The organism is Evansella halocellulosilytica (genome assembly GCF_002335745.1).
GTDB lineage: Bacteria > Bacillota > Bacilli > Bacillales > Salisediminibacteriaceae > Bacillus_CA > Bacillus_CA halocellulosilytica.
Genome location: NZ_NIST01000001.1, coordinates 3,155,295 through 3,270,637 on the forward strand (window position 1 = coordinate 3,155,295; position 115,343 = coordinate 3,270,637).

At 37.9% G+C, this 115,343-nt stretch carries 112 protein-coding genes, 6 pseudogenes and 3 riboswitches (1 of these 121 only partly in view); of the genes and pseudogenes, 88 read left to right on the plus strand and 30 right to left on the minus strand.

Annotation, left to right across the window (positions count from 1 at the left end):
- A pseudogene (locus tag CD001_RS15130) lies at positions 1 to 428 on the plus strand (transposase); the annotation flags it as partial.
- A 274-nt stretch (positions 429 to 702) separates the two neighbouring features.
- On the opposite strand, the gene prli42 reads toward CD001_RS15130, so the two are convergent.
- A complete protein-coding gene (gene prli42, locus CD001_RS26465; protein ID WP_179298767.1) occupies positions 703 to 795 on the minus strand; it encodes a stressosome-associated protein Prli42 in 93 nt (30 codons plus the stop codon).
- 198 nt (positions 796 to 993) lie between these two features.
- On the opposite strand from prli42, the gene CD001_RS15135 reads away from it, so the two are divergent.
- From CD001_RS15135 to CD001_RS15155, 5 genes are all read left to right on the plus strand, one after another.
- Positions 994 to 2,634 (plus strand): acyl-CoA mutase large subunit family protein, encoded by a 1,641-nt coding sequence (locus tag CD001_RS15135; protein ID WP_096188502.1) that lies wholly within the window; start codon positions 994 to 996, stop codon positions 2,632 to 2,634.
- Positions 2,635 to 2,659: 25 nt separating this feature from the next.
- On the plus strand, positions 2,660 to 3,502 hold the full coding sequence (mce, locus tag CD001_RS15140; RefSeq protein ID WP_096188503.1) for a methylmalonyl-CoA epimerase: 843 nt from the start codon (positions 2,660 to 2,662) through the stop codon (positions 3,500 to 3,502).
- A gap of 2 nt (positions 3,503 to 3,504) precedes the next feature.
- The gene (locus tag CD001_RS15145) at positions 3,505 to 5,055 is read left to right on the plus strand and encodes an acyl-CoA carboxylase subunit beta (protein ID WP_096188504.1); all 1,551 of its coding nucleotides are present in this window, start codon (positions 3,505 to 3,507) and stop codon (positions 5,053 to 5,055) included.
- A 72-nt stretch (positions 5,056 to 5,127) separates the two neighbouring features.
- Positions 5,128 to 6,243 (plus strand): M20/M25/M40 family metallo-hydrolase, encoded by a 1,116-nt coding sequence (locus CD001_RS15150; protein ID WP_096188505.1) that lies wholly within the window; start codon positions 5,128 to 5,130, stop codon positions 6,241 to 6,243.
- 386 nt (positions 6,244 to 6,629) lie between these two features.
- Positions 6,630 to 7,121: a MarR family winged helix-turn-helix transcriptional regulator gene (locus CD001_RS15155; protein ID WP_096188506.1), complete on the plus strand. Its 492-nt coding sequence runs from the start codon at positions 6,630 to 6,632 to the stop codon at positions 7,119 to 7,121.
- 15 nt (positions 7,122 to 7,136) lie between these two features.
- Here CD001_RS15155 and CD001_RS15160 read toward each other — a convergent pair whose 3' ends face one another.
- Positions 7,137 to 7,337 (minus strand): hypothetical protein, encoded by a 201-nt coding sequence (locus tag CD001_RS15160; RefSeq protein WP_096188507.1) that lies wholly within the window; start codon positions 7,335 to 7,337, stop codon positions 7,137 to 7,139.
- Positions 7,338 to 7,581: 244 nt separating this feature from the next.
- On the opposite strand from CD001_RS15160, the gene CD001_RS15165 reads away from it, so the two are divergent.
- The 7 genes from CD001_RS15165 (at position 7,582) to CD001_RS15195 (ending at position 13,920) form a co-directional block, all read left to right on the plus strand.
- Positions 7,582 to 8,859 (plus strand): DNA polymerase IV, encoded by a 1,278-nt coding sequence (locus tag CD001_RS15165; RefSeq protein ID WP_096188508.1) that lies wholly within the window; start codon positions 7,582 to 7,584, stop codon positions 8,857 to 8,859.
- A 116-nt stretch (positions 8,860 to 8,975) separates the two neighbouring features.
- Positions 8,976 to 11,099 carry a hypothetical protein gene (locus CD001_RS15170; protein WP_096188509.1) on the plus strand — a complete coding sequence of 708 codons (2,124 nt, stop codon included), beginning with the start codon at positions 8,976 to 8,978 and terminating at the stop codon, positions 11,097 to 11,099.
- Positions 11,096 to 11,395, plus strand: coding sequence for an EscU/YscU/HrcU family type III secretion system export apparatus switch protein (locus CD001_RS15175; RefSeq protein ID WP_179298768.1), 300 nt, complete (start codon positions 11,096 to 11,098; stop codon positions 11,393 to 11,395). The genes CD001_RS15170 and CD001_RS15175 overlap by 4 nt, the downstream gene beginning before the upstream one ends.
- 96 nt (positions 11,396 to 11,491) lie before the next feature.
- Positions 11,492 to 11,917 (plus strand): flagellar export chaperone FliS, encoded by a 426-nt coding sequence (gene fliS, locus CD001_RS15180; protein ID WP_096190629.1) that lies wholly within the window; start codon positions 11,492 to 11,494, stop codon positions 11,915 to 11,917.
- Between the two features lie 20 nt (positions 11,918 to 11,937).
- Positions 11,938 to 12,804, plus strand: coding sequence for a flagellin N-terminal helical domain-containing protein (locus CD001_RS15185; RefSeq protein WP_096188510.1), 867 nt, complete (start codon positions 11,938 to 11,940; stop codon positions 12,802 to 12,804).
- Positions 12,805 to 12,959: 155 nt separating this feature from the next.
- Positions 12,960 to 13,400: a YaaR family protein gene (locus tag CD001_RS15190; RefSeq protein WP_096188511.1), complete on the plus strand. Its 441-nt coding sequence runs from the start codon at positions 12,960 to 12,962 to the stop codon at positions 13,398 to 13,400.
- An 82-nt stretch (positions 13,401 to 13,482) separates the two neighbouring features.
- Entirely contained in the window at positions 13,483 to 13,920 is a 438-nt protein-coding gene (locus tag CD001_RS15195; protein ID WP_096188512.1) for a hypothetical protein, read from the plus strand.
- Positions 13,921 to 13,937: 17 nt separating this feature from the next.
- On the opposite strand, the gene namA is transcribed toward CD001_RS15195, so the two are convergent.
- Positions 13,938 to 14,951 (minus strand): NADPH dehydrogenase NamA, encoded by a 1,014-nt coding sequence (gene namA, locus CD001_RS15200; RefSeq protein ID WP_096188513.1) that lies wholly within the window; start codon positions 14,949 to 14,951, stop codon positions 13,938 to 13,940.
- A gap of 251 nt (positions 14,952 to 15,202) precedes the next feature.
- On the minus strand, positions 15,203 to 15,655 hold the full coding sequence (cbpB, locus tag CD001_RS15205; protein WP_096188514.1) for a cyclic-di-AMP-binding protein CbpB: 453 nt from the start codon (positions 15,653 to 15,655) through the stop codon (positions 15,203 to 15,205).
- A 275-nt stretch (positions 15,656 to 15,930) separates the two neighbouring features.
- Here cbpB and CD001_RS15210 point away from each other — a divergent pair, with 275 nt between their 5' ends.
- The 3 genes and pseudogenes from CD001_RS15210 to CD001_RS15220 form a co-directional block, all read left to right on the plus strand.
- Positions 15,931 to 16,179, plus strand: coding sequence for a hypothetical protein (locus CD001_RS15210; RefSeq protein WP_096188515.1), 249 nt, complete (start codon positions 15,931 to 15,933; stop codon positions 16,177 to 16,179).
- Between the two features lie 164 nt (positions 16,180 to 16,343).
- Entirely contained in the window at positions 16,344 to 17,966 is a 1,623-nt protein-coding gene (locus CD001_RS15215) for a M20/M25/M40 family metallo-hydrolase (RefSeq protein WP_096188516.1), read from the plus strand.
- A gap of 345 nt (positions 17,967 to 18,311) precedes the next feature.
- Positions 18,312 to 18,740, plus strand: a pseudogene (locus CD001_RS15220) (transposase); the annotation flags it as partial.
- Positions 18,741 to 18,871: 131 nt separating this feature from the next.
- Here CD001_RS15220 and CD001_RS15225 read toward each other — a convergent pair.
- From CD001_RS15225 to CD001_RS15235, 3 genes are all read right to left on the minus strand, one after another.
- Complete coding sequence (locus CD001_RS15225; RefSeq protein ID WP_096188517.1) at positions 18,872 to 19,423, minus strand: GNAT family N-acetyltransferase; 552 nt, start codon at positions 19,421 to 19,423, stop codon at positions 18,872 to 18,874.
- Entirely contained in the window at positions 19,407 to 20,318 is a 912-nt protein-coding gene (locus tag CD001_RS15230; protein ID WP_257009823.1) for a divergent polysaccharide deacetylase family protein, read from the minus strand. Before CD001_RS15230 ends, CD001_RS15225 begins: the two co-directional genes overlap by 17 nt.
- Positions 20,319 to 20,601: 283 nt before the next feature.
- Positions 20,602 to 20,895 (minus strand): MerR family transcriptional regulator, encoded by a 294-nt coding sequence (locus CD001_RS15235; protein ID WP_096188518.1) that lies wholly within the window; start codon positions 20,893 to 20,895, stop codon positions 20,602 to 20,604.
- A gap of 1,229 nt (positions 20,896 to 22,124) precedes the next feature.
- Here CD001_RS15235 and CD001_RS15240 point away from each other — a divergent pair.
- A complete protein-coding gene (locus CD001_RS15240) occupies positions 22,125 to 23,771 on the plus strand; it encodes an IS1182 family transposase (RefSeq protein ID WP_257009824.1) in 1,647 nt (548 codons plus the stop codon).
- An 86-nt stretch (positions 23,772 to 23,857) separates the two neighbouring features.
- Here the strand turns inward: CD001_RS15240 and CD001_RS15245 are convergent.
- The 3 genes and pseudogenes from CD001_RS15245 to proC form a co-directional block, all read right to left on the minus strand.
- Positions 23,858 to 25,196, minus strand: a pseudogene (locus CD001_RS15245) (IS1182 family transposase).
- Between the two features lie 347 nt (positions 25,197 to 25,543).
- Positions 25,544 to 26,374, minus strand: a complete 831-nt coding sequence (locus CD001_RS15250) for an ion transporter (protein ID WP_257009825.1) — start codon at positions 26,372 to 26,374, stop codon at positions 25,544 to 25,546.
- Between the two features lie 304 nt (positions 26,375 to 26,678).
- Positions 26,679 to 27,545: a pyrroline-5-carboxylate reductase gene (gene proC, locus CD001_RS15255; protein WP_096188519.1), complete on the minus strand. Its 867-nt coding sequence runs from the start codon at positions 27,543 to 27,545 to the stop codon at positions 26,679 to 26,681.
- Positions 27,546 to 27,773: 228 nt separating this feature from the next.
- Between proC and CD001_RS15260 the strand changes: the two genes are divergently transcribed.
- Together CD001_RS15260 and CD001_RS15265 are read left to right on the plus strand one after the other, a co-directional pair.
- On the plus strand, positions 27,774 to 28,565 hold the full coding sequence (locus CD001_RS15260; protein WP_096188520.1) for an SDR family NAD(P)-dependent oxidoreductase: 792 nt from the start codon (positions 27,774 to 27,776) through the stop codon (positions 28,563 to 28,565).
- A 282-nt stretch (positions 28,566 to 28,847) separates the two neighbouring features.
- Positions 28,848 to 30,059, plus strand: a complete 1,212-nt coding sequence (locus CD001_RS15265; RefSeq protein WP_096190632.1) for a Y-family DNA polymerase — start codon at positions 28,848 to 28,850, stop codon at positions 30,057 to 30,059.
- A gap of 34 nt (positions 30,060 to 30,093) precedes the next feature.
- Here CD001_RS15265 and CD001_RS15270 read toward each other — a convergent pair whose 3' ends face one another.
- Positions 30,094 to 30,423: a YolD-like family protein gene (locus CD001_RS15270; protein WP_096188521.1), complete on the minus strand. Its 330-nt coding sequence runs from the start codon at positions 30,421 to 30,423 to the stop codon at positions 30,094 to 30,096.
- A 551-nt stretch (positions 30,424 to 30,974) separates the two neighbouring features.
- On the opposite strand from CD001_RS15270, the gene CD001_RS15275 reads away from it, so the two are divergent.
- From CD001_RS15275 to CD001_RS15290, 4 genes are all read left to right on the plus strand, one after another.
- On the plus strand, positions 30,975 to 31,286 hold the full coding sequence (locus CD001_RS15275) for a hypothetical protein (protein WP_096188522.1): 312 nt from the start codon (positions 30,975 to 30,977) through the stop codon (positions 31,284 to 31,286).
- Positions 31,287 to 31,359: 73 nt separating this feature from the next.
- Positions 31,360 to 31,830 carry a low molecular weight protein-tyrosine-phosphatase gene (locus CD001_RS15280; RefSeq protein ID WP_096188523.1) on the plus strand — a complete coding sequence of 157 codons (471 nt, stop codon included), beginning with the start codon at positions 31,360 to 31,362 and terminating at the stop codon, positions 31,828 to 31,830.
- Between the two features lie 172 nt (positions 31,831 to 32,002).
- Positions 32,003 to 33,853 carry an asparagine synthase (glutamine-hydrolyzing) gene (gene asnB / locus CD001_RS15285; protein ID WP_096188524.1) on the plus strand — a complete coding sequence of 617 codons (1,851 nt, stop codon included), beginning with the start codon at positions 32,003 to 32,005 and terminating at the stop codon, positions 33,851 to 33,853.
- A 304-nt stretch (positions 33,854 to 34,157) separates the two neighbouring features.
- Positions 34,158 to 35,981 carry an aldehyde ferredoxin oxidoreductase family protein gene (locus tag CD001_RS15290; RefSeq protein WP_096188525.1) on the plus strand — a complete coding sequence of 608 codons (1,824 nt, stop codon included), beginning with the start codon at positions 34,158 to 34,160 and terminating at the stop codon, positions 35,979 to 35,981.
- Positions 35,982 to 36,115: 134 nt separating this feature from the next.
- Here CD001_RS15290 and CD001_RS15295 read toward each other — a convergent pair whose 3' ends face one another.
- The 3 genes from CD001_RS15295 to CD001_RS15305 form a co-directional block, all read right to left on the minus strand.
- Entirely contained in the window at positions 36,116 to 36,388 is a 273-nt protein-coding gene (locus tag CD001_RS15295) for a hypothetical protein (protein ID WP_096188526.1), read from the minus strand.
- Positions 36,389 to 36,664, minus strand: a complete 276-nt coding sequence (locus CD001_RS15300) for a ubiquitin-like small modifier protein 1 (RefSeq protein ID WP_096188527.1) — start codon at positions 36,662 to 36,664, stop codon at positions 36,389 to 36,391. It abuts the gene before it with no gap.
- Between the two features lie 110 nt (positions 36,665 to 36,774).
- Positions 36,775 to 38,247 (minus strand): phytoene desaturase family protein, encoded by a 1,473-nt coding sequence (locus CD001_RS15305; protein WP_096188528.1) that lies wholly within the window; start codon positions 38,245 to 38,247, stop codon positions 36,775 to 36,777.
- A 221-nt stretch (positions 38,248 to 38,468) separates the two neighbouring features.
- Here CD001_RS15305 and CD001_RS15310 point away from each other — a divergent pair, with 221 nt between their 5' ends.
- Positions 38,469 to 39,350, plus strand: coding sequence for a Cof-type HAD-IIB family hydrolase (locus CD001_RS15310; RefSeq protein WP_257009826.1), 882 nt, complete (start codon positions 38,469 to 38,471; stop codon positions 39,348 to 39,350).
- 368 nt (positions 39,351 to 39,718) lie between these two features.
- Here CD001_RS15310 and CD001_RS15315 read toward each other — a convergent pair whose 3' ends face one another.
- Together CD001_RS15315 and CD001_RS15320 are read right to left on the minus strand one after the other, a co-directional pair.
- Positions 39,719 to 41,233: an NCS2 family permease gene (locus CD001_RS15315; protein ID WP_218839255.1), complete on the minus strand. Its 1,515-nt coding sequence runs from the start codon at positions 41,231 to 41,233 to the stop codon at positions 39,719 to 39,721.
- A gap of 81 nt (positions 41,234 to 41,314) precedes the next feature.
- Positions 41,315 to 41,932 carry a xanthine phosphoribosyltransferase gene (locus tag CD001_RS15320; RefSeq protein ID WP_096188529.1) on the minus strand — a complete coding sequence of 206 codons (618 nt, stop codon included), beginning with the start codon at positions 41,930 to 41,932 and terminating at the stop codon, positions 41,315 to 41,317.
- A gap of 178 nt (positions 41,933 to 42,110) precedes the next feature.
- Positions 42,111 to 42,212: riboswitch (purine riboswitch) on the minus strand.
- Positions 42,213 to 42,436: 224 nt separating this feature from the next.
- On the opposite strand from CD001_RS15320, the gene CD001_RS15325 reads away from it, so the two are divergent.
- Positions 42,437 to 42,964 (plus strand): PTS sugar transporter subunit IIA, encoded by a 528-nt coding sequence (locus CD001_RS15325; RefSeq protein WP_096188530.1) that lies wholly within the window; start codon positions 42,437 to 42,439, stop codon positions 42,962 to 42,964.
- Positions 42,965 to 43,384: 420 nt separating this feature from the next.
- Here CD001_RS15325 and CD001_RS15330 read toward each other — a convergent pair.
- The 4 genes and pseudogenes from CD001_RS15330 to CD001_RS15345 all read right to left on the minus strand — a co-directional run.
- Positions 43,385 to 43,705 (minus strand): annotated as a pseudogene (locus CD001_RS15330) (transposase); the annotation flags it as partial.
- Positions 43,706 to 44,001: 296 nt separating this feature from the next.
- A complete protein-coding gene (locus CD001_RS15335) occupies positions 44,002 to 45,009 on the minus strand; it encodes a TIGR03943 family putative permease subunit (RefSeq protein ID WP_257009827.1) in 1,008 nt (335 codons plus the stop codon).
- 6 nt (positions 45,010 to 45,015) lie between these two features.
- Entirely contained in the window at positions 45,016 to 46,047 is a 1,032-nt protein-coding gene (locus CD001_RS15340) for a permease (RefSeq protein WP_096188532.1), read from the minus strand.
- Between the two features lie 112 nt (positions 46,048 to 46,159).
- Positions 46,160 to 46,993: an undecaprenyl-diphosphate phosphatase gene (locus tag CD001_RS15345; RefSeq protein ID WP_096188533.1), complete on the minus strand. Its 834-nt coding sequence runs from the start codon at positions 46,991 to 46,993 to the stop codon at positions 46,160 to 46,162.
- Between the two features lie 251 nt (positions 46,994 to 47,244).
- Between CD001_RS15345 and CD001_RS15350 the strand changes: the two genes are divergently transcribed.
- On the plus strand, positions 47,245 to 47,877 hold the full coding sequence (locus tag CD001_RS15350; protein ID WP_179298769.1) for a TlpA disulfide reductase family protein: 633 nt from the start codon (positions 47,245 to 47,247) through the stop codon (positions 47,875 to 47,877).
- A 91-nt stretch (positions 47,878 to 47,968) separates the two neighbouring features.
- Here CD001_RS15350 and CD001_RS15355 read toward each other — a convergent pair whose 3' ends face one another.
- Positions 47,969 to 48,883 carry an aldo/keto reductase gene (locus CD001_RS15355; RefSeq protein ID WP_096188535.1) on the minus strand — a complete coding sequence of 305 codons (915 nt, stop codon included), beginning with the start codon at positions 48,881 to 48,883 and terminating at the stop codon, positions 47,969 to 47,971.
- A gap of 177 nt (positions 48,884 to 49,060) precedes the next feature.
- Here CD001_RS15355 and CD001_RS15360 point away from each other — a divergent pair, with 177 nt between their 5' ends.
- Entirely contained in the window at positions 49,061 to 50,152 is a 1,092-nt protein-coding gene (locus CD001_RS15360) for a DUF3866 family protein (protein WP_096188536.1), read from the plus strand.
- Here CD001_RS15360 and mciZ read toward each other — a convergent pair.
- Positions 50,077 to 50,244: a Z-ring formation inhibitor MciZ gene (gene mciZ / locus CD001_RS27345; RefSeq protein ID WP_096188537.1), complete on the minus strand. Its 168-nt coding sequence runs from the start codon at positions 50,242 to 50,244 to the stop codon at positions 50,077 to 50,079. The two genes, CD001_RS15360 and mciZ, sit on opposite strands and share 76 nt — an antisense overlap.
- A 271-nt stretch (positions 50,245 to 50,515) precedes the next feature.
- Here mciZ and CD001_RS15370 point away from each other — a divergent pair, with 271 nt between their 5' ends.
- From CD001_RS15370 to CD001_RS15415, 10 genes and pseudogenes are all read left to right on the plus strand, one after another.
- On the plus strand, positions 50,516 to 51,058 hold the full coding sequence (locus CD001_RS15370; RefSeq protein ID WP_096188538.1) for an NUDIX hydrolase: 543 nt from the start codon (positions 50,516 to 50,518) through the stop codon (positions 51,056 to 51,058).
- 11 nt (positions 51,059 to 51,069) lie between these two features.
- Positions 51,070 to 52,254 carry an endonuclease Q family protein gene (locus CD001_RS15375; protein ID WP_096188539.1) on the plus strand — a complete coding sequence of 395 codons (1,185 nt, stop codon included), beginning with the start codon at positions 51,070 to 51,072 and terminating at the stop codon, positions 52,252 to 52,254.
- An 82-nt stretch (positions 52,255 to 52,336) separates the two neighbouring features.
- Positions 52,337 to 52,975, plus strand: coding sequence for a stage II sporulation protein M (gene spoIIM / locus CD001_RS15380; protein WP_096188540.1), 639 nt, complete (start codon positions 52,337 to 52,339; stop codon positions 52,973 to 52,975).
- A gap of 117 nt (positions 52,976 to 53,092) precedes the next feature.
- Positions 53,093 to 53,542 carry a ferric iron uptake transcriptional regulator gene (gene fur / locus CD001_RS15385; protein WP_096188541.1) on the plus strand — a complete coding sequence of 150 codons (450 nt, stop codon included), beginning with the start codon at positions 53,093 to 53,095 and terminating at the stop codon, positions 53,540 to 53,542.
- A gap of 282 nt (positions 53,543 to 53,824) precedes the next feature.
- Positions 53,825 to 54,055 (plus strand): YqzK family protein, encoded by a 231-nt coding sequence (locus tag CD001_RS15390; protein WP_096188542.1) that lies wholly within the window; start codon positions 53,825 to 53,827, stop codon positions 54,053 to 54,055.
- A 20-nt stretch (positions 54,056 to 54,075) separates the two neighbouring features.
- A complete protein-coding gene (gene xerD / locus CD001_RS15395; RefSeq protein ID WP_096188543.1) occupies positions 54,076 to 54,966 on the plus strand; it encodes a site-specific tyrosine recombinase XerD in 891 nt (296 codons plus the stop codon).
- 140 nt (positions 54,967 to 55,106) lie between these two features.
- Positions 55,107 to 56,294: a phosphopentomutase gene (gene deoB, locus CD001_RS15400; RefSeq protein WP_096188544.1), complete on the plus strand. Its 1,188-nt coding sequence runs from the start codon at positions 55,107 to 55,109 to the stop codon at positions 56,292 to 56,294.
- Positions 56,295 to 56,306: 12 nt separating this feature from the next.
- Complete coding sequence (locus CD001_RS15405; RefSeq protein WP_096188545.1) at positions 56,307 to 57,125, plus strand: purine-nucleoside phosphorylase; 819 nt, start codon at positions 56,307 to 56,309, stop codon at positions 57,123 to 57,125.
- 10 nt (positions 57,126 to 57,135) lie between these two features.
- Positions 57,136 to 57,986 (plus strand): annotated as a pseudogene (locus CD001_RS15410) (purine-nucleoside phosphorylase).
- Positions 57,987 to 57,990: 4 nt separating this feature from the next.
- Positions 57,991 to 59,292 carry a pyrimidine-nucleoside phosphorylase gene (locus CD001_RS15415; RefSeq protein WP_142303595.1) on the plus strand — a complete coding sequence of 434 codons (1,302 nt, stop codon included), beginning with the start codon at positions 57,991 to 57,993 and terminating at the stop codon, positions 59,290 to 59,292.
- A gap of 10 nt (positions 59,293 to 59,302) precedes the next feature.
- On the opposite strand, the gene CD001_RS26030 is transcribed toward CD001_RS15415, so the two are convergent.
- The gene (locus CD001_RS26030) at positions 59,303 to 59,482 is read right to left on the minus strand and encodes a hypothetical protein (RefSeq protein ID WP_142303596.1); all 180 of its coding nucleotides are present in this window, start codon (positions 59,480 to 59,482) and stop codon (positions 59,303 to 59,305) included.
- A gap of 403 nt (positions 59,483 to 59,885) precedes the next feature.
- On the opposite strand from CD001_RS26030, the gene CD001_RS15420 reads away from it, so the two are divergent.
- The 19 genes from CD001_RS15420 to CD001_RS15510 all read left to right on the plus strand — a co-directional run bounded on the left by CD001_RS15420 (position 59,886) and on the right by CD001_RS15510 (position 76,600).
- Entirely contained in the window at positions 59,886 to 61,004 is a 1,119-nt protein-coding gene (locus CD001_RS15420) for a D-alanyl-D-alanine carboxypeptidase family protein (protein WP_257009986.1), read from the plus strand.
- 166 nt (positions 61,005 to 61,170) lie between these two features.
- A complete protein-coding gene (gene spoIIAA / locus CD001_RS15425; RefSeq protein WP_096188547.1) occupies positions 61,171 to 61,524 on the plus strand; it encodes an anti-sigma F factor antagonist in 354 nt (117 codons plus the stop codon).
- Positions 61,521 to 61,961 carry an anti-sigma F factor gene (gene spoIIAB, locus CD001_RS15430; RefSeq protein WP_096188548.1) on the plus strand — a complete coding sequence of 147 codons (441 nt, stop codon included), beginning with the start codon at positions 61,521 to 61,523 and terminating at the stop codon, positions 61,959 to 61,961. Before spoIIAA ends, spoIIAB begins: the two co-directional genes overlap by 4 nt.
- A gap of 14 nt (positions 61,962 to 61,975) precedes the next feature.
- Positions 61,976 to 62,728: an RNA polymerase sporulation sigma factor SigF gene (gene sigF / locus CD001_RS15435; protein ID WP_096188549.1), complete on the plus strand. Its 753-nt coding sequence runs from the start codon at positions 61,976 to 61,978 to the stop codon at positions 62,726 to 62,728.
- 171 nt (positions 62,729 to 62,899) lie between these two features.
- On the plus strand, positions 62,900 to 63,517 hold the full coding sequence (locus CD001_RS15440) for a stage V sporulation protein AA (protein WP_096188550.1): 618 nt from the start codon (positions 62,900 to 62,902) through the stop codon (positions 63,515 to 63,517).
- Entirely contained in the window at positions 63,510 to 63,926 is a 417-nt protein-coding gene (locus tag CD001_RS15445) for a stage V sporulation protein AB (protein WP_096188551.1), read from the plus strand. The genes CD001_RS15440 and CD001_RS15445 overlap by 8 nt, the downstream gene beginning before the upstream one ends.
- Before the next feature lie 24 nt (positions 63,927 to 63,950).
- Complete coding sequence (locus CD001_RS15450; RefSeq protein WP_096188552.1) at positions 63,951 to 64,373, plus strand: SpoVA/SpoVAEb family sporulation membrane protein; 423 nt, start codon at positions 63,951 to 63,953, stop codon at positions 64,371 to 64,373.
- A gap of 16 nt (positions 64,374 to 64,389) precedes the next feature.
- Complete coding sequence (locus CD001_RS15455) at positions 64,390 to 65,400, plus strand: beta-ketoacyl-[acyl-carrier-protein] synthase family protein (protein ID WP_096188553.1); 1,011 nt, start codon at positions 64,390 to 64,392, stop codon at positions 65,398 to 65,400.
- Positions 65,397 to 65,744 (plus strand): SpoVA/SpoVAEb family sporulation membrane protein, encoded by a 348-nt coding sequence (locus CD001_RS15460; protein WP_096188554.1) that lies wholly within the window; start codon positions 65,397 to 65,399, stop codon positions 65,742 to 65,744. The genes CD001_RS15455 and CD001_RS15460 overlap by 4 nt, the downstream gene beginning before the upstream one ends.
- Before the next feature lie 4 nt (positions 65,745 to 65,748).
- Entirely contained in the window at positions 65,749 to 66,318 is a 570-nt protein-coding gene (locus tag CD001_RS15465; RefSeq protein WP_096188555.1) for a stage V sporulation protein AE, read from the plus strand.
- Entirely contained in the window at positions 66,308 to 67,798 is a 1,491-nt protein-coding gene (locus CD001_RS15470; protein WP_306454074.1) for a spore germination protein, read from the plus strand. The genes CD001_RS15465 and CD001_RS15470 overlap by 11 nt, the downstream gene beginning before the upstream one ends.
- Positions 67,799 to 67,911: 113 nt before the next feature.
- Positions 67,912 to 68,089, plus strand: a riboswitch (Lysine riboswitch).
- A 616-nt stretch (positions 68,090 to 68,705) separates the two neighbouring features.
- Positions 68,706 to 69,965, plus strand: a complete 1,260-nt coding sequence (gene ltrA / locus CD001_RS15475; RefSeq protein ID WP_096188557.1) for a group II intron reverse transcriptase/maturase — start codon at positions 68,706 to 68,708, stop codon at positions 69,963 to 69,965.
- Positions 69,966 to 70,084: 119 nt separating this feature from the next.
- The gene (gene lysA, locus CD001_RS15480; protein ID WP_096188558.1) at positions 70,085 to 71,428 is read left to right on the plus strand and encodes a diaminopimelate decarboxylase; all 1,344 of its coding nucleotides are present in this window, start codon (positions 70,085 to 70,087) and stop codon (positions 71,426 to 71,428) included.
- Positions 71,429 to 71,836: 408 nt separating this feature from the next.
- A complete protein-coding gene (locus tag CD001_RS15485) occupies positions 71,837 to 72,274 on the plus strand; it encodes a peptidylprolyl isomerase (RefSeq protein WP_096188559.1) in 438 nt (145 codons plus the stop codon).
- A 148-nt stretch (positions 72,275 to 72,422) separates the two neighbouring features.
- Positions 72,423 to 72,578, plus strand: a riboswitch (FMN riboswitch).
- Between the two features lie 225 nt (positions 72,579 to 72,803).
- Positions 72,804 to 73,889 (plus strand): bifunctional diaminohydroxyphosphoribosylaminopyrimidine deaminase/5-amino-6-(5-phosphoribosylamino)uracil reductase RibD, encoded by a 1,086-nt coding sequence (ribD, locus tag CD001_RS15490; RefSeq protein WP_096188560.1) that lies wholly within the window; start codon positions 72,804 to 72,806, stop codon positions 73,887 to 73,889.
- Positions 73,890 to 74,543 carry a riboflavin synthase gene (gene ribE, locus CD001_RS15495; protein ID WP_096188561.1) on the plus strand — a complete coding sequence of 218 codons (654 nt, stop codon included), beginning with the start codon at positions 73,890 to 73,892 and terminating at the stop codon, positions 74,541 to 74,543.
- An 18-nt stretch (positions 74,544 to 74,561) separates the two neighbouring features.
- Positions 74,562 to 75,755 (plus strand): bifunctional 3,4-dihydroxy-2-butanone-4-phosphate synthase/GTP cyclohydrolase II, encoded by a 1,194-nt coding sequence (locus CD001_RS15500; protein ID WP_096188562.1) that lies wholly within the window; start codon positions 74,562 to 74,564, stop codon positions 75,753 to 75,755.
- Between the two features lie 20 nt (positions 75,756 to 75,775).
- Entirely contained in the window at positions 75,776 to 76,246 is a 471-nt protein-coding gene (gene ribH / locus CD001_RS15505; RefSeq protein ID WP_096188563.1) for a 6,7-dimethyl-8-ribityllumazine synthase, read from the plus strand.
- Between the two features lie 15 nt (positions 76,247 to 76,261).
- Complete coding sequence (locus CD001_RS15510; RefSeq protein ID WP_096188564.1) at positions 76,262 to 76,600, plus strand: GNAT family N-acetyltransferase; 339 nt, start codon at positions 76,262 to 76,264, stop codon at positions 76,598 to 76,600.
- A gap of 199 nt (positions 76,601 to 76,799) precedes the next feature.
- Here the strand turns inward: CD001_RS15510 and CD001_RS15515 are convergent, their stop codons facing one another.
- Positions 76,800 to 77,324 carry a DUF309 domain-containing protein gene (locus CD001_RS15515; RefSeq protein ID WP_096188565.1) on the minus strand — a complete coding sequence of 175 codons (525 nt, stop codon included), beginning with the start codon at positions 77,322 to 77,324 and terminating at the stop codon, positions 76,800 to 76,802.
- Between the two features lie 220 nt (positions 77,325 to 77,544).
- Here CD001_RS15515 and CD001_RS15520 point away from each other — a divergent pair, with 220 nt between their 5' ends.
- The 4 genes from CD001_RS15520 to CD001_RS15535 all read left to right on the plus strand — a co-directional run bounded on the left by CD001_RS15520 (position 77,545) and on the right by CD001_RS15535 (position 81,453).
- Positions 77,545 to 78,324 (plus strand): segregation/condensation protein A, encoded by a 780-nt coding sequence (locus tag CD001_RS15520; protein WP_096188566.1) that lies wholly within the window; start codon positions 77,545 to 77,547, stop codon positions 78,322 to 78,324.
- On the plus strand, positions 78,311 to 78,952 hold the full coding sequence (scpB, locus tag CD001_RS15525) for an SMC-Scp complex subunit ScpB (protein WP_096188567.1): 642 nt from the start codon (positions 78,311 to 78,313) through the stop codon (positions 78,950 to 78,952). The genes CD001_RS15520 and scpB overlap by 14 nt, the downstream gene beginning before the upstream one ends.
- A complete protein-coding gene (locus CD001_RS15530) occupies positions 78,945 to 79,454 on the plus strand; it encodes a DUF3907 family protein (protein WP_096188568.1) in 510 nt (169 codons plus the stop codon). Before scpB ends, CD001_RS15530 begins: the two co-directional genes overlap by 8 nt.
- Before the next feature lie 1,114 nt (positions 79,455 to 80,568).
- The gene (locus CD001_RS15535; RefSeq protein ID WP_257009828.1) at positions 80,569 to 81,453 is read left to right on the plus strand and encodes a superoxide dismutase; all 885 of its coding nucleotides are present in this window, start codon (positions 80,569 to 80,571) and stop codon (positions 81,451 to 81,453) included.
- A 218-nt stretch (positions 81,454 to 81,671) separates the two neighbouring features.
- On the opposite strand, the gene CD001_RS15540 is transcribed toward CD001_RS15535, so the two are convergent.
- Entirely contained in the window at positions 81,672 to 82,379 is a 708-nt protein-coding gene (locus CD001_RS15540) for a DUF421 domain-containing protein (RefSeq protein ID WP_096188569.1), read from the minus strand.
- A 53-nt stretch (positions 82,380 to 82,432) separates the two neighbouring features.
- On the minus strand, positions 82,433 to 83,005 hold the full coding sequence (locus tag CD001_RS15545) for a hypothetical protein (protein ID WP_218839256.1): 573 nt from the start codon (positions 83,003 to 83,005) through the stop codon (positions 82,433 to 82,435).
- Positions 83,006 to 83,133: 128 nt separating this feature from the next.
- On the opposite strand from CD001_RS15545, the gene CD001_RS15550 reads away from it, so the two are divergent.
- The 13 genes from CD001_RS15550 (at position 83,134) to CD001_RS15610 (ending at position 95,500) form a co-directional block, all read left to right on the plus strand.
- Positions 83,134 to 83,586, plus strand: coding sequence for a YhcN/YlaJ family sporulation lipoprotein (locus CD001_RS15550; protein ID WP_179298770.1), 453 nt, complete (start codon positions 83,134 to 83,136; stop codon positions 83,584 to 83,586).
- Positions 83,587 to 83,602: 16 nt separating this feature from the next.
- Positions 83,603 to 84,064 carry a stage V sporulation protein AC gene (gene spoVAC / locus CD001_RS15555; protein WP_096188572.1) on the plus strand — a complete coding sequence of 154 codons (462 nt, stop codon included), beginning with the start codon at positions 83,603 to 83,605 and terminating at the stop codon, positions 84,062 to 84,064.
- An 11-nt stretch (positions 84,065 to 84,075) separates the two neighbouring features.
- Positions 84,076 to 85,092 (plus strand): stage V sporulation protein AD, encoded by a 1,017-nt coding sequence (spoVAD, locus tag CD001_RS15560; protein ID WP_096188573.1) that lies wholly within the window; start codon positions 84,076 to 84,078, stop codon positions 85,090 to 85,092.
- Positions 85,092 to 85,442: a stage V sporulation protein AE gene (gene spoVAE / locus CD001_RS15565; protein WP_096188574.1), complete on the plus strand. Its 351-nt coding sequence runs from the start codon at positions 85,092 to 85,094 to the stop codon at positions 85,440 to 85,442. The genes spoVAD and spoVAE overlap by 1 nt, the downstream gene beginning before the upstream one ends.
- Before the next feature lie 322 nt (positions 85,443 to 85,764).
- The gene (locus CD001_RS15570; protein ID WP_096188575.1) at positions 85,765 to 86,916 is read left to right on the plus strand and encodes a D-alanyl-D-alanine carboxypeptidase family protein; all 1,152 of its coding nucleotides are present in this window, start codon (positions 85,765 to 85,767) and stop codon (positions 86,914 to 86,916) included.
- Positions 86,909 to 87,499, plus strand: coding sequence for a nucleoside recognition domain-containing protein (locus CD001_RS15575; RefSeq protein WP_096188576.1), 591 nt, complete (start codon positions 86,909 to 86,911; stop codon positions 87,497 to 87,499). Before CD001_RS15570 ends, CD001_RS15575 begins: the two co-directional genes overlap by 8 nt.
- 5 nt (positions 87,500 to 87,504) lie before the next feature.
- Positions 87,505 to 88,035, plus strand: a complete 531-nt coding sequence (locus CD001_RS15580) for a spore maturation protein (protein ID WP_096188577.1) — start codon at positions 87,505 to 87,507, stop codon at positions 88,033 to 88,035.
- Between the two features lie 379 nt (positions 88,036 to 88,414).
- Positions 88,415 to 89,131 (plus strand): pseudouridine synthase, encoded by a 717-nt coding sequence (locus tag CD001_RS15585; protein WP_096188578.1) that lies wholly within the window; start codon positions 88,415 to 88,417, stop codon positions 89,129 to 89,131.
- Between the two features lie 338 nt (positions 89,132 to 89,469).
- Positions 89,470 to 89,997, plus strand: a complete 528-nt coding sequence (gene resA, locus CD001_RS15590; RefSeq protein WP_096188579.1) for a thiol-disulfide oxidoreductase ResA — start codon at positions 89,470 to 89,472, stop codon at positions 89,995 to 89,997.
- 12 nt (positions 89,998 to 90,009) lie between these two features.
- Complete coding sequence (gene resB, locus CD001_RS15595; RefSeq protein ID WP_096188580.1) at positions 90,010 to 91,695, plus strand: cytochrome c biogenesis protein ResB; 1,686 nt, start codon at positions 90,010 to 90,012, stop codon at positions 91,693 to 91,695.
- Positions 91,679 to 92,863: a c-type cytochrome biogenesis protein CcsB gene (gene ccsB, locus CD001_RS15600; protein WP_096188581.1), complete on the plus strand. Its 1,185-nt coding sequence runs from the start codon at positions 91,679 to 91,681 to the stop codon at positions 92,861 to 92,863. Before resB ends, ccsB begins: the two co-directional genes overlap by 17 nt.
- Before the next feature lie 136 nt (positions 92,864 to 92,999).
- Positions 93,000 to 93,719: a response regulator transcription factor gene (locus CD001_RS15605; protein WP_096188582.1), complete on the plus strand. Its 720-nt coding sequence runs from the start codon at positions 93,000 to 93,002 to the stop codon at positions 93,717 to 93,719.
- Positions 93,716 to 95,500: an ATP-binding protein gene (locus CD001_RS15610; protein ID WP_096188583.1), complete on the plus strand. Its 1,785-nt coding sequence runs from the start codon at positions 93,716 to 93,718 to the stop codon at positions 95,498 to 95,500. The genes CD001_RS15605 and CD001_RS15610 overlap by 4 nt, the downstream gene beginning before the upstream one ends.
- Positions 95,501 to 95,670: 170 nt before the next feature.
- Here CD001_RS15610 and CD001_RS15615 read toward each other — a convergent pair whose 3' ends face one another.
- Positions 95,671 to 96,180, minus strand: a complete 510-nt coding sequence (locus CD001_RS15615; RefSeq protein ID WP_096188584.1) for a MogA/MoaB family molybdenum cofactor biosynthesis protein — start codon at positions 96,178 to 96,180, stop codon at positions 95,671 to 95,673.
- 324 nt (positions 96,181 to 96,504) lie between these two features.
- Here CD001_RS15615 and CD001_RS15620 point away from each other — a divergent pair, with 324 nt between their 5' ends.
- The gene (locus tag CD001_RS15620; RefSeq protein ID WP_096188585.1) at positions 96,505 to 97,065 is read left to right on the plus strand and encodes a cob(I)yrinic acid a,c-diamide adenosyltransferase; all 561 of its coding nucleotides are present in this window, start codon (positions 96,505 to 96,507) and stop codon (positions 97,063 to 97,065) included.
- A 222-nt stretch (positions 97,066 to 97,287) separates the two neighbouring features.
- Positions 97,288 to 98,898 (plus strand): annotated as a pseudogene (locus tag CD001_RS15625) (IS1182 family transposase); the annotation flags it as partial.
- 132 nt (positions 98,899 to 99,030) lie between these two features.
- On the opposite strand, the gene CD001_RS15630 reads toward CD001_RS15625, so the two are convergent.
- Positions 99,031 to 99,696 carry a SurA N-terminal domain-containing protein gene (locus tag CD001_RS15630; protein WP_096188586.1) on the minus strand — a complete coding sequence of 222 codons (666 nt, stop codon included), beginning with the start codon at positions 99,694 to 99,696 and terminating at the stop codon, positions 99,031 to 99,033.
- Positions 99,697 to 99,851: 155 nt separating this feature from the next.
- Entirely contained in the window at positions 99,852 to 101,441 is a 1,590-nt protein-coding gene (serA, locus tag CD001_RS15635) for a phosphoglycerate dehydrogenase (protein ID WP_096188587.1), read from the minus strand.
- Between the two features lie 141 nt (positions 101,442 to 101,582).
- Between serA and CD001_RS15640 the strand changes: the two genes are divergently transcribed.
- Entirely contained in the window at positions 101,583 to 102,644 is a 1,062-nt protein-coding gene (locus CD001_RS15640) for a M14 family metallopeptidase (RefSeq protein ID WP_096188588.1), read from the plus strand.
- 166 nt (positions 102,645 to 102,810) lie between these two features.
- On the opposite strand, the gene CD001_RS15645 is transcribed toward CD001_RS15640, so the two are convergent.
- Positions 102,811 to 103,059: a ferredoxin gene (locus CD001_RS15645; RefSeq protein WP_096188589.1), complete on the minus strand. Its 249-nt coding sequence runs from the start codon at positions 103,057 to 103,059 to the stop codon at positions 102,811 to 102,813.
- Between the two features lie 317 nt (positions 103,060 to 103,376).
- Between CD001_RS15645 and CD001_RS15650 the strand changes: the two genes are divergently transcribed.
- The 12 genes from CD001_RS15650 to CD001_RS15705 form a co-directional block, all read left to right on the plus strand.
- Positions 103,377 to 104,441: a helix-turn-helix domain-containing protein gene (locus CD001_RS15650; protein ID WP_096188590.1), complete on the plus strand. Its 1,065-nt coding sequence runs from the start codon at positions 103,377 to 103,379 to the stop codon at positions 104,439 to 104,441.
- Positions 104,431 to 105,978, plus strand: coding sequence for a RecQ family ATP-dependent DNA helicase (locus CD001_RS15655; RefSeq protein WP_179298772.1), 1,548 nt, complete (start codon positions 104,431 to 104,433; stop codon positions 105,976 to 105,978). The genes CD001_RS15650 and CD001_RS15655 overlap by 11 nt, the downstream gene beginning before the upstream one ends.
- 11 nt (positions 105,979 to 105,989) lie before the next feature.
- Complete coding sequence (locus CD001_RS15660) at positions 105,990 to 106,559, plus strand: CPBP family intramembrane glutamic endopeptidase (RefSeq protein WP_257009829.1); 570 nt, start codon at positions 105,990 to 105,992, stop codon at positions 106,557 to 106,559.
- A gap of 69 nt (positions 106,560 to 106,628) precedes the next feature.
- Complete coding sequence (locus tag CD001_RS15665; RefSeq protein WP_096188592.1) at positions 106,629 to 106,895, plus strand: hypothetical protein; 267 nt, start codon at positions 106,629 to 106,631, stop codon at positions 106,893 to 106,895.
- A 69-nt stretch (positions 106,896 to 106,964) separates the two neighbouring features.
- Entirely contained in the window at positions 106,965 to 107,402 is a 438-nt protein-coding gene (locus CD001_RS15670) for a DUF2663 family protein (RefSeq protein WP_179298773.1), read from the plus strand.
- A gap of 511 nt (positions 107,403 to 107,913) precedes the next feature.
- The gene (locus tag CD001_RS26930; RefSeq protein WP_257009830.1) at positions 107,914 to 108,048 is read left to right on the plus strand and encodes a hypothetical protein; all 135 of its coding nucleotides are present in this window, start codon (positions 107,914 to 107,916) and stop codon (positions 108,046 to 108,048) included.
- A gap of 27 nt (positions 108,049 to 108,075) precedes the next feature.
- Positions 108,076 to 108,354 carry a hypothetical protein gene (locus tag CD001_RS15680; RefSeq protein WP_096188595.1) on the plus strand — a complete coding sequence of 93 codons (279 nt, stop codon included), beginning with the start codon at positions 108,076 to 108,078 and terminating at the stop codon, positions 108,352 to 108,354.
- A gap of 431 nt (positions 108,355 to 108,785) precedes the next feature.
- Positions 108,786 to 110,420 (plus strand): formate--tetrahydrofolate ligase, encoded by a 1,635-nt coding sequence (locus tag CD001_RS15685; protein ID WP_096190638.1) that lies wholly within the window; start codon positions 108,786 to 108,788, stop codon positions 110,418 to 110,420.
- Between the two features lie 1,081 nt (positions 110,421 to 111,501).
- The gene (locus tag CD001_RS15690) at positions 111,502 to 112,407 is read left to right on the plus strand and encodes a MerR family transcriptional regulator (RefSeq protein WP_096188596.1); all 906 of its coding nucleotides are present in this window, start codon (positions 111,502 to 111,504) and stop codon (positions 112,405 to 112,407) included.
- A 122-nt stretch (positions 112,408 to 112,529) separates the two neighbouring features.
- On the plus strand, positions 112,530 to 113,111 hold the full coding sequence (locus tag CD001_RS15695) for a genetic competence negative regulator (protein ID WP_096188597.1): 582 nt from the start codon (positions 112,530 to 112,532) through the stop codon (positions 113,109 to 113,111).
- A gap of 174 nt (positions 113,112 to 113,285) precedes the next feature.
- Positions 113,286 to 114,581: a Glu/Leu/Phe/Val family dehydrogenase gene (locus tag CD001_RS15700; protein WP_096188598.1), complete on the plus strand. Its 1,296-nt coding sequence runs from the start codon at positions 113,286 to 113,288 to the stop codon at positions 114,579 to 114,581.
- A 160-nt stretch (positions 114,582 to 114,741) separates the two neighbouring features.
- Positions 114,742 to 115,343 carry the 5' portion of a YpdA family putative bacillithiol disulfide reductase gene (locus CD001_RS15705; protein WP_096188599.1) on the plus strand. It continues 388 nt past the right edge of the window, so 602 of the gene's 990 nt are visible here — the first part of the coding sequence; its start codon is at positions 114,742 to 114,744; the stop codon falls past the right edge of the window.

Consider the following 115,343-nt stretch of genomic DNA (forward strand, 5'->3'; position numbering starts at 1 on the left):
ATTTGCCAAAGTGGAAATTTACCTATAACAAAGAGACGGATACTTATACATGCCCTAATGGTAGCACCTTATCTTACGCTACAACGAACCGCGAAGGCTATCGTCAATACCATTCAAACCCTGCAGAATGTGTAAACTGTCCCCTGCTTAACCAATGTACGAAAGCCAAAAATCATAAAAAAGTTCTCTCAAGGCATGTATGGGAAGACAGTAAGGAAAAAGTGAGAGAGCATAGACTTTCCGCAACAGGGAAATTCCTCTATAAAAAAAGAAAAGAAACCATGAGCGAAGCTTCGCGGATGCCAAACAGCTCCACGGGCTTCGCTACTGCCGGTTACGCAGCTTAAAGGGCGCATCAGAACAAGCGTTGATGACAGCGGCAGCACAGAACATAAAAAAAGATCGCAAACCACCTCTCAGCGAGCTAAGAGGTGGTTTCGGCCATTCTTCACCGTAGGGTGAGCAAATACTTCTGACGAAAATAATAAAGAGAAACCCGCACTTCTCAAAAAGTGTGGGTTTCTCGACAATCTGAGACAGCTCTTATTAAGCTGTCTTTTTTTGTACCATAATTTATCATTTGGCGATAGACCAGGTTTTGCTTAGCTAGCCATTTACGTACTTCAAATAGTAAATGATCAAACATATCAGTAATATATGAAAACTACTCTTTACCAGACTTTTCTTTAAGGTGAATAACGATTAAAGTAAGCCTCCTACACCTGCAAATACCGTTCCTAAAAACATTACTGCAATCATAATATAAATGATGATTTTTCTATACTTACGGGGCATATTTCTACCTCCTCAATGACGATTCTAACATTTATTTTACTAATATATATTGACTATGACAAGGGGGGGCGATAAAGATGTCCAATTTTCAAACGAATCTCTGAATTTAGAAGGATTTGTCGAATTGGTTATCGAAGATATGTTATGTTATTTTCATTTAATTCTGCATTTTTATGATATTTAAAGGGGGATTCCTTCATGAGCAAGCATCAGATGAATGATTATGAAAAATGGAGAGAGGCAAGACAAAAGGAAGTAGAAAAACGACCGGAGCGGAGAGAGAATTTTCAAACTTCTTCACATATCTCAATTGATCCATTGTATGTACCTGATGACATGGGTGAAGAGTATATTAATAAAATCGGTTTTCCAGGAGAGTACCCTTATACAAGAGGTGTAAGGAGGACAATGTATCGTGGGCGCTACTGGACGATGCGCCAATATGCGGGATTCGGTTCTGCGAAAGAGACGAATAAAAGATTCCGTTATTTATTGGAACAAGGTCAGACTGGACTTTCTGTCGCGTTTGACCTTCCTACACAAATTGGCTATGATTCTGATGACCCGATGTCACTAGGTGAAGTAGGGAAAGTTGGTGTTGCGATTGATTCTTTAGAGGATATGGAAATCCTATTAGAAAACATTTCGCTTGATCAAGTGAGTACATCAATGACGATAAACGCCTCTGCTTCCGTTCTTTTAGCTATGTATATAGTAGTTGCTGAAAAACAAGGGGTCCCAAAGGAAAGAATTCAAGGAACGATCCAAAATGATATTTTAAAAGAGTATATTGCAAGAGGGACTTACATATATCCGCCAAAACCATCGATGCGTCTTATTACAGATATTTTTGAATATTGTACTGAGCACACCCCAAAATTTAATACGATTAGTATAAGCGGCTATCATATACGCGAAGCAGGAGCAACGGCAGTACAAGAGCTCGCTTTCACTTTAAGTAATGCAAAAGCATACGTAAAAGCTGCTATCGATGCTGGGCTGGATGTAGACAAGTTTGCCCCGAGACTCGCTTTCTTCTTTAATGGTCATAATCAATTTTTTGAAGAGGTAGCAAAATTTCGTGCAGCTAGACGGATGTGGGCTAAAATGATGAAAGAAGAGTTTGGAGCAGTAAATCCTAAAAGCTGGCAATTGCGTTTCCATACACAAGTTGCAGGGTCTACATTAACTGCACAGCAGCCGGATAACAATATTGTCCGTGTTGCGATTCAGGCACTAGCAGCTGTTATGGGCGGGACGCAAAGTTTACACACGAATTCTAAAGATGAAGCTCTATCTTTACCAACAGAAGATTCAGCGAGGATCGCTTTAAGAACTCAGCAAATCATCGCACATGAAACAGGAGTAGCTGATACGGTCGATCCGTTAGGAGGATCTTATTACGTTGAATCTTTAACGGATCAACTCGAAAAAGAAGCATATGATTATATCGATCAGATCGAACAACGAGGTGGTGCAGTTGCAGCAGTTGAACAACAATACATGCAGCGAGAAATTCGAAGGTCTGCTTATGATACACAGAAACGTCTTGAAAAGGAAGAAGAAATTGTCGTTGGTGTCAATCAATTTCAACTAGATGACGAACCAGATCCGGAATTAATGAAACTAGATGACCAATTAGTAGAAAACCAACTAGAGAGCTTAAAAGATGTGAGGAAAAATCGTAATCAGAGTGAAGTTGACCGAGCGCTAAGTCAGTTGTCGGATGCAGCGCAAGGAACTGAAAACTTAATGCCTTATATTATAGAGGCCGTTCGTGTATATGCAACTGTAGGTGAAATATGTCATACGATGCGTGACGTATTTGGTGAATATTAACAATTGCTGTTGAGGAGGAAAATTGATGGATAAAATTAGAGTACTTATTGCCAAACCAGGCTTAGATGGACATGATCGAGGGGCACTTGTCATTTCACAAGCACTACGTGATGCTGGAATGGAAGTCATTTATACTGGATTACGCCAATCCCCAAAACAAATCGTCAGCGCAGCAATTCAAGAAGATGTTGATGTGATTGGTCTTTCAAGTTTGTCAGGAGCGCATAATGTTCTATTTCCTGCTGTTATAGACCTTTTGAAAAAAGAAGACGCAGAAGATATTCTTGTGTTCGGAGGCGGCGTTATTCCATATGAAGATGTAAGAGAACTAGAAAAACAAGGGATCCAAAAAATCTTCACACCGGGAACTCCTACACATGCTGTTGCAGCATACATTGAACAGGCTGTGAAGGAACAACAAGGTAGCAAAACAAAATTATTAAATCCACCTAACAGTTTAGATCATATTGGCATTGCCGTATCTTCAATTGATGCAGCTTTACCATTTTATTTAGATCACTTGCATTTAGAAGTTGAAAAAATAGTTGAAGTACCGTCACAAAAAGTACGAGTTGCCTTCTTACCTTTAGGCAATAGTAAATTGGAATTATTGGAACCGCTTACAGATGATAGTCCTGTTACATCTTTTATTAAGAAAAAAGGGGAAGGAATTCATCACATTGCAGTAGGAGTAAGTAGTATTCAGGCCCGGCTTGATCAACTGAAAAAAGAAGGAATCTCACTTATTGATGAGACACCTAAAGAAGGAGCAGGAGGCTATCCTATAGCTTTTTTACATCCGAAAAATGCAAACGGAGTATTAGTAGAGCTTTGTGAGCCTCAAGTGACGACAGAAGGAGGCGAATAAAAATGGATATGTACGATAAAATTAATGAACTATATGATAAACGGAGAAAAGTAGAATTAGGAGGTGGCGATGAACGGATTGAGAGACAGCACGAAAAAGGGAAGTTAACTGCTAGGGAACGAATTGACTTCTTTTTAGACGATGGGTCATTTGTTGAATTAAATTCTTTTATAGAACATCGATGCTTAGACTTCGGAATGGAAAAAGGTTCAGCACCGGGCGAAGGGGTTGTAACAGGCTATGGGAAGGTCAATGGCAGAATCGTCTTCTTATTTGCTCAAGACTTTACTGTTTATGGTGGAGCATTAGGTGAAATGCACGCAAAAAAGATCGCCCATGTGATGGATTTAGCTGTAAAAAATAAGGCACCCTTCATCGGTTTGAACGACTCAGGTGGAGCGAGGATACAAGAAGGTGTTTTGTCATTAGATGGTTACGGACATATATTTTATCGGAATTCGATTTATTCGGGAGTGATTCCCCAAATTTCCGTCATTATGGGGCCATGTGCAGGTGGAGCTGTTTATTCACCAGCAATTACAGATTTTGTATTTATGGTTGAGAAAACAAGTCAAATGTTTATTACCGGCCCAAAAGTGATTGAAACGGTAACTGGGGAAACAATTACCTCTGAAGAATTAGGAGGAGCGAAAGTACATAGTAGTACGAGTGGAAATGCCCATTTTTCTTATTCGTCAGAAGAAGAAGCATTAACTGCAGTAAGAAATCTTTTAAGTTATTTACCACAGCATAATGAGGACCATCCTCCAAAACTTGAAGTGGAAAGTAGTGATGATGACTTTTTATATGACTTGTTAGATCATGTACCAGTAGATCCATCAAGACCTTATGATGTCCGAAACGTAATTAATGAAGTCGTCGACCATGACAGTTTTATGGAAGTACAGTCTAACTTTGCGAAAAATGCAGTCATTGGCTTTGCGAGGTTAAATGGCAAATCAGTTGGCATGATTGCTAACCAGCCGAAAGTAATGGCTGGTGGTTTAGATATAGACTCCTCTGATAAAATTTCACGGTTTATTCGATTTTGTGATTGTTTTCATATCCCATTAGTTACGTTTGAGGATGTCACTGGTTTTTTCCCTGGAATTAAACAAGAGCATGGTGGAATCATTCGTCATGGAGCAAAAATCCTTTATGCTTATTCAGAAGCAACGGTTCCTAAGATTACAGTTATTACGAGAAAAGCCTATGGTGGAGCTTATGTTGCTCTAAACAGTAAAGCGATTGGAGCAGATATCGTTTATGCTTGGCCAAATGCAGAAATTGCTGTTATGGGACCTCACGGGGCAGCGAACATTATTTTTGCAAAAGAAATTCAAGAAAGTGAAAATCCGGAAAATACGAGAAATGAAAAGATTGAAGAGTATCGTGAAAAATTTGCAAATCCTTATATTGCAGCTGCAAATGGAATGGTTGATGATGTTATTGATCCTAGGGAAACTCGGGTTAAACTCATTCAAAGTCTCGAAATGTTAGAAAGAAAAGACGAAGAAAGACCAAAGAAAAAGCATGGCAACATTCCTTTATAATGAATAAAAGACGACTTCGCATTTGATATTTGTTACAATATTCATGACATCTTAAGATTTGGAGGAACAGACATGGTTAATGAGGAAAGAATTATTGATGAATTTATCGGTCTCGTTAAGGTAGATTCTGAAACAAAGTACGAACGAGAAATTGCAAACGTATTAAAAGCTAAATTTGAAGAGCTTGGAGTAAAAGTGAAAGAAGATGATACGACTTCTGTAACAGGACATGGTGCTGGTAATTTAATTTGTACTCTAGAAGGTACGTTAGATGTGGATCCGATCTACTTTACATCACACATGGATACAGTTGTTCCTGGTAAAGGGATTGAGCCGGTCATTGAGGATGGATACATAAAGTCTGATGGGACAACAATACTCGGTGCCGATGATAAAGCGGGAATTGCTGCGATTTTAGAAGCAATTCGAGTTTTAAAAGAGCAAAATATTGAACATGGTACGATTCAGTTTATCATTACAGTAGGTGAAGAATCTGGTTTAGTCGGAGCAAAAGCGATAGATAGCAAAGATTTAATTGCGAAGTATGGCTATGCTCTTGATAGTGACGGCGAAGTTGGAACCGTTATAGTTGCTGCTCCTACACAATCAAAAGTGAATGCAACGGTATATGGGAAAACTGCTCATGCTGGTGTTGCACCTGAAAAAGGGGTTTCTGCCATTACGATTGGATCTAAGGCAATTGCGAGAATGCCGTTAGGGCGAATTGACGAAGAGACGACAGCAAACATTGGAAAATTCGAAGGTGGGAGTCAGACGAACATCGTATGCGACCGTGTACAAATATTTGCTGAAGCACGTTCACTTTTACCTGAAAAAATGGAAAAGCAAGTAGCTTCTATGAAAGAAGCTTTTGAAACAGCAGCAAAAGAAATGGGCGGAAATGTAGACGTCGACATTAACGTCATGTACCCAGGGTTTAAACATCAAGAAGGAGATCATGTTGTAGAAGTAGCAAAACAAGCAATTGAATCGATTGGACGAAAATCTAAGCTTGTGAAAAGTGGAGGCGGCAGTGATGCGAATGTTATTGCGGGACATGGGATTCCAACAGTAAATTTAGGTATCGGATATGAAGAAATTCATACGACAAACGAAAAAATGCCAATTAAAGAGCTTGTTAAAGCATCAGAGTTAGTCGTTGCATTAATGAAGACTGCAGCGAAATAGAATTATATATTGCTCCTTAGGGCAGGCTGTTGAGAAAATTCAACAGCCTGTTTTTTAAAAGGTTAAGAAAGTATAACATTTCAATCTCTCGATTGCTGTCTAGGGTAGCAGGCACGAGCTTCCACTCTTGCGAGTTGTCTCGACGGACAGGACGTCCTAATGTCGGGCATGCCACAGAGCGTGGCGTATTGCCCGGTTGACGGATATAGGATATAACCACAGAGCGATGCTAGAAGAAGAAGAGGCAGTGCTTTTCGCCGATAGGCGGGCGCCTTGAACTTTTCTTAGAAAAGTATGTAAAAATATGGTCTAATTCATTCTTACTTGGTGATATGTGGTACGATATGAAACGTATGGAATATCAATTAAGCTAGGAAGTGATTAATATGCCTTTTAATCAAAACACCCACTTACTGTTAAATTATATGAGAGGAATATTAAAAGTTCTTGAGGATGAATGGCAGAAAAACGCGCAAACGTTAGGATTGACTCTTGCTGAGCAACACGTTATGTGGATCGTTCATTCTGAAGGGAAAATGTCTATTTCGACAATTGCAAGAATAGGGTTATGGGACCGGTCTACAGTGATGCAAATTATAAAACGACTTCAGGCAAAAAAATTAGTAAGGATGACTAAAGACGAACAAGACTTGAGAATCACATACATTGAATTAACAGCTGAAGGAGAACACAAACGTGAATTGACGAAAGAAAAGGATTATAAGTTATTCGACTTTATCTACAAGTATCAAGAAGAAAATGAGGAATTTATGACAGAGCTAATTAAGTTCCATCGTGAAGCAAATAAATATTTCCATGGTGAAGACTTTGTTGAATGGGTTGAAAGAACGACAGAACAATACGCTGAAAATAGTTAAGAAAAACCTGTCAACTTATTGAAGGAAGCTGACAGGCTCAATGGAACCAAACTCTAATGATTCTAATATTGTTTCTTCGGAGTACCCGGTTTTATTTGCAAGTTGCTTAATAGTTGGTGAAGGCCATTTATTTTGTCTATGTCTCGCAACGACTTCTACGACAAGAAATAATACGATATTATAGATGGAGTGACTTTTTACGATGTTATGAGTCATATAATCAACTACCTTTCATCGTGTTACTTATCATTTTATCATATCTATTTAATCTATAAAGATTCCATCTTGTGAAAGATTGTAAAAAAATGTTGGACACTAGGGAAACCTAGTGTTTTGTTGTATCTTAGGAAATCGACAAAGACGACATAGGCAGGAAGCTCCTGATGTTAATGATTGTTACTTCGTATAGATTGATTTTTTTCAGCAATAAAGGCATTATAAAAGCTAGGAGGCTGTATTCATGGATACTTCAAATAAAAGAAGAATAATTTTTCACGTAGATATGAATAGTTTTTATGCTTCTGTTGAGGCTTCTTATGACCGCTCATTGCTAGGAAAACCATTAGCAATTGCCGGGAATGCTGAACAACGAAGAGGAATTGTTGTTACAGCTAGCTATGAAGCAAGAGCTCGAGGAGTAAGGCCTCCGATGCCTTTATGGGAAGCTTTAAAAGTATGTCCTGAATTGATCGTAAGAGAACCTAATTTTGATCGATATCGAGCGGCGTCGAAGAGTATGTTTCAATTATTATATGAATATACACCTCTAGTTGAGCCAGTATCAATTGACGAAGGATATATGGATGTTACCACGCCAAACTCACATTTATCGGCAACTAAGTTAGCCGTTCATATTCAACGAAGAATTAAGAATGAGTTAAATTTACCTTCGAGTATCGGCATTGCCCCTAATAAATTTTTAGCTAAAATGGCCAGTGATATGAAGAAACCAATGGGAATAACTGTGCTTAGAAAGAGAGAAATAAAAGAAAAGCTATGGCCTCTTCCAGTCATTGAAATGCATGGGATAGGAGAAAAAACAGCAGATAAGCTAAAATCAATTGGAATTACAACCATTCGACAACTAGCTGAGTCTGACGAGTATTATTTAAAAACTCGATTTGGTGTTGCCGGAGTAAGAATGTATGAGAAGGCTCATGGAATTGATAACCGCCCAGTAGATCCAGATGCTGTTGAGGAGTTCAAAAGTATAGGTAACTCGACTACATTGCCTAAAGATACAACGAACTCAGCTCAAATAAGAAAAATTTTGATGGATTTATCTGATTCTGTAGGGAGAAGAATGAGGCGAAAATCTGTATATGCTGGAAATATCCAGTTGACGATAAGGTATCATGACCGGAAAACGATCACACGTAGCCGCAAGCTTGAACACCCTGTAAGTTCTCACGACGATATTTTTCACGCTTCCTGGAGCTTACTAGATAAATATTGGAACCGGGATCCAATTCGGTTGTTAGGTGTAACGGCAATGGATCTAGTAGAAAAAGGCCACGCTTCTAAACAGCTTGATCTATTTTCTTATAAGCATGATGAAAAAGAAGAGAAACTTAACATGACAGTTGATCAAATAAGAAATAAATTTGGAGAAAACGTGTTGTTAAAAGGAGTTCAGCTTGGGGATGACCGGAGCAGCCAGCTGCGAGACAAGAAAAAAAGAGGAACGAGTCTTGAAAAGGACTTTTTAAGAGATCATTTATTTTCAAATGATGATTAAAGGCGTACGATCTATAAATTGATCGGCGTTTTTTATTTGTGTTAGGAAATACTTAATCTACAGTTTCAACTAGCCGATAAAAGAATAGAGAGATTGTGATAGGGAAGTGTTTATTAATGGAAATTCAAGGACAGCAAGTGAATATGCAATCAAATGGCCATGGACGCTCGCTTCAATTAAGGGAAGGCGAAGTTTATAATGCAAAAATAGAATCTAGAGTTTCTGATCGAGAAGCAGTGATTTCAATCAGAGGTCAAGAGGTAAAAGCTAAATTTGAGGGGAGTGTCCCAAAAGGGGATCGCGTAACCGTACAAGTAGAAGGAAGAACAGACGAAGGTGTCAGAGTGAGAGAAATTACTGCTGACGCAAACGGACGTGACCAATCTCGACCCTCTGGTAGACAAGGGGATTCGGTCGACAGAGTTCTAAGAAATTTTGGTGAAAGAGATGCTAGCCCTGAATTACGGCAGGCAGCTCAAAGGTTATTAAATCAAGGAATACCATTAACGCGAGAAACTGTACAAGATCTTAGCAGATACATAGAGCGTGGGGGAGGAACGATATCAGAACGGCTTGAAACAATATCGATGATGGCTAATAAAAGGCTAGCCCCAACTGAATCACAAATTCGTGCCGTACATGAAGCCCTACATGGCCGTGAGTTTACCAATGCAATGAGGGAGCTTATTCAATCACATACTCCTACCGTAAATAATAGCGTAGACTTATTTGACAACTCCCGACAACTCGTTCAGTTTCCTGTAGCAACAGGGAATGATAACCAAAATTCGATTCAGATTTTGCTGACACAATGGGCTCAGCAAGTACAAAGTGAACCGAACTTAATGAAGGCAATAGACGAGTTAAAAAATCATCTTACCCAGCAAACTGTTACCGATGATGTTCGCAATGTGATTAATCAAGGCATTAATGAGGCAACAAATCGGCTTGAAGCAGGAAGGGAATTGAAGGCAAGGCAACAAATCGTTGATACGCTGCAAATGGCACAAAATATCGTTGCAAATGGAGTAAATACGAGCAATAATGCAGATTTACGGCCACAAATAGAAAGCTACGTGAAAAACGAAATCTTCCAGTCATATCAAGGCTCATCAAAACAAATGCTTATCACTCAAGTAACTGAAAGACTAGCACTTGCTACTGACGAATTTAAAGGTTTCCAACGGGATGTCAGTAAGCAGCTTGGTCGTGTAGAAATGATCATTCAACAATTTCAAACGAGGTCAACAGAGCAAGCTCGACCGATGTTGGAAAATATCATCCGCCAATTAGATCAAGCAATCTTAAAAAATGATTGGCTCCTATTTGCGGATATGAAAACAGAAAAACGTGTGCTGGAAATAAGCTCCAAGTTAGCGAATGCAAAAAGTTTACTAGCACGCGGTGAGCATATGGAAGCAAGGCAGGTTGTAAGAGAAGTTCAGCAACAAATCGATCGGCTTCAGTTCCAACCTTCGAATCAACGTGTACAACACGTCGTTTCTCAAGAACAATTATCGAGAGAACCGAGGACACCAGCTCACCAATTATCAAGTCTGCTGGACCAAACGTCAAGATCGTTATTACAGCAAGATGGCTCTCCTCGTCAACTATTTGAAAATATCCGTACAATCGGGCTGAACAGAGAATCTGAGTTATCCCAAATGCTAGCCTCTGGAAAAGATTCGCCAGCGGAATCACAACAAAAAAATATGAAATCCATTCTTTATCAAATGCTTAGAAGTGAAGAAGAGGGAAGCAGAGCGCACCAACAGGCACAGCAAGCACTACAAAATCTTTCAGGTCAACAGTTAATGAGTCGAACCGACCATCAGCAAAATATGCAAATGCTCATGATCCAATTGCCTTTATTATTAAAAGGACAAGCGGAAAACTTACAAGTTTTTATTAATTCAAAGAATGATGGAGAAAAAATTGATTGGGAAAACTGTCAGTTATATTTTTTAATCGATACGAAAAAAATGGGAGAAGTCGGGATTTCACTTACTGTTTCAAATAGAGCATTGAGTGTGACATTAAAAAACGATGCTTCTCAATTTAAACAAAAAGTTGAACCAATAGCAGCGAAATATGTTGATCGACTAAAAGAAATTGGATTTAATATTAATGGATTGAAATTTACGAAAATGACGGTGGAAGAAGAGAAAAAAGCAAATAAAGAGGAAGAAACACCTCAAAGAGCAACGATGACAAAAGAAGGGTTTGATTATAAAATATGATCGTAACAAAGCATTTTAACCAGCTTAAAAGGAGAGAAATCAATGGTCATTCTGCAGCTGTTATACGTTATGATGAAGCTTCAGGAGAAGAACCGAAAGTCGTTGCTCAAGGGCGAGGACATGTAGCAAAAAAGATTTTGGAATTAGCAAGTAAACATGATATACCGATGGAAGAAGACCCAGGATTGTTAGAAAATTTGTTAGACATGGATTTGGGCGAGAATATCCCTCCTCAGTTATATGCTGTTATGGCTGAAATTTTATTATTAATAGAAGAAATGGAAGAGAACTATTAATGATTCAATCGACAATGCCGATAAATAAAATAGAGCAAGGTAGTTAATAGAGGATACATATACAAGGATGTATTAAGAACGATCAACGTCTTGGAGGTGAAAGGATTGATAACGAAAGAAGCATTACATAAAAAAACGCCTCAAGAAATTACTGCTCTTCTATATGAAGCTTGTTTGGACCGGTTAGAAGACGCGAAGGACGAGATTAATAACAAAGATTATGTTCAAGCAAACATTAATCTACAAAAGGTAAATGATCTGTTAGAACGATTAGGAGCAGGTCTTAACTATGAAGCAGGCATTATCGCCGACCAATTTGATGCCATATATAATTACTTAGCTGATAAAGTCATTGAAGCGAATGTCATGAAAGATACGAAAAAAATAGACGAAGTGGTAGCGCTTCTGGAAAGTTTAGCATCTTCATGGCAGGAAGCGATGAAAGCTGACGTTTCCATACAAAAGCACTTAGCTCATAAACAAAAAACGAGTGCGTATGAAAAAAATATTATGTCAGAATAAAGAAATTTGAGGTGGATTATATGAAAATTAATAATAACATTCAAGCATTAAATGCGTACCGCAATCTTTATCAAAATCAGTTTCAAACGTCTAAAAACTTAGAAAAACTATCATCTGGCTTACGGATTAACCGTGCTGCTGATGATGCAGCAGGATTAGCAATCTCTGAAAAAATGCGTTCACAAATTCGTGGCTTGAAACAAGCAGAACGAAACGCACTAGATGGTGTATCACTCATTCAAACAGCTGAAGGTGCAATGCAAGAAATCCACTCGATGCTGCAGCGAATGAGAGAATTAGCCGTTCAGGCTGCAAATGATACGAATACAGAAGATGACCGTGAGCAGCTGCAAAAAGAAATCGATGAACTAATGGAAGAAATTAATAGTATTTCGGAAAAAACAGAGTTTAATACGCGCTCATTATTAAACGGAGATGAAGAGGGAAATTCTGAAGATTCAAGCGTTTTATCGTTGTTTTTCCAAATCGGTGCTAATGCAAATCAATCGGTCGCGATTGATATTCCGAAGATGAACACAGTTGAACTAGGACTTAGCGAGGAAGGAGATGGAGAGGGCGAGCACATTCTTAGCGTTAATTCGACTGATGATGCAAATGAAGCGATTGACCTGTTAGACACTGCAATTAGTACCGTTTCCGATGCCCGTTCTCAGCTCGGCGCACTGCAAAACCGAATGGAGCACACAATTAACAACTTGCAAGTGACTCATGAAAACTTGACGAGTGCCGAATCTCGTATACGTGATGCTGATATGGCTTTAGAAATGACAGAGTTTACTCGAAACAATATTCTAAACCAGTCAGCTACTGCGATGCTTGCTCAAGCAAACCAGCTTCCGCAAGGTGTACTACAATTACTTCAATAGGATAATGTTGAAGGCTCATATAATAGTGGGCCTTCTTTTTTAAAGGAAAGAATAGAAACAACTCGTTTAAATGGTCTTTTTTAAAAAGAAGTCACTTGGATGGAAACAAGCATTACTTTATAATATAGTCAGAAATCAATAAAGGAGTTCAATAAATGGATGTTCAAAAAGTCGGCAGAACGAGTATACAAAAAGCTGAAAAACAAAAATCTACTGGAACACAAGCGAAAACGACGTTTCAAGAAATTATGAAGCAAGGAAGGAATAATCAGCAATACGATAAGCTTAACCAATTATTAACGAAAATTGATGATCAAGGAAAAGTGCTGGCACAGTCTCGTACGGTCGATGAACTTCGGAAATACAAACAGCTGGTGAAAGATTTTATGGATGATGCTGTAAAAATGGGGTTGAGCCTTGAAGAGCAAAAAGGTTTTAATCGAAGAGGACGAACAAAAGTATATAAGATTGTTCGTGAAGTGGACCGGAAGCTACTTGATTTAACGGACGCAGTTTTAAAGGAACAAAAAAAAGGGATCGATATTCTCGACATGGTCGGAGAAATTCGTGGACTACTCGTAAATATTTATGCATAGAGAGCTTCAGTCATTTGTCTGAAGCTCTTACTCTATGAAGATAATAAATAGAACTTTCTTAAAGAATATAGGAGCGAATGGGATGTTTAAAGGTGTTTACATATTTGAAACTTTTATTCAAAAAAATGACGAAGAAGTTTGGAATTTTTTCCTTCTCAATGAAAACATAATAAAGATTACGACTTTTCCAAAACTAAATTTTTCTGGAGATAAGTATTTAAGCGAAGGAGCTACGTTTAATCTGAAACTGAAATTCCCGTTGGTCTCATTATCTTGGAAGGGGAAGATCATTAAAGTAAAAAATAAAATGTTTTTTACCGATGTTGCAGTCAATCTTCCTTTTCCGCTCAAAGGGTGGCACCATACTCACACATTTGAGCGAATAAATGAACATGAAACAAAAATAATTGATAAAGTCGTTTTTCACTCATACGTCCCATCCTTTATCGTAAAAATAACACTTTACCAAATGTTCTCGAGTCGAAAAAAACAATTAAAAAAGTACCTCAATAACAATTGAGATACTTCTCATTCGCTTTACCAAGCTCGATTGTACTGTTTTGGAGCTTTAAGTTCAAAACTAAGCTCAGCTGCGGCTTTGCGCGGCCAATATGGGTCGCGTAATAACTCGCGACCGATGAATACTAAATCTGCACGATCATTTTGCAAAATTTCCTCTGCTTGTGCACCTGTTGTGATGAGCCCGACGGCTCCAGTGGCGATTTCAGCTTCCCGTTTTATCGTTTCTGCATGGCGAAGCTGATAACCAGGAAAGACGTCGATTGGTACTTTGACAACCCCTCCTGTACTGCAATCGATTAAATCGACACCTAGTGATTTTAACTGTTCAGCAAAATAAACGAAATCATTTAGCTGATTACCATCTTTATGGTATTCATCTGCTGATATCCGGACGAATAGCGGGCCTCTCCAAACTGTTTGCACACGTTCAATCACATCTTTCAAAAAGCGGAAGCGATTTTGTCTTGATCCACCATATTCATCTGTTCGTTTGTTTGTAAGTGGCGATAAAAATTGACTAATTAAGTATCCATGGGCTCCATGAATTTCAATAATATCAAATCCAGCTTTCATTGCACGTACAGAAGCCTTTTTAAATGATTCAATTGTTGAAGAAATATCAGTTTTGGTCATTTCCTTTGGAAGCTTCCCGTTTTCATCAAAAGGGATGGGAGAAGGCGCGAGAATATCCCCATCATACTCGGCTTTTCTCCCGGCATGACCTAATTGTATAGCTGTCTTCGAACCTTGGACTTTAATCTTTTCTACAAGCAAACGTAACCCTTCTATTTGATCATCATTCCATATCCCTAAATCTTGATGAGAGATGCGGCCTTGCTGTGTGACAGGCGTAGCCTCAGTCATGATTAATCCTACTTGACCTACTGCTCGACTTATGTAGTGGGTGAAGTGCCAGTCAGTTATTTTTCCATCTTCGAGTGAAGAGTACATGCACATAGGAGACATAACAATGCGATTATTTAATGTCACATCTTTAAATGTAATCGGTGTAAAGAGTTTCGGATTCATATCTTTGGACACTCCTTTTTATTTCGTTAATCTAAATGATTTTTCTAATGTATCATATTCTTTCGTTTCTGTCAGAAAATAAGCTTTCATATATTTAACTTATTAAAAAGGAATGCTCTTATTAAGTTTATGATTAATGATGTAAATAGCAGGCTTTCATATAAGGTTTTCTAGATCAAAACAATGTGCCAGGCTCTCCCAACAGAAGTTGTTGGAGCGAGCCCGGCACATATGAGTTAACTACTATTAAATTAAGATTTCTTTTTCCTTTGATCATGTAAATAACCATTTAAATAAGCTAATAGTTTACTTCGGGTGATAATACCGATAAATGAGCCGTCTTCGTCTTCAACACAAATAAACGGGTGATTAATTGAATATGACAGGGCTCGTTCGAAAGGCGCAGAACTCTTAATGCAAGCGATTGAAGTAGACATCACATCATTCACTTTCGTTTCATGAAGCCTTTCTGGTTCAAGTCGCTCAATTCCTAAAATGGTATCTAATATTTCTGCTTTACTGATCGCCCCTTTTAACTTAAATGATGTGTCTAAAACAGGGATCGCCGTATAGCCTGATTTAATAAGAACAAGTAAAGCATGTTCTAACGTATTTTCCGGTTGAACATGGGCAACTTTTTCAGCTGAGATTAAAAATGGTGCTACATCTTTTTCTAATATATTCATTTCTTCAAGTTTTTGCATTTTACATGCACACTTTCTTTAGTCAGATTTTAACCCCATTAACTTTACCACAATGGGGAGACAATTAAACATTCATAATCATTAAATATCAGTGTCCATAAAAATATTGATTTTTACGGGGAGATATCTATTTATATGTTAGAGCGAAATGTGGGAATTGTCAATGGATCATTGAAAGCGCTTTCATTATTATTTATGATAAATATTTGAATTGTGTGCTTGTCCATCGTTTAATCTTTTTCTCTTAAAACCATACTGTGTATGAGGTGAGTATCATGCACAGTAAACAAACAGTAAAATATATTTGTGAAAAATATCCTTCAGGAAATTGTTATTTTTATAAGCAAGAGTTGATCACAATGGATACTTGGGATCATCCTTCAACCATTATGTGGGGACAGAGGCGACCTGTGTCGAGAAAAACATTTATAAAAAGAAAAAATGAAGGGTATAAAACCATTGAAACATTTATAAATAAACAGCCTGCAGCAGTGCTCCAGTTCAATAGAGAAGTCATTGACTGATTGAATGTTTACATCAATAATCGATGGAAAAACGACAAAAAGAGGGTTTTCGACAATGGGCAGCGAATCATTTTGTTAGTCATATTCCAAAAATATTTATAGGTAAAGGTAAGGTCACGTATAAAGTCCTTTCTAGTTGATCATTAATTGTGGAGGAATTAGACATGGCAAAATGGCAAACAGCTGAAGGAATAAAAAATTTAACGATATCATTAGTAGAGTATGGGAGTGTTACGGGATCTCAAGAAGAGATTGGGATCATGGAGTTTGTCGATTACGAACTACGTTCATTGCCTTACTTTCAAAAACATGAAGATCAACTTCAAATGCATTATACAGAAGATGGTAGAAAATTTGTTACTGCTATCGTAAAAAGTAATTGTACAACTGATAAAACGGTCATCGTCATGGGACATTTAGATGTAGTTGACGTTGAAGACTATGGAGAATGGAAACATCTAGCGTTTCGTCCAAGAGAACTGACGAAGCAAATGCTTGAAAAAAAAGAACTACTTCCAGACGTTGTACAAGAAGACCTCAAACAGGACGAGTGGCTGTTTGGAAGAGGAACGATGGATATGAAGGCGGGGATCGCTCTTTGCATGTCTATGGTCGAAGCAGCTGCAAGTGGTGAGTTCGAGGGGAATATTGTTTTTTTAGCTGTCCCTGATGAAGAAGTCAATTCTACAGGAATGCGCGCAGCAGTCCCTGTCCTACTCGACTTAGCAAATAAATATCAATTGAATTATGATGTTCTTTGGAATACTGAGCCAGTTTTTGCAACATATCCTGGAGATGAACGGTTATATATTTACCAAGGATCCTTGGGGAAAATATTGCCCGGTTTTTATTGCTATGGAGAAGAATCTCATGTAGCTGAACCATTTTCGGGATTAAATGGAAATTTTATGACCTCGCACTTAACAGATGCCATTGAGTTAAACCCAAAACTGTCTGAGAAAGTGGGGGAAGAAAAATCACCACCTCCAACGTCATTACTTCAAAAAGATCTTAAAGCAGATTATTCTGTTCAGATTCCACATACTGCAGTCATGATCTTTAATTTAATGACGATGAAGAAAACAATGAAAGAAGTAACCGATCATTTATTGCAAATTGCGAATGTAACTGCAGAAAAAATCGTGACAGCATACAAAGAGAGGGAAGTAGCTTTTGCAGATATTCATGATTATACCCCGAAGGAACGAAACATTCATGTACTCACTTTTCAAGAATTATTAGATCATGCGATAACAATTGTAGGTGAGGATGAAGTTAATAGAAGGTTGTCATTCATTCAAGCAAATGAATCGGAGGGAGATGACCGCGACCTTACAATATTAACTGTTCACGAAATTGCCTCTCTATGTAAAGATTTAGCTCCAATGATCGTGTTGTTTTACTCCCCTCCTTATTATCCAGCTGTTAGTTCTAAAGGGGAAGCGGTTATTTCTGAATTGAGTGAAACACTTATTAAGAAAGCAGATGAGCATTATCAGATTACATTAGAGACTGTTAATTATTTCCCTGGATTATCAGATTTAAGTTATGCGTCATTAGCCGAGCCAGCAGAGAAGCTTGAAGCTTTAACGAATAATATGCCGTTATGGAATGTCACTTATAAGCTTCCATTAGAAGAAATGGAACAGCTCAATTTAAAAGTAGTGAACTTTGGTCCGTTAGGAAAAGATCCACATAGCTGGACAGAAAGATTAAATGTTACGTATTCCTTTGAGAAGCTGCCCAAATTAATGAGAGAAGGAATTCGCTCTATTTTTTCTAAATAGGTTCCGATACGTCTGCTTTATGTGCAAAATTGTAACGAAAAAGACCCCAAAGTGGGTCTTTTTTCATTATTATATTCTTTGTAAACCACAGGCTCTGTCTGTGTGAGAAATTAAACCTTAAATATGGTCCCTTAAGGGACTCTGGTCGTAAAGTGCCCTTTAAGGAGAAATTTTTAAAAGAAAAGTATGATATCTCACGATCTCATCCCTCCCGGCGGACGCTTTCCATGGGGCTTGTCTTCAACTAATTCTGACTCAGCGAAGCATCGTCAGAATGGATTTTCAGACTTCGCTGATCCCATTGGAGTCGCCGCCTTTCGTTCTTCAATCAACCTAGAACATCCAAAGGGGTATTTTCCAAAGTGGAAATTTACCTATAACAAAGAGACGGATACTTATACATGCCCTAATGGTAGTACCTTATCATACGCTACAACGAACCGCGAAGGCTGTCGTCAATACCATTCAAACCCTGCAGAATGTGTAAACTGTCCCCTGCTTAACCAATGTACGAAAGCCAAAAATCATAAAAAAGATCTCACAAGGCATGTATGGGAAGACAGTAAGGAAAAAAGTGAGAGAGCATAGACTTTCCGCAACAGGGAAATTCCTCTATAAAAAAGAAACCATTGAGCGAAGCTTCGCGGATGCCGAACAGCTCCACGGGCTTCGCTACTGCCGGTTACGCAGCTTAAAGGCGCATCAGAACAAGCGTTGATGACAGCGGCAGCACAGAACATAAAGAAGGTCGCAAACCACCTCTCAGCGATCTAAGAGGTGGTTTCGGCGATTCTTCACCGTAGGGTGAGCAAATTTCTTCTGACGAAAATAATAAGGAGAAACCCGCACTTCTCAAAAAGTGTGGGTTTCTCGACAATCTGACCGCCCGTAAAACGGGTGGATACTTATTCGTCGCTATAAAAATAGGCCATAAACACTTCATCATCATATTCGCCATCGACATAGATTTGCTCTTTCTGGACTCCTTCGACAACGAAACCATATTTTTCATAAAGCTGTTTAGCAACTTCGTTTTTTGCAAAAACTGTGAGGCAAATTTTATGTAGTTGATGTATTCTTCCCCATTCCAACGTATATTCCATGATCTTGCGTCCTAACCCTTTTCCTTGAGCATCTTTACTAAGCCACGTTCTAAATAATGCAGTGTGTCGTTTCATTTTTAAATCTCCGCGGACGAGACGGGCAATTCCGACAACATAACCATTAATATCGACCGCTGTGTACATATTTTCTTTATCAATCATCTCTTGGATAAATGATTGTTCTTCTTCAATGCTTCTTACTCGTTCTTTTTGAATGTAGCGACCTTGCTGAATAATATCTTCAACATTTGTAATGATGTCAAATGCATCGTCTTTAACAGCAGGACGCAATGTGACTTCTGTACCATCTTTTGCAGTAAAGTTCATAATTAGTGGTTCATTCGTTTTTTTCATAACTTTCTCCCTCTCCTTGCCAAAACTTATCTGGTTGTTTTTCGATTGGGGTTTCAATGAGATGAGAGACAGGAACAATTTTGACATTATTTTCAACAAAGTAAGGTAAAGCATCAGTAATTCCATTAAAAGTATCCATACCTTTAATTCCTACATGTCCAATCGCAATGACTTCTCCATAATCCTTTGCTAATTCACAAACTTTAAGCATTTGACGGTATACGTGACTTCGCGAAGATATGCTATCATCCAAGAAACGGTCACGTATTTCGTAAGGAATATTTAGTTCAGTTGCGAGCTCGGGAATCACGGAATCTTTATTTGTTCCACTGTCAATCACATACAATTCGTGTTCCTTTGCCACTTCTAAAACGGCTCTCATAATTCGTTCATCACTAACAACTTTTGACCCCATATGGTTATTTAATCCTTTTGCGTACGGAATGTCTTCTATCGCATTTCGGACTATCTTTTTGACCTCCTCTGTAGAGAGGTCTGACGTAATTGGGGAAGGACCAAGCCATGAGCGTTTTCCTTTTTTCGGCTCTAATGGCAAATGGATCATTACTTCCAACCCAAGCTCATTTGCTTTTTTTGCCTGTTCTGTTGAAGATTCCAAAAATGGCATAATCGCAACAGTGACCGGAATATCAGCCTCGAAATAGTGACTGACCCCGCCTGTTTTGCCTCCGAAGTCGTCAATAATGATGGCAGCTTTCGGAGCGTTCTCTGTATCGGCCTCACTGCTTGCCATCATGGTCGAAGGAAAGGCAAATATCAATGCGAGCGAAAAAATTATAACGAACAATGTGATTAATTGTAAAGAGTTTTGTTTAAGTAACACGTCGTTTGTTATAACTAAATTTTTCAATCTTCCTCTTTCTTGTTTATGCACAAAATTCACCTCTTCGTCGTTGTTTGTATAAAGGGAAAAAATTTATGAAATTTCATCTCCTCATAGGTGTCTAAACCAAAGAGCATTTACTTTACGAGCTTCTGCATGGATGGAGTGACTTCGGCGTTCCAGCTGGACGCAGGGGATTTTAGCCGACAAACGGGCGTCTTTCGCTTTTCTTATTATGCCAACTGTAAGCGTGTTCATGAAAAAATCTAAAAGAAAAAACACTGAGTTTTTATTCAGTGTTTTAAAAAGGGTAAAATATGATAGTGGGAAATTTTTATTTTCGCATTTTAAATGCGGCGTTTAGTTGTCCACGTAACATTTTTTCACGAAGACCAGATTTTTTCTTCATCTCACGACGAATTTCGAACGTCTGCATACCATCTTCCATTTTATTAGCGATGTCTACAAGTTTCTCAACGTCGTCAAAAGAATATTTTCTTGTCCCACCTTTGCTGCGTTCGGGGAAAATGAGCTTTCTTTCTTCATAATAACGAATTTGTCTTTCTGAAAGCCCAGTAAGTTCACTAACGACACCTATTGTTATCACTTTTCTGTCTTTGTAGGACAAGGATGATCACGACCTCCATCATATATCGTAATAATGATTTATGTATACTATAACATGAATGGAGAAAGCTGGATGACCTCTATGTAAGAAAATCTTACATGGATTTGTTTGATGAAAAAACAGTCCCTATTTTAATGAAAAACAAAGGGACTGCTTAATGATATTCTTTGTAAACCACAGGCTCTGTCTGTGTGAAAATAAACCTTTAAGGGTCGTATTCGTGAGATTTCTTTAAAAGTAACGAATAGTTGGAAGGTATACTGCTTGCTTTCCCCTCGTCCGTTTTTCCGTAGAAAAGAGCATTGCTTCTTCGAAATACAGCGATTTGTCTCGACGGATAAACGACAGAGCTATACTAGTAGAGGAAGAGACAGTCGCGCAGTACCTTCCACCTTTTGATGACAACTTTATTTGCGTCATGTCATTTATTATCTTAAATGATGGATACGAAATGAACATAAATATCTTTGATAACAAAAGCCCATTCCCATTTAAATTGAGATAAAAATGAGCTGAGATACAACTTCCCACAACGTTTTTTCTGCTATTAGTATGTCATTTAACTATTATCATGTACTCGAAAGAGCGCTAGGCGGTGACTCAGGCGGGAAAAGCAATCGGCGAAAATCCCCTAGGTGCATACAGTGTGGCACCTAGGAAGTTGAGGCATTGCCCGCTGCAAAGAAGACACTACGAATGCAAACGAAGTGCAGCACGAGTAGATGTCGCACTTGTGCTTTGGAGTGAAAGCGTCCGCCTTATAGCGATTTCGAATTCTATATGATTATGAAAAGGGATGTCCTCAAAATTCTTTTGGCACGGACCAAATGAATAAGGTCCCTTAAGGGACTCTGGTGGTAAAGTGCCCTTATAGGGCGAAATGAAAACCGCCCGTTTTACGGGCGGCAGATTGTCGAGAAGGGGCTGGGACAAAACCCAGTTAATAAGAGTGGCACTCACCGTCGATGAGTGCCATTTCTTCTTTTTCAGTTATTCATATTATATTTTGGGTTGATTGTTTCAAAAAACACTCGCTTGCCGCGGGCAAGGCTTCAGCTAATCGGGGTAAAATCGCCCCGATGGATCTTCAGCTCTTGCTTTTCCCGCAGGCGTCTCGTGATTTTGACAATCAACTTGGATAAGTCCGTCTAGTTTATACGTATACACAAAAAGGATACCTTCTGATAAAGTTAAAGTATCCACACAAAAACAGAATCGGAGGTATCCTTATGTATAAAGATTATAACATGAATCAAATCATTTTGCCGATGGATTTAGCCTATAAACTTCAGGAAAATGATATCGCTTTTGCCGTGAATGATATGGTAGAAGCCATCCCCGATGAGGCATTCAGTGGATTTTTACGTACAACGGGCTGTCCGGCCTATCATCCCAGAATGATGATGAAGATCATCCTTTGCGCCTATACACAATCTGTCTTCTCTGGGAGAAAAATTGAGGAGCTTTTGAAAGACAGTGTTCGGATGATGTGGCTGGCGCAAGGGTATGAACCAAGCTACCGTACGATCAACCGTTTTAGGGTACACCATGAAGTCCAAGAATTACTACGTCAGTGTTTCGTTCAATTCCGTTGTCAGCTGGTTAAAGAAAAGGTGATTGAAGATGAATCGATCTTCATCGATGGCACAAAGATTGAGGCAAATGCAAATAAGTTTACGTTTGTCTGGCGTAAATCCGTTGAAAGGTACAGCACCCGTTTAGTTGAGAAATCCAATCAACTCTATGAGGAACTTCTAGAACATGAGATCATTCCTGCAATAGAACGGGATAGCCAAAAAGAACTGTCTAACAAGGAGCTCGAAGAGGTCGTTCAGAAGTTGGATGAAACCATTGAAGGTTACGATAACCGGATTGAAACGACTCAAGACACACAGAAACGAAAACAACTTCGCTCAGAACGGAAAGCACCTAAACAGTACCGTAAAAAGTTCAAGGATTTTGCCGCGCGTAAACAAAAATACAAGCAGGATCTTGCGACCCTGGGAGATCGAAACAGCTATTCCAAGACAGACCATGATGCCACGTTTATGCGGATGAAAGATGACTACATGAAGAATGGTCAACTGAAAGCCGGATATAATCTTCAAATTGCAACCGAAGGACAATATACGCTCGCTTATGACATATTTCCAAATCCAACTGATACTCTGACGTTGATCCCTTTTTTGAATACAATTGAAAAAGGTTTCTTTTCGTTGCCATCATTTATCGTTGCGGATGCCGGTTATGGCAGCGAACAGAATTATGATGATGTGTTAAACAACCGCCAACGGATGCCACTCATCACCTACAGCATGTATCGAAAAGAGAAGAAAAAAGCGTATAGAAACAATGCTTTTAACGTAGCCAATTGGCATTTTGATCAGGAGGGTGAAACATTTATCTGTCCAAATGGTAAGAGAGTAAATTTCCGGTATACTTCGAATAAGACAGATAAAGCAGGGTTTCAACGCACGTTTAAGGTTTATGAATGTGAAGACTGTTCCGAGTGTCCCTTGCGGGCACAATGTACAAAGGCCAAAGAGGGAAATAACCGAAAGGTTTATTACAATGAAAAATGGGAGAACCAAAAAGCTTATATTCGTGAAGTGCTTTCGGAACAGAAAACAGGCGAGATTTACGGGAAACGTAAAATCGATGTCGAGCCAGTCTTCGGGTTTCTGAAGGCTAATTTGCATTTCACCCGAACGTCGGTGAGAGGCAAAAAGAAGGTAAAAAATGAATTAGGATTTGCACTTATGGCGGTGAACTTGAGAAAGTACACCGCCCGACAGTCTCATCAACCTATTTTAGGTCAACAAAACGGTGCCAACTATCGAAAAGCGATAATTGACACCGTTTTTTACTTAATTTGAGACTGTTTTGTCCCAGCCTCTTCTCTTTATTATTTTCGTCAGAAGAATTTGCTCACCCTACGGTGAAGAATGGCCGAAACCACCTCTTAGCTCGCTGAGAGGTGGTTTGCGATCTTTTTTATGTTCTGTGCTGCCGCTGTCATCAACGCTTGTTCTGATGCGCCCTTTAAGCTGCGTAACCGGCAGTGGCGAAGCCCGTGGAGCTGTTTGGCATCCGCGAAGCTTCGCTCAATGGTTTCTTTTCTTTTTTTATAGAGGAATTTCCCTGTTGCGGAAAGTCTATGCTCTCTCACTTTTCCTTACTGTCTTCCCATACATGCCTTGTGAGAACTTTTTTATGATTTTTGGCTTTCGTACATTGGTTAAGCAGGGGACAGTTTACACATTCTGCAGGGTTTGAATGGTATTGACGATAGCCTTCGCGGTTCGTTGTAGCGTAAGATAAGGTGCTACCATTAGGGCATGTATAAGTATCCGTCTCTTTGTTATAGGTAAATTTCCACTTTGGCAAATACCCCTTTTTAGGTTTGAAGCGGCGGTGTGCGATAACCCCCATAATATGGCGATCTTCTAACCCTTTACATAAGGGAATGGTTAAGTAGCCCGCGTCTAATCCGACAGCTTCCACATTGAAACCAAATGTCTTTATCTGACGGTCCAGTCGATTTAAATACGGCAGGGAATCATGGATATTTCCTGGTGTTAAATGAACATCAGTAATAATATTAAATTTCATGTCTGTTGTCCGATGGTCTAAATAAAAGAACCCTTCGGGCTTTCCATCCCTGAACATATAGCCGCTTTCTTTATCTGTCGTACTGACTTTAATCTCTTTTTCTTTTATCTCTTTCCGGTAAGGGCTTTTTTCCATGTGCTTTTCGATCCTCCTCAACCGCTTTATTTAGATCTTCTATGTACTCGCGTGTTTCAACTTGAACCGTCTTCTTAGTGAATTTCCGCTTATTTGCATTGGCTTTAAGGTGGGTAGAATCAGTAAATAAAGCTCTCCCGCCAACCATACGATGCTTCATAGCCAGAAGAACGGTCTCATCAAATATCTCTTGAAAAATGTCTGTTTCTTTAAACCGTTTATGCCGATTGAAGCTTATGGTGGAATGGTGAGGAACCGAATCAGTTAGACTTAATCCTAAAAACCATCGATAAGCAATATTTGTCTCAATTTCTTTTTCTAACTGTCTTTCAGATCGGATACCGTAAAGGTATCCAATAAACAGCATTTTAAAAAGCAAAACCGAATCAATTGGTGGGCGACCGTTCTTCACTGTAGTAAGGTTTTACTTTGTCATATATGAAGGAAAAATCAATTGTGGCATCAATTTTTCTTAGTAAGTGGTCGTCTGGGACTAACTGATCGATAGAGACCATTTCGTGTTCAACTTGTTTTGCACGAATGGGGCGTAACACACGATCACCTCACGAGTGGTTTTATCTATATTATACTATATTTACCTGAATAATCAGATAAAATTGTCGAAAAAATAACCATCATTTCTAAATAGGAAACGATGGATGTTCTAGGTTGATTGAAGAACGAAAGGCGGCGACTCCAATGGGATCAGCGCAGTCTGAAAATCCATTCTGACGATGCTTCGCTGAGTCGGAATTAGTTGAAGACAAGCCCCATGGAAAGCGTCCGCCGGGAGGGATGAGATCGTGAGATATCATACTTTTCTTTAAAAAAAAAGGCTGTTGAGATGACTTTCTCAACAGCCTGCCGCCCGTTTTACGGGCGGATACTTATTAATCGAAATTTATCCTGAATGATTTTTATCATTGTCGATTTGCTGTTTCATCAGCTTCTTTAATTCTCTTACTTCTTCACGTAAAGCCTTTACTTCCTCATGAGTTTCATTTACATCCTCTTCATCAGATGTATCAGATTTTTCAACATTATTGACGATTACGCCAATAAATAAGTTGAAAATGACAAAAGTACCAACGAGAACGAAAGCGACAAAGTAGACCCACGACCAAGGAAGTTCATGGAAAATAGGTCTCATTACTTCACTTGCCCATGATTCTAACGTGACAACTTGGAATAAAGTTAATAAAGATAATTCCAATGTTCCGAAATATTCAGGTGCGACAGTTTGGAAAAGCATCGTTCCTGTTACTGCAAAAATATAAAAGATGATACTCATAAGTAATAAAATGTTACCGAGTGAAGGGATCGTCATGACGAGAGCATCGACAAGCTTTCGTAAAGAAGGGATCACAGAGATCGCTCTGAAAACCCGGAGTACCCGCAAGATTCGAAGGACGGTAACGAAGTGAGCCCCGGCAAAGACATGCCCTGCAGTTACAATTAAAAAGTCAAACCAGTTCCAACCGCTTTTAAAAAAATCTTTATAGCTCGGACCTGCCAGTAACCGCATCACAATTTCAACCGTAAAAATCCATAAAAGAATCAAATCGAGAGTAAAAAAGAGCGATTTATGATCTGCGTAAATGGTTGGGTAAGTTTCAATTCCAACGATAATTGCATTGATTAAAATAAGGAATATAATCGTAGATTGGAAATATTTATGTTCAACAATAGTATGGAGCTTTTGTTTCCACATAGGCATATTGTTATTTGTCATGTTTTTGCCTCCATCATACAATACTCAACTTCTACCATTCTACTAAAAAGACGATGAAGAATAAATAGAAATTACTTGGCAACACTTATTAAAACGAAGGTAGGTGCATAATCAAGCAGTCTGTTAAAACAGCAAATGAGCAGTCCAAAATGCCTTTTAAATAAGAAAAAACGAGCTGACGGCTCGTTTTTACTCTGCGTAATATATACCCCCGCTTCATATATGGAGTGACTGATCTTGCAGAGGAAGATGCACGCTCAACTACGAGTATCGCAGGAGTATTTTCATAAAGGAAAGCTCTTCACTAGAGCCCGCTGCTGTCGCCCTTTCGAGCATATGAGGATTGAAGAGGCTGCTTTGTGTTACTTTGGCCAAGTTGTTGAGATCGTTGCCAGGCAGCTAAAATACATGAAATGATCGAATTTTGGACATCTTGAGAATGGAGGACATTAAAACCCGCTTCCGTTGTCCCACCTGGACTCATTATTTGTTTATATAGTTCATTCGGGGTGCTATGTCCTTCTTGGACACGCTTACTCGCCCCATATAATGTTTGAGCCACTAATTTTTTTGCTAGCGGGTAATCGATATTCATTTCTCCCGCAGCTTTCTCAATGGATTCCATTAAATAGTAAATATAAGCTGGACCTGTGCCTATCAATGCGGTCATCGCATCCATTTGATCTTCGATGACAATTGCTGTCTCTCCAACGATAGAGAAAAGGCTTTGGATCGTATGTTTTATATCGTTGGAAACACTATTTCCAAAACATAATGTCGTCATGGAAGCACAAACAGTGGCCGATGTGTTTGGCATCGTTCTTACGACTGGCACGCCAGCAGGAATAAATGATTCAATATTGTGTATCGTCACTCCAGCCATAACAGAGATGACCGGAGTAGAAGCGTTTAAGTTATTGATATAAGGGAGTAAGGCTTCTTCCCAATCTTTAGGTTTACAGGCGAGGATAATGATTCGATCGTCTTGAACTAAAAAGTCAGCATTTCGTGTCGATTGAATTCCATACTTGTTTTTCAGTTCGCTAAGTCTTTCGTCGTTTCCCCGGTTTGTAACGAGAATTTGTTCCCCAAGAATCTTATTGCTGTACATCCAACCAGCTATTAATGATTCTGCCATTGATCCAGCTCCGATAATAGAAAGATTGTGCATTTGTTCCACCCTTCCTTTGCAAAAAGCATTTCTTTTCAGAAAAATATAAATTTCTCCTATTATTAACGGTGAGCGATAAACTGTCAACGTTTTTTATTCGACGTTTTTCACAAAGCTACCGGGTAAGGATTGTATAGGAGTATGGACATAATTTGTCCAATATGTAAGACAAGGACTGATTGACAATTTATAATGGAAATGATGAATTTTAGAGAGGGATCGATGTGTATGATAGATTGGAACAAACAACGAGTTGCCATAACTGGTGCTTCAAGCGGGATTGGTGAGGAAATTGCCAAGGAGGTAGCAAGAAGGGGCGGGATGCCGATCATGATGGCTCGTTCTTATGGAAAACTTCTACAAATTGCTACTGAAATCAAAGATGAAACTGGGATATCCGCATTTGTTTATGAAGTTGATATATCTAGTAAAGATAATATTAAAAATACGTTTAAGAATATTCAAAACTCGGTTGGTGATGTGACTGTTTTGATCAATAATGCAGGGTTTGGACTTTTTAATCAAGTACAAGATGCATCGATAGAAGATGTTGAAGCAATGTTTCAAGTGAATGTATTTGGTGCTATTTCATGTACGAAAGCAGTTCTTCCATCGATGGCGAATAAGTATCAAGGTCACATTATTTTTATTGCCTCCCAAGCGGGAAAGCTAGCAACTCCCAAATCAAGTGGTTATTCTGCATCAAAGCATGCGATTTTAGGATTTGCGAACAGCTTACGTATGGAAGTCAGTGAACAAAACGTTCAGGTCAGTGTTGTGAACCCCGGTCCGGTACGAACAAAGTTTTTCGATGTTGCCGATAAAAGTGGGGAATATCAAAAAAATGTTGAACGGTACATGTTATCACCGAAGAAAATAGCTGTAAAAACGGTAAATTTAATTGAAAAACCTAAAAGGGAGTTGAATCTTCCTTTATGGATGAATGCTGCAGCTAAAATGTATCAGTTATTTCCACAACTTGTAGAAGGTGTTGCGGGGAAGCAATTTCGAAAAAAATAATGTTGAAAAGAGTATCTCATTGATTTCGGCTGAATATGAGATACTCTTTTTTTACTTCTTTTCGCCGATAGGCAGGCACCTTGCGCTTTTTTTATAAATAGTCTTCAGAGTTAATAATGGCTTAGCTCATCTTACTACATGGTCCATTTTTCCAGTTGATAAATCGAATCGCTATTACATATAATAAATTAACCGGAGGGAACATTTGTTCTTATTTTAGGAGGTAGAAAGTTGGATGTACCTTACGATTCTTTGCCAAAACGGACCATTTTTTGTATTGATATGAAGAGCTTTTATGCGAGCTGTGCTGCTGTAGGCCTCGGCCTTGACCCTTTAACGTCTCATCTAGCTGTTGTAGGGGATACAGAGCGTGACGGGAGTGTTATTTTAGCGGCAACACCATCTTTAAAAAGGGATTTCGATATTAAAACCGGGAACCGTCTTTTTGAAGTGCCGAAAGATCCACGTATTAAACTTGTGAATGCAAAAATGGCGACATATTTAAATATTTCTGTTCAAGTTACAGAGCTGTTTCATCAATATGTCCCGATGGAAGCGATTCATACGTATAGTGTTGATGAAAGTTTTCTTAACATTTACGGGACCGAACGGCTCTGGGGAGATACTTGGGAGTTGGCTGAAAGAATACGCAATGACATATATAGGCGCTTTGGCCTTTCTTGTGCGATTGGAATTGGTCCAAATATGCTTATGGCGAAAGTATGTCTGGATATTGAAGCGAAAAAGCGTGGGATCGTGAGATGGACATATGACGATGTGGAGACTAAGCTTTGGTCTATTTCCCCTCTACAGAAAATGTGGGGGATCGGCTCAAGAGTAGAAAAGAGGCTGCACCGAATGGGGATTTTTTCAGTTGGCCAACTAGCCTCCTATTCGTTATCTAAATTAGAAAAGGAATTTGGAGTGATAGGAAATCAGCTTTATTACCATGCAAGGGGAATTGACCTTTCAGAGCTAGGGACACCCATTTTAAATGGCCAAATTAGTTATGGGAAAAGTCAAATCTTGATGAGAGATTATGACAATCCAGTTGAGATAAAGCGAGTCATATTAGAAATGTGTGAAGAAGTAGCTGCCCGGGCGCGTCATGAAAAACGCGCTGGTCAAACAATTTGTCTCGGTATTGGATACAGTAAGGAGGCAACAAACGGAGGTTTTCATCGGCAATTGACTGTAGCTGAACCGACAAACATTACGGTCGAATTATATCATGCATGTTTGCAGCTGTTTGAGCAACATTACGATGGAAATGTCGTACGTCGTATTTCTGTTGCGTTAGCAAATGTTTGTGATGACGATTCCATTCAGTTAAATCTTTTTGATGAAACACGCCCGAAACAGCGCGCTCTAGGGTATGCAATGGATGAAATACGGAGAAAGCATGGAGCCAACGCATTATTGCGAGGTGTTTCTTATGCAGAAGGAGGTACTGCTCGGCACCGAAATAAACTCGTCGGAGGTCATAAAGCATAGAAAAAGGGGAGCGGTTTGTTTATGCCGCTCTCCTTTATCCTTTGGCTGAAAGGTCAATAATATCAGAGAATGAAACTTCTTTCTTTCCGTCTTTCGTATTCATGACTAAATTTCGTGCGGTTTGGTCAATCCGGACGACTTCTCCTTCAATAGAAGATTCAATACCGTCATGGAACAAAGTAAGCTGCAACGGGTGCTTTTCATAATAGGCTGTTCCAAGCACGCGGCTCCATTCTTCAAAAACCTGAACATCAAGTTCAGGCTTTTCTTTTCGTTCATGCTGTTCCTTTAGTTCTTTTAAGCGTTGAACGTGCTCAGGAAGCATCATCGATGTCCATTTAATTACACCACGATCACGGTTCACAATGACGATCACTCCTCTTAGATTTATCAGTTATTTCAGTGATTATAGAACGTATGTTCCTATTCTATGCTAAAATTAAAAAACTTACAAGTGAAAGTTATGGAAGAAAAGGAATCCGTTCCTGCGGACGTTTTCACCCCAGGGCACCATCTACTCATGCTGCACTTCGTTTGCATTCACAGTGTCTTCTTTGCAGCGGGAAATGACTCAACTTCCAAGGTGCCACACAGCTTTTAAAAATAGGCTCTTTTTACATGAATTGTTATTTTATTGTTCATTCGAAGAAGTCAAGGGTGTCTCTCAAGCGACTATTTCTTCACGTGGTGACTTTAGCATTCCCGCAGGATGCGGAGGTTTTAGTCGAAGTTCTAACTCTAACGAGCTGTTCGGCGGACACGTTTCATCGATAATGAAGTAAAAATCCCTTAAAATGTAAAGAAATTTTCACAAATGCGCTAGATCGAAAACGCTTTCGACATGTATAGTAATAGATGTAAATAACTAAGTGATTTCATTCACAAGATTAAATAATGAAGGAGCAGGCGATTAAAATGATCGTAAAAGATTTAGTTGAAACGAGAGAGCTATTAAGTGAAGAAGTAAATGACGGAGTAGTCATCATTTATGAGCGTTTTGAAAATGTAGATTGCCACTGTGACGGTGAAATGATTGAAGAGCTAGAATGTGACCCGGAGGAAATGGTGCAATTATTAAGAGTCAACCCAGCTTCGTGTGAATCGTTAAAAAATATAAAAACCTATACACTCGGCAAAGATTTTCAATCTGTTGAGGACGTGATTGATGATATTCGAATCAATTATTCATCGATGTTAAATCGTGAGGATCCTCTTTCTCTTCGTTAAACAAGGAGGGTTTTTTAATTCGAGTCTGTAGGATATAATAGGCAGTAGCGGATTAAAAAAGGGGCGAATTGTGTTGGTTAAAGTGTTATTTGTATGCTTAGGAAATATTTGCCGTTCGCCAATGGCAGAAGCAATTTTTCAAGATAAAGTAAAAAAAGCTGGTTTAGAAGATCAATTCCAAATTGATTCAGCCGGTACTGGAGATTGGCATGTCGGAAACCCTCCACATGAAGGCACAATAGAAATATTGAAGCATTGTGAAATTGACCATCAACATTTAAGGGCGAGGCAAGTCGTGAAGGACGATCTTAAAACCTTTGACTATATTATCGGCATGGATGCTTCAAATATTGGAAATTTGCATCGAATGAAAGGATTCACGGAGTCTGGAGAAATCGCAAGACTGCTCGATTTTGTGGTGGAGGGACAGGTGGAAGATGTTCCAGATCCCTATTTTACTGGAAACTTTACTGAAACATATGAATTAGTTGAAGAAGGATGCGAAAGGCTTTTAACATACATTCGCGAAAAGGAAAATATGTAAGAGAAAGGAGCTCACCTCATATACGGTGGTGCTTCTTTTTTTACGAACATAATTTATAAACCTTATGAACGATGTTTTTTCGTTGATTCTGCAATGGGACAAAGTGTCATGAATACATATAAAGAATTATAAGGGAATAGTACCACAATGCAACAGAAATGAGGGGAAGATCATGTGCGGAATAACAGGTTGGGTGGATTTTAGACAATCATTAAAAAATAAAAGAAACGTGATTGAGAGTATGGCAAAGACTCTGAAGCACAGAGGACCGGATGCAGCAAATGTGGACGTTAATGACCATGTTCTTTTCGGTCATACTCGGTTAATTGTTGTTGATCCTTCAGGCGGATCACAGCCAATGAAGAAAACAATTCAAGGAAATCACTATACGATATGCTATAACGGAGAATTATACAATACAGAAGATCTAAGAGGAGAGCTAAAGCAGGCAGGATATTCATTTCAGTCACATTCAGATACAGAAGTTTTATTAACAGCATACATCCATTGGCGTGAAGGGTGCGTAGAAAAACTTAATGGAATTTTTGCCTTTGCGATCTCAGATGAACAACGAAAGTCTGTCTTTATTGCGCGAGACCGGCTTGGTGTAAAGCCATTGTTCTTTTATAAATTAAATGAAGGGTTACTGTTTTCTTCTGAAATAAAAGGAATATTAGAACATCCAGAAGTGACTGCTACGTTAAACGAAGAAAGTCTGCAAGAGGTACTCGGATTGAGTCCCTCAAGGACCCCAGGACATGGTGTGTATAAAGGAATGGAAGAATTACGACCTGCTCATTGGCTTAGAATGTCACAAGAAGGAATTGAAAAACGTCGATACTGGCAAGTGAAATCGCAAAAACATCGTGATTCAGAATTAGAAACAGCTGCAAATGTTCGATCATTATTTACAGATGCTGTTGAAAGGCAGCTAGTTGCAGATGTTCCTGTATCCACCTTTTTATCTGGTGGCGTTGATTCAAGTGCAATCACAGCGATCGCAAGTCATTATTTTCAAAAACATAGTCGAGGTACACTTCGGACATATTCAATCGATTATGAAGATAACGAGCTGTTTTTTAAAGAAAGCAAATTTCAGCCAAATAGCGATAAACCATGGATTGAGAAAATGTCGAATGCATTTCAGACGAATCATCAACGATGTGTCATTTCGAATGACGAGTTATTTGAGTATTTGAAGGAAGCAATGTACGTTCGTGATCTACCTGGAATGGCTGACATTGACTCTTCACTGTTGTGGTTCTGTAAACAAATTAAACAGGATGTTACAGTCGGTTTATCTGGAGAATGTGCGGATGAAATCTTTGGTGGATACCCTTGGTTTCATGACGAAACGATGATGAATCAGCCTATCTTTCCATGGATGAGTTCGTTGAAGGAACGGGAATCTATGCTCCAGCCTAAATGGAAACAGCGTCTTGACTTACAATCATACGTAAAAGAACGTTATGATCAGACATTGGCTGAGGTTCCGCAATTTGAAGGTGAAAAAGGGATTGACCAAAAAAGAAGAGGTTTATTTTATGTAAATATGCTTTGGTTTATGACGACGTTACTTGACCGAAAAGACCGGATGAGTATGGGGGCAAGTTTAGAAGTGCGTGTACCGTTTGCTGATCATCGATTAGTCGAGTACGTCTGGAATATACCTTGGGAAATGAAAATGCTGGAAGGACGCGAAAAAGGAATATTAAGAAAAGCACTTGAAGGTATCTTGCCTTATGAGATTCTTTATCGTAAGAAAAGTCCATATCCGAAAACACATAATCCAGCATATACGAAGTTAGTGACAAACGGGCTCAAGTCAATATTGGAAAATAAACAGCAATCTCCGTTGTATGATTTGTTTGATCGGGAAGAATTAAACAAATTAGTAGATACAGAAGGTTCATCCTTTGCAAGTCCTTATTTTGGTCAGTTAATGACAGGACCTCAGTATATGGCTCATTTAATACAAATGCATTTTTGGCTCGAAGAACGAAAAGTAAAAATCCAACTGTAGGTTGTTGGCAAAGATTCTTATCGGTTGTTTTATTGAAAATTCGAAGAAGTGTGGGTAGGAGGCTCAGGCGGATTAAGCCATAGTCATGGATTTGAACAATCATAATAATATGATCCAAAAGCAACAATCAATCTTTAATAAAACAGCCCCATAAAAAGACTTCTATTTAAGGAATAATGATCGTAAATATAGTTGTGAACTAAAATATCATTAATTTAACAGAAGATTCGAAATAATCGAAGGAATTATGAGCTAAATAGAGAAGTAATGTGATTGAGCTATTCAAATAAGGGGAGGTATCAAAATGAACTTAGGAGGTTACAAAAACCGAGAAGCTTGGGTCGATCTGTCGGAAGGTAAAGTCGAATATCGGAAGCTTAATGAAGAGGACGCGAAAAAATATGTAGGTGCACGAGGCTTAGGAGTTAAGTATTTAGTCGATCATGAAATTTATAAAGTTGATCCACTCTCACCGGAAAATATGCTTGCTGTTATGACAGGGCCGTTAACAGGTACAAGGATCAATATGAGCGGACGTTTATGTACAGTCACTCGCTCCCCACTTACTGGAACCGTGACAGATTCCCATATGGGAGGCTGGACAGCAGCCCGTTTAAAATGGGCTGGTTTTGACAATTTAATTTTTACCGGAAAAAGTGAAAATCCTGTTTATTTATATGTGGAAAATGGTGAAGCAGAATTAAAGGATGCTTCAAATCTCTGGGGCAAAGGGGTCCGATCTACAGTCAAGGCACTTCAAGACCTTTATGGAGATAAAGATACGAGCATTATGACGATTGGGCAAGGCGGAGAAAACTTAGTGAAATTTGCTGGATGGATGAATGAAGATGATCGTGCGTCGGGCAGGGGCGGAACCGGTGCAGTAGCAGGGTCGAAAAATTTAAAAGCAATCGTTATTAAAGGGGCACAAAGAGGGAATATGCCAGAACCAGCTATGCCTGATAAATATCCTGCTGCTGTGAAAAGCGGCTTAAAGGCGATTACAGAAGGAGTGTTAACAGCTCCTAATAAAGGCGGTCTGTCCGTATATGGAACGAATGTACTAATGAACATCATTAACGAATCAGGAGCATTGCCATCACGCAACTCACAAGTGACTCACTACAACGAAGCGGAAGCAGTTAGCGGAGAAACCGTTCGTGAGGAGATATTAGTAGGCGAGCCGACGTGTCACGCCTGTCCTGTAGCATGTAAAAAAGAAGTTGAAGTGAGTGACGGCAAATATAAGGTCAAAGTGGAGAGCTTTGAATATGAATCGGCCTGGGCTCTTGGGCCGAATTGCGGTTCACATAATAAAGAGGCAATCGCTTATATGATTGACCGCTGCAATGAATACGGGATCGATACGATTGAGTTAGGAAATGCTTTTTCAGTAGCGATGGAAGCTTATGAAAAAGGGCTAATGAAAGAACGTCTCGATTGGGGCGATGTCGATACGATGATTGCATGGATCGATAAGATCGTATATCGAAAAGGGATTGGTGATATTTTAGCTGATGGTCCGGGGAGGGCAGCAGCAGCATTTGGCGATCCTAATATTGCGATGGTTGTGAAAAATCAAGCGATACCTGCATACGATCCACGCGGTATACAAGGTATGGGGCTCGCGTACGCAACAAGCAACCGTGGCGCATGTCACTTAAGAGGATACACGGTATCCGCCGAAATTGCAGGAATTCCTGAGCCTGTAGACCGTAATACGGTGGAAGGAAAAGGAGAACTTTTAAAAATATTCCAAGATTTGCATGCTTTCTCTGATTCACTTGATTTATGTAAATTCTCTGCTTTCTCAGAAAATGCTGATTTGTATGCTGAGCAATACTCGGCAGTTGTTGGCATTGAATTAACTGGTGATGATATTATGAAAATAGGTGAACGAGTATATAATATCGAGAGGCTATTTAATAATAAAGCTGGATTCCTTCGTGATGAAGATAATCTTCCAGGTCGATTCTTGAAAGAACCGGCCACTGGAAACTCAGATGGGGAAGTTTGTCATTTGCCGGAAATGCTAGAAGAATACTATAAAATCCGTGGCTGGAAAGAAGGGGCCGTTACTTCAGAGAAGCTGAAAGAATTAAGTATTGAAGTGAATGTCGGAGCTTAAATAACTAACCGCCCGTAAAACGGGCGGTTTAAAAAGAATGTAATAAGAAAAAGGCTTGTTCTTTATATGACTCCTATACATATATTAAGGAGCACTAAAGAACAGCCTTTTCTTTCATTTTAAGAATTAATTACTCAGCCGCCGGCTCGAAACGTTTTTTTTCGAAATGTAGCGACGATTTCGTTTAATATGTCTTGGTCGTTGGCTGTGAAAGTCACAATAACTTTTGGAATATCAGATTGTAAAAATCGAAAGGTTGTCTGATCGGACAAATGACACGCCCACTTCTCATGGGTGACGGCCGCTATCACTTCTCCTTTATTACCCGTTGTTCCTCCAAGCTGCTGAAGGTAACGAATGAGTTCTTTTCGATGTATTCCTCTAATTTCTAGCTCTTTTCTAACCATTTATCCACCTGCAACAGGGGGGAATAAAGCGAGCTCATCTGTTGATTTGACTTTTGTTTGAAGGCCATCCATATGGATGACGTTTTTACCGTTAATAAAAACGTGAATATGAGGTTTTAATTCGTTCTCGCTTTCGAATAATTCTTTTTTCATTGAAGGAAATTGTTCAATGACCGATTGAAGTAATTTTTTTATGCTATCCCCCTCATTGTAAGGAACACGAATGACCTTACCGCCGCATATTTCTCTATACGTAGCAAAAACTTTAATCTCCATAAATGAGTGCCCCCTCTAACTTTTATATCACTCTAAAAAACGGTCTTTCTTTTATTATGAGGTGGATTTATCATTGTCGCAATATTTATTCATATGAAGATGAATAAAATTTACTTAAAGCTGTTATTAATTTCATTCGCAACGTTTGAGCCGCTTAACACGACGATTGGAGAACCTCCGCCAGGATACGTACTGCCTCCGACGAAGTAAAGGTTATCGAATTCTTGAGAACGATTGTACGGTCTGAAAAATAGATTACGTTTAATGTTTGAGCTAACCCCATTTAATGTTCCAAGGTAGGCATAAAACTTCTTTTCAATTGAATACGGGTCTATCGTTTGTAATTGTGCAAGGTGAGGCTTTATGTCCATTCCTCTTTTCTTCAATACGTTGAAAATCCGTTCTGTTTGTTCTTCTACAGAAACATTTGGACGGTTGCTTTGTGAAAGAGGAGGGGCGTTTACAAGTATATAAAGGTTGTCACCATCTGGAGATAATTGAGACATCGTTTTCGAGGAAGTACACGTATAAATACTTGGTTCCTCAATGTAAGATTGTTCATGGAAAATATGATGAAATTCTTTTTTAGGATGGTTATTGAAAAAAAGGTGATGATGATGAAAGTTGAGTCTGCTATTAAGACAGGCTAATATAACGAAAGCTGAACTAGACGGCTCAACGAGTTTCATTTTTTTGACGCCTCTTTTTGTTTGTCCGAACAACCTTACGTTTTGAGAAAATAGATCGCCATTTAATATGAAAACATCACCTTCATAAGTTACTTCGTCAACTGTAATAACACTCTGGATGACTTTGTTTTTTATAATTGATTTGCTCACTTCACAATTTGTTATAATTTTAACCCCTAATTTTTTTGCTAATCGTACGAATCCTCGGATAATTTCAGTATTGCCCCCTTTTGTAAAGTAAACGCCATCCTCCATTTCTAAATACCCGATAAGCCCAAACATCGCTGGTACAGTGTAAGGAGAAGAACCGATATACGTTGCATATCGGTTAAAGGTCATTCTGACTCGTTCATCGCGAAAAAATTGTTGATGGAACCGATCAAGAGATTGGAATGGCTTTGCAGAAAACATTGCTTTTACAAGCGGCAAAGAAAGATAGTCTTTCCACGAATTAAATGATTTATGAATAATGTGCTTTTGTGCAATTTTATGTAATTTTTCAACTTCAAATAAATAATCGTCATATGAATCCGCAGCTGAAGGGTCAAGTGTTAATAAATGTTCTTTCATTTCTTCTTTGTTAGAGGAAAGATATAAATGGGTACCGTCATAAAATGAATTTTTCGTATGTGTTTCAAGTTTCATAAATTGAAAATAGTCATCTGGGTTCTCATTCGTTTGTGAAACAACAGAACGAAAAACATGAGGCATCGTGATTATATTTGGGCCAAAATCAAAACGGTAAGAACCTAACTTAATTTCATGGAGTTTTCCACCAACGAAGTCATTTTTCTCGAGGATCGTTGTATGGAAACCTTCATACTGTAAACGTATCGCTGCTGAAAGTCCGCCTAATCCTCCACCGATAATAATGACACGTTTTTTACCTGTCATTAAAGTTCCTGCCTTTCAATAAAACATACTTTAGGAAACGTTGTCAGTTAACGAGTAATAATTGCCGATTCGCTTACACTTATTATGTACAAAGGTGAATTTTTCATTAAGAAAGTGTTAAATTGTTTATGTCAGAAAAGGATTTGTGCTATTGTTGAAACGAAGTTCAGAATAAAGTAATATACACATTGTGAAACAATAAACAAAAGGGGTATACATCGATGAACAAGATTAAGCTGATTGCAACAGACATGGATGGAACGTTATTAAACGATGGCCGCCATGTTTCAAATGAAAATGTAAAAGCGATTCACCGGGCGAAAGAAGAAGGAATTCATGTGATCGTTGCGACAGGACGTGACTATACTGAAGCGATGTCACCGTTAAAAGAAGTAGGGTTAAGGATGCCGCTCATATGTGTAAATGGTGGTGACATACGAGAAGAAGATGGGGAAGTCATTCACCAGCAGACATTGTCGTTTGAACAATTTGTGAAGATGAAAGCGATTCTTGATGAAGAAGGAATATATTTTGAAATATACACGACAAAAGGCGCCTACACAGATCATGCCGAGAGAGGGCTGGATGTCGTAGTCGATTTATTAATGAGTACGGGGGAATTTTCATCTTATGACGAGGTCCGAAGTTTGGCAGAGAAACGTTTTGAAGAAGGAGCTATTAATCAAACCGATGATTACGAAACATTTTTAAAGCAAGAAGGATGTAAATTGTTTAAGCTGCTAGCTTTTTCTGAAGATGATACAAAACGTGAAAGAGCAAAGAAAAAATTATTGGAGCTAGGCGATGTCGATGTAAGTGCTTCGGCAAAGGAGAACTTGGAAATTACTCATAAAGATGCTACTAAAGGAAATGGTTTAAAAATGATGGCTGATAAGTTCGGAGTTGATCTCTCAGAAACGATGGTATTAGGAGATAATTATAATGATGTTTCAATGATGAAGCAAGCTGGGCTGGCGGTAGCAATGGGAAATGCATCAAAAGAGATCCAGAAATTTTGTGATTTCGTAACAGAGGAAAATACGAATGATGGAGTTGCAAAAGCGATTGATCGTGTTTTGAAGCAAGCTGAAGCGAAAAAGTAAAGATAAAAACGTATTAAAAAAAGGAGGTGTCTCAACAGTATTTTGGACACCTCTTTTTTACATTTTATCATTTAATAGAATTCGAAATCGCTATCTGCGGACCCTTTTATTTCAGAGCACAAGTGCGACATCGGCTCGTGCTGCGCTTCGTTTGCAATTGTAGTTTTCTTCTTGACCTTAACTTCTTAGGTGTCACACTCTGTGTGCACCTAGGGGATTTTCGGCCATTGCTTTTCCCGTCGGAGTCTCTGCCTATCGCTCTTTTGAGCACATGATAGAACGCATAGAAAAACGAACTTGGGTATGATTAATAAAAATTTCAGTTTGTTTTTTTTTCATTTACAGCTTTTGAGACATCCCCATAATGATTATGCTGCTTTTGCTTCGTGCTGCTTTTCTTTAGCGTTTACTTTAACTTCTTTTAAATAGAAGGCAAAGAAGAAGCAGCCAATTAGAGCGTAGCCGATAGCGAAATCAACGGCAGCCCCAAATGCTAACGCCTCTGCGTGCATAAATCCGAAGAAACTTAACAAAGCTGCAATACCGGCAAAAATCGCTGCTTTATGAAATTGATGGTCGATAATAAATACTGTAACTGCCCCTAATATGATCGCGGTAAACATCGCCCCTTCTCCTAGTGGAACAATCCCTGTAGACAGGTCAGCAATAGCTTCAGGGGTCGACCCGTTAAAACGTGTCATTAAGTAGTTAGCAAAGTAAGGAAGCATCGCGATCGCAACGGCAGGATAATATTTTTTCTCATTTGATCCGAATGCAGAAGAGACCATTGAAATTCCAACATAAACGAGAATTGGTGCAACAACAGCCACCGGAATAATTGCCGATAATGCTGCAATGATTCCAGTCATGGCCGCAAAAGCAAATACGACAGCATTTAAAATGCTATATCCGCGACCAGCACCCATCCATTTTGAACCTACCGTAGCAATATATACTGTAGTCGGAAATAAACCGCCAAATGCAGCACCGAGCATTGTACCGACACCGTCAACCGCTTGGCATTCGCGAACATCATAATGATCACCTTCAGCAGACATTGCTTCGACATTATTCATCGTTTCTATCGCATTATAGATCGTAATCGGAAGAATAACAGCTAATAAAGCGATCATTCCGCCAAACAAATATTGGAACCCTTCAAATACGGCAAGGGAAGGGAGGATTGGATAAAAACCAAGGTGGTTGAATCCTTCTCTAATTGTTCCTATCTCAACATAACCAAGACTAAAAGCGAGTACAGTACCGATAACGATAGCAAAAAGTGATGCTGGTATACGAAATGGTAAAGCGACTTTTCCAACGATCCCTACTAAAATCACTGCTAATACGAACAGCCCGACAACAGGCATTTCTAATGTATTAAATAACATTTCACCAGCAATAAAAGTTAACGCTACCCCAGCTAATGCACCAAGCATCGCTGCTCGAGGCAAGTTACGCTGGATCCAATTTCCTGTGAAACTTGCTAAAACTTCTATTAAGCCGCTAATAAATGCAGCAGCTAATGCAATTTTCCAAGCTAATTCAGGATCACCTGTCAATGTGTGTGCAGGTAAGAGAACGCCAAATAAAAAGACAAACATGACCGGAGTACTAATTCCATATGATAATGCCGTAACATTTGTGCGATTCTCTTTCTTAGCTAGACGATTTGCCATATATGCATAATATAAATTACCGAATATGACTGCGATTGCTGCTCCAGGGATCACTTTTCCAAAAACAAGACTAGCAGGGAAACCGAGACTTAACATTGTGACGGCAATAAGGACAAAGTTTGCTAAGTTATTTTGAAATAAAGCGAAAAAAGCATCTACATCTTCTCTTTTAAACCACGGGTAATGAATCGTTTTCTCAGTCATTTTACTAACTCCATTTCCTTTAAAAATTTGATTTAATCTAGACCACCGGCACAATTAGACGACATGATCCGACAGTTCAATTCAAATTGAACGAACGGCAGAAGGGGAAGAGTCGGTTACTTTTTTGTCGGAAACGAACGTTACTTTGCCGTTTTTTAAAGAAGAGATCCGAGCTAACGACTCAATTTTGTATCCTTTATTCTCAATAAGCTCACGACCAGGCTGGAATGACTTTTCAATGACAATTCCTACTCCAGCGATAGAAGCGCCAGCTTGTTTAACGATATCAATTAACCCTAGAGCAGCCTGTCCGTTAGCTAAAAAGTCATCAATGATAAGAACGTGATCATCACGGTTTAAAAACTCTTTTGAAATTGAAATTTCATTCGTTTGTTGTTTAGTAAACGAATAGACCTTTGCAGTATAAAGCTGATCAAGCATCGTTAACGACTTTCGCTTTCTTGCAAAAACGAGATCACAATTTAATTGAATCGACGTCATTAATGCAGGTGCAATACCGGATGATTCAATCGTAATAATTTTGGTTATTCCATCACCTTTAAAACGTTCAGAAAACTCTTCTCCTATTTTCGTCATTAAATGTGGATCAATCGCATGATTTAAAAAGGAATCTACTTTTAGTACACCTTCAGATAATACTTTTCCATTACGAATGATTTCGGTTTCGACGTAGTTCATGACATGTTCCTCCAATTATTTGATGTTTTACAAAGATGTGATCGATAAAAAACAAAGAACCCGAGACTGCGTCCAACTATGAGTGAACGACGTCTCGGGTTTAGAAATGATGAATGAAAGGGAATAAAGTATACATATCCGACAGTATAAAGTGGGATTATAACTTGTATACTTTATGAATTTGAGGTCTTTCACTCGTAGTCAAACAATTTACGGTCGTTTGGTAGAGACTCGTGAGCCATATTCTCACAGTTATACGAGTAATGTTTGTTTTTTTCTATTGTAGCATCGATTATATCACATAACGGACGAGGTGCAAGACTTTTTCCGAATATAATTCGGACAATATGCATTAATGTTCGTGTTTTATAAAGGAATTTCCCTGTACCTTCGTTACGTTTTAATGTATAAAAGCAGTTTTGATTTACATTTCGTTTATTTTTGTTTAAACTATGAGGCGGCAGACATCATGTACATACAAGATAGATAAGAAAGGTGATTATTATGTTTAAAAAACTATTTGGATTAGATAAGAAACAAAAGACCGATGTTCAAATGCCAGAAGCAACTGGAAAGGATGTGTTAGTTAGTCCTTTAACTGGGACCGTTGTGTCTCTTTCAGAGGTTCCGGATCCGACTTTCGCTGAGAAAATGATGGGCGATGGAATTGCAGTTAAACCAACTAATGGTACGGTCGTCTCTCCGGTTCATGCTGAAGTTGTTCAATTATTTCCGACTAAACACGCTATAGGGTTAAAAACAGTCAACGGTGTTGAAATTCTTATCCATATAGGTATTGAGACAGTCAACATGCAAGGAGAAGGCTTTAAAGCGTTTGTTGAACAAGGTGATAAAGTTGCAAAAGGAGATAAATTGATCGAATTTGATATAGGTCTTGTTGAAGAAAAATCAGATAGTACAATTACCCCGGTCATTATAACAAACAGTGATGATGTACAATCTGTTGAAAAGGAAGAAGGAAATGAAGCGAATGCTGGAGAAACAACAGTGATGACCGTGACTGCAAAATAATGACCTTAACGCAAAAGGGCTGGGAATTAACCGGTCAATAATAACTGAAATCATCGTTTTTGTATTTTCTTGTTGATTGTCAAAAATTATGAGACGCCTGTAGGAAAAGCAAGAGAAGAAGATCCATCGGGACGTTTTTCCCCGATTAGTTGAAGCCTTGGCCGCGGCAAAGAAGACACTACAAATGCAAACGAAGTACATCACGAGTAGATGTCGCACTTGTGCTCTGGAGTGCAAGCGAGTTTTTTTGAAACAATCAACCCCAATATAAAATAAATAAAAGAAGAAATGGCACTCACCGTCGGTGAGTGCCACCAGATTGTCGAGAAACACACTTTTTGAGAAGTGCGGGTTTCTCTTTATTATTTTCGTCAGAAGAAATTTGCTCACCCTACGGTGAAGAATCGCCGAAACCACCTCTTAGATCGCTGAGAGGTGGTTGGCGATCTTCTTTATGTTCTGTGCTGCCGTTGTCATCAACGCTTGTTCTGATGCGTCCTTTAAGCTGCGTAACCGGTAGTAGCGAAGCCCGTGGAGCTGTTTGGCATCCGCGAAGCTTCGCTCAATGGTTTCTTTTCTTTTTTATAGAGGAATTTCCCTGTTGCGGAAAGTCTATGCTCTCTCACTTTTTCCTTACTGTCTTCCCATACATGCCTTGTGAGATCTTTTTTTATGATTTTTGGCTTTCGTACATTGGTTAAGCAGGGGGCAGTTTACACATTCTGCAGCGTTTGCATGGTATTGACGATAGCCTTCGTGGTTCGATGTAGCATATGATAAGGTGCTACCATTAGGGCATGTATAAGTATCCGTCTCTTTTTATAGGTAAATTTCCACTTTGGAAAATACCCCTTTGGATGTTCTAGGTTGATTGAAGAACGAAAGGCGGCGACTCCAATGGGATCAGCGAAGTCTGAAAATCCATTCTGAAGATGCTTCGCTGAGTCAGAATTAGTTGAAGACAAGCCCCATGGAAAGCGTCCGCCGGGAGGGATGAGATCGTGAGATATCATACTTTTCTTATTAACGTTTTTTTACTACCTGAAGCTAGGATAAACATACGGAGAGTCCGGCTCATCAACTTCTTGTATATAACTGTCTACTAATGCAGGTAATTGGTAACCGTTATATTCCTGAATTTCAATTGTTCCGTTCACATAAATCCAACTGTCTTCCTCTATATTAACAGCTTCAGGTGATTCGACTAAAGTACCATATACAGCAGCATCTGCTGTACAGCAAGTCATTGAAAACCGAGCTGCAACTAGCTGATCATCTTCAAAATCCGGTTCACGGTAAGCAAATCCGATTATTTCAAGCTCTTTACCGGCAAAACGATCTAAATGAATGTCTAATACCGTCATGATGTCGAGATAATTTTCTTCTGTGACAGTAATGACATCCTGTTGCTCTAATTCATCTGCAAGCTCAATATAATACTCATCAAACCATTCTTGGTCATAGAAGTCTTCAACCGTATAATGATCTCCGAGTTCATCAGATGATCCATCAAGAGAAGCTGTATCACCAGCTTGTAAATGGTCCATATATTCATCAGGATTATCTAAATATGCTTCAGCGCGTGAAGTTTCCGATTCGCCGCTAGATTCACCTTCTGATTGCACTTGAGCGGAAGCTGGTTTCGTGTACATGCCAGACCCGTATTGAATGCCCCGATTTTCAACAATAGAACTATCTAAAGCGCGGTCAGGGACGACGAAACCGAATAAGATGGGCAAGATAAAAACCCCATAAATCCCGATTTTAACCCAGGAAGGTCCAGGGATTTGATGATCATGTTCACAATTGCAGCTGTCACCATGGTCATGATCATCATGTTTTCTTGTACTTCGGAATACTTGAAGCAGACCGAGTACAAAAAATGTGACCATTGCAAAATAAATGAAAGGCATCATTGTTGGGGCAATATAATAAACAATGTTGCCGGAAATAATTAAACCTAACATTAATAATGCAAAGCCAATGAGAATCGTTCCTTGAATATATGCGTGAAATGAATGATCGTATTTTTTCAATGATAACACTCCTTTCTATAAAATAACGCCGAACAGAACCATAATCGCAGTGAAGACAACAATCGTTACTGTTAACATAAAGGCAATAACAAACCTCGCTTTAAAAAATGCAAAAAGCATAAACGTATTTTTTAAGTCGAGCATCGGCCCATAGACGAGAAAGGCTACAAGCGATTGATCGGTAAATTGACTCCCAAATGAAGAGGCAACAAATGCATCAGCTTCAGAACAAAGGGATAGTAAGTAAGCGAATGCCATCATCACAATGACTGATGAGTATTCATCTTGTCCGATAGCAGTTAAAATGCTCCGATCTAGGAACGTCTGAAACAATGCGGCAATAAAGGCACCTAAAATCAAATATTTTCCCATTAGAAAAAATTCGTCCACAGAATGATACAACGTATCGCGGATTTTTTTCATAGAAGAAGGTCTTTCATGTGTATGTGTATGAATGTGGACATGATGTTCATTGTTCGAGCGAATACGTAGCTGCTCTTTATTATTTTTAAAGAGTACATACAAGATAGCCCCGATAATAATCGCAAGAACAAAAGCAAGTCCCATTCGGGAATATAAGATTGTCGGGTTATTTCTAAAAGCAAAGAACGTTGAAGCGAATACGATCGGATTAAGGATCGGTGCGGCAACTAAAAAGACGACACCTACGTGTAATGGCATCCCTTTTTTTATTAACCGTCTCACAATAGGAACAATCGCACATTCACAAAATGGTAAAATCGCTCCTAACATAGCCGCAGGAAACAATGCAGCTATTGCATTTTTCGGTAAAAACCGCTGAATCGTATCTTCTTTAACATATATTTGTATCAATGAAGAAACGAATACTCCGAGCAAAATAAACGGAATAGCTTCGATCACGATACTTAGAAAGATCGTATTAACATTGACCCAGGCGCCGGGAAGGTTATTTAACTGTTCACTATCATTTATACGGTCACTCATTAAAAATAAAATTAAAAATAAAGATAGTAATGCAATGCCTAATAAATCTTTACCTACTAAACTACGATTTACAGAACTCATGGTAGACTCCTCTATTAAAGTACTTTTTTCTCTTTCACATTTTAGCAGAGTAGTGGTGGTCCGTAAATCACAAGTAAGTATTTATTACGGTTTTTTAAATCAACGCTGCTAATTATTCAACATCCATAATCGTATTCGGGTCAATCATTGTGTAAACAAGAATCGCAACGATAAAGCAGTAGATTGCGAAATAAATGAGTTTACTTTTCTTTAAAAATTGAATAAGCCAAATAATACCTATTAAAGAAAAGATGAAGGTAATAATGAATGAGACAATTAAATTTAAGGTTCCAATGTATGAAAGCATTTCTGCAGAAAAATCTTCAATCGCTAATACAGTCGAACCTAATATAACGGGAATCGCTAACAGAAATGAATACCTTACTGCTGTTTCACGGTTTAATCCAGCTAACAAGGACACGACCAACGTTGAACCGGATCTTGAAATTCCAGGGATTACGGCTAATGTTTGCCCAAGGCCGACAATGATTGAATCCCAAATTGTCATCGTCCCTTCGTTTTTTGGACCAGTTTTATGGAAACGCTCAATGAATATTAAAGAAATCCCTGTAACGACAAGTGCCCCTGCAATAAAAGGGGGAGTTTTAATTGACTCGGCTGTCATATCACTTAATATTTTTCCTAGCACCCCGGTAATTGCAGTTGCAATTAGAATATAAATACCAAAATAAAATTGAGTACGATCTTCCGAAGAACGCTTCATTAAAAAGCGGAAAAATCCGGATATTACATTCCACAAATCACGCCAAAAATATAATATTACCGCAAATACTGAGGCGATATGTAAAAAGATTTCAAAGGCAAGTCCAGGGAATGTGTAGCCGAAAATAAGCTGGGTAATTACGATGTGAGCTGTACTTGATACTGGTAAAAATTCTGTAATTCCTTGGATAATTCCAAATATAATGGCTTCAATTAACGACACATTTAATCTTCCTTTCTTGATGAGAAGTTGTTATTAATGGTTAAATGCAATAACAAAAGATTTTGTACAGTCTTGCTATTTAGTATTGTAGCAGATTGTATGGGATGGAGTAGTATAAATTATACAGATATTCTATTATATTTATATTACAATTATTGCAGTTTATCATAAAATAGTTTGTGTCAAATAAGTGAATATGATTTTCTCTAAAATAAAAAACGTATATAATCATGAAGGAAGGAGGAACGGTTATGAAAAATAAAAAAATCTTCTCGATTTTCCTATTCATCGCAGCCTTGTTTATCGGAGGATATATCATTTATGAAGACCGCGCTGCACCGGATGATCCTTTACAGGATTATTTAAATAATGAAGGAATTGAACGTGATGATGTCAATTCAGACGAAGAATATATTGAGAAAGAAGAATATGGCTCAGTTCCTGGGATGCTGGCTCATGATTTCTCTCTCGAATTATTTGATCAAGGTGAAAATGTCGTCTTGTCAGATTATGAAGGGCAATTCCTTATTATGAATATGTGGGCCTCCTGGTGTCCTCCTTGCCGTGAAGAAATGCCTGAGCTTATTCAGTTTCATGAAGATTATTTACAAGATGATCAAGTAGAAATTGTCGGAATTAATATGACCACAGAAGAAAAAAGTGAAGAAGATGCTGAACAATTTATTAACGATTTTCAAATTCCATTTAAAACATTAATGGATGTTGAAGGGGAAGTTCATTCCGATTATGAAGTATTTTATATGCCGATGACATATATTATCGATCCGGATGGGAGAATCTCTAACCGACACCGTGGGCATCTCACATATGACATGCTTGAAGGTTATTATGAAGAGGCTGTTCAAAAATATGAACAAAATTAGGAGAAAAGGCAGGACCATAAATCGAATGGTATGATGATGGTCCTGCCTTTTTTAGTCTATTCGTTTTTAAAAAGGGCGGCTATGAATACGTTCAATCACGGTGCTTTTCGTAAAGGTCTCGTTTAAGGAAAGAATTTATTTTATTAATATGTTCTGCGTCAATTGGGTTTAACGTAGAAGCGGAGACATTAGCCTCTAATTGGGAGAGATTACTCGCTCCAGGTATTGCTGACGCTACTACTTTTCGATCAATTGTATATCGAAGGGCTAGCTGCTCGAATGTATATCCATTATCTTTTGCTATTTTCATTAATGCTGGAAGAATCTTATCCAATTCATTTTTTGAGTACGTTAAATATCCGTCATTATTCAGTTTATTTTCATGGTTCGATGTTAAAATTCCTTTTGCGAGTGGCCCTCTTGCAATGACTGAAACGTTGTTTTCATTAAATAAATGAAACCATTCCTCAGGTCTGCGATCTAACATACTATACTGCATCATTACACTGACGATATTTGATTTTTTTAAGTATTTTTTAATTACATTAGGGCGGATAGAAGAGATCCCGTAGTATCGAATTGCTCCTTCCTGGACAAGTTCTTCAAAAGCTTCAATCGTTTCATCGATTGGATCATCAATCGTTCCACCATGTAGTTGGTATAAGTCAATATAATCAGTTCCTAGTCGTTGTAATGATTTCTTTACGGCGTTTTTTAAATAACTTTTTGAAGGGTTCCAACGCCAACCGTCAATACCATCGCCCCACTCATTACCTCCTTTTGTCGCAAGAATAACGTCATTACGTTTTCCCTTTAACGATTTTCCTACTGATTGTTCGTTTAGTCCAAACTGATATAAATCAGCTGTATCAAAATAGTTAATGCCTGAATCGATCGCTTTATGGATGAGTTTTTCATTTGAAGAATAGTCACCCCCTAGAGACATACAGCCAAAACCGACTTCTGAAACGTGCAATGATGAATGACCTAATGGATTTTTTTTCACTGGCGGATCTACCTCTCTTTAAAATTTCATTTTTCATGATTATAGACCATTTGATTCGGAGTATCCAATCATAACAATGACGACTTTATTCATAAAACTCCCAATTGTGCTGCATAATGATAGTGGAATTGAATAGGGGTTAGTTGAATAAGTTGGGGGTAAAGGGAAGTGATCTGATTGCTGTTTGAGGAAAAAGTTGAAATCATTCGTATTATTAGTGAAACTGAAGATCTTATGAAAGTAGAGACTACGGGGGGATGCGGCCGGGCACTCATTTATAAACGAATTCATGGAGGAGCCGCCGTCGGAGATCGTGTAATTGTAAATACAACTGCTACGGCACTACGGCTTGGAACAGGAGGGTGGGATATTGTTCGTTATATTGAAAAAAACAGTTTCGAATCTAAGGCTATCAATGATCAAAAAGGGCACATCGTAAAAGCTCGTTATTTAAGTGATCAACATTCAGTGATGTCAATAGAAGCGCCAGAAAGTGAAGAGCACCATATATTTGATAAAAAATTCACGTTAAATGGAAAAGAGATTTTAATAGGAGAGTTACATAGTATCGTTCCGGTCATTTGGTTTTTATTAAAAGAATACAATCCTCATCAGACATTCGTTGTCATTTTTAGTGATGAAGCAAGCTTACCATTAATGATGAGTGAACATCTCCAATATTTGAAGAAACAGCCTTCATTTCTTTCGATCACGACAGGCCAATCATTTGGTGGCCAAATAGAAGCTGTAAATATCGTTACAGCTTTGCAGTACGTAATCGAAAAATATAATCATGCTGTCGTATTAATTTCATTAGGTCCTGGTGTTGTCGGGACTAGTACTCCGTATGGTTTTAGTGGAATTGCACAGGCTCAGTGGGCCAATATCGTTCAGTCATTAAATGGTGTTCCAGTTTGGATTCCAAGGTTATCTGCAGCAGATAAACGAAACAGGCATAAAGGGATTAGTCATCATACTTATACTCCGTTGACTGAATTTACGTACGGTAAACAAGTATTACCCGTTCCTTTTGGAGATTATAGTAATCAGTGGCTGGATCTTCAACTTAATGAACTTGATCAAGATCCAAATATTCAAGTAGAAAGAAGAGATGAACAGCCGTTATTCCAATTATTGTCGTTAATAGATAAGAAAGCACCTTTTCCGATAAAAACAATGGGGCGCTCATTTATTCAAGACAACTTATTTTTTTTGGGGATCGCTGCAGCGTTGGATTGGCATGTAGGTGAGCGGAAATCCCGCACATAATTAGATCTTTTAGAAAGTTGTTTTAAATATTCACGAACCTCCCAAGCCTTTCCCGTGAGAATAAAGCCTGTTGAATGACGGTACATTTTCATTATTCATCCTCCTTAAATGATTCATAAATATAAGAAAAGCGTAAGGCGCCTGCCTATCGGATTATCGACTAAAATCCCCGTGTCCTGCGGGAACGTCGAAATCACCACATCCGTATGGAAGTTCGTGATGTAATCGCTCTTTGGGGCTAGTCAACAATCAAGAGATTGAAATTATATAAATTCTTATCCTTTAAAATGAAAGAAAGGATTCTCTCTGCTATACTTCTTAATGAATATGATTGAATTCTATGAAGCAGAACTGGAGGAGCTAATGAAAAATTTAAATGAAGAAACAATAAAGAAAGAGTCTATCTTTACTGGAAGAATTATTGATCTTTCAGTTCATGAAGTGAAGCGTCCGGATGGAAAAACCAGTAAACGTGAGGTTGTAAATCACCCTGGTGCAGTTGCGATTATTGCCTTTACGAAGGAAGGGAAGTTAATTTTAGTGAAACAGTTTCGAAAAGCTTTAGAAAAAGTGATTGCTGAGATTCCTGCTGGCAAGCTCGAAAAAGGTGAGGACCCTTTGGAGTGCGCCAAAAGGGAGTTAGAAGAAGAAACTGGCGTAATTGCAAAAGCCTGGACTCCTTTAGGTTCGTTTTATACGAGTCCAGGCTTTGCAGATGAGTGCATATACTTGTACTTGGCAGAAGGTTTAACAGAAGGACAGGCAGGTACTGACGAAGACGAATTTGTTGAACAGATGGAAGTCACATTAGAAGAAGCGTTATCGATGATAGACGAGCAAATGATTCATGATGCAAAAACTGTTTACGCTATACAATATTGGCAATTAAAAAATATGATGAAATAAGGTGTCTTCAAGTGAATACTTATTATATGGACTTGCATGTTCATATTGGACGAACTTATAAAGGGAATCCAGTTAAAATTACTGCGTCTGACAATTTAACGTTAAAGAATATTCTTGATGAAGCAATGTCAAAGAAGGGGATTGATATTATTGGTATTATTGATGCTCAATCTCCGGAAGTAATCATAGAAATAAATGAGCTTATCACGAGCGGTGAAGCATATGAATTGATAGGTGGAGGAATTCGTTATAAAGACAAAGTGACACTTATTTTAGGATCAGAAGTAGAAATCTATGATGAAAATTGTTCTGGTCCAGTTCATTTATTGTGTTATTTTCCGAATATCGAAATCATGAAAACTTTCTCAAATTGGTGCCAAGGGTTCATGAAAAATATCCATTTAAGCTCACAAAGGCTCTATTGCAGTGGAAGAGAGCTACAGCTTAAAGTTAAAGCTTTAGGTGGCTGGTTTATACCCGCACATATTTTCACACCCTTTAAAAGCCTGTACGGTAAAGGAGTTGAGATTTCGTTAACCGAAGTGTTTGATAAGGATAAAATAGATGCGGTTGAATTAGGCCTCAGTTCGGATACGATTATGGCTGAAATGCTTATTGAATTGAACCGTCTTCCGTTTCTTACAAATTCCGATGCTCACTCTTTACCGAAAATAGGAAGGGAGCATCAGCTTGTTCTTATCGATTCTCCAACTTTTTCGGAAATTGACAAAGCGATAAAAAACGAAGAGGGAAGACGTATTGAAAAGAATGTCGGGTTGAACCCTCGATTAGGAAAATACTATTTAACGACTTGTAAAATATGTGGCGCATATATAAAGGATTGTACGTGTGTAAGTGGGCACAATAAAATCATTAAAGGTGTATCTGAACGTATCAGTAAATTAGCAGAGGAACAACGAACGCAATTGAATAGTGAGTTAAGGCAGAACGTCCATAAGCACCCGCCCTATATCCATCAAGTTCCATTAGAATTCATCCCTGGATGTGGTCCAAAAACGATTAAAAAGCTGATTGAAGCGTTTGGATCAGAGATGGCTGTTCTTCATGAAATTTCCCAACAGCAGCTGCAAGAGATTATTCCTGATCGAATTGTTCATAACATTGTCAAAGCGAGAACAGGAAAACTTTTATTTGTAGAAGGTGGCGGAGGTACTTACGGAAAAGTTAAAAAGTAAATCTATGAATCGAGTCATAGCTTCTTCATTAAAATCATAGACTGTGATAGAAAAGATTTTATGAAGAGGCGGAGGTTCAGCAATGCAAAGAAATGTCTTCTACCGTACAGTAAATAATCATTTGGAGGAAAATAGAGCAATCTATTTATTTACGATTGTCTTACTATTTATGGGAGTTATTTTTGGTGCGATTATAGTTAACAGTTTAAGCTTCGCTCAAAAAAATGACTTATACGCTTATTTAAGCTTGTTCTTTGGACAAGTCGAACAAGGTGAATTTGCTAATTCTACAGAAATGTTCACACAGAGCTTTGCCCATTACGGAAAGTATTTAGGTTTAATGTGGTTTTTAGGATTATCGGTCATTGGCTTGCCTGTGATTTTTATATTACTGTTTATAAAAGGACTAGTTGTAGGATTTACCGTAGGGTTTCTCGTTAATCAAATGGGATTTGATGGTTTTATTTTATCTTTTGCTACTGTTTTTCCTCAAAATATTATTTTAATCCCGATTTTCGTGATCGTCGCAACTGTGGCAACTTCATTTTCATTGCGGGTATGGAAGCAAATTACGAAAAGAGGATATGAACCGATCTTTCAATATTTTTTATCCTATTCTATCTTCTTATTATTTACAGGTGGGTTTGTAGCAACTGTCTCCTTATATGAAGCTTATGTATCACCGGTAATGATGCAATTAATTTTCAATTGGATAAATTAAAATAATTTTTAAATTAAAATGATTATAAACACGTTTTTATAACAATTCTCATTTGACACCATTTTTTCTCAAGGAGTATAATATAAGACGTAGATGGCTTTTTGGGGGGACAAAAAAATGGAACAGAGAATTGAAAGAATAAAAAAACAGCTTCATTCGCAAAGCTATAAATTAACTCCGCAACGTGAGGCAACTGTTCGTGTATTATTAGAGCATGAAGAAGACCATCTGAGTGCCGAAGATGTATATATGCTCGTAAAGGAGAAGTCCCCGGAAATTGGTCTGGCCACTGTTTACCGAACGTTAGAATTATTAACTGAGTTAAAAGTCGTTGACAAAATTAACTTCGGGGATGGTGTTTCAAGATACGATTTGCGTCAGGAGGGGGCAACCCATTTCCACCATCATCTAGTTTGTATAGAATGTGGCTCGGTTGATGAGATACAAGAAGATTTATTAGAAGATGTTGAAAGGGTTGTTGAAAGGCGATGGAATTTTGAAATTAAAGATCATCGTTTAACCTTTCACGGTATATGTCATCGCTGCAAAGATAAGTCAAAGAAGTAAAGCCTTACTTTATACGTAATAAGTAAGGTTTTTCTTATCGTGAACAAAATTAGATTTGGTCACTTTCGGTCAAAGATCGGCTGTTCATCGTCAGTTTTGCAGTAAAGTAGAAGCGAGCCAGAAAAACGAGTGATCGGGAACTTACCGTTTCGTTCTAAAATGTATTTTTATTCACGAACGCATTTTTATAAATAAATATTATAGAATCTATTAATTTAAGTATAGAATTACCACTGCCTGTCATACTCTTTAGTATAATACATTAAAGAGAGGGCTTTTTTTATGAAGGCGTTACGTTCAGTCTTACAAGCAATATGGGTGTTTTTTATGTTTTTGGGGTGCACGATCTTTTTTTATTATGGTATTCTATGGGTAAGTGAAGAGTATAAAGACTACCATCGATATGATGAACCTAAAGGAAGGGCAGTTAAAGTCAGTTTTTACGAAGATACTGAGGATCCATCTGTCTTCTCCTGGGAGCGCTTGCGGATTTTTTTAAATCATGGTGAGTAGTACGAAAAGGTGGTGGGAGTTTGCAAGATTCTATTCAAGATTTTATCCACTATTTAATTGTTGAAAAAGGGTTATCTAAAAATACGTCTGAAGCTTATAAACGAGACTTGAACAGCTATATTAAATATATTCATAAAGTAGAAGAAAAAACAAACTTGCAGCATATAACGAGAGAGTCTATTTTGCATTACTTATATCATTTAAAAGACCAAGGAAGAGCTGCGACAACGATGGCACGAACGTTATCATCGATTCGAGCATTCCACCAATTTCTCCTTAGAGAAGGGGTCGTTTCGACAGACCCATCTGTACATATTGAAATGCCGAAAGCAGAAAAGAAACTTCCGAAGATTTTATCGCCTTCAGAAGTTGAATCGTTATTGGAGGCACCGCATGAACGAACAAGCTTAAATATACGTAACAAAGCGATGCTGGAACTTCTTTATGCGACTGGTATAAGAGTTTCTGAACTATGTCAGTTAAGTGTTTCAGATATTCATTTGCAAATGGGCTTCATTCGCTGCATAGGAAAAGGTAATAAAGAACGGATTATCCCGATAGGAACAGTTGCAACGAAAGCGATAGAAGATTATTTAAACAACAGTCGTCATTTACTTATGAAAAAGCGAAGACATGACATTTTGTTTGTTAATCATCATGGTAACCAAATGTCTAGACAAGGGTTTTGGAAAATTATCAAACAGTTAACGAGAGATGCTAAAATAAATAAAGAGTTAACGCCACACACATTGCGTCATTCTTTTGCAACACACTTGTTAGAAAATGGTGCTGATTTGCGTGCAGTTCAAGAGATGTTAGGACATGCTGATATTTCAACAACACAAATTTATACTCATGTCACGAAAGCTAGAATGAAAGACGTATACTCACAATATCATCCTAGAGCATAACTTTGGCTCTCTCTTTTTTTGTTAAGATGTCTGACCTCAGACCACGTGAGGGGTGTATGGATGATATCGATTGTTTTACAATTTCCCGGGTATAGTAAGTATGGAACTAATTTCTTGACATATTTATAGGAGGAATAATCATGAATGACTATAAAAAATATAAGCGAATTTTCTTGATTGTGATGGATTCAGTTGGTATTGGTGAAGCCCCTGATGCAAAGGAGTTTGGAGATAAAGGATCCGATACATTAGGTCATATTGCTGAAAAAATGGGCGGTTTAAAGATGCCGAATATGGATAAGTTAGGCTTGCCATTTATTAAGGATTATCAGGGAGGAACAAAGCCTGAAAAGCCATTAGCGTATTATGGGAAAATGGAAGAGTCATCAGTTGGAAAAGATACAATGACAGGGCATTGGGAAATTATGGGCTTACATATTGACACCCCTTTTCGTACATTTCCAGAAGGCTTTCCGAATGAATTAATTGAAGAACTTGAAGAGAGAACAGGACGGAAAGTGTTAGGTAACAAACCGGCATCAGGAACAGAAATTCTTGATGAGCTAGGAGAGCAACATGTAAATTCAGGTGACTTAATTGTCTATACTTCAGCAGATTCAGTATTGCAAATTGCAGCTCATGAAGAAGTCATTCCGCCAGAGGAACTTTATGAAATATGTAAAATTGCAAGACAACTGACGCTGGATGAAAGATATATGGTTGGACGAGTAATTGCACGACCATTTATCGGAAGTTCAGGGGAGTGGGTCAGAACACCGAATCGTCATGATTATGCGTTAAAGCCTTTTGGACGAACAGTCATGAACGAATTAAAAGATCAAGGTTTTGATAGTATCGCGATTGGAAAGATTTCTGATATTTATGATGGTGAAGGGATAACAGAATCTTTAAGAACATCTTCGAATATGGATGGAATGGATAAATTGAATGATTCTGTGCAAATGAACTTTACTGGATTAAGCTTTTTAAATTTAGTTGATTTTGATGCGAAGTTTGGACATAGAAGAGATCCGATTGGTTACGGTGAAGCACTTGAAGAATATGATACACGTCTTACGGAAGTATTTGAACAGCTACAAAATGATGATTTGCTCATTATTACTGCTGATCACGGAAACGACCCGGTTCATCACGGAACAGATCATACGAGAGAATATGTTCCTTTACTTGCCTACAATAAACAGATGAAAGCAGGCAAGTCACTCGGTGTTAGAAAAACATTTGCGGATGTCGGGGCGACAGTTGCAGATAATTTCAACGTAAAGCTCCCAGAGCACGGGAAAAGTTTTTTAGATGAATTAGAATAGGAGAGAGAAGTTATGGTATCAAAGGATGTAATTGAAGAAGCAAAATCTTTTGTTTTAGAAAAGGTTCATGAAAAGCCTGCGATTGGATTAATATTAGGCTCCGGTTTAGGAGTCTTAGCTGATGAAATTGAAAACGCTACAAAAATTCCTTATTCGGACATTCCAGGTTTTCCAACCTCTACAGTTGCCGGTCATAAAGGTCAACTCGTTATTGGAAATTTAGAAGGGAAAACAGTTGTCGCAATGCAAGGACGTTTTCATTACTATGAGGGATATGATATGCAGCTCGTTACGTTACCCGTACGAGTGATGAAAGCGATTGGGGTAGAATCTGTTATTGTCACAAATGCCGCAGGTGGAGTTAATGAATCCTTTCAGGCAGGTGATTTAATGTTGATCAAAGATCACCTGAATTTATTTGGAACAAACCCGCTCATTGGCCCAAATGATGACGAATTAGGTGTCCGTTTCCCAGACATGTCTAATGCTTATGACCCAACACTACTGAAGATGGCGGAATCCATAGCAGCTGAATTGTCCATTCCTGTTCAAAAAGGTGTCTATGTTGGGAATACGGGACCCGTCTATGAAACTCCTGCAGAAGTAAAGATGGCGCGTATTCTTGGCGGGGATGCAGTAGGAATGTCAACCGTTCCGGAAGTGATTGTCGCTCGTCACAGTGATTTAAAAGTGCTGGGAATTTCATGTATTTCGAATATGGCTGCGGGAATATTAGATCAGCCTTTAACACATGATGAAGTTATTGAGACGACAGAACGAGTAAGGACACAGTTTTTAACATTCGTGAAAGAAATTGTGAAGAAGATTTAGGGGGAGAGACATGCCTACATTAGAAAAAATAAATGAAGCAGCCGATATGATCCGTGAACAAATGACAACTAAACCAGTTATTGGTTTGATATTAGGTTCTGGATTAGGAGATTTAGCAGAGAACATTTCGAATGCTGTTAAGATCGAATATGAAAACATTCCACATTTTCCGACTTCAACTGTTGCCGGCCATAAAGGACAGCTTGTTATCGGTAATCTAGAAGGAGTGGAAGTAATCGCAATGCAAGGACGTTTTCATTACTATGAAGGGTATACGATGCAGGAAGTAACTTTCCCTGTTCGGGTAATGAAACAGCTTGGATGTAAAACATTAATTGTAACAAATGCATGCGGCGGGATGAATGATCGCTTTCAACCAGGTGATTTAATGCTTATTGATGACCACATCAATTTCACTGGAGCGAACCCATTAATGGACCGAATATTGAGGAGCTTGGTCCGCGATTTCCTGATATGAGTAAGGTTTATACTGAAAAGTTAAAGGAGCATGCGCTAAACGTAGCAAGCTACAATAACCTGTCACTGCAACGTGGAGTTTATGCAGCAGTCAGCGGCCCAACTTATATGTCTGGAGCTGAACTTATTATGCTTCGTAACCTTGGTGGAGATGTCGTTGGAATGTCTACAGTTCCTGAAGCGATTGTAGCTAGACATATGAATATGAATGTATTAGGAATATCATGTATTACAGATATGGCAATTGGTGAAGCCATAGAAGGCATCACTCATGAGGAAGTGATGGAAGTGGCAAAGAAAACAAAGCCAGTTTTTATATCATTTGTAAAAAGTCTGTTAAAAGACGCTAATGAACAACTTTGGGAAATAGCCGAGGAGGAATAATGAAGTGAGAATGGTCGATTTAATTGAAAAGAAACGGAACGGCTTTTCACATACGAAGGAAGAGATTGACTTTATCATTAACGGGTATTCAAATGATTCCATTCCGGATTATCAAATGAGTGCTTGGGCAATGGCTGTCTATTTTAAAGAGATGGATGAAGAAGAAAGTGCCAATTTAACGAATGCGATCGTTCAATCTGGTGATACAATTGATTTATCTGCGATCGAAGGAATAAAGGTTGATAAACATAGTACGGGAGGTGTTGGAGATACAACGACTCTCGTATTAGCTCCATTAGTCGCAAGTGTTGGAGTTCCAGTAGCGAAAATGAGCGGTCGCGGACTCGGTCATACAGGAGGGACAATCGATAAGTTAGAATCGATACCTGGGTTCAACGTTGAAATTACAAACGAGCGATTTATTGAATTAGTCAATAAAAATAAAGCGGCTGTTATCGGGCAAACGCAAAACTTAACGCCAGCAGATAAAAAACTATATGGGTTACGAGACGTGACGGCAACTGTTAACTCTATCCCTCTTATTGCAAGTTCGATAATGAGTAAAAAAATTGCATCTGGTGCTGATGCAATTGTGTTAGATGTAAAAACAGGTGCAGGCGCATTTATGAAAGAGCTTAATGAAGCGAAAGAACTTGCTAAAACAATGGTGAAAATCGGCAATGATTTAGGACGTAAAACTTCTGCGGTAATTTCAGATATGAGTCAGCCTTTAGGCTTTGCTATAGGTAATGCGTTAGAAATAAAAGAGGCAGTAGAAACGTTAGAAGGAAATGGCCCTGAAGACTTAACAGAATTATGTTTCGTATTGGGTAGCCATATGGTCGTTCATGCTGGCAAAGCTGATAATGTTGAAGAAGCTAGAAAAATGCTCGAAGAAGCGATTGACTCCGAAAAAGCGTTAGAGCAATTTAAATTATTTGCTGAGGCACAAGGCGGTGATACTGCTGTTATTGAGGATGTTGACAAACTCCCGAAAGCAAAATACCAAATTGAAGTGAAAGCAGAAAGTGAAGGATACGTATCCGGAATCGTTGCTGATCAAATTGGAACAGCTGCGATGATGCTAGGTGCTGGCAGAGCAACGAAAACATCTGAAATAAATTTAGCAGTAGGTCTTGAACTTAAAAAGAAAATAGGAGATAAAGTGAATAAAGGAGATGCGTTGGTCATCGTTCATGCTGATCAAGAGGAAATAGATGAGGTTAAGTCGAAAATATTAGACTCATTTAGCATTTCTGACACGAAAGTAACCGCAGCACCGTTAATATATAATGTCATCTCATAAAGAGACTGTATCAAAAATTGTAATGAGAAAAACGAGCTGGAATTTTATTAATCATATCCCAGCTCGTTTTTTCTATACGATTTAAACCATAATCATATGCTCGAAAAAGCGACAGGCGGCGAAAAGCAATAGCGTTATTTTGTGCGACGAGTAATCGCAGGATCAACGAGCGTTTCTTCGCTGATTTCATTACGAGCTACTTCGACGCATTCCCTTCTTTGAATGTTCTTGCAGAGGAAGAAGCAGAAAATCCCCTTGGTGCACAAAGTATGAGCCTAGGAAGCTAAAGTCTTGCCCGCGGCAAAGAAGACACTATGAATGCAAACGAAGTGCAGCACGAGTAGATGCCGCACTTGTGTTCTGGAGTGCAAGCGAGTGTTTTTTCAACCCTAATATATCATTACTTGTTAAATAGGAATGGCTCTCACTGTGGTGAGGGCCATTCTTTATAACTCGGTTTTGTCCCAGCCTTTTTCCTGAACTCTCTGTCAAATGATGGTATATTTCAAATTGATTCGGGCAGAATGGTAAAGAAAAAGAATGGAGGGATTTCATTGAAAAAGACATTTGTCGCATTTTTAGTAGCATTATATATGTTTGGAAGTGTAATGACCGTTTCTGCAGAAGAAGGAAAGGTAGAATTGGCAAATGAAGCGACATCAGCTATTTTAATGGAAAGAGATACAGGAACAATTCTTTATGAAAAGAACAGTAATGAGCAACTTCCCCCAGCAAGTATGACAAAAATTATGACAATGATTTTGATCATGGAAGCACTTGAAAATGGAAAAATCAATTTAGAAGATAAGGTCCGTACTAGTGAAAGAGCAGCATCGATGGGCGGATCGCAAATTTTTTTAGAACCCGGTGAAGAGATGACCGTTGAAGAAATGTTAAAAGGGATCGCAATTGCTTCAGGAAATGACGCTTCTGTTGCAATGGCTGAACATCTAGCTGGTTCTGAAGAACAATTCATTTCAATGATGAATGAGAAAGTAAAAGAGTTAGGATTAAAGGATACTCATTTTGTGAACTCAAATGGTTTACCAGGAGAAAACCATTATTCTTCTGCTTACGATTTAGCAGTAATGGCACAAGAGTTACTTAAATATGAGGAAATTACGAAATATACAAGCTTGTATGAAGACTATTTAAGGGAAGATACAGATAAAAAATTCTGGTTAGTGAATACAAATAAACTGGTGAAATTTTATCCCGGTGTAGACGGTTTAAAAACCGGCTATACAAGTGAAGCAAAATATTGTTTAACAGCAAGTGCAAACAAAAACGATATGCGGGTAATTGCTGTCGTGATGGGAGCTCCGTCACCAAAAGAGCGAAACCGTCAAATTACGGAAATGTTTGATTATGCATATAGTCAATATCAACTGCAAAAGCGCTATGACCGTGGAGACTTATTAGGCGAAGTAAAAATAAGTAAAGGTGCTGACAAAACTGTCCAAGTATTAGCCGAAGAAAACGTTTCATTGTTAATGAAAAAGGGAGAAGATGTGGAAGGGATTACAGAAAGACTTGAACTTTCCGGTCCAATATCAGCTCCGGTTCAACAAGGACAATCAGCTGGTAAGTTGTTTATCGAAAAGGATGGGAAAGTATTGTCAGAAGTGAGCGTTGTCGCTGCTGAGGATGTGCCCGAAGCAACTTTTTGGAAATTATTTAAACGAACAACGTCAACTCTCGTCGGGAATTAACAGGCTGATTTCCACTATAAAAATATTCTTTTGACGAATTTTCACTACTTTTGCGAACGAGAAGGAGTTATTTTTACTAAAGGAGAAAATGTAGGTACACATAACGCCAATAGCCTCCGGGAGAGGATGCTGGTGGAATGAGAACTAACGATGAGGAGTGAGAGAAATGAGTCTACTCATTGATCTTGAACAGAGGGAAAATGTACTTTGCGTCAGGTTAGAAGGTGAATTGGATCATCATACAGCGATGGAATTACGAGAGCGCGTCGATTTAGCGTTAGAGGAAAATGAATTGCGTCACGTTTTACTAAACTTGGAGAAGCTTTCATTTATGGACAGTTCAGGGCTCGGTGTTGTGTTAGGGCGTTATAAACTTGTTAAACAGTTTGGTGGAGAAATGGTCGTCTGCTCAATTTCTCCACAAGTGAAACGGTTGTTCGACCTTTCTGGTATGTTTAAAATCATCCGCCTAGAATCAAATGAATTGGATGCATTAATGACTTTGGGGGTGGCGTCATGAAAAATAAAATGGAACTTTCATTTTCTGCGGTAAGCCAAAACGAATCATTTGCACGTGTAACTGTTGGTGCATTTGTTGCTCAGCTTGATCCGACGATGGACGAGTTAACAGAATTAAAAACAGTTGTGAGTGAAGCTGTCACAAATGCGATTATTCATGGTTATCATGAAGACGCTGAAGCTATGGTTTATTTAGCAGTTGAACTTGAAGATGACGTTGTCCGTTTGATGATACGAGATAAAGGTGTCGGCATCCATAATATTGATGAAGCTAAGCAGCCTTTATATACGTCTAAACCAGAGTTGGAACGAAGCGGAATGGGCTTTACGATCATGGAAAACTTTATGGATGAGGTTGCCATTGAATCTGAACCGATGATTGGAACGACTGTTACCTTGGTAAAGAGATTATCAAAACAACGAGCTCTTTGTAATTGAAGGGGCGGGTGCTTATGGATGTAGGTGTAAAACAATCAAAAGAAACGTATCTAAATGACAAAGAAGTGAAGCAACTAATAAAAGATGCTCAAAATGGGGATCAAGCCGCTCGTGATCGAATTGTAAACGTAAATACTAGGCTTGTCTGGTCAGTTGTACAACGGTTTCTTAATCGTGGCTATGAAGCAGATGACCTCTTCCAGATTGGATGTATCGGATTAATTAAATCTGTCGATAAATTTGATCTTAGTTACGATGTGAAGTTTTCAACCTACGCTGTACCAATGATTATAGGAGAAATTCAACGTTTTTTAAGAGATGATGGCACTGTAAAGGTAAGCCGCTCCATTAAAGAAAGTGCAAATAAAATCCGAAAGATGAAAGATGAATTATCAAAAACGTTAGGACGTGTCCCGACAATTAATGAGATTGCAGAGAAATTAGAAATGACACCTGAAGAAGTTGTGTTTGCCCAAGAAGCAAGCAGACAACTTACTTCTATCCACGAAACGGTTTATGAAAATGATGGGGATCCTATTACGTTACTTGATCAAATTTCGGATGATGACGATATGAAGTGGTTTGATAAACTTGCATTACGTGATGAAATAGATCGTTTGGCAGAAAGGGAGAAATTGATTGTTTATTTAAGGTATTATAAAGACCAAACACAATCACAAGTAGCTGAAAGGCTAGGGATATCTCAAGTCCAGGTGTCACGTCTAGAGAAAAAAATATTAATGCAATTAAAGGAACAACTCGGTTAAACCGGGTTGTTTTTTTATTTCAAAAAATCATAGTCTCAAGGTTGCTTTACCAATAGGCAGACGCTTTTCTTAAAGAACATCCCTTCAGATTTGTATTGTTTAACGGTGTTTATTCCATACTACTATGTAGATGCTGACAATTGATGATTAATGAAGAAATGAGGTTTTTCAATGGAAAAAAAAGTATATCTTCGATTGAAAAGTCGTCATTGGGGAAAGCGGAACCAAACAATATATTTAAAAGACATCGCTCAACTCATAACAGAAGAAATTTCAGAACAGCAATTATTCGAACTCCCAGTTACTTCGTTAATAGAAAAAGATCGTTCAGTAAGAGTAATTGATGTTATGGAAATTGTGAAAAGTATCCACCAGATTGAGCCTAATGCTGATATCCAAGTAATTGGACCGACTCAAACAATTTTGTTAGTAGAAGGAAAGAAAAAAAACATAAAGCCAGTTTTGTTTCTTTTAGTTTGGCTCCTGTTATTTATAGGAGCGGGACTTGCGGTTATGAATTTTCATGAAGATGTCAGCATGCAACAAGTTCATATTAAGTTACATGAAAGAATAGTAGGGGAACGAGTTGAGCATCCTCTCTGGTTGCAAATCCCTTATTCAGTCGGACTCGGGTTAGGTATGCTTTTATTTTTTAACCATATTTTTAAAAAGCGTATCAATGAGGAACCGAGTCCAATGGAAGTTGAAATGTTTAATTATGAAGAGAATATGGACAGATATGTAGCTGTTTATGAAAATCCTGTGTGGAATGACAAAAGAGATGAGTAACGAGATCATTTCAATCATGATTGGTTTATCTGGCGGCCTTGCAGTAGGAAGTGGTTTAGTTGCGTTCTTAACTGTATTAGGTATTGTTCCAAGACTAGCTCATTTAACGAAAACGACAAACCGGCTTCATTCATATGAATGGGCAGTCATTATCGGTTCACAAATAGGAATATGGTTAAGTTTAGGGGATCCAGCCTTTTTCCTTCCGAAATGGCTGATGGCTATAGTCGGTCTTGCTTGCGGTATTTTTGTCGGTATGTTGGCTGCTGCTTTAACTGAAGTTTTAAATGTATTTCCTATCTTAGCAAAACGAATTGGGATGAAGCAGAAAATGCCATGGCTTGTCCTAGCTATTGTACTTGGGAAAATTATAGGATCCTTATACCATTGGTTATTTTTTGTTAAATAACTTGTCTGGAGTGGAGTTACAAATATGACTCATCATCTAAGCAGAAAATTCGGTTTTCGAATAGTGAAAAATAAAAAGTTATTGTCATTTTTAGTTGGTGGAGCTATTTCCCTTATTGGACAAATCATTGTTCAGTTCTCGAGTAATGTAGCGACCATAAGCTCTGATCATGCACACTTCATCATGTATATCACTTTTATCCTTCTCGGCTCGATTTTAACTTCATTCGGATATTACTCGAGGTGGACTGCTAAAGTAGGAGCAGGCTTGGTTATACCAATTACGGGAATCGCAAACCTTTTTACGAGTATGGCCCTTGACGGTAAAAATGAAGGAGGTATTTGTGGGATTTCTCATAGCCTGTTTAAACATACGGGAAGCATCATTATAGTTGGAGCACTATCAAGTTTTTTCGGAGCAGTTATTTATTATTTAATTAATTTGTAGCTGAGGAGTTCTATATATGTATGAAAACAACGGAGTATATACAGTGGAAAGCCCAGTTTATGTGCAAAATGTCGGTTTAGTAGGTGGGTTAGAAGAAAAGAGAAGTTTTGTTGGGCAATCTTTAGATGAATGGAACAAAGATTTATATTTTGGGGAATCATCATTTGAATGTGCAGAACAAAAGATGGTCACATTATCAATAAATCACTGCTTACATAAATCGATCGATACTACCGTTGATGCAATAATCGCGGGTGATTTGACAAATCAAATGATCGCTTCACATTATGCATTCAGACAATTTCCGTGCAGTTTTCTTGGGGTTTTCAGTGCTTGTGCAACTTCAATGGAAGCAATAGGTATAGGAGCACTTCTCTTAGCTCAAATGAATATTCGCCAAGTTATTTGTACGGTAAGCAGTCACATCGGGGTGACGAATCGACAATTTCGATATCCAATTGGATTTGCCACTGTTAAGCCTCAATCTGCAATGAGAACAGTAACCGGGGCTGCTTCTGTCATGTTAAGCAAAGCTCATACGAACATAAAAGTCCGTACAATCGTATTCGGAAATGTTATCGATGACGGAACAAAAAACCCTTTAGATTTAGGAAGAGCAATGGCTCCAGCCGCAGTTTCAACATTAAAAAAATTTTTGGGAAATGACGATATTTCAACGTTGGATGCTGTTATCACAGGGGATTTGTCACAATACGGAAGTGAAAAGTTTTTAAAGTTATGTAAGGAAGAAGGTATTGAATTAGGAGGACGTCACATTGATGCAGGGATAAAAATCTATGAGCATTTAAAAAACGAAATAAGTGGCGGAAGTGGTGCAGCATGTTCAGCACTTGTTATCTATTCATATGTGTTTGATCAAATAAAAAAAGGAGTCTGGAAAAAAGTTTTATGTTTAGCTACTGGAGCATTGTTTAACTCGACAAAAATCAATCAAAGTGAGTCTATCCCTTGTATTGCACATGGAATCGTATTTGAATTCGATAAAGGTGGAGGACTAGTTGAATGAGTTATGTATATTCGTTCGTTGTTGGGGGGATGATTTGCTTACTAGGACAGGTTTTAATTGAATGGTTGAATTGGTCAACCGTCCGATTGTTAACGATGTTTTGTTTACTCGGTGTTATTTTACATTTGTTAAATCTATACGAAATAATCATCCATTTCGCCGGAGCGGGTGCAACAGTGACTGTCATAGGCTTAGGATATTATTTTGCAAAAGGGGCAATAGAAGGGGCAGTAAATGGTTTTTTTGATCTATATGCAGGTGTTTTTAAATACAGTGCAGTTGTCATTATGACATGTATGGTTATTGCTTGGATAACTGCTTTTGTTTTCAAAGCTAAGGAGTGATTACATGAATGCTAAGAAGCGGGTGATATTAATCACTGATGGTGATGAATCAGCAAAAACTGCTGTGAAAATTGCTGCAGAACAATTAAATTGTTCGGTTATTACAGAATCTGGCGGTAATCCAACTAGAATGACTGGCGATCAAATTCTTCATTTAATCCTTATAGCTGAAAAAGATCCGGTTCTAGTCATGTTTGATGATTGCGGACATGCTGAAGTGGGACCTGGAGAGTCTGCGATGAAAATCGTAGCAACATCAACTGATATTGACGTATTAGGCGCTGTTGCTGTTGCATCCCAATCCTTTTCACATGAATGGACAAAAGTAGATATTTCGATCAATCGAAATGGAGAATTGACTGAGTACGGAGTTGACAAAGACGGTATTGTCGATATGGAAATCGGAAGAATTAGGGGAGATACTGTTTATTCTTTAGATGAATTATCTTTACCCCTTGTCGTAGGTGTTGGTGATATAGGGAAAATGGGTGGACATGATGTAATGGAACGAGGAGCCCCCATTACAAAACAGGCAATTGAATTAATTATAGAGAGGAGTGCGAATGATGGGTAGCGAACAAGATGTGACGAAAATCGATCACCCTATTACGAATGACCTCCGTGAAAATGAACGTCGGATAAAAGAACGAGTTGGAATAGGCAAAAGTTTTGATGTTGGGGTTCGGAAACTTTACATACTAGACAAAGAAGTACAGTTTTATTTTGTGAACGGTTTATGTGATATTCAATATATCATCGAGCTGTTAAAAGAGTTAATGTTTTTAGATGCGAATGAAGTGAAGAAACACCGTGTTAGAGATCAAATAGAAAATCGCTTAGCTCATGTTCAAGTTGAGCATGTGAAAACGTTGGATGACGCAATTACGCAAATGCTCTCAGGACTTATTTTTATTCTGATTGAAGGTGAAACAGATGCCATTGTTATTGATGTAAGAAGTTATCCAGGTAGAGGTCCGGAAGAGCCTGATACAGAGAAAGTCGTTCGTGGGAGCCGGGATGGTTATACAGAAAATATTATTGAAAATACTGCACTTACCCGAAGAAGAATAAGGGATGAACGTCTGCGCAATGAAATTATGCGGGTCGGCAGACGTTCAAAAACAGACATTAGTTTAACTTATATTGATGGAATCGCTGATCCGAATTTAATTGAAGTTGTTCGAAAAGAGTTAGAAAATATTGATATTGACGGGCTAACAATGTCCGATAAATTCGTAGAAGAATTTATTGTAAAACAAGGAAAAAATCCGTTCCCAATGGTTAGATATACAGAAAGACCTGATGTTTGCGCGACTCATCTATTAGAAGGACATGTCATCGTTTTTGTAGATGCTTCACCGTCGGTCATCATTCTTCCAACTACTTTTTTTCATCACGTCCAGCATGCTGAAGAATACAGACAAGCACCTATGGTAGGAACATTTCTAAGGTGGGTCCGTTTTTCTGGAATGTTTTTTTCATTATTTATTTTGCCATTGTGGTTTTTGATGGTCATAGAACCGATCCTCCTGCCAGAAAACATAGATTTTATCGGTCCCGAAGACGAATATAATGTGCCACTGTTCTTACAAATCGTTCTAGCTGAACTCGGAATAGAATTGTTGAGGATGGCAGCCATTCATACACCGTCTCCATTAGCTACCGCCTTAGGGTTAGTTGCTGCGTTATTAATTGGGGAAATTGCTATTGAGGTCGGACTGTTTGGTGCTGAAGTCATTTTATATGTAGCAGTTGGTGCGGTTGGAATGTTCGCAACCCCAAGTTATGAAATGGGAATTGCTTTAAAAATATATCGATTTGTCCTGCTCATTTTAGTCGCTTTATTCCAAGTCCCAGGATTCATCGTCGGAACAACAGTATTATTCCTACTCCTCGTGTTTGTAAAGTCATTAAACGTCCCTTATATGTGGCCGTTTATTCCATTTTATCCGATAGCATTTTGGGATATTCTAGTTCGTCAAGCCATTCCGGTTAAACGGAAAAGACCGAGTATCGTTCATCCGAGAGACCCGATTAAACAAAGAAGCTCGTAACCGAACGAGAGTGAGCTTAGTAGGAAAAGAGCATAAAAATGGTGACTCTTGAATTCGGTTAGCAGGTATGTTATTGTTTATTCCAACAGTTTTATATCCCTCGATCGTAATCGTCGGGAGGTAGAGGAGCAAAAAGAATGAGTAGGTTACTGAAGTGTTTGGAGCGCGATGAAAGTAACAGAAAGGTCGATTTGCCGAAGCGTTCAATAGTCTCCAACTATTGAGCTGCTGGGGTGTTACTGAATAAGTATCACACTGTCACTACAAATGTAGTGGAGTACTATCCGGTATATGACGTGATAATATTGTTTATTGTTAATGTCAAGGATAACGGATGCTCCGTTATCCTTTTTTTAGTGCGCCCAGCATGGGTGTAATCTATAGGGTGAAAGTCCCGAACCACGAAGGCAGAAGTAGTGGTTAGCCAAACGCAAGGGTGTCCATGGTGACGTGGAATCTGAAGGAAGCGAGCGGCAGACCTCCGGTCTGAGGAACACGAACTTCATATGAGGCTAGGTATCACTGGATGAGTTTGCTAAACAAAACAAAGTCCGTTCTGCCGAAGGTGGTACAGAGTAAATGAAGCAGATAGGTGGAGGGAAAGATTGCACTCTTACCTGGGGAGGCCTGGCTGTAACGCCAAGCTCACTTGGTAACCTATTTAGTGATAAATAGCTGAACAGTCAGGAGTCAGCAGAGGCCATAGTACTTTGAATGACCTAGAGATTTAAGGGAAGGGCCGAATCATTTAAGAAGAATTAGCGCTTGGCGTACGTATTACTCAATGAAGCAGAAACATATAATCCTTCCTAATGGAGGACGTGGTGAATCCCACAGGGGACATAAGAAGGGCTGAGAGTAATACCACACAAGAAGATGATCTAATTCACGTAGGAGATTGATAAGAATGTTGGAACGAGTTCTATCACGGCAAAATTTAAATCGCGCACTCGAAAGAGTGGAGCGTAATAAAGGAAGTCACGGTGTAGATGGGATGAACGTACAAAAACTACGACCTTATCTTCATGAACACTGGGCATCCCTGCGAGCTCAGCTCGAAAGTGGTACCTATCAACCTCAACCTGTTCGCCGAGTCGAAATCCCGAAACCGAGCGGAGGTAAGAGGAAATTAGGAATCCCGACTGTGATAGACCGTTTCATACAACAGGCTATTGCACAAACACTGAGTGAGGTTTATGACCCAACATTCTCCACCAAAAGTTTTGGGTTCCGACCAGACAAACGTGCTCACGACGCTGTTCGACAAGCTAGGGGGTATATTAAAGAGGGTTGTCGCTGGGTCGTAGACATTGACCTAGAGAAATTCTTCGATAAGGTAAACCATGATAGATTAATGAGAACATTAAGCTATCGAGTGGATGACCCCATACTACTTAGGTTGATACGTAGGTATCTTCAATCTGGTGTGATGGAGAAAGGCCTTGTCAGTCCTAATACTGAAGGGACTCCGCAAGGAGGACCGCTTAGTCCCCTCCTGTCTAACATTGTTCTAGACGAACTTGACAAGGAACTGGAGGAAAGAGGTCTTGCCTTCGTACGCTATGCCGACGATTGTAATATCTACGTCCGCTCTAGAAGAGCAGGTGAACGGATAATGGAAAGTATTACAACGTTTATTGAGAAGAAACTCAAACTGAAGGTGAACAAAGAGAAGAGTGCAGTAGACCGACCATGGAGAAGAACATTCCTAGGCTTCACTTTCACCAACAACATTAAACAACCGAAAATTAGAGTATCCAAGCAAAGTATTCAACGTTTTAAACTGAGAATACGAAAACTCACCTCGAGGAAATGGTCAATTTCTATGGGGGATAGGATAGAGAAAATCAACCGCTATCTGATCGGTTGGATGGGCTATTATCAACTAGCCGAAACTACCTCAGTCTTTAAAAGGATTGATGGTTGGCTTCGAAGAAGGTTGAGGATGATTCGATGGAAAGAGTGGAAGAAGATTAAAACGAAACAAAAGAATCTTAGGAAGCAAGGAATCAATGAACAACAGGCATGGGAGTGGGCTAATTCTAGACTAGGATACTGGCGTATAGCTAAAAGTCCTATATTAGATAGAGCCCTTGATAACCGATATTGGAATAATCAAGGGCTTAAAAGTCTACTTTTGAGATATCAATCGTTACGTTGGACTTAAATGAAACCGCCGTGTACCGAACGGTACGCACGGTGGTGTGAGAGGTCGGGGGTTAGTCACCCCCTCCTACTCGATTTATTACGTTTTTACCGAGAAGGCAAAACGAGGAGAGTCGCAAAATGAATTTATACGGTACAAGTAAAGTGAGTAATGAAGGTCATTTAATGATCGGTGATGTAGATACGACTAAATTAGTAAACAAATACGGGACACCTCTATTTGTTTATGATGTTAACGATATTTGTGATCGGGCATATCAATTCAAACGAGCATTTGAAAAAAACGGGATTTCGTATCAAGTTGCTTATGCAAGTAAAGCATTTAGCTGTTTAGCTATGGTTCAGCTTGTCGATGAGCTCGGATTAAGTTTGGATGTTGTATCAGGAGGAGAATTATATACCGCCCTGGAAGCGAAATTCCCTCCAGAAAGGATTCATTTTCATGGGAATAATAAGTCATTGCAAGAAATTGAAATGGCCGTTCGTGAAAATATCGGATGTTTTGTCGTTGATAATTTTACCGAGCTGTCATGGCTAATGGACGTAACTGAGTCTATGAGCCGTCCGATGGATGTTCTCATCCGGATAACGCCAGGTGTTGAGGCGCATACTCATGAATATATTTCTACTGGACAAGAAGATTCTAAATTTGGCTTTGATATACAAAGTGGTCAAGCGGCAAAAGCGATCGAAATCATTCAATCACATCAATATTTATCTATAAAAGGTGTACATTCTCATATAGGTTCCCAAATTTTCGAAACAGATGGGTTTACATCAGCTGTAAAAGAAATCTATCAACGTCTTAGAGAATGGAATAAACAATTAAATTTTGTTCCTGAAGTATTGAATCTAGGCGGTGGATTCGGAATAAGGTATACAAAAGAAGATGAACCGCTTCCTTTAGGAGATTATGTTGAAGCAATGATTGCGAGTGTAAAAGAGGAAAGTAACAAATCCGGTCTACCTTTTCCGGAAATATGGATTGAACCTGGAAGAGCACTCGTAGGTGAAGCGGGAACGACTCTTTATTCCATCGGTGCAAGAAAAACAATCCCTGGAATTCGAACATATTTATCTGTCGATGGAGGAATGACAGATAATATAAGACCTGCACTTTATCAAGCAAAATATGAAGCTGTCGTAGCAAATAAACTTAATGAACCGTGTGAAGATACGGTTTCGATCGCTGGTAAATGCTGCGAAAGTGGAGATATGCTCATTTGGGATCTAGCTCTCCCACAAGTTGATCATGGTGATATATTAGCAGTCTTATCTACGGGAGCTTACGGTTATTCGATGGCAAATAATTATAACCGGATACAACGTCCTGCGGTTGTCTTCGTCAAAGACGGGCAAGAACAATGTGTCATCCAACGAGAAACGTATGCAGATTTAATAAAAAATGAACGAGGGTATCGATTAAAATCATCATCCGCTACTCTTGCCAATAGTTATTCATAATGAAGTGTCAGGATGCTTATGTAACGAGAGATTTTCGTTTCGAACGCATCCTATTCCTTTCTTTGTAAAATATTTTCATGTGCTCGAAAGAGCGATAGGCTACGATTCCGACGGAAATACACTAGACGAAAATCACCTTGGTTCACATAGTGTGTCACTTAGGAAATTGAGACATTGCTCGCGACAAAGAAGACACCGATGCAAATGAAGTGCAGCACGACTAGATGTCGCACTTGTGCTCCAGAGTGCAAGCGAGTGATTATAAACGAACCAACACCTATGAACCATTCCTATTATGAAGCATGGTGATAAAAAATTTAATGTAAACAAAATCTTGTTTATTTCATTTATGAAAAAATTGTTGTAAGATGATGAAGAAAGTTATTACTTTGAATGGAGGCCATATGAATGAAAAAAGGTGAAATTGTATTTGAAACAGGTGAAAAAGTAGTCATCGAATTTTATCCAGAAGAAGCACCTGGAACAGTAGAAAACTTTGAGAAATTAGCGAAAGAAGGTTTTTATGATGGACTAACATTCCATCGCGTCATTCCAGGATTTGTCGCACAAGGCGGTTGCCCAACAGGAAATGGAACTGGCGGACCTGGATATACGATCAAATGTGAAACGGAAGGAAACCCTCATAAACATGAGCGCGGTTCCTTATCGATGGCTCATGCAGGTAAAGATACTGGCGGAAGTCAGTTTTTTATTGTTTTTGAACCACAGCCACATTTAAATGGTGTACATACAGTCTTTGGTAAAGTGATTGAAGGTATGGATGCGGTAGATCGTATTCGCCAAGGTGATGTTATGTCTGAAGTAAAAGTATACGACGAAGAATAATAAAGAGTAGGTTGTCTTATAGAAGTGTGTTCATACATGTGAGACAGCCTTCCTACATGATACGATATTAAAAGGCGTTATTTTAAAAGAAGCAAATTCTGACCTTTTTTTGTTCACATGTGATATAATAAACAAAAATAAAATAATATTGTTTCTTCGGGGTAGGGTGAAATTCCCAACCGGCGGTGATGATAGCTTTTTCCTAATTAAGCTTCTAAGCCCGTGACCCGGCATGATATTTCATGACGGTGGATTTGGTGAGAGACCAGAGCCGACAGTATAGTCTGGATGGGAGAAGGAACGAATGTAAAATATATTTTCTAGCCATAGGGAGAAGTGTGTCTTTTAACTCTCAACCTAGAAAACATATTTCAAGGTTTAAAAAAGGTAAATTTAAACCTTTATTTGAATATGCATTTCGTTCGTATGATCATACCTGAAGGAATTAACTCCTTCAGGTATTTTTTTATTTTCCGCATCGGAAATGCTCCTACCTAACCTGAGATGATGTAAAAGTGAGGTATGTTTCATGGAAGAACAGTATATGAACATAGCAATTGATATGGCGAGAGCGACGCTCGGTCAAACGTCACCAAATCCAGCAGTAGGTGCTGTGATTGTGAAAGACCATCAAATCGTAGGGATGGGTGCTCATTTAAGAGCAGGTGATAAACATGCGGAACGACATGCGATTGAAATGGCGAAAGGTAAATGTGAAGGTGCAACGATTTACGTTACGTTAGAACCTTGTTCTCATTACGGGCGCACACCTCCATGTGCAGATGCGATTATAGAAGCTGGTATAAAGAAGGTAGTCATTGCTTCTACAGATCCGAACCCGAAAGTAGCAGGAAGAGGAATCAAAAAGTTAATCGATGCCGGAATTGAAGTAAAGACAAATATTTTGAAAGAAGAAGCAGATGAACTAAATCGCGATTTTTTTTATTATATTCAAGAGAAAAAGCCATTTGTTACATTAAAAACTGCAACAAGCATCGATGGGAAAATTGCTACGAGCAGTGGTGAAAGTAAATGGATTACCGGAGATGAGGCAAGGCAAGATGTTCATTATTTGCGCCATCAGCATGACAGCATACTTGTCGGAATTAATACAGTTATTGCAGATGACCCATCATTAACGACGAGACTCCCTGACGGCGGGAAAAATCCGATACGTATCGTATTGGATCATCATTTAAGAATTCCGTTGGATGCACAAGTGATTACGGATCAACTAGCACCAACATGGATTATCACGACGTATGAAGTCGATAAGGAGAAAATAAACCAGCTTGAAAGTTTAGGGATTAAAGTTTACCAGCTTTTTAAAAATATAATTGAAGTAAATCAATTATTGGATTTTCTTGGGGAAAAAGAAGTGACATCATTATTAGTCGAAGGTGGCGGCAGTGTGAATGACAGTTTTTTACGATCTGGTGAGTTTCAGGATGTCATTGTTTATTTAGCTCCAACAATTATTGGAGGTAAAGATGCTCCATCTTCGTTCTCCGGAACAGGAATCGCTTTATTAGATGAAACACCGCAATTAAAAATAAAAGAAACGAAGAAGCTTGGTAAAGATTTAAAGGTAATTTTGACAAAGGAGGAAGGATAATTGTTTACCGGTATTATAGAAGAGAAGGGGAAAGTCGTTCAAATGCATAGAACAGGTGATGCAATTGTCATGAAACTTTGTGCAGAGAAAACACTAATAAATGTAAATTTAGGAGACAGCATATCTGTAAACGGTGTATGTTTAACTGTAACAAATTATGATCAATCTACGTTTACAGTGGATTTAATGCCGGAAACTGTTCGCCATACGAGCCTGCGTGATTTGACAGTTGGTTCCTTTGTTAATCTAGAAAGGGCTATGGCTGCAAATGGACGATTCGGTGGCCACTTCGTTTCAGGTCATGTTGATGGAGTAGGTGTTATTCGAAAGAAAAGTCAAGAACACAATGCTGTTTACTATGAAATTGAAATACCAAAACATTTAAGGAAGTTTATGATTATGAAAGGCAGTGTTTGTGTTGATGGCACAAGTTTGACAATTTTTGGATTAACGGATGATTCGTTTACTATTTCCATCATCCCTCATACTATTGAAGAAACGATCATTGGGGGGAAAGGCCAAGGAGATATCGTAAATATAGAATGTGACATGCTCGCGAAATATATGGATCAATTATTGTCAAGAAGGACAGGAACTGATGAATCCTCATCAGAAAAGTTAACGGAGAGCTTTTTAAAAGATCATGGATTTTAAGATAAAGGAGAATGCTTAATGTTTGATCCTATTGAAGAAGCAATATACGAACTCATGCAAGGAAAAGTTGTCATCGTTTGCGATGATGAAGATAGGGAAAATGAAGGTGATTTCGTTTCCTTGGCTGATAAAACGACACCAGAAGTCATTAACTTTATGATTACTCATGGCCGTGGTCTTGTTTGTGCCCCAATCACACAAGAAAGGGCAGAAAAGCTTGAACTGTTACCAATGGTTGATCACAATACAGATCCTCATGGAACAGCTTTTACTGTAAGTGTTGATCATAAACATACGACAACAGGTATATCCGCCCATGAGCGCTCATTAACTGTAAAAGCATTGATTGACTCTGATTCGAAAGCCGCTGACTTTAAAAAGCCGGGACATATTTTCCCGCTTGTAGCAAAAGACGGTGGTGTCCTTCGTAGAGCGGGACATACTGAAGCTGCGGTTGATTTAGCTCGATTATGCGGCTCGGAGCCAGCAGGTGTAATATGTGAAATCATCAATGAGGACGGTTCAATGGCAAGAGTGCCAGACTTAAGGAAAATTGCTGATCAACATGATTTAAAAATGATTACAATTAAAGATCTTATTCAATATCGTAATCGAAAAGATAAGCTCGTTAAAAAGGAAGTTGAAATTGACTTACCAACTGCATTTGGTGATTTTAAAGCGATTGGCTACTCGAACATTGTTGACGGAAAAGAACATATTGCCATTGTAAAAGGAGAAATTAATAGCGAAAATCCAACACTTGTACGTGTTCATTCCGAATGCTTAACTGGAGATGTATTTGGTTCTCAAAGATGTGACTGCGGTCCGCAACTCCATGCTGCATTAGAGCAAATTGAGGAAGCAGGCTCTGGGGTATTATTGTATATGCGTCAGGAAGGCCGCGGAATAGGTTTGCTCAATAAAATGAGAGCTTATAAACTACAAGAAGAAGGTTATGATACCGTAGAGGCTAATGAAAAGCTTGGGTTTGCACCAGATTTACGTGACTACGGAATCGGTGCACAAATCCTTCGAGATTTAGGAATTCGAAAAATGAGGTTACTAACAAACAACCCAAGAAAAATTACTGGACTTAAAGGATATGATTTAGAAGTTGTAGACCGAGTTGCTTTACAGCTGCCTTCATCGAAAGCAAATGAAAGATATTTAAAAGTAAAAAAAGAAAAACTTGGACATCTACTACATTTTTAACTAATTAAGGAGGAATAAACATGGGAAATGTATTTGAAGGACATTTAGTAGGAACAGGATTAAAAGTAGGAATTGTTACAGGAAGATTTAATGAATTTATTACGAGTAAACTATTGGGTGGTGCTCAAGACGCATTTAAACGTCACGGTATCGATGAAGCAGATGTTGATATTGCATGGGTCCCTGGTGCTTATGAAATTCCGGTTATCGCCAAAAAAATGGCTGAATCAGGAAAGTATGATGCCGTTGTCACCTTAGGGACTGTTATTCGAGGTTCTACACCACACTTTGATTATGTTTGTAATGAAGTCTCAAAAGGAGTCGCCTCCATTTCACTTTCGACTGGTGTTCCAGTTATTTTCGGAGTTTTAACGACAGATACGATTGAGCAGGCTGTTGAAAGAGCCGGAACAAAAGCGGGGAATAAAGGTTGGGAAGCAGCAGTTTCCGCTATCGAAATGGCGAACTTAACAAAAAGTTTTTCATTTTAAAAAAGAGGGATCATCATGCTAGTGCCTTATAAACAAGAACACGAAAAATTTGCTATGGGTTTACTATCTTTCATGCCAGATGATAAAAAAGTAAAACAATTAAAGCAAACAATTGACCAGTATAAAGAGTTAGAAAACGCTCATCTGTATTTATGGAAAGAGGACTCTTATATTGGAGTAATCGGAATTGAGACATGTGAAGAAGGGGTTTTCTTAAAAGATTTATCGGTGAATCCATCATATCGTAACGAAGGTATCGCGACAAAAATGATTGAATCATTAGAAAGAAAACTAGATGTTACGTTACAGGGTACGAAGTACACGAAAGATTTTTTAGATCATTGCCGCTATTAAGATACGCGCAAGGCGCTTGTCTATTCCTCTACTTGAATTGCTCTGGTGTTGGACAAAACGTCTCGTCCTGTGGCTTGTCCGGTCCAGCGGAAACCCCGAAGTTACCACATTCGTGTGGAAGATCGTGATATAAACAATCTTGGAATATCGAGAGATTGAAAATTTATAACATCTAACCTTTGAATAAAAGCAAGGGGGCCTACTCCTCCCTTGCTTTCCGTTTTCTTTCAAGTGAAGCTTTTCTTTCTTTTATTACATCGCTGCGATCTCGTAATTTATGCCTAAACACAAGGTCGCTGTTTGATAAGTCTTCAAAACCACACCAAGACAGGTTTTCCTTTTTGCACAGATCTTTACAATGTTCAATTAAATGGTCTTCAGTAAGTGGTATGTTAAACGGCAAATAAGGTCCATCATCATTTACAGTTTGTATACGATCTTGAACCTTTTTTAATAATAAATCAGGGTTAATTGAAATGTTCTTAAAAGATGAGCGATTATTCTCTATATGTTTTAAACAATGATGATAAAGTCGTAGACTACCCTTTCTATTTTTCTGCCTTTCATGATAAACAGCGACAGCAAGTTGAATAAGTCCAAGCCACTGGTCGCCTCCACCGACTTCTTTCCAGTATTCTTCCATAATTTCATGACATTCGAAATAATCTCTTGTACCATGAAACTCAATTAAATAATCAATATAAGCATCTGGATAATTTTTCATAGATCCCTCCGTGCATAAATAATTATGATCCTTAAATTTTAAATTTGGAATATAAACATTTGACGATTAAACGAAAGGAATTGCCCATTATTTGAAAACCCTTTTTAATAAATCCTAACATAAAAACGTGAAAGAATCTTTTATTTTATAGAGGAAAGAACCATCAATTGCTAATGTTATATGATATAATGCATGAAAGAACGATGAAAATGGTGAGAATATGCAGTATAGTGTAAAGCTTCAATCTTTTGAAGGTCCATTAGATTTATTATTACATTTAATTCAAAAAAATGACTTAGACATATATGATATCCCTGTAAAAGATATTACTGAACAGTATATGACATATATTCATGCAATGCAGGTTCTACACCTAGATATTGCAAGTGAGTATTTAGTCATGGCTTCAACGTTATTACATATGAAGAGCCAAATGCTGCTCCCGGCTCAAGAAGAGGAATTAGATGAAGAGGACTTCTTTTATGATGAGGATGAAGACCCTCGTGAAGATTTAATGCAACGATTAATTGAATATAAAAAGTATAAAGAGGCTGCCGGAGAATTAAAAGAGCGAGAGCGTGAGAGAAGTGACTTGTTTTCTAAGCCAATGACGGATTTAACAGCTTTTTTTAAAGAACAAAATGATCGTAATGCACAAGAGGAGAAACCAAATATCAATGTAACGATTTATGATATGCTCCAAGCTTTTCAAAAAATGAAGAAGCGAAAAAGTGTGAAGGAACCTGTGTATTCAAAAATTCAGCGGGATGATGTTCCGATTGATGAAAAAATGACCGAGATTATGGAACAACTTCATATGTTTAAAGGAAAGAGAAACTTTTCTGACCTGTTTGAGAAAGAAAAAAAACATCAGATTGTCATTACATTCCTAGCACTGCTTGAACTAATGAAATCGGATGTGGTCAGGTGCGAACAAGGGAGCAATTTTGAAGATATAATCATTTTTAAGAAGGAGGTTGCTCTCGTTGAAGAGTCATGAAATTAAAGCGGTTATCGAAGGTCTCCTTTTCGTCTCAGGCGAAGAAGGGATTGACGAAAAACAACTTATGGATGTTCTCCAATTAGATAGAAAATCAGTCAAGTTTTATATGGCTGAACTAAAAGATATGTATTCTTCAGATACTAGAGGAATACAATTAGTAGAAGTAGCAGGTGGTTATCAATTGACAACGAAACCTGAGCATGCACCGTTTTTTAAGAGGCTTGTCCAAGCCCCTTCTTCGACAACACTCTCCCAAGCAGCTCTAGAAACGTTAGCAATTGTTGCTTATAAGCAGCCGATATCTAGAGTAGAAATTGAGGATATTCGTGGAGTAAAATCAGAAAGACCAGTACGAACACTAACAGCAAAGTCTCTATTAAAAGAAGTTGGCAGGGTTGAAGGAACCGGACGAGCCATTCTATACGGAACAACAAAGGAATTTTTAGATCAGTTTGGTCTTCGCTCTATTGAGGAACTGCCACCACTACCAGATAATATTGAAGAAGAACAGGTAGAAGAAGAGGTTGACCTCTTTTTTGCGAAGTTTCAAGAGCAAATGACTTCAACCAATGATGGTGAAGATAATAAGGAAATTGAAGAAGGGAATGTTCAGTCAAATGGGTAATGATTTAGTACGACAGCAATTAATTTTTACAATGGACAATTTGCAAGCAGCAACGAATGAATTGAGGTCTTTCTTGAACAATGTTACATTAACTGAATTGAAAGAAGCAGATGAAAAAACGGAAGTGGAAACATCAGTTAATGAATACGAATTAATATTGGATCAATTTAGAAGACTACTCGTTTTTTTTGATGAAGGAAGAGAATCTGGAAATTTAATTCTTCGAAGTGAAAGTTTCCGTAAAGGAGCTGCTGAGAAGACTTTATATTGGATATTTCATCAATGTGTTGAAGAATTCTTTCAACCGAAACTTGATGTCTGGTATGAAGACAGCCGGGCAGCATATACTGGGAAAAATGCGATCAGATTTCGGACTGATGTTCCCGAGCCGATGAAAAAATTAGTTGCATCTATTGAAGGGCCGGTACAGGAAATCCGAGAAGAGCTAGAATATTATGAAACAGATTACCGTACAAAAGTAAGACAACGCGATATTGAATAATTGATGCTCTCTTTTAACTTCTAGTTATATAAGAAAAAGAAGCTTATACCGAAAACCTGTTATTCACTGTAATAACAGGTTTTTTACATTATATTCTTTGTAAACCACAGGCTCTGCCTGTGTGAAAATAAACCTTTAAGGGTTGTATTCGTGAGATTTCTTTAAAAGTAACGAATAGTTGGAAGGTATACTGCTTGCTTTCACCCCAGGGCACAAGTGCGACATCCGCTCTTACTTCACTTTGTTCGTATTCACGGTGTCTTCTTTGCCACGGACGAACGGTTGAACTACTTCGACCAAGCTCGAAGGGATCTCAACTCGTCCATTTTTCCGTAGGAAAGAGCATTGCTTCTTCGAAAATACATCGATTTGTCTCGACGGATAAACAACAAAGCCATATTAGTAGAGGAAGAGACAGTCGCGCAGTACCTTACACCTTTTGATGACAACTTTATTTGCGTCATGTCATTTATTATCTTAAATGATGGATACGAAATGAACATAAATATCTTTGATAACAAAAGCCCATTCCCATTTAAATTGAGATAAAAATGAGCTGAGATACAACTTCCCACAACGTTTTTTCTGCTATTAGTATGTCATTTAACTATTATCATGTACTTGAAAGAGCGCCAGGCGGCGACTCAAGCGGGAAAAGCAATAGTCGAAAATCCCCTAGGTGCACACAGTGTGGCACCTAGGAAGTTGAGGCATTGCCCGCTGCAAAGAAGACACTACGAATGCAAACGAAGTGCAGCACGAGTAGATGTCGCACTTGTGCTTTGGAGTGAAAGCGTCCGCCGTATAGCGATTTCGAATTCTATTTGATTATGAAAAGGGATGTCTTCAAAATTCTTTTGGCACGGACCAAATGAATAAGGTCCCTTAAGGGACTCTGGTGGTAAAGTGCCCTTATAGGGCGAAATGAAAACCGCCCGTTTTACGGGCGGATACTTATTTGATAAAGGAGGGAGGGGAAGCATCTTAATATAAAGGTGAGCTCTGTTTTATTTCTTTAGGTGCAACATTTATGGCATAAAGTTTATGTAGATTATTCATTCTTAATCTTCTCATGCATAGGATAGAAAGGGGAAATGAATAAGGAGGGGATTCTATGCAGCCAGATAAGACATACGAAGGAGAAGTCAGGCGATGGTTATTAAAAATGGAAGAAGAAATTCATGACACATTTAATGATCCTAATCATCCATTGCTAGGACAAGTAAATGATTTATTAAAAGACCATTTTTCACGTAATACGGCACCGTTACCAATCGAAGAACGAGAAAAACTGAATGAAGAGATTCAACGAATTTATCAAAGTTATATAGCTTATGTTAAGGATAGGGCGGAATCAGAGGCTTTTAATCGAGTACCGATAGGCGAGCATCGACTTCCCGATCTACCATATGCTTATAATGCGTTGGAACCGTATATTAGTGAACGTATTATGACATTACATCATCAAAAGCATCATCAATCATACGTTGATGGTCTCAATAAAGCTGAAAAAGAATTGCAAAAGCAAAGAAGGAAAGGTACATTTGAGAATATTAAACATTGGGAGCGTGAATTAGCGTTTCATGGTGCAGGTCACTATTTGCATACATTATTTTGGGAGACGATGTCGCCAGAAGGAGGAGGGAGACCAACAGGTGAGCTGTTAGCACAAATAGAACGAGATTTTGGAAGTTATTCTGCTTTTAAACAACAATTTTCAAAGGCAGCTGAAGAAGTTGAAGCTGTTGGCTGGGCAATACTAGTATGGGCACCTAGAGCTGGCCGCTTAGAAATTTTAACAGCAGAAAAGCATCAAAACTTGTCCCAATGGGATGTCATTCCAATATTGCCTTTAGATGTATGGGAGCACGCTTATTATTTGCAATATGAAAATGAGAGAAAAGAATATATTAATAATTGGTGGAATGTTGTGAATTGGAGGGCGGTACAAGAGAGATTTAATCAAGCAAGTACAAATTTATGGCATCCACTCGCTTAATAAAAAATACCTAGAAAACGACGATTGTCAATTGCTTGAATGAATTCCATAAATCTGAGCTTCTGCGATGCAACGATTCTAAACATGAAAAAAGGGGTACCTCCCTAATGCCAAATTTAGTAAGTGACTAGCAATCTAAATGAATGGGAGGAACCCCTTATGTCTATTGTAAGAAAAGAGAGTATTTTAGCATACGAAATTTATATGAATTAGAGACATTATACAGATATATGTTTAATGTACGGTGCATGATTTAATTGCAAGTATAATGGTTGATCTTTCGTCCATTCACCATAAATGACATATTCTACGTTGATCCCTTGTTTTTCTAAGTGTCTCATAATTTCTTCTTTAGGAATAGGGATTTCCTGTAAATTATCTTCAATCCATTCACCGTCGGTAATAAACGACATCGGTAAAGGAACTTGTTTAGGTGGTATATGTAAATCCGTTTTTACTGTGTTTTGATATGGATGCTTTTTTAAGACATTTATCGTTCCGTTCGCCTCTAAAATGGCATATTCTACTTCTTGAATGGAGAAAACATCTTTGTTTCTTAAAAGATTTTGAAGTTGATTTAAGTCTAATCGATTTTTCTTTAACTGGTTTCGGTCTATTTTTCCTTGATGGATCACAATCGATGGTTTTCCTTCTAAAAAGCTTCGAGTTTTTTTCCACTTTTGCGTAATCCACTCAACAATTGAAATGAGAGTGCCCCATAATAAGATGGCATATAAGACATAATTGATCCCGATTTCCTTATCATAAATCGCATTCCCAACTAGTTCTCCTAGAACTAAAGCGGAAATAAAATCAAAAGGTGTTAATTGAGTAATTTGGGTTTTTCCTAAAACTTTTGTTAAAAATAGCAATGCTATAAAACCTATTAGTAATTCAATAGACAATGCTGTAAAGTTTGTATTCAATGTTCTGCCACCTCTACTTGTTTCTCTTTATAGAGTTGGCATTTTAGGAAAATTTATGAAAAAAGAATGATTTTTTGTATGTAATTGTTTAATTTCTTTGTTAATTGTTTAGATGCGTAATGAATTTCATTAACTTCTTCAGTCCCTCTAAAAACACTTCTAATGTTTCCATTAGTCGTTAACCAGTGTTTATTTAAATAGTTACGATATGCTAACCAAAACTGCTCAATCATTATTTCTTCTTCCTTGTTATAAACGGCTGATATCAATGTTGAAGGAATTGAAAGCTCTTGAGGAGCGAGTTCAATCTCTTTTTTATGTAATTGTGTGCATTGCTTTTGTACCGAGTTTCTCACTTGCATACATTGTAATTCTACGGTTCTTTTTATTTCTTCTTCCCACTCATCTACATAATCTAATTCGAGATTATCGCTAATAGTGCGTTGCTCATCAGTTCTTTTGCTACAGTTATGTGCACGAATAGATGAATTCAGTTTGTACATTAATAACAAAAAGAAAATAATTTGTAAAAATAATATAAGAATAATTCCAATTAGTATGTAATGATCCATTATTTCACGACCTCTCAAATCAATTAATCCTTTTATTTCGTTACATTTCTTCAATCGTATCAGAAAATCAGCATTATCTACACATGAGAAAAAATACATTTAATGGATATTCAGAAAGTAAAAGTATAAAAACTTGTGAAATAAAAATACTACTTTTAAACGAGAAGGAGGATACCGCGAACATGAATCGGATGAGTAAATCAGGATTACTTCTATTATTAGTTGTCTCGCTATTAGTCAGCTGTCAGACATGGGATAAAGGGCACTATGAAGGAAGTAATATAACTCCATTTCACAATAAAGAGCTTTCAACGTCTCAAAATAAGGCGATGGGGGCTAAAGATGAAGTAGAACCGATGAAAGAAGTAGAAAGAGCTAGAGCTTTGTCAGTAGATGATGATATTTATGTTGCGTTAACTGTAACAGGTTTTCAAAGATTTTTCTTAAATGATATTCGGAAAAAAGCGTATGACCGAATACAAAATAAATACAAAAAAGAGAACATTCATGTATCAACGGACCGAAAAATTGATATCGAGTTAAGAGATATTGAACGAGAGTTACAAAAAGACAATATGACGAAAGAGCAATTGAAAAAAAGGTTAAAGAAAGTTGAAGATGATATGAAAGGATAAAGAAAGGTGAAAAATAATGAGTAAAAATGAACCACAATCTCCCACTCAGCAAGAATATAAACAAATTGCTTCAAAATATGAGAAGAAACGTCCAATTGGGAAAAACTGTTTAAAAGCATTTATTGTCGGTGGTGCCATATGTACGTTTGGACAAGCAGTTCAATATTTCTATATGTACTATTTTGATTTTACTGAGAAAACTTCAGGAGACCCGACAGTGGCGACATTAATTGCGATTGCCATATTGTTAACCGGGTTAGGTGTTTACGATCGTTTTGCGCAGTTTTCTGGTGCAGGTACTGCAGTTCCGGTGACTGGCTTTGCTAACTCAATGGCATCAGCAGCCATTGAACACCGCACAGAAGGTTATGTATTAGGTGTTGGGGCTAATATGTTTAAACTGGCAGGCTCTGTTATTGTTTTCGGTACTTTCGCGGCATTTGTTATTGCTCTATTGAAAACGTTACTGCAAATTTAGGAGGACAAGCAATGCTAATAGGTAATCGAACCTGGATTTTTGAGAAGCGACCTGTTATCACCTCTACAGGTGTTATAGGTGGTCCATTTGAAAAAAAAGGGAAACTCTCTGCTGATTTTGATAAATTATATGAGGACATGTGGTGTGGTGAGGATACGTTTGAAAAAGCACAAAAAGTATTGATGGAAGATGCTTGTACAACAGCAATTGATAAAGCATCATTACAGCAAGATGACATTAATTTTGTTTTTGCAGGAGATTTGTTAAATCAGATTACTTCCACGAGTTTTGCGTGCAGAACCATTAATATTCCTTACTTCGGATTATTTGGAGCTTGCTCCACTTCTATGGAAGGACTTGCTCTAGCCGCATTCGTTGTCAATGGTGATGGAGCAAACTACATTTTAACTGGATCTGCAAGTCATAATGCCGCTGTTGAAAAAACATTTCGTTACCCGACTGAATATGGTGCTCAAAAGCCGCCTACATCACAATGGACCGTTACGGCATCTGGGGTTGCGTTAGTTAGTAAAAGTGGTGTTGGTCCTGTCGTAACGTCCGCAACAGTTGGGAAAGTAGTCGATGAAGGATTAAAAGACCCTTATAATATGGGAGGAGCAATGGCACCTGCAGCAGTTGATACAATTAAAGACCATTTAGAAGATCGTGCGATCCAACCTAATTACTATGATTTAATTGTTACTGGTGATTTAGGGAGTATTGGTCGTCCTATTGCACTAGAGTTGTTTGAAAAAGAAGGATTACTCGTAACGGAAGAACAGTTTCAAGATGCTGGTTTAATGATATATCGAGAAGGTCAGCCTGTCTTGGCCGGGGCGAGCGGATCTGGATGCTCAGCAGCCGTAACATATGGACATATACTTAATAAAATGAAACGCGGTGAATTAAACAGAGTACTCATCGTAGCTACAGGGGCTCTCTTATCTCCTTTAACGTTTCAGCAGCAAGAATCGATTCCTTGTATTGCACATGCTGTCTCTATTGAAATGCCAGGAGGTGTAGGGTAATGAGTTTTTTCTGGGCTTTTGTTGTTGGCGGTCTTATTTGTGTGATCGGTCAATTATTAATGGATGGTATGAAGTTAACTCCAGCGCATACGATGAGTGCACTTGTTGTTTCAGGAGCTATATTAGACGGCATAGGGCTGTATGAACCATTAATTGATTTTGCCGGAGCTGGAGCAACTGTGCCAATTACAAGTTTTGGAAACTCCCTTGTTCATGGAGCTTTAGCTGAGGCTGAACGACATGGTATTGTCGGGATTATGACAGGGATTTTTGAAGTAACAAGTGCTGGTATATCAGCTGCGATCATTTTTAGTTTCTTAGCCGCTCTTTTATTTAAACCGAAAGGGTGAAAAAAAGAGGGTCTCCAAGAAGTATGACTTTTGGTGAAACTCTCTAATTTTTATTAGAGGCATGTTTCTTTGCGCGCTACTCTCCCAGGAGTGATGCGAAAACATTAAAAAATTCAATTTCCAACCATTTTTATGAGAGACCCTTCCTAAATCACGGTGGAATCGGGTCTTTTTTGTATTGCCAAAATTATAGAAAACTGTCTTGAAAAAAGATAAAGAAATGAATATGACATAACCATGATAGACGAGCATAGACTTGTACTAACTAAATGGTTGAAGAAGACAATCGCAATATTATATTTAGAGATGAGTGGAGGCAGACATGAAAAGAACATGCATTTATATATTCATGATTATTTTTTTATTAATGTCCCAGCTTACACCAGATAAAGTTAATGCAGAAGAATATCAGGGGAGTGTGTCTGCGGTAGGGGCGATTTTAATGGAACAAGAAAGTGGGAGAGTTCTATATGAAAAAGAAGCACACGAGCCGATGCGAATAGCGAGCATAACGAAGATCATGACTGCAATATTAGCAATTGAATCCGGGAAGATGGAAGAAACGGTGAAGATATCATCAAATGCTGAAGGAACTGAAGGTTCTTCGATCTACTTAACTGCAGGCGAAGAAATTACCTTAGAGGATCTTGTTTATGGATTAATGTTAAGGTCAGGAAACGACGCCGCAATAGCAATCGCAGAGCATGTCGGAGGAAGTGTAGAAGGATTTGTTTATATGATGAACGATAAAGCAGATGAGCTTGGGATGACAAATACTGCTTTTGCAAATCCACACGGTCTCGATGATCATGAAGAACATTACTCAACTGCTTACGACATGGCACAATTAACAAAGTATGCAATGGAAAATGAGCAATATCGTGAAATTTCTGGGACGAAAACTTATCGATCTGAGGCAGAAGACAGATATCGAGTATTTAATAATAAAAATCGATTGTTGACTCAACTCTATCGTTATTCCACAGGAGGAAAGACAGGTTACACGAAACGTGCAAAACGAACGCTTGTGTCGACTGCAACAAAAGATGAACTCGATTTAATTGCTGTTACGATTAACGCTCCAAGTGATTGGCACGACCATATGAGTTTATTTGAGTGGGCATTTGATACGTTTGAATTAAAAGAACTCGTTAAAAAGGGTAAAGTAACTCAACTGAAAGATGACTATTTTAAAGACAGGCTACTTGCTGAATATGAGTTTGAATACCCATTGTCACAGGAAGAATTGGATGATGTAACTACGAGGCTCTTACTTTATAAACCACCTGCTGATGACCGCTGGGAAAAGGAAGGCTACCCGTATCCTATCGGAACATATCAAGTGGAACTATCTGGTGATGTTATTGGGATTATCCCATTAAAATATATGGAAGATCAAAATGCAGAGAAAAGCTTTTGGCAAAGTATAAAGGATAAAATTTTTATGATTACTGGTGTGAAGGATCATGGTTAATCTCATATGGATCTCATTATTTCTCATAGGATTTATCTTCGCTGCTATTAACGGTACGATGGACAAAGTAAATGAAGGAATTTTTCAAGGAGCGAAGGAGGCCGTTATGATCTGTATCGGCCTCATCAGTGTTTTAACATTTTGGCTCGGTTTAATGAGAATTGCCGAAAAGGCAGGTTTACTAAAGGCATTGAGCAGACTTATGCAGCCGATCGTGAGGAAGCTGTTTCCAGATATCCCGCGTGATCACCCAGCAATGGGCTATATCCTTTCTAATATTAGTGCTAATTTGTTTGGATTAGGGAATGCTGCAACTCCGATGGGAATTAAAGCGATGGAGGAATTGAAAAAGCTAAACGGAGGTAAAAGTGAGGCAAGCAGGTCTATGATAACACTGTTAGCGATCAACACCGCTAGTATTACATTAATTCCAACGACTGTCATTTCCATCCGGATGCAGTATGGTTCAGTTTCACCAACTGAAATAGTAGGAACGACAATAATAGCAACGACATGTTCTACAATTGGTGCGATACTCATTGACCGGTACTTTTATTATAGAAGAACTAGAAAAAGGGTGTGACGTTCATGGGTTGGGTCACAACAATCTCAATATGGCTGATTCCTTCAGTCATTGCGCTCATTTTAATAGCTGGAACGATCAAACGAGTACCAACCTATGAAACATTTGTCGATGGAGCAAAGGAAGGCATCCAAATGTCTTTTTCGATTATTCCGTATTTAGTTGGAATGTTAGTAGCTATTACAGTATTCAGAGAGTCTGGAGCAATGGAATTTTTTATGTCATTGTTTAAACCGGTATTGCACGCCTTAGGTGTTCCTTCAGACATTGTACCGTTAGCGTTGATTCGCCCTCTTTCCGGAACTGGGGCTTTAGGTATGACGAGTGATTTAATTGCTACACATGGTCCGGATTCGTTTATCGGAAGGTTAGCTTCAACAATGCAAGGAAGTACAGATACAACGTTTTACGTACTTACCGTATATTTTGGAGCAGTCGGCATCAAAAAAATGGGAGATGCATTAAAGGTGGGTTTACTTGCAGACATTATTGGCGTCATTAGTTCTATTATAATTGTTACCCTCGTATTTATGTGAGGAAATCAACATTAGAAAAAAGTCTATTTTCAAGCTGAATCCGTGATGAATTAATTTATTTTTTGTATAAGTCCTAAAAACCTTTCGATTTAACTTGGTAGAGTAAATACTCGAATCCGTAGTAAGCGAGTGGATTTTGAACAATTAACTTCAATATTAAATCCCTCATAGATAAGAAATGGCTCTTACCAAAATGGTGAGAGCTACTCTTTTTAACTAGGTTTTATCCCAGGATCTTCTCCTGTTTCGTCATATTTTTGTTGCTAGATCATTTTTATTGTTTATTTACAAAAAAAAAGATAAAATAAACGTTTGAAAGTGATTTCAGTTCGTCAAAACTGTAACAAAGAAAGAATATGTCCGTATAGAGGGTGGAATAATGGAACGATTACAAAAAGTAATTGCTCAAGCAGGAATTACATCGAGAAGAAAAGCTGAACAATTAATTACGGAAGGCAAGGTAAAAGTAAACGGAAGTATCGTTACGGAATTAGGAACAAAAGTAGATGTTAGCCAGGATGAAGTTATTGTAAACGGGGTTCCTTTAGAGAAGGAAGAACCTGTTTATTTTTTGCTTTATAAACCTACAGGTGTTATTTCAAGTGTGAAAGATGATAAACAAAGAAAAGTTGTCACTGATTATATTGAAGCTGAACAGAGAATTTATCCTATCGGCAGGTTAGATTACGATACATCTGGATTAATCTTATTGACGAATGATGGTGAATTTGCCAATACATTAATGCACCCCAAATACAATATATCAAAAACGTATATTGCAAAAATAGAAGGAATTCCAGATCGGCAAATTGTAAGGAAACTTGAAAGAGGGATTATGCTTGATGATCGTAAAACTGCTCCTGCGAAGGCAAAGGTTATTAAATCTGATCGTAAAAAAGGAACTTCTATTGTTGAGTTAACAATTCATGAAGGACGAAATCGGCAAGTACGAAGGATGTTTGAAGCTGTCGGACACCCTGTAATAAAATTAAAAAGAGAGCAGTATGGATTTTTAAATCTTCAAGGTTTAAATGCCGGCGAGTACCGAGAACTAAAGCCACATGAAGTGAAGCAATTACGTGAACTAGGAAAGTAAATAAACGAGAAGAAACAATATCAGTTCTTACCTTTCTTGCGAGTTGTCTCGACGGAGACAGGACGTCCTAATGCCGGGCATGCCACAGGACGTGGCGTATTGCCCGGTTTACGGATCTAGCTTCAAAGTGATACTAGAAGAGGAAGAGGTAGCGCTTTTCGGCGATAGGCGGGAGCCTTGCGCTTTTCTTAAAAAATATTGGAATTGTAGCTAAAATGACTCAGTATCATGCAGAAGCATGTCACATAATTTTCAAATTTTACTTGTTCTCATTATATAAACGACCTTGATATAGTGTTAACATGATAATATCCGATTGATTAAAATGGGGGAGAAGAATGAAACAAAGAAGGTTAATCATCCGTTCTGTCATTTTATTAGTTATGATTATTGCAATAGGCTATACATTTTATAACCATTTCTCCGAAGAGCGTGGAGTTGTTGATCGTGGAGATGTTGCGCCTAATTTTGTGTTAAATGATATGGATGGAAATCGTATGGAATTGTCCGAACTTCAAGGAAAAGGTGTCTATTTGAATTTTTGGGCTACATATTGTACGTACTGCAGAACAAAAATGGAATATTTAAAAGATCATTATGAAGATTTTAAAGAACAAGGTGTTGAGGTAATTGCAGTTAACGTAGATGAATCAACGCTTCAAGTACAGCGGCATTTAGATAGAAATGAAGTGAATTACCCTGTATTTATAGACCGGGATATGCTAGTAAGTAATGCATACGGAGTAGTCAGCTTGCCCGCTTCATTTTTAATTGATCCAAACGGAGAAGTGATTGACAGGGAAATAGGAGCAAAAACAGAAGAACAAGTATTAGAATCATTGCAGTCACTTGTACCAAATGATTAGTGGGGGATTGAAATGGAAAAGGTGAAATGTGAATGCGGCCATGTTAATCCATATGGAACTTATTTATGTGAATCATGTGGTAAACCTTTGAAAGAAGAAGAAGGTGCTTTGGCTAATATGCGTTATGAAGGCGTTGCAAGACGCTCACAAACGTATAAAAAATCGGTTGTAGACAAAGTATGGAACTTTTTCTCCTCTGTTAAGGTTGGAATATGGATTATCGTTATCTTGTTGTTAGCGTCAGCCTTAGGAACAATTTTCCCTCAGGAAATGTACATTCCTCCGGGAGAAAATGCAACGATTTATTATGAGCAGGAGTACGGAACATTTGGAAAACTTTATTATCAGCTAGGATTTCATAACTTGTACAGCTCATGGTGGTATATGCTGCTTATTGCTGCATTAGGTGTATCACTTGTTATATGCAGCTTAGATCGTGTCGTTCCGTTATATCGTGCATTAAAGACGCAAAGAGTATCCCGTCATACTGCATTTTTAAAGAAACAGCGATTGTTTACGATAACTGACAAAATGAATGATGCTGATGCTGAGGTAGAAAAAGCAGCTTCTGTTTTAAAAAACAAAAAATATAAAGTTAGAGTTGAAAATGGGAATATCCTCGCTGAAAAAGGACGTTTTTCAAGGTGGGGACCTTACGTTAACCATATTGGACTAATCATCTTTTTGATCGGTGCCATGCTTAGGTTTTTCCCGGAAATGTATATTGATGAACATATTTGGGTAAGAGAAGGCCAAGAAGAAGTTATAAATGGAACAGATGGGGAATATTTCCTTCGCAACAACGAATTTATTGTTGAATTTTATGATGAAGATGATGAGAGGTATCGTGATGCCTTTGAACGCACTGGACAACCTGTTGTCAAAACGTATCAAACATCAGCAACTCTATTAAAAAGGGATGAAGGCGGTACAATTGGTGCTGAAACTGAACTCGAAGAAGTAATGGATTATAATATTCGAGTCAATGAACCACTTACATTTGATGGCTTTTCTTTATATCAAGTAGACTATAAATTAAATGAATTGTCTCAATTTACATTTACATTAGACCCAATTGATGAGAATACTGAAGAAGACTTGTCAGACATTCGTTTTGATGTCAATTTATATGAACCTGAAGAAGTGTATGAGTTTGAGAATGGCTATCGAATTGAGATTATGGAGTACTTCCCTAACTTTTACATTAATGATGATGGTGAGCCTGATACAATCAATCGTATTCCAGATAACCCTCGAATTGTATTTGAAGTGTTCCCGCCACACTTAGATCATGAAACAGATACAGGTGAGATTAGCTTTATTGGGGTTCAGATAAATGAAGAGCTGAACGGTGAAAATGATTATCGTATTCGAATGGTTGATGTTGAAATGATAGATGTAACAGCATTGACTGTTAGAAGAGATAGAACAATACCAATTCTTGTTGTTGGTGGATTTATCTTTATGATTGGATTAGTACAAGGATCTTACTGGCATCACCGCAGAGTATGGATTCAAAACCGTGACAATGAAATTTGGATAGCGGGACATGCGAATAAAAACTGGCACGCACTAAAAAATGACTTTGAAGCTGTCGCAAAAGAGACGTCTATTCCAATCCCGTTCGATCAGTTGGATAAAGAGGATGATCGAACAAGTGAAAATAACGAGGTGAATAAGAATGGTTCAAGCAAGTAGTAATATGTTACTTGCAGCATTTTTCTTCTATTTAGCTGCTACAGTTCTTTTTGCAGTGTCGATTACAGGTAAGAAATTTAGAGATAAACATGGTGAAGAAAAAAATAAGTCTGCATTTTTGGGATATATATTTGCTGTTTTAGGGGTTGTTTCAGCAATTTCATATTTCATTCTGCGCTGGATAGGTGTGGGTTTTGCACCTGTAAGTAACATGTTTGAATATACAACCTTTTTAGGTATTGCCCTGTCACTTGCATTTGTTATTGTATACCCTATTTACAAAATTAATTATTTTGGTTTATTTACAATGCCAATTGTTATGCTGATCATTGCATACGCATCTATGTTTCCTGGTGATGTACAGCCATTAATACCTGCTTTACAATCTCATTGGCTGACCATCCATGTGATCACAGTTGCGTTAGGGCAAGGTATTTTAGCGTTAGGCTTTGCAGGGGGATTACTTTATTTAATACGAGTGATCGATTTTACAAAAAAATCAAATAAAGTAAAAGGTGTAGAGTTTATTCTATTTTGTATATTATGTACAGTTGCTTATATCATTATCGGGATGAGCTTCAATGCCGCTGGATATGAAGCACAATTCGCTTATATAAATGAAGATGGCCTGGAGGCAGAAATGACGTACCACATGCCTGCACTGATTGGACCTAACGAAGGGGAATTGTTAACGACAGACCGGTTCGAACCGATTGTTTCAACACCTTCAATTATTGTGAGCAATGATCTTAATACTGTTGTTTGGTCAATACTTGGCGGGTTAATTTTATATATTCTATTACGTGTTGTTTTTAGAAAGCCTATAGGAGGAGCGGTCCAACCATTCGTAAAAAATGTCAATCCACGTTCTGTAGACGAATTAAGTTATCGTGCGATTGCGATAGGATTTCCTGTATTTACACTTGGAGGCTTGATTTTCGCCATGATATGGGCACAAATCGCTTGGACAAGGTTTTGGGGATGGGATCCGAAAGAAGTTTGGGCGCTCATTACATTCTTATTTTATGCAGCTTATTTGCATTTACGACTTTCGAAAGGATGGCACGGTGAAAAGAGTGCTTGGTTATGTGTGATCGGGTTTGCCTTAATTATGTTTAACTTAATATTTGTAAACCTTGTTATTGCAGGATTACACTCTTATGCATAAGTAAAAGAAAGCTGTATATTTTTCTACAGCTTTCTTTTTAGAAGACATGAACGAATGTGTGACGACAAGATGCTTCGTGGTACAATGATTTGAGAAGAATAAATGTAGTTACGTGATGTGATGAGGGGGAAAAATGATGACAAATGAAGCTAGAATATTAGTTGTTGATGATGAGGATCGTATTCGACGTTTGTTAAAGATGTACTTAGAAAGGGAAGAATATATCGTTGATGATGCAGAGAATGGTGAGATTGCTTTAAAACTAGCGTTAGATAAAGATTATGATTTAATTTTGTTAGACTTAATGATGCCAGGGATGGACGGCCTCGAAGTTTGTGAAGAAGTGCGTAAGCAAAAAGCTACTCCAATTATTATGCTGACTGCCAAAGGGGAGGAAGCAAATCGAGTGCAAGGGTTTGAAGCAGGTACAGATGATTATATTGTTAAGCCATTCAGTCCAAGAGAGGTAGTCCTCCGTGTTAAAGCATTGCTGAGACGTGCTTCATCCACAAAATTTTTACAAACTGAAACAACAACGAAAGATGTATTAGTCTTTCCTCATTTAACAATCGATAATGATGCACATAAAGTAACAGCAGATGAACATTATATTAATTTAACGCCTAAAGAATATGAATTATTGCATTATTTAGCTCAATCACCGGATAAAGTATTTTCAAGGGAACAATTACTGAAAGATGTGTGGAATTACGAATTCTTTGGTGACTTAAGGACTGTTGATACACATATTAAGCGTCTCCGTGAAAAACTAAACAAAGTTTCTCCTGAGGCAGCAGATATGATCTCAACTGTTTGGGGAGTCGGCTATAAGTTTGAAGCCGTAAAGGAAAAATGATGTTATGGCGCAGTGTCGTCGGTAAGCTATGGCTGACGATTCTCTTATTAGTATCTGTCGTATTAGCGGTTCTAATGATTTTGCTCCTCCAATACTTTGAATATTTCCATACTGTACAGGCAGAAGACCAATTAATGAACCATGCTACAATCATTAGTTCTTTGCTTGAGGATGAAGAATCAAATGAGGCAGCAAAAACAATGAGTCAAAATATTGCTGAGACATATTCTACAAAAGCGGTAATTATAACCGATAACGATGAATATTGGTATACAAATAATAATAATGGACAAGATTTGCCTGTGTCAGTATTTTTCGAAGATCACGATCTGTCACAAGTGTTAGAAGCAGGTGAAACAATTGTTACTCAAGGTCACTATCCTTTGTCAGATCGTACTGATATGCAAGCAGATGTGCTCGTTGTAGGCATACCTGTTTCATTTCCGAATGATACAAACGGGGCAATTTTTACTTATCAATCTTTAGAAGAAGTAGATAGGGCTATGAATCGAACGAAGCATATCATCTTTTTAGCAGCTGGTGTTGCGATCGTATTAACAACGATTTTTGCGTTTTTCTTGACGACGAGAATTACAGCTCCTTTAAGAAAAATGAGAAATGCGTCTTTGGAAGTGGCAAAAGGTAACTTTAATACGAAAGTGCCGATATTAACGAATGATGAAATTGGCCTCTTAGGAATTGCATTTAATCGAATGGCCAGAGCTTTAAATACAAACTTAACTGCACTTAATCAAGAAAAAGAACAGTTATCGAGAATATTAAGTTCAATGGCAGATGGTGTTATAACGTTGGACCGAGATGGAGCTGTAATGGTTACGAATCCCCCAGCCAATGAATTTATTCGTGCTTGGCTTTATGAGCAAGGGGATATAGAGGAATCGAGTCAATTACCAAAAGAGTTAAAAGAATTGTTTAAACGGGTAGTCGAACAAGAAAAAGAACAAATGACAGAAGTAGATGTTCAAGGACGAAGCTGGGTAATTTTAATGACCCCATTATATGGCCAGCAAGATGTTCGAGGTGCGGTTGCAGTTTTACGAGACATGACTGAAGAGCGATTGCATGATAAACTTCGAAAAGACTTCATCGCAAATGTTTCTCATGAATTACGAACACCGATTTCAATGTTACAAGGGTATAGTGAAGCCATTATTGATGATGTTGCTAGTTCAGAAGTTGAAAAGAAGGAATTGGCTCAAATTATTTATGAGGAATCGTTACGAATGGGTAGGTTAGTGAATGAATTACTTGATCTTGCAAGAATGGAAGCGGGTTACATTCAACTAAATAAGGAAACGATTGAGGTAAATGATTTTGGTAAAAGAGTATTTAGAAAATTTTATGGAGTTGCAAAAGAGCATAAAATAGATTTGAAGGATGAATTTTTATCAATAGATCGGACGTTAAATGTAGACCCTGATCGTCTAGAGCAAGTATTAACGAACTTAGTTGATAATGCGATCCGCCATACCCCAGAAGGTGGTAAAGTGACATTACGATTGGAGTCAAGTAATAAGGGGATTAAGTTTGATGTTCAAGACACAGGTTCAGGAATACCTGAAGAGGACCTACCATTCATATTTGAACGGTTCTATAAAGCAGATAAAGCACGAACGAGAGGGCGAGCTGGGACAGGCTTAGGCCTTGCGATTGTTAAAAATATTGTCGAAGCACATAACGGAAAAGTGGCAGCACACAGCAAACTAAATGAAGGTACGACATTTTCTGTGTTTTTACCGTTTGATTCTGGAGCATTTTGACAAATGAATCAGAAAAATCTTGTTTCATAAGAAACAATTAGGCGTGAACTACCAACCACTTACGTCCTTTACGGGTTGCTTGAAGAGGGAGGCTTCTTTCAGAAAAACGTTAAAACTTACGGCCAGGGACCTCCATTACGTATAAATGGAGATCTCTGGCTATTTTTTTATCAGTCCCGATGAATTTCTCTCATTAAATGAGATAGTTCTGGAACTATCAATTCTTTCATAGCAAGTTTTACAGCACCAGAGGAACCTGGAGTTGAAAAAATAGCTGTTTTTCCTCTAACTCCGGCAACCGCACGACTTAACATAGCAGCAGAGCCAATATCTTTATCATAACTTAAGTACCGAAAAAGTTCTCCGAACCCTGAAATCTCTTTGTCCAGCATTGTAGAAACCGCTTCATATGTAGTATCTCTAAATGTTAATCCGGTTCCACCATTAATTAATAATGCGTCTACTCTAGGTTGATGATCCGCTTCACGAATTTTTTGCTGAATGGACATGTAATCGTCTTTCACGATTACATGATCGTGGACAATATGTCCTGCATCTTCTAAATATTGTTTCATAACGAAACCACTTTTATCAGTTTCCTTTGTACGTGTGTCAGAAACTGTAAGAATTATACAAGTAACAGATTGTGGTGCATTTGCTTTATGTTCATGAACAGCCACAGTATCGCCTCCTCTCGTAAATATATTGTAACTTTAATCATCTTCTTGCACAATTAGTTCATAGAGAAATCCGTTTGAGGAAATGATTTTTATCCATTCCATTATTTGTGTATAATAGTTGTAACTTATATTTTCAATGATTTCTAAAGAATAAGTTCTTCTGCCGCGTCTTGTGTGAACGCCGCATTCACCACATCCTCGTGGAAGCTCGTGAAGGAATGCTAGTCGCTGGAAGTCTCCTTTCACTTCTTCGAATGATCAATAAAACTACAATCTATGCGAAAGAGCCTTTTAATAAAAATATTTTACACGGAGGGGATACATATGAAAATATATACAAAAAAAGGAGACCACGGGGATACACAATTAATAGGGAAACGCGTCAGGAAAACAAACGAACGTGTCAATGCTTACGGTACGATTGATGAATTAAATAGTTTTATCGGTATTGCAGTAAGTGAATTAATTGCTTCTGCTGATTTAGAGGATGTTCGAAATGATTTAATAAAAATACAACACGAATTGTTTGATCTTGGCGGAGATCTAGCAAATGTGACAAATAAAGGGGATTGGGCTACAAAGGAAGAATATGTAACTTATCTTGAAGATAAAATAGATAAGTATTGGGATGAGTCCCCTGAAATTAAGACGTTTATTTTACCAGGTGGAGATAAAGAAGCCGCTCAGCTTCATGTATGCAGAACGGTAGCAAGAAGAGCTGAACGTGCGATATTAAAAATAGACTCAACCGAAACTTTGCCCCCTGTTGCAGTAAAATATGTCAACCGGTTATCTGATTATTTTTTTGCAGCTGCAAGGGTTGTCAATCATCGGCGAGGGACAACAGATGTGTTGTATGAGAGAGGGAAGGATGTTTTTTCATAAGGAATCAAACAGCATTCGAAATGGCTATCGCAGGACCGCTTTGTAGATAACAAAGAATGTAATCTACCCAAAGAAATATACTTGAAAAAGTGGGGCTGTATCAAAAGGTCATAAAAAATGACCTTTTGACAGCTCCTTTTTTCATGCCAAACATACAAAAAAATCGCCTCTTTCGGTATAATGAAGTTACCACACCACATTAACGAAAGAAGGCGATTTTTTATGAGCAACCAAACGGTCACTTTCCAAGATTATACCATGAATCAGCTGTATCTTCCTATGGATTTTTCCGATTTAATTCCTGAAGATCACGTTGCTCGGATCGTAAGCGACATGATCGATGCCCTGGACGACCAGCTGTTTTTTGATGTGTATAAAGGAGGCGGTCGCCCCGCCTACCACTCGAAAATGATGGCGAAAATCGTCTTGTACGGATACACACAGGGGCTCTTTTCCGCCCGTGCCATCGAAGGCGCTCTGAGAGAACACTTGCCTATGATGTGGCTTTCCGCCAGCCAAGCGCCCGATTTTAACACGATTAACCGGTTTCGTTCAGAACGCTGTAAGCCGTTGATGGATGCCTTATATTCGGAGATGGTCCAGCTACTGATAGAAGAAGGGTATGTCGATGGAAAGGACTATTTTCTCGACGGCACCAAGATTGAGGCTAATGCCAACAAGTACACGTTTGTCTGGCGCAAAAGTACCGAGGGCTACGAAGAAAAACTGCAGTCGAAAATCGTGGAAAATCTTCAGGCGATTGAAGACGCCATCGCGTTCGATATCGACTCCCTGAAACGAAAAGATGACACATTTCCACGCGAACGTATCTCCCGAGAAGCCCTGGAAGAAGTCGCTCATCAAGTCGAACAGGAACTCAAGGCGCAGGACGATGCCATCGAAGACGCCGACACGGTCGATGAAAAACGGGCGAAGAAACAAGCTGTCAAATCACTGCACCAGTTTCATAAAGCGTTAACGAAAGATTACCTCCCTCGTCTAGAGAAATACGAAACCCAAATGGGGGTTTTTGGGGACCGCAATAGTTATTCGAAGACGGACGTTGATGCCACGTTTATGCGCATGAAAGACGATCACATGATGAACGGTCAGCTCAAAGCCGGTTACAATATCCAGGCCGGCACGCAGGACCAGTTTATTCTCCATTATTCCATTCATCAGAGTCCAACGGACGCTCGGTTGCTTGTCCCCCATTGGGAGAGTTTGAAAGAAACCGGACGGCATCTGCCGGATAACCTGATTGCGGACGCAGGCTATGGAAGTGAACCGAACTATATGTATCTCACCGAACAGGAAGACCTGCATACATTGATCCCGTACAACACCTATGAACAGGAACAGAAACGATCGTTTTCGAAAAGAGCGTATCATCCGCACAACTGGACGTACGATGAGAAAGACGATCTATACTGGTGCCCGAACCAGCGGAAAGTGACGTTTCGCCACTATCGTCGAGGAACGGATAAACATGGCTATACCCGAGACTTTAAAATCTATGAATGTGAGTCCTGTGAAGGTTGCCCGTTTAAAGCGGACTGTACCACCGCCAAAGGCAACCGGAAAGTCTATTACAATCCGGTGTATGAAGAGTTAAAGGCGAAAGAAGCAAACAAACTGAAAAGCGATGACGGACGAACACTCTACGCGCGCCGAAAAACGGACGTGGAGAGTGTATTTGGTCATGTCAAACAAAACCTAGGCTTCCAGCGATTCCACCTGCGGGGACTGAAAAAAGTCCACGTTGAGTTCGGTTGGGTGGCCATGGCTCACAACATACGAAAGGTGGCGGCGGGAAAACGCCACCAAAAGAAACAAACAGCATAAACAGGATTAAAAAATACCATGGTCACCATCTCGATGAATGGCGTCCATGGTATTTTACGCTAAGGGCTTTTGATACAGCCCCACTCTTTTTAACTAGGTATTGTTCAAGACTTTGTTAAGTTAAATATGAATTTCAATGTCAGCTTCATCACGCAGGTGTTCTACGTATTTCGTCTGTTTAAGTTGAGTTTCAATCTCATCTTGAAGTTCTTCAAACTCACCAATATCTTCGTCCTGAACAGCCATCTGTTCGTAATACTCTCTCATTTCATCTTCAGAAACTTCAATTTCTTCTTCATCTAGATGATCTAATGAAAGGAGCTCTTGAACTAACACCATTTCACGAATTTCTTCTCTTAAGGATTCTTCAGTATAATTTTGCATTTCTAAAGCTTGTTCAAATTCTTCTTCTGAAAAACTACCTTTAATTTGTTCGAACTCTATATCAACTTCTTCTTCAGAAGCTTCAATATTTTGGTTTTCAGCTTCTTGCAATAACACTTTTTGAGTTACGAGTTCATCTAGAATACTTTGACGCATTTGCGAAAGTAGCTCTTGATTTTCCTCATCTTCAAAGTCAATTCCTTGTTGGGCATAAAGCTCTTCTAATTGGTTTAATTGTTGGTTGATTTCACTCATAGGAACGTCTTCACCATTAATTGTAGCTGCTGGTTCTGAATCCTCTGCTCCGTTGCTTGCACCATCGTTGTCTTCACCACATGCAGCTAAAGCTAAGACAGTCGTCAATGAGATAGCAAGCAGAAAATTCCGCTTGATTTTGTTCATTAAAACATCCACCTTTCTATTTTATCAATGTAAAGAGTAAGTTCTTCAACATTAACTAACACTTTACCATAACAGAATACCTAAATTCAATTTTGTAAATCTAAAAAATAATGGAGGGGAAAAAACAGCTCCTCCTTGCAACATAAAATATGAAGTTATAGGCTAAGTTCAATTGGCAATGCAAATTTTAAATCTTCAACTTTAGTTAATGAATTAATTTGTTCAAATGTACATTCTTTATCCACAGAAAGGAGCATGACAGCTTCCCCACCTTGCTTATTTCTGCCTACTTGCATAGAAGCAATGTTAATGTTTTTTTCACCTAAAAGTTGTCCTACTTTTCCAATCACCCCAGGCTTATCGATGTGCTGAATAAATAAATTGTGTTTTTGAGGTTGAAAATCAATCGAAAAATGGTTTAGACGAATAATTCTTGGTCCCAATTCGCTGTGGAAAGTACCGAATAATTGTAAGGTATTATTTTCACCATATACTTTAGCTTTAACTAAATTCGTAAACCCTTTCGAATCTTTATCATAGGACTGGCTTATTTTAATATGCCGTTCATTTGCAATGTAAATGGCATTCACATCATTTACATGCTGATCAATTCTGCTTCGAAAGAATCCAGATAGAAAACGGCGTTGTAAAAGGCTTGTTTCATCGAGATTTACTTCACCAGAAAATGATATTTCAACCTCTTTGACAGGCTCTTTCATTAATTGTGAAGCCATTTCCCCCATTGTTTCCAAAAATGGATAAAAAGAAACCGTTTTATCTGAATGTCTGTGATCAGTAATAGGTAAGTTTATTGAACTACGCAGTTGTTTACCTTCAAAAAAATGACGAATTTCTTCAGAAACTTGTAGAGCAACATTTTCTTGAGCTTCAATTGTTGATGCAGCTATATGTGGAGTCGTAATGACTTCACTGAGTTTAGTTAACGGATTATCATGTACGGGTTCGCTTTTAAAAACGTCCAATGCAGCTCCTTTAACATGTCCTGACACAATTGCATCATAAAGAGAAGTTTCACATATAATTCCTCCTCTTGCACAATTGATGACGTAGGCACCTTTTTTTACCTTCTTAAATTCTTCTTTAGCAATTAATCCGTCAGTTTCTTTTGTAAGCGGTGTATGAACGGTAATAATATCACTTACTTTTAACAATTCATCAAGACTTACGGCCGTTACATGGAAGTCTTTCGCTTTTTCTGCAGGTAGAAAAGGATCATAAACATAAATGCTCATTTGAAACGCTGCAGCTCGTTTAGCAAGTTCGGCACCAATTTTTCCAAACCCGATAATTCCGAGATTTTTTTCATTTAACTCGGTTCCTTGAAACCTTTTGCGGTCCCACAATCCGTTTTCCATTGAGGCATTTGCTTGAGGGATATTTCTTAATAAAGATATCATCATTGCAAAAGTATGTTCTGCAGTAGAAATCGTATTGCCATTTGGAGCATTGATGACGACAATACCTTTTTCTGTTGCTGCTTCTATATCAATATTATCAACACCTACACCAGCTCGACCAATTATTTTGAGGCGAGTAAGTGTTTCAAGGTGATTTCTCCTTATCGTAGTACCACTCCTGACAATAATCCCGTCTATTTCAGAGTGTGGAATACTTGTTTCCTCGAGGTTTTCAAAAACTACACGGATCATGGGATCATTCAGCAATGGTTTAAGACCATCTTTGCTCATTGGGTCAGATATTAATATTGTTTTGACGTTCATCATAAAAGCCTCCTTAAACTCGGGTTATATCAATATACAATATCACATTGTCAGAATTTTCTCATTCAAAAACCTAGGAAACATGAAAAAAATTTCTTGATCATATATTGAGATATAAAATAGTGAAAGGTGCTGAAAAATAATATGGAGATTTATAAAGTGAATGTCGGTGATACACTTCACAGAGTTGCCTGTCATCATCACGTCCGGGTAAATCAATTGTTAGAGGTAAACCCATTCCTTATAGATAAAAAAAGCTATATACAGCCAGGACTTCAAATACGAATACCTGAAAAAAAATCGAGGATAATAGAAGAGGAAGGGGTGTGCTTAAAAGAGTTTTCTCCCTTTGACATATCAGATTACATAGAGAAGTGGTCTAAATTAAAGCATGGCCAAATTCAATGTTCAATAGTAGGTTATAGTGTCATGAATTATCCAATTTATTTAGTTAAGGTTGGGAGAGGAAGTAAAGAAATATTTTATTCAGGAGGTTGGCATTCAAACGAATGGATGACGAGTAAATTTTTGACAGAGTGGGCAGATGATATTATAAATGCTCTAGCAAATAATAAGTCATATTATCATTTAAATATTGCTGATTTATTTGAAGAGATTACTTTATACATCGTCTTCATGGTAAACCCAGATGGAGTTCTGCTCGTTCAGCAAGGTAATTATCCTAAGCATCCTTACTATCATGAAATCAATCGAATAAACAAAGGGTGTCAAACATTTGATCATTGGTCAGCTAATATAAGAGGGGTAGATTTAAACCATCAATGGCCAGCTGGCTGGGAAAAAGAAGCTGATGAAAGCCCGCAACAACCGTGGCCACGTCATTATAGCGGCAGTAATCCACTGACCGAGCCAGAAGTTAAGGCAATATACCGTTTAACAAAACAAGCTAATTTTTCACACGTATTAGCCTTTCATTCGCAAGGTCAGTTGATCTATTGGGGTTACCGTAACTTAGAGCCTGAAACGAGTAAAACTATGGTTGAACGATTGTCATTACAAAGCTCATATGTTCCGGTTAGAACGGCTGACAGTGATGGGGGCTATAAAGATTGGTTTATTCAAGAAACTGGAAGACCAGGTTTTACTATTGAAGTCGGAACAGGAATAAACCCACTGCCATTTCGAGCATACGGGGAAATTTGGTCAAATAATGTTCTATTAGCAAATGAAGGATTATTAATTTAAAATATATAAACTCTTAATCGTCGACTAAAAAATAGGTTTTAAAAGAAAGAAGCTGACTCAAAAGTGCCTCTTCTCTCCATTATCTATAACAAGATCCAGTTGAGGATCATCTGGAATCTTGTATTGGAGGTTCCTGGCAATTTAATGAGTCAGCCTCTTGTAATATCTATTCAAACTTCAATGCGTCGCCGTCAAATGATTCATCAGCTATTTTGATTGAGTCAGTAGGGCAACCATCAAGAGCATCTTCCATATCTTCGTATAACTCTTCTGGCACTTCTGCTGTACCTTCATTATCGTCTAATATAACAAATGCAATCCCATCATCATCATAATCATAAATGTCAGGTGCTGCAGCTCCACACGCGCCACAAGCAATACAAGTGTCTTTGTCTACGATTGTGTACTTTGCCATTACAAATAACCTCCCATTGAAATAAATATAGAATCCCTTTATATTTATTTTTTTATGCATAAAGGGGTGACTAAAGAACAAATTCTCATTTGTGAATAAAGTTCTTTCTTATTTTATTGTAAATGTTCCCGATTGACATTTCAATAAAAATATCATAGGAGCAAGGAAGCAATCCTAATACATGTCTTAATTAAGAGGTATCGAAAAATAAATGTGCTGTAAGTGAAGTGTATATTAAGATATATGTTTTAAGTAGCTTCTACGTTAAATCCTTTTTATAATAGGTATAAAGATAGATTAGTGAAGGAGTAATAAATATGAGTAGTATTAGCTGGCTATTATTAAAGGTGATGAATCAGATAGGCAGTGAACGGTCTTTTAATGGAATATACTATTTACTGAGCGGAAAGAAATCATTTCAAACAATTCAAGATGCTAAACTTTTTCATTGTACGCAGTATGTCGGATCATTAAAGTCCGTTGAGAAAAATGTATTCGATCAAATTATAAAAGAAGGAGATAAAAAAGGGTGGTTTCATTACATAAAAAAAGACCATGCTCATTTATCTGACACCGGAATTAGGTCATTGGAATTGTTTGAACAAGTTTATCAAATACCTAAGTATTATAACGGTGCAAAATATGAATGGAACGATTCAGCCACCATTTTTTGGAACAGACTTTCTTTATTAGTACAGACCGTTTCATTTTTAGAGCGTGATATTCGTCATTTTATACCAGTTAGTTATGATCGAAATATTCAATTATTTACGAAAGATGTTATTAAAAAGTGTCATATGCCTTTACATGAATTAAATAAACAGCTTTTTGATGAAATGTTCCAAATACTTAACCTTTTTTCGGAATTGGAAGCGTGGTTATTTGTACAAAGGTTAACATCACCAGATAGAACGGGGAGAACATTTTTACAGCTCTCAAATCACTTTAACGATGATTCAAACTATGCAAAACTAATCTTTCAAAGTGTAATTCATCGAATACTTCAATTGCTAAATCATCATCAATATCCTATTCTAAACTTGTTGTACCCTGAATCAGAGTTTCAAGGAATAACAGAAACGGCAAAAGTGACAAATAGACTTTTAATAAATAACAATATTGATGATATCGCCAAGATAAGAAATTTGAAGAGGAGTACGATCGAAGACCATATTATTGAATTAGCAATATATGATCCTGATTTTCCTGTTGAGTCGTTTGTTAACCGAAGTCAAGTACAAGCTATTTTATATGCGTCTAACATGTTACAAACGAAAAAGCTTAAAAAAATAAATGAACATTTTAGTGGGGAATTTTCTTATTTTGAAATTAGGCTTGCATTATCGACGGGGGAGAGCTTGGAGGGAAAAGATGAATCTTGAAGAAATTCTATATGAGAAGTTTGGATATACTCAATTTCGAAGTGGACAAAAAGAAGTGATCGAAGCTGCGCTTAATCGGAATGATGTGTTAGCTATACTGCCAACTGGAACAGGTAAAACACTATGCTATCAATTTCCGTCAATGCTTCAAGAAGGAATGACAATTGTTGTTTCGCCCTTATTGTCGCTCATGGAAGATCAAGTTCATCAATTAAGAGCTTACGGTGATAAGAGGGTCGTTCAACTAAACAGTCTTTTATCTTTTAAAGAAAGAAGAACGACATTACATAATCTAACGAATCATTCTATGGTATTTACTTCACCAGAGATGTTATCTAATGAATATGTAATATCTGCTTTAGTCAAATACGATATTGGTTTATTCGTCGTTGACGAAGCTCATTGTATATCACAATGGGGGCATGAATTTCGCACCGACTATTTGCGGTTAATGCTTGTAAGAGAAAGGCTAGGGAATCCGCCATGTTTGGCATTAACTGCCACTGCGACTAAAAGTGTTGAAGCTGATATTATTAAACGCTTAGGCATGGAAAAACCAGCTGTACTCCGATATCCAGTAAACCGAAATGAAATTGGATTAGTAACAGATCGAGTTAAGAATAAAGATGAAAAAGATGAACAACTCATAAGATGGCTAAAAAATCTAAAAAAACCGGGAATCATTTATGTGGGGACACGTAATGAAGCTGAACGTCTTCAATGTTTAATGCATAATAATCATTTCACGAATACTTCCTATTATCATGCTGGCCTAACTAAGGAGGACAGGCTTCTAGTTCAAAATCAATTTATTAATGATGAATTGGACTGGATCGTTGCTACTAATGCCTTTGGAATGGGGATTAATAAAAGTAATATACGTTCAATTATTCATATGTACTTACCACCATCTTTTGAACAGTATGTACAAGAAATTGGCAGAGCAGGAAGAGATGGTAACCATAGTACTGCTGTTTGTATTTTCTCAAAAGAAGACCGTAACTTGCCAATCAATTTTATTCAACGTGAATTTCCTGCTAAACAGGAATTTGAAGGATGGTTCTATACTGGAAAAGGCAGTTATCTAACAGAACAATTAAAAGTAAAACCTAACGAAATAAAAGAACTTTTTCAAATTGATGAAACAATTTGGCGCATGGTTCTGTTTTATTTGGAGGAAGAATCGATTCTCGTAGATGGAGAAATTATTGTAAACAACATAACTAATTCGTCGATACAAAGAATAATTGAGCATTTTATGAATCGAGCGAATGAAAAACTAGAGAGATTTTTAAAATTTGAACAATACATATTTTCTCGAAGCTGCCTCCGAAAAGGCCTTTTGCATTACTTTAATGATCACAATGTTAAGGTAGAAGAGAAAAAGTGTTGCTCAAATTGTCATGATATGAAAGTATTCATAGATGAAAACGAGGAAGAGATAAGGCATAATCGGCAATCTGTAGTTAACAATTCATATGCTTTATGGGAAAAAGAGCTTGCACAAATCTTTAATAGATCGATGAGTGTAAAATAACGGAGGAAAATGTGAATAAACAATCTGAAATTGTAAAAAGGCTAACTGACCGTGAGCTACTACTGAATGTATATTTAACCCAGCTAATGATTTTATCAATAAGTATAGGGTTGAGCTGGTTGTTGTTTAATGACTGGTTAGCCGTCTTTCAGCTAATTAAATGGAATGTCAATCATGCATTAATTGGTCTAGCAGGGGGACTGTTTGTCGTTATTTTAGAAATCATTTTAATAAAAGTACTACCTTCTGACTGGTTTGATGATGGTGGAATAAACGATCGAATTTTTAAAAGAATCTCTCCGATACATATTGCGATATTGTCATTAACAGTAGCCTTTTGTGAGGAACTATTATTTAGAGGTGTCTTACAAACGAGTTTCGGGATAGTGATCGCTTCAATTATTTTTGCTGTTATCCATTTTCGTTATATGCATAAACTATTTTTATTTACGTTTACGATTATTCTTAGCTTTTTCTTAGGTGGGATCTACTATTATACAAATAATTTATTGCCGGTTATCATCGCACACTTTTTAATCGACTTTATATTAGGATTACTGATTAGGTATCGTATACTATGAAAGATTAATAACGAAATAAACCGGAAGTATAGGTGAATATCGTGTTATATTACTGAGGGGGAAATAGACATGAGGAAGACGCAGGAAGATATATCGTCTAACTTAGGAAAGCAAGAGTCAGAGTATGAGATAGAGGATGAAAACTCAATTGATGTGCTGAATTTACCTTCAAGAAAAGAGATCCATCAACAACCTAAAGAAAATGAAAGAAAAAGATATCGAAGAAAGAAAAAAAAGCAACAGAGTTTTCCACTAGTGAGGATTTTAGTTATTCTTTTTTTCATATTAGTTACACTCGTAATTACGTACCCTTTATGGATAGACAAAATTATATAGGAAAAGACGGGTATAACCAGTCCACTTTGCATATAGATGTATTATCTATATAAGAAAGGTGGAATATCAATGCAAGTCGGCTCGGAAGAAAAAGATCAGCTCGCATATCATACAGTTGTCGAGCAAGCCTTGATTAAAGCAAAAGTAAAAGAACAAAAAGCGGAAAAAAATCTCATGAATGCAGGTTATATGTTTTTCGTCTTATTGTTTATAGTCATTGCATACGGTATTTATTCATTTATTTATACGAAACAAGTCGAAGCATATATTACACACATATTGTCAGATCAATTATTAATATTTCTTCTATTTTTACTAGCAATTAGTTTTTTTTACATGAAAGTAAAAAAAGATAAACTTGACAAAGCAGAAAAAGATTATGAAGAATTATTAGAAGATATCATCGACCGTGCTCCTGAAATATGGCCATCTTCATATAAGAGTAAACATATAAATCGATTACACGAATTAAAAGATAAACACGATATTAATTTATTTCATAAGTAAAAGCGAAATATATGAACAAGTACTCGGCTCATTAGCGTCCAATTAAAAAGGTATGAGCCTGGTACTTTTTTTCGTTTTGCAGATCGCAAATCAGCAAGGTTCTTCAATTATGTGTGAGCCCAGCTAAAGGGCGAGCTTTTATCCGAAAAAAACAACTGAGTGCCGATCAAATGCACGGCCGTTTACTAAAACTTTACTTTGATTCACATGCTCCATTCTACCAAATGCGAGTGTTTTATAAGATTTAAGACAAAATACTTCAACGGGCATTCCCATTTTAGTGTGGAAGTCAATATCTGCGTCGGTAACTAAAGAATGATTTTTCCATTTCAAAAATGTCAAAAGAATCATCCCTTCCTTAAAGACTGAAAATTAAGAAATCTTAATTTATTATATCTTTTATAACTTTAATTTTCAATCAAGTTTTTCAAATTGGGCTTGTAAAAATAAATGCATATACATAATAACAAAATTAATTCGTCTTCATATACTGAAGGGAGAGGTGATTAATATGCAACAATCCGAAGGCGAATCAATTAATGGCTTATTATTCATTATAACGATTTTAATTTTCCTACTTTTATCTTTTGGATATGGAAGAAGTACAATACCAGAGGATACAGACAGAGCAGTACTATTTGGTTAGGCAACAAAAATTAAGCAGGTGTGATTTATGCCGCAAAATAAGAAAAAAAAACCTCAAAAAGGTGACATTTTTAATGAATTGAGTTCTTTGACGCCTCAACAAATATTGGTTATTATTGGGCTGCTATCTAACGTATTGAACGTACAAGGTGTGTATGTAGATTTTGATCAGAATGTAGAAATATTGCTGAGAGGAAGTCTTAAAAATCAAATGAACTTACAACATCTGCTCGATCATTCACTTAAAGATATGGATGATCAAAAAATGAGAGAGTACATTGAATTAATAAAAAAAATGCAAAAATAAGAACACACAAGCGACTACTGGCACTTAAAAACTATTCGATAAATAGATCAGCTCGTGAATCGAAAATAGGACTAAAGAAATGAAGCAGCCATTTGGCTGTTTTTATCTTTATTTAAGTAATGATTGGAAGAATGAAACTAAAACCGTTGAAAGCGTTTTCAGAATTCGTTTATAATAGGTGGGGGTGAAGGGTGAAAGTTTAATTCTTATTATATGTGTGAATCTTCAAAGACATTTTTAAAATAAAAATGTAGAAATCGTACATACCTTTTAAAAACTGTTATACTTATATCGTTTGATCATCATTTTAGTGATGAATGATTAAGACAACTAAGATTCATCCTTTGTCATCGCTGAAAACATAGTATTGAAGGAGTGAATGAAGTTTGAAGAAAGTAAAATCAGATATTGAAATTGCACAAGAAGCAAAGATGGTACCTATTAAAAACATTGTTGAAAGTATGAGCTTAAATAATGATGAATGGGAGCCTTACGGTCATTATAAAGCAAAGCTTTCATTATCAGTTTTGGATCGATTAGAGGATAAGCCAGATGGGAAAGTTGTCCTTGTTACAGCAATTAACCCGACCCCAGCAGGTGAAGGTAAGTCTACAATGACTGTAGGGCTTGGACAAGCATTAAATAAAATCAACAAAAAAACAATGATTGCATTACGTGAACCTTCACTTGGCCCGACAATGGGTATTAAAGGGGGAGCTGCCGGAGGAGGCTATTCCCAAGTTGTTCCGATGGAAGATATTAATCTTCACTTTACTGGAGATATTCATGCAATCACAACTGCTCATAATGCTTTAGCGGCTATGCTTGATAACCATATTCATCGCGGCAATGAATTGAATATTGACGTACGTCGAATCTCTTGGAAGCGTGTTTTGGATATGAACGACCGAGCTTTAAGAAATGTCGTTGTCGGTTTAGGAGGACCTTTACAAGGTGTACCTCGTGAAGACGGATTTGATATTACTGTAGCTTCTGAAATCATGGCTATCCTTTGCTTAGCATCTAGTCTACAAGATTTAAAACAGCGGTTGTCTAAAATTGTTGTCGCATATACTGCGGATGAGACGCCTGTAACAGTAAAAGACTTAAAAGCTGAAGGAGCACTAACTTTACTTTTAAAAGAAGCGATAAAACCAAATCTTGTACAAACATTGGAAAATACACCAGCGCTGATTCATGGCGGGCCGTTTGCAAACATTGCTCATGGCTGTAACAGTGTAATAGCAACCAAAATGGCTTCTAAGCTTGCGGACTATGTCGTAACAGAAGCAGGTTTTGGTGCAGATTTAGGTGCTGAGAAATTCTTGGATATAAAAACGAGAGCTGGTAATATTGATCCGGATATTGTGGTCATTGTCGCGACAATCAGAGCGTTGAAAATGCATGGTGGAGTACCAAAAGATCAATTAAAAGAAGAAAATGTCAATGCATTAAAATCAGGACTCGCGAATCTAGAAAAACATGTCGAAACCATCAGGCAATTTGGTTTACCTCATGTTGTTGCAATTAACCGATTTATTCATGACTCTCAAGAAGAAATTGATACATTAACTGCTTGGTGTGAACAACAAGGCATAAACGTAGAGTTAGCTGATGTTTGGGAAAAAGGTGGTGAAGGCGGCGAAGCATTAGCTCACCGAGTTGTACAAGAAATTGAACCATCCGAGAAAAACTTTACACATACTTATGAGTTGAATACTTCTATTGAAGAAAAAATTGAAGCCATTGCAAAGAAAGTGTACGGAGCTAAAGGAATAGAATTATCACCTCAAGCAAGGAAGCAGATCAGTACATTCGAAAAAAATGGCTGGGATCAACTTCCGGTATGTATGGCGAAAACACAATATTCATTGTCTGATGATCCGTCAAAATTAGGAAGACCAACTGATTTTACAATTACTGTACGTGAATTAAAGCCTTCTGTAGGAGCAGGATTTATTGTAGCATTAACAGGGAATGTAATGACAATGCCTGGTTTACCAAAAGTTCCAGCAGCTGAAAAAATGGATGTTGATGTAAATGGAAAAGCTTTAGGTTTGTTCTAATAAGTATAAGGCTGGGACAAAACTGTCTCATTAAAGCCAAATAAAGATTCCGATTATCGTGTTTGATAATCGGAATCTCCTTTTTTGACCATCATCCTATCTAACACAGCAAAAACGCTATCATTTTCTTGAAGTTTATAGGCTAAATCCAAGGCAAAATGATTTGATTCATTTTAAAATCTTTAAAAATAAGGATACCTCCGATTCTGTTATTGTACGGTGACTTTAACTTTATTAGGAGATATCCTTTTTGTGTAAACATTTAAAGCCTTTATCCGTTGAGAGTTCAAAATAACGAGATGCCTGAGGGAAAAGAAAGAGCTTTCTCTTTTGCAACGAGTAACCACAGGAGCTTCATTGGGGGGATCCTCTCCCGATTAGCTGAAGCATTTTCCAAGGCAAAGAAGACACTATGAATACAAACGAAGTGCAGCACGAGTAAAATCACAATTGTGCTCTGGAGTGAAAGCGTCGGCCTATAGCGATTTCGAATTCTATAAAGGGCGAAATGAAAACCGCCCGTTTCACTGTCGATAGTTATTGAAATTGTCATTATGCAAATGAGAAACATATACCGGATGTTGAATATAATTTCAATAAAGGTAGGAGGGATATGATGAACACATTATTCAAACGATCATTCCTTGCTGTCATATTCGGAGTCATTTTTTTTATATTAAGCAATAGAATTAGTGAGCTTTTACCTTACAACTCGAATACCATCCTTCATAACCTCGTCTTTGAGCCATTTTCATTATTCATTACCATTTTGTTCTTTATTGGTAGCTTTTTATTATTATCCAGACTCATTTTTTATTTGTCCTTTTCTACAGTAACAAGATTGGAGCAATTCTTATATTTATGTATGTTGATCGGTAGTATAATAATATATCAGTGGTTACTTATTTGTCTGATATCGATATCACTCATCTATTTGTATTTTGATGTTCACCAATATAATAAAAAATGTAAACGTTTAAAGAGGTAAGACAATTTAATTAGGCGATGCATCGTTTTACACTTGAGGTGAAATCATCTATAATATGTCAAATAATCAAAACGAGAAAAGTAGGTGGAGTAATTGAGTGCCGGTAAAGGGAAGTATAACATAAAGGCTGTTTCAACAATGCTTGGCATTCAACCGGGAACATTAAGGGCATGGGAAAGAAGGTACAGTATCATCGATCCTGTCCGAAACGAAGTTGGTCACCGCTTATATACAGAAGAACACATATCAGTATTGAAATGGTTAATGAATAAAATAAATAAGGGATTTACGATCGGACAAGCTGTAGGGTTATTGGAAAGAGACGAGATCATAGAGAGAGTTCAAGAAGATCAACCTAGCCATAATTACATAGAAACATTGCGCAAGGATCTTTTAGGGGCACTATTATCATTTAACGAGTATGAAAGTAATCAACTTCTCGACCGAGCTTTCGCGATATTTACTGTTGAAAAAGTTGTGGTGGATATATTAGGGGATATTTTAGTTAATGTTGAAGATATGTTGAAATCAAAACAAATTACAACGGCTCATGAACATTTTGTTTCTTCTTACATACGCACGAAGATAGGTAATATTCTCCACAGTCTTTCAGTTGAAGGAATCCTTCCTAAAGTCGTTTGTGTTTGTGCACCTAATGAACAAAATGAACTAGGGTTACTCATGTTCACATTATTTCTTAAACGAAAAGGATTTGAAACTGTTTTTCTCGGTGGTGGTATTCCTAAAGAGGATCTCTTTATAGTATTAAAGGAAATCGAACCTAAATATTTATTTCTTTCTTGTACAGTTGAAGAAAACTTGTCAGGGGCGTTTCGGGTAGCAAATGAGATTCAAAAGTATTTTAACGATGAAATAAAAGTTGGTATTGGCGGCGATTCCACTGAAAGTTTGTCGAAATCGACACGTATGAAGTATCAAGGTTTGCTTGTAGGAAACAGTGTAGAAGAATGGTTTTCATGGTTAAAAAATCATGTATAAAATTAAAAAAAATGTTGGGCATACGGTCGAACCAAAAATACATTGCTCTCATACGTTAACAATAAACAACGTCATGTATAGAACTGATGAAATAGCCGTGGCGTCAACAAGGAGGTTCGACTATGCGCTTGGAGCGTTTGTCTTATGATAAAATAAAAATTTTTTTAACATTTGAAGACCTCCATGAAAGAGGAATTTCAAAAGAAGAAATTTTGATGGACGTCCCAAAAGTTCACGACTTGTTCCGAGATATGATCTCTGAGGCGAGTGTTGAACTTGGATTTGAAGCAGACGGACCCGTAATAGTAGAAGTGTTTTCATTACCATCCCAAGGAATGGTCGTAATCGTTACAAAATCCGATGATTTAGAAGAGACATTTGATGATTCATTTATGGAATTGCAAGTCTCAGTCGATTTAAATGAAATACTTATCTTCTCTTTTGAAACTTTTGAAGATGTTATTCAATTATCAAAAACATTAAATCGTTCAAATATACAAAGTGGTGAATTGTACTTTTACAAAGGTGCTTATTACTTAAGTTTTGATGAAGACGAAGAATGGCCGCTTGATTTTGAAGATTTCATTTCAATTATTTTAGAGTATGGCGATAGTTCTACCGTAGCACCACTCATCTTGCAAGAGTATGGGAAGACGATTATCGAGCGAAATGCGATAAAAAAAATCATCAACTATTTTTCATGAAACTCCAATAATATTGGGGTTTTTTACTGTTCATAAAAAAAAGAAAAAATTTCTCGAAAAAACAGAAACAATAGTGGAAAATTCCTATTATTTTCTTTATAGTTATAATTAGAAGGTTATTAAATTATTCACTCCATATTGTAATAATGTACACACGACGCAGAGGTGAAATCGATGGATTCTAATGAAAATTTAGGTCAAGAAGAGCAAGAAGAGAAAGAAAAACAAGTTAAAACGCAAAATGTACTTGAATCGACTCGAACAGTGATAAAACGTGCGTTAGATAAACTTGGATATCCTGATGAAGTATATGAATTGATGAAAGAACCTCTAAGGATGATGACCGTTCGAATACCAGTAAGAATGGATGATGGTTCTATAAAAATATTTACCGGTTATAGGGCGCAACATAATGATGCCGTAGGACCAACTAAGGGGGGCGTTCGTTTTCATCCAGATGTATCAGAAACAGAAGTGAAAGCGCTCTCAATTTGGATGAGTTTAAAAGCAGGCATTGTCGACTTGCCGTATGGCGGAGGAAAAGGCGGGATCGTTTGTGATCCTAGGGAAATGTCTTTTCCTGAATTAGAAAGATTGAGTCGAGGTTACGTTAGAGCAATCAGTCAAATTGTTGGCCCTACAAAAGATATACCTGCCCCTGATGTATTTACGAACTCACAAATTATGGCATGGATGATGGATGAATATAGTCGAATGAAAGAATTTGATTCACCAGGTTTTATTACGGGCAAACCAATTGTTTTAGGCGGTTCACATGGAAGAGAATCCGCGACAGCAAAAGGTGTTACAATTAGTATTAGAGAAGCAGCAAAGAAAAAAGGTATAAATTTAGAAGGGGCACGTATTGTTATTCAAGGGTTCGGAAATGCTGGAAGTTTCCTAGCTAAATTTATGCACGATGCTGGTGCAAAAGTCGTCGGAATATCCGATGTATACGGTGGACTGCATGACCCAGATGGATTAGACATAGATTACCTATTAGATCGTCGTGACAGTTTTGGTACAGTAACGAAGCTTTTTAAAGATACGATTTCTAATGAAGAATTATTAGAACTTGATTGTGATATATTAGTTCCTGCCGCTATTGAAAATCAAATTACAAAATATAATGCAGATAATATTAAAGCAGATATCATTGTCGAAGCTGCTAATGGGCCAACGACAATAGAGGCCACTAAATTACTAAGTGACAGAGGCGTTTTACTCGTTCCAGATGTATTAGCAAGCTCAGGCGGTGTAACGGTATCCTATTTTGAATGGGTACAAAACAACCAAGGTTACTATTGGACTGAAGAAGAAGTTGAAGAACGACTCGAAAAAGTAATGGTTTCTGCATTTGAAAACGTATATCGATTATCAACTACTCGTGGAGTTGATATGAGATTAGCTGCATATATGGTAGGGGTAAGAAAAATGTCAGAAGCCAGTCGATTCCGTGGCTGGATTTAATATAAAAAAAACGTTAAAATATGTATGTTCAAGGTTCCCTTTCCCTGTTTTGGTGAAAGGGAATCTTTATTACATGCTAATCGCTAAGTTATTTTCACAAATTTATATGTGAGAATTCATGTTATGAATATTCATTGAGTAGTAAATGAGGTGTCAAAATATGCAACATGAAGAAGCAATTATTATAGGCGGAGGGCCATGTGGATTAGCTGCTGCAATTTCACTTCAAGAAATCGGTGTTTCTCCACTCATCATTGAAAAAGGAAATATCGTAAATGCAATTTATCATTATCCAACCCACCAGCAATTTTTTAGCACGAGTGAAAAGTTGGCAATTGGCAATATCCCTTTTTATAGTACCGAACGAAAACCGAAACGAAATGAAGCACTCGTATATTATCGTGAAGTAGCGAAACAAAAAAAAATGAAGGTTTATGCATATGAGACTGTTAATGCAGTAGAGAAGAATCAAGACGGAACATTTACAATATTATCAGAAAAAAACGGAGGGATCGTGAAAAAATATAATACTCCCTATATTATCGTTGCAACCGGGTATTATGACTCCCCAAATATGATGGGGATAAAAGGTGAAGAACTTCCCCACGTTTTTCATTACTTTAAAGAAGCTCACCCGTTTTACAACCAAAAGGTGGCGATTATTGGTGGAAAAAATTCAGCTGTGGATGCTGCACTTGAATTAGAAAAAGCAGGAGCAGAAGTTTCTGTATATTATCGAGGACAAGAGTACTCTAAAAGCAT

Bases quoted from the DNA above. Each gene is read 5' to 3' on its own strand.
- prli42 (WP_179298767.1), bottom strand. From the start codon at position 795: ATGCCCCGTAAGTATAGAAAAATCATCATTTATATTATGATTGCAGTA.
- CD001_RS15135 (WP_096188502.1), top strand. From the start codon at position 994: ATGAGCAAGCATCAGATGAATGATTATGAAAAATGGAGAGAGGCAAGA.
- mce (WP_096188503.1), top strand. From the start codon at position 2,660: ATGGATAAAATTAGAGTACTTATTGCCAAACCAGGCTTAGATGGACAT.
- CD001_RS15145 (WP_096188504.1), top strand. From the start codon at position 3,505: ATGGATATGTACGATAAAATTAATGAACTATATGATAAACGGAGAAAA.
- CD001_RS15150 (WP_096188505.1), top strand. From the start codon at position 5,128: ATGGTTAATGAGGAAAGAATTATTGATGAATTTATCGGTCTCGTTAAG.
- CD001_RS15155 (WP_096188506.1), top strand. From the start codon at position 6,630: ATGCCTTTTAATCAAAACACCCACTTACTGTTAAATTATATGAGAGGA.
- CD001_RS15160 (WP_096188507.1), bottom strand. From the start codon at position 7,337: ATGACTCATAACATCGTAAAAAGTCACTCCATCTATAATATCGTATTA.
- CD001_RS15165 (WP_096188508.1), top strand. From the start codon at position 7,582: ATGGATACTTCAAATAAAAGAAGAATAATTTTTCACGTAGATATGAAT.
- CD001_RS15170 (WP_096188509.1), top strand. From the start codon at position 8,976: ATGGAAATTCAAGGACAGCAAGTGAATATGCAATCAAATGGCCATGGA.
- CD001_RS15175 (WP_179298768.1), top strand. From the start codon at position 11,096: ATGATCGTAACAAAGCATTTTAACCAGCTTAAAAGGAGAGAAATCAAT.
- CD001_RS15185 (WP_096188510.1), top strand. From the start codon at position 11,938: ATGAAAATTAATAATAACATTCAAGCATTAAATGCGTACCGCAATCTT.
- CD001_RS15190 (WP_096188511.1), top strand. From the start codon at position 12,960: ATGGATGTTCAAAAAGTCGGCAGAACGAGTATACAAAAAGCTGAAAAA.
- CD001_RS15195 (WP_096188512.1), top strand. From the start codon at position 13,483: ATGTTTAAAGGTGTTTACATATTTGAAACTTTTATTCAAAAAAATGAC.
- namA (WP_096188513.1), bottom strand. From the start codon at position 14,951: ATGAATCCGAAACTCTTTACACCGATTACATTTAAAGATGTGACATTA.
- cbpB (WP_096188514.1), bottom strand. From the start codon at position 15,655: ATGCAAAAACTTGAAGAAATGAATATATTAGAAAAAGATGTAGCACCA.
- CD001_RS15210 (WP_096188515.1), top strand. From the start codon at position 15,931: ATGCACAGTAAACAAACAGTAAAATATATTTGTGAAAAATATCCTTCA.
- CD001_RS15215 (WP_096188516.1), top strand. From the start codon at position 16,344: ATGGCAAAATGGCAAACAGCTGAAGGAATAAAAAATTTAACGATATCA.
- CD001_RS15225 (WP_096188517.1), bottom strand. From the start codon at position 19,423: ATGAAAAAAACGAATGAACCACTAATTATGAACTTTACTGCAAAAGAT.
- CD001_RS15240 (WP_257009824.1), top strand. From the start codon at position 22,125: ATGTATAAAGATTATAACATGAATCAAATCATTTTGCCGATGGATTTA.
- CD001_RS15250 (WP_257009825.1), bottom strand. From the start codon at position 26,374: ATGACAAATAACAATATGCCTATGTGGAAACAAAAGCTCCATACTATT.
- proC (WP_096188519.1), bottom strand. From the start codon at position 27,545: ATGCACAATCTTTCTATTATCGGAGCTGGATCAATGGCAGAATCATTA.
- CD001_RS15260 (WP_096188520.1), top strand. From the start codon at position 27,774: ATGATAGATTGGAACAAACAACGAGTTGCCATAACTGGTGCTTCAAGC.
- CD001_RS15265 (WP_096190632.1), top strand. From the start codon at position 28,848: ATGAAGAGCTTTTATGCGAGCTGTGCTGCTGTAGGCCTCGGCCTTGAC.
- CD001_RS15275 (WP_096188522.1), top strand. From the start codon at position 30,975: ATGATCGTAAAAGATTTAGTTGAAACGAGAGAGCTATTAAGTGAAGAA.
- asnB (WP_096188524.1), top strand. From the start codon at position 32,003: ATGTGCGGAATAACAGGTTGGGTGGATTTTAGACAATCATTAAAAAAT.
- CD001_RS15290 (WP_096188525.1), top strand. From the start codon at position 34,158: ATGAACTTAGGAGGTTACAAAAACCGAGAAGCTTGGGTCGATCTGTCG.
- CD001_RS15295 (WP_096188526.1), bottom strand. From the start codon at position 36,388: ATGGTTAGAAAAGAGCTAGAAATTAGAGGAATACATCGAAAAGAACTC.
- CD001_RS15300 (WP_096188527.1), bottom strand. From the start codon at position 36,664: ATGGAGATTAAAGTTTTTGCTACGTATAGAGAAATATGCGGCGGTAAG.
- CD001_RS15305 (WP_096188528.1), bottom strand. From the start codon at position 38,247: ATGACAGGTAAAAAACGTGTCATTATTATCGGTGGAGGATTAGGCGGA.
- CD001_RS15310 (WP_257009826.1), top strand. From the start codon at position 38,469: ATGAACAAGATTAAGCTGATTGCAACAGACATGGATGGAACGTTATTA.
- CD001_RS15315 (WP_218839255.1), bottom strand. From the start codon at position 41,233: ATGACTGAGAAAACGATTCATTACCCGTGGTTTAAAAGAGAAGATGTA.
- CD001_RS15320 (WP_096188529.1), bottom strand. From the start codon at position 41,932: ATGAACTACGTCGAAACCGAAATCATTCGTAATGGAAAAGTATTATCT.
- CD001_RS15325 (WP_096188530.1), top strand. From the start codon at position 42,437: ATGTTTAAAAAACTATTTGGATTAGATAAGAAACAAAAGACCGATGTT.
- CD001_RS15340 (WP_096188532.1), bottom strand. From the start codon at position 46,047: ATGAGTTCTGTAAATCGTAGTTTAGTAGGTAAAGATTTATTAGGCATT.
- CD001_RS15350 (WP_179298769.1), top strand. From the start codon at position 47,245: ATGAAAAATAAAAAAATCTTCTCGATTTTCCTATTCATCGCAGCCTTG.
- mciZ (WP_096188537.1), bottom strand. From the start codon at position 50,244: ATGAAAATGTACCGTCATTCAACAGGCTTTATTCTCACGGGAAAGGCT.
- CD001_RS15370 (WP_096188538.1), top strand. From the start codon at position 50,516: ATGAAAAATTTAAATGAAGAAACAATAAAGAAAGAGTCTATCTTTACT.
- spoIIM (WP_096188540.1), top strand. From the start codon at position 52,337: ATGCAAAGAAATGTCTTCTACCGTACAGTAAATAATCATTTGGAGGAA.
- fur (WP_096188541.1), top strand. From the start codon at position 53,093: ATGGAACAGAGAATTGAAAGAATAAAAAAACAGCTTCATTCGCAAAGC.
- CD001_RS15390 (WP_096188542.1), top strand. From the start codon at position 53,825: ATGAAGGCGTTACGTTCAGTCTTACAAGCAATATGGGTGTTTTTTATG.
- deoB (WP_096188544.1), top strand. From the start codon at position 55,107: ATGAATGACTATAAAAAATATAAGCGAATTTTCTTGATTGTGATGGAT.
- CD001_RS15405 (WP_096188545.1), top strand. From the start codon at position 56,307: ATGGTATCAAAGGATGTAATTGAAGAAGCAAAATCTTTTGTTTTAGAA.
- CD001_RS26030 (WP_142303596.1), bottom strand. From the start codon at position 59,482: ATGAAATCAGCGAAGAAACGCTCGTTGATCCTGCGATTACTCGTCGCA.
- CD001_RS15420 (WP_257009986.1), top strand. From the start codon at position 59,886: ATGTTTGGAAGTGTAATGACCGTTTCTGCAGAAGAAGGAAAGGTAGAA.
- spoIIAA (WP_096188547.1), top strand. From the start codon at position 61,171: ATGAGTCTACTCATTGATCTTGAACAGAGGGAAAATGTACTTTGCGTC.
- spoIIAB (WP_096188548.1), top strand. From the start codon at position 61,521: ATGAAAAATAAAATGGAACTTTCATTTTCTGCGGTAAGCCAAAACGAA.
- sigF (WP_096188549.1), top strand. From the start codon at position 61,976: ATGGATGTAGGTGTAAAACAATCAAAAGAAACGTATCTAAATGACAAA.
- CD001_RS15440 (WP_096188550.1), top strand. From the start codon at position 62,900: ATGGAAAAAAAAGTATATCTTCGATTGAAAAGTCGTCATTGGGGAAAG.
- CD001_RS15445 (WP_096188551.1), top strand. From the start codon at position 63,510: ATGAGTAACGAGATCATTTCAATCATGATTGGTTTATCTGGCGGCCTT.
- CD001_RS15450 (WP_096188552.1), top strand. From the start codon at position 63,951: ATGACTCATCATCTAAGCAGAAAATTCGGTTTTCGAATAGTGAAAAAT.
- CD001_RS15455 (WP_096188553.1), top strand. From the start codon at position 64,390: ATGTATGAAAACAACGGAGTATATACAGTGGAAAGCCCAGTTTATGTG.
- CD001_RS15460 (WP_096188554.1), top strand. From the start codon at position 65,397: ATGAGTTATGTATATTCGTTCGTTGTTGGGGGGATGATTTGCTTACTA.
- CD001_RS15465 (WP_096188555.1), top strand. From the start codon at position 65,749: ATGAATGCTAAGAAGCGGGTGATATTAATCACTGATGGTGATGAATCA.
- CD001_RS15470 (WP_306454074.1), top strand. From the start codon at position 66,308: ATGATGGGTAGCGAACAAGATGTGACGAAAATCGATCACCCTATTACG.
- ltrA (WP_096188557.1), top strand. From the start codon at position 68,706: ATGTTGGAACGAGTTCTATCACGGCAAAATTTAAATCGCGCACTCGAA.
- lysA (WP_096188558.1), top strand. From the start codon at position 70,085: ATGAATTTATACGGTACAAGTAAAGTGAGTAATGAAGGTCATTTAATG.
- CD001_RS15485 (WP_096188559.1), top strand. From the start codon at position 71,837: ATGAAAAAAGGTGAAATTGTATTTGAAACAGGTGAAAAAGTAGTCATC.
- ribD (WP_096188560.1), top strand. From the start codon at position 72,804: ATGGAAGAACAGTATATGAACATAGCAATTGATATGGCGAGAGCGACG.
- CD001_RS15500 (WP_096188562.1), top strand. From the start codon at position 74,562: ATGTTTGATCCTATTGAAGAAGCAATATACGAACTCATGCAAGGAAAA.
- ribH (WP_096188563.1), top strand. From the start codon at position 75,776: ATGGGAAATGTATTTGAAGGACATTTAGTAGGAACAGGATTAAAAGTA.
- CD001_RS15510 (WP_096188564.1), top strand. From the start codon at position 76,262: ATGCTAGTGCCTTATAAACAAGAACACGAAAAATTTGCTATGGGTTTA.
- CD001_RS15515 (WP_096188565.1), bottom strand. From the start codon at position 77,324: ATGAAAAATTATCCAGATGCTTATATTGATTATTTAATTGAGTTTCAT.
- CD001_RS15520 (WP_096188566.1), top strand. From the start codon at position 77,545: ATGCAGTATAGTGTAAAGCTTCAATCTTTTGAAGGTCCATTAGATTTA.
- CD001_RS15530 (WP_096188568.1), top strand. From the start codon at position 78,945: ATGGGTAATGATTTAGTACGACAGCAATTAATTTTTACAATGGACAAT.
- CD001_RS15535 (WP_257009828.1), top strand. From the start codon at position 80,569: ATGCAGCCAGATAAGACATACGAAGGAGAAGTCAGGCGATGGTTATTA.
- CD001_RS15550 (WP_179298770.1), top strand. From the start codon at position 83,134: ATGAATCGGATGAGTAAATCAGGATTACTTCTATTATTAGTTGTCTCG.
- spoVAC (WP_096188572.1), top strand. From the start codon at position 83,603: ATGAGTAAAAATGAACCACAATCTCCCACTCAGCAAGAATATAAACAA.
- spoVAD (WP_096188573.1), top strand. From the start codon at position 84,076: ATGCTAATAGGTAATCGAACCTGGATTTTTGAGAAGCGACCTGTTATC.
- spoVAE (WP_096188574.1), top strand. From the start codon at position 85,092: ATGAGTTTTTTCTGGGCTTTTGTTGTTGGCGGTCTTATTTGTGTGATC.
- CD001_RS15570 (WP_096188575.1), top strand. From the start codon at position 85,765: ATGAAAAGAACATGCATTTATATATTCATGATTATTTTTTTATTAATG.
- CD001_RS15575 (WP_096188576.1), top strand. From the start codon at position 86,909: ATGGTTAATCTCATATGGATCTCATTATTTCTCATAGGATTTATCTTC.
- CD001_RS15580 (WP_096188577.1), top strand. From the start codon at position 87,505: ATGGGTTGGGTCACAACAATCTCAATATGGCTGATTCCTTCAGTCATT.
- CD001_RS15585 (WP_096188578.1), top strand. From the start codon at position 88,415: ATGGAACGATTACAAAAAGTAATTGCTCAAGCAGGAATTACATCGAGA.
- resA (WP_096188579.1), top strand. From the start codon at position 89,470: ATGAAACAAAGAAGGTTAATCATCCGTTCTGTCATTTTATTAGTTATG.
- resB (WP_096188580.1), top strand. From the start codon at position 90,010: ATGGAAAAGGTGAAATGTGAATGCGGCCATGTTAATCCATATGGAACT.
- ccsB (WP_096188581.1), top strand. From the start codon at position 91,679: ATGGTTCAAGCAAGTAGTAATATGTTACTTGCAGCATTTTTCTTCTAT.
- CD001_RS15605 (WP_096188582.1), top strand. From the start codon at position 93,000: ATGACAAATGAAGCTAGAATATTAGTTGTTGATGATGAGGATCGTATT.
- CD001_RS15610 (WP_096188583.1), top strand. From the start codon at position 93,716: ATGATGTTATGGCGCAGTGTCGTCGGTAAGCTATGGCTGACGATTCTC.
- CD001_RS15620 (WP_096188585.1), top strand. From the start codon at position 96,505: ATGAAAATATATACAAAAAAAGGAGACCACGGGGATACACAATTAATA.
- CD001_RS15630 (WP_096188586.1), bottom strand. From the start codon at position 99,696: ATGAACAAAATCAAGCGGAATTTTCTGCTTGCTATCTCATTGACGACT.
- serA (WP_096188587.1), bottom strand. From the start codon at position 101,441: ATGATGAACGTCAAAACAATATTAATATCTGACCCAATGAGCAAAGAT.
- CD001_RS15640 (WP_096188588.1), top strand. From the start codon at position 101,583: ATGGAGATTTATAAAGTGAATGTCGGTGATACACTTCACAGAGTTGCC.
- CD001_RS15645 (WP_096188589.1), bottom strand. From the start codon at position 103,059: ATGGCAAAGTACACAATCGTAGACAAAGACACTTGTATTGCTTGTGGC.
- CD001_RS15650 (WP_096188590.1), top strand. From the start codon at position 103,377: ATGAGTAGTATTAGCTGGCTATTATTAAAGGTGATGAATCAGATAGGC.
- CD001_RS15655 (WP_179298772.1), top strand. From the start codon at position 104,431: ATGAATCTTGAAGAAATTCTATATGAGAAGTTTGGATATACTCAATTT.
- CD001_RS15665 (WP_096188592.1), top strand. From the start codon at position 106,629: ATGAGGAAGACGCAGGAAGATATATCGTCTAACTTAGGAAAGCAAGAG.
- CD001_RS15670 (WP_179298773.1), top strand. From the start codon at position 106,965: ATGCAAGTCGGCTCGGAAGAAAAAGATCAGCTCGCATATCATACAGTT.
- CD001_RS26930 (WP_257009830.1), top strand. From the start codon at position 107,914: ATGCAACAATCCGAAGGCGAATCAATTAATGGCTTATTATTCATTATA.
- CD001_RS15680 (WP_096188595.1), top strand. From the start codon at position 108,076: ATGCCGCAAAATAAGAAAAAAAAACCTCAAAAAGGTGACATTTTTAAT.
- CD001_RS15685 (WP_096190638.1), top strand. From the start codon at position 108,786: ATGGTACCTATTAAAAACATTGTTGAAAGTATGAGCTTAAATAATGAT.
- CD001_RS15695 (WP_096188597.1), top strand. From the start codon at position 112,530: ATGCGCTTGGAGCGTTTGTCTTATGATAAAATAAAAATTTTTTTAACA.
- CD001_RS15700 (WP_096188598.1), top strand. From the start codon at position 113,286: ATGGATTCTAATGAAAATTTAGGTCAAGAAGAGCAAGAAGAGAAAGAA.